The organism is Neorhizobium populisoli, assembly GCF_019430945.1.
Lineage (GTDB): Bacteria > Pseudomonadota > Alphaproteobacteria > Rhizobiales > Rhizobiaceae > Neorhizobium > Neorhizobium populisoli.
Genome location: NZ_JAHYCB010000008.1, coordinates 170,704 through 276,509, shown reverse-complemented (window position 1 = coordinate 276,509; position 105,806 = coordinate 170,704). Strand labels below are relative to the sequence as shown.

Genomic DNA, 105,806 nt, shown 5'->3' with positions numbered 1-105,806 from the left:
GATCCGCCGCAGATCGCGCTCGCTCATCGCTATCAATCCCATCTGCAAACTCCCAGGCATCATTCAGACCCGGGGAGTGTGACATTCCAACTTTGCAGAAACAGGACATTCTAACTTTGCGGCTACACCGCGATAAAACCCTACCTATGCCGAAGCTGATCCTGCACGCGCTGCAGGTCAACATTCGCGGCGGAGAACTGCCGCCGACGGAAGACAATGGGCGGCGATATCTCAAGATACCGCTGGACGCCCTGCCCGGCTCGGTCTGGGGGTAATTGCAGCGCGGCGACAGCTTGTAACAATCGCGGCTCGCGGAACACTTTATATGTGCGAACGTCGGCATCACTTAGGGTTGTGAACCAGAACAGCAAAAGATTCGAGGCGCCGAGGTGCATCGTGACATGAATAGTCTTCGTAGCCGCACCTGAAGTTTAGGAGCATCTTCATCCATCATTTGGTGTCCACTTATTTTGTTGGACACCTCATGCCTGAGGGTACCGCGCTTCAGAAGGTGCGCAGAAATTCGCGCTCTGATGTCCGCTGTCAATGATTTGGTGGCAGATAAGCACCCGATCGGACGATCGGCCGATTACGATGAACGCGTATTGGTGGAGGCGGAACTCTTGGACGTCGGTGATCAAGCTCTGATACGCGGGTTGGATAACGCATTCGCGATTTTGCGTCCGGGGCTGTTGCTGTCTTACTACGGGCGTCGGTCATGCCGGCCACAAAGCGCGAACGGAAGTTCCCCTACCGTTGTTCCGCCCCCGCCAATGCGCGAGAGGTGAGTTTCGACTAGAGTCTGGGCTGAAGCGCCTCCTTCGAAACAGCCCACATAAAGCCGGCGAGCTCGCGCGCAATCGCTGTGCAAACAACGGTGGATTTCTTTCCCCGCGAGGTCAGCAAGCGATACCGTGCGGAGAGCCGAGATTGTGCCTTCCAAGCGATCTCACGGACCGACGGTGGAACCTTCTCCAGCTTGTAAAGCTTCTTTGAGCCAATTCGTGCGGGGAACCGGTAAGTCCAGGCGCTTTCGGCAAGCAGCGTGCGGACGCGGCCAAATCGACTGACATCGCCAATCTCAGTCGCAAATGTTACAGCGACGACCAGATCAACGCCACGCAAAGCCTGTAATGCCTGAACAATCGGAGCGAGAGACCAATTCGGGACGAACTCCTCAATCACCTTCTCCAACCGATCAACACGCTCCCTTGAGACACGCTCTGCGTCGACCATTTCCTGGAGTGCTATCTGATGCGCTGGATGATCGAATCGCTGCTCTTGTAGCCAGATCAAATATCGCATGGTCCACCCCTTCTTGCGTGGGTAGATGCGCCCGTGCTTGAGCATAAAGGCACTGATCTGTTGCCGATGGACACGCAATGTCTCGACGCTGCTGTTCGCGCGCGAACGAGGTCTCGCATTGCTTCATGACCTTCGTCGGGCACCCAAACCGCGGTGAGCTCGCCGGCCCTCAATAGCCGGGCGAGCGCAAGCGCATCGCGACGGTTCGTCTTCACCCTGTCGCCTGGCTTGCGAGGGATCAAAGACGGAGCAACGACAATACATTCATGGCCCAGTGACTTGATGAGCCTGTAAAGGCCGTAGCCCGTGGGGCCGGCCTCATAGCAGAAATGCACACGATCAAACTTAGCAGCGATCCGCTGGATAACACGACGCATACTGCCATCTGATGCTTCAACCTCGCCGATATACCGGATCTCTCCATCTCTCCCAAATTCGGCAACAGCAATCGCATTCTTTAGCTTCGCCACATCGATTCCGACGAAAGCTTCTCTATAATGTGACATGGCTCGTCCTCCTGTGATGAGGATCGGCTCGGCCTATCCGAGCAACCCTCGGAAGACCAGTGTAGGGCGAGCCAGCTCAGCTAAGAAGAAGGACATACATGGTGTAATCGCGGGCACGAGGCTCCTCTGGATCCGATCATGATCTTGGAAGGTGGCTGCTCCCCGATATGATGAGATACGGGCTTTCGACTAGACGCCGGGCCCAGCATCAATGGAGAACAGCCATGACAGAGTATATCGGTCTCGACGTTTCAATGAAAGAGACGGCAATCGCTATCCGTCGCTCGGGCAAGCGGATCTGGCGCGGTAAGTGCGCCTCTGATCCCGCCGCCATAGCCGAACTTATCCGCATGCGTGCGCCAAATGCAGAACGCGTGGTGTTCGAAACAGGGCCTCTCTCAGTATGGTTCTACCATGTGCTGCGCGCAGAGGGACTGCCAGCAATCTGCGTCGATGCCCGTCATGCCAAAGCGGCGCTCGACATGGCCGCCAACAAAACCGATGCCAATGACGCCGATGGGCTAGCGCACTTGGCGGAGGTCGGTTTCTTCCGCGAAGTCCGGGTAAAGGGCTTCGACAGCATGCTTTCTCGGACATTGGTCGCGGCTCGCACGAAACTCATGCGAACGACACTGGACGTGGCGAACCAAATTCGGGGATTGATGAAAACGTTCGGCCTTATCGTTCCGTGCAGTATGGGTGGCAAATTTGAGGCGCATGTTCGCTCCCTCCTGGCCGAGAACACCGGCCTTTCAAGAATAATCCTGCCCTTACTCGAAGCGTGGCGTAGTCTACGCCTTCAGGCGGCTAGGTTAGGGCAGCAGCTCCTCGCCGAAGCTCGTAGAAACCAGCAGTGTCAGTTGCTGATGTCGATCCCCGGCGTTGGCGCGATCACAGCTACTGCCTATCTAACTGCAGTCGAGGATCCCGGAACTTCAAGCGATCGCGCTCGGTAGGCGCATGGCTAGGGTTGACGACGCGACGCTATCAGTCTGGCGAAGTAGACTATGACGGCCATATCTCCCGACGCGGAGACACTCATGTGCGTTCGCTTCTCTATGAGGCCGCGGTAGTGATTCTGACACGCAGCCGGGCCGACAGCGATTTGCGCAGTTGGGGTATGAGACTACGCGAAAAGATCGGCTTCAAACGCTCCGCGATCGCTGTCGCCCGCAAACTCGCCGTCATCATGCATGCGATGCTTCGCTCCGGTGAGCTCTTCAACAGGGCGACAGCCACCGTCTAACTCTCGAGCTCTGCAGCGCCCACGGCGTGAAGAGGCGTCCCTGCCGGGACCGAGGCTGGTCCATTCCGTTAAGACCGTTGCACTACGAGTTTGCTCGGAGCGTGCGAGACATACATTGGAAGGACCGACCCGCGAAGCACCATAATGCGGCGACCTATGTCGACCGCGTAGACGACCATGCTCCCGGCAAACAACGCCCTGCACCCAAAAGGCGCTTGCAAATATCGCTATTAGACGACGGTTTTACGAACGATCCGCGTGAGAAGCCGGGACTTGTCGCTTCCTCGATCGGCGTCGTGTGGAGCCCCGATTACATTGCCGGCATTTTGGATCGTCCTGCCCACAATAGCTTCACCGAGCTTAACTTGATGCCCGAAGAAGACGCAAAACTTCTCGAGTATCTTCGTTTCTTGCGAAGCACCAGATAGGGGTCAGGTTCGCACCGGGATATCGATGACGGGTCTGATGCCTTGCATGACGCTTCCCATCATCAGGCAGCTTTGGGGATATGCGCCATGCTCGCGATTAGAAGCCGCTTCGTATAGTCATGCTTCGGATTGGAATAGACCTCCTGCGTGTGCCCCTGCTCGACGATCTGTCCGCGATACATGACGATGACATCAGTGGCGAAGTCCCGGACAAGTGCAAGGTCGTGGGCAATGAAGATGTAGGAAAGCCCGAGATCGCTCCGCAGCTGTTTGAGAAGATCGATGACCTGCGCCTGAATGGAAACGTCCAGAGCTGAAACCGCCTCATCGCAGACGATGACTTCCGGCTGCAGCGCCAGCGCCCTCGCGATAGCAATGCGCTGCCGCTGACCTCCAGAGAACTGGTGCGGATGCCGGTCGATATGATCGGCTTTCAAACCGACCCGTTCGAGAAGATCGACCGCCTTTGCCCGCCATTCCCGTTTCGGCAGGACATCTGAGTGGATTGCCCACGGCTCGGAGACGATCTGTTCGATTGTCATGCGCGGATTGAGAGAGGCCGTCGGGTCCTGAAACACGAATTGCATTCGCCGGCGCACCTTGAAGGTGTCGGCAGCGCTCATGCCGTTGAGATCCTTGCCGTCGAAACGGATCGTGCCTGCCGTTGGATGGTCAAGACCGAGCAGCATGCGCGCCAGCGTCGATTTGCCTGAACCTGATTCCCCGACAATGCCAAGCGTCTCGCCGCCGCGTAACGTAAAGCTCGCTTCATCCACGGCCCGGATCGCCTTTGGCCCGGCCTCGGCGATCTTTCCGGGCTCGATGCCGTAGATGCGGGAAACCTTGTCGACTTCAAGCAGAACATTTCCGTCTGAGGCGGATAGCTCGGTTGCAAAGCCGTGGCGTCCGGGCATCGCGTCCAGAAGTCTGCGGGTGTAGGGATGCTGCGGCGAGTTCATGATCTCCGTGGCCGTACCCGCTTCCACCACGCGCCCGGCCTGCATGACGATGACGCGGTCCGCAACCTTCTCCACCACGGCGAGGTCATGGGTGATCAGTACGATTCCCATGCCGCTTTCCGCCTGCAGTTCCTTCAGAAGCGCAAGCACCTGGGCCTGAACGGTCACATCGAGCGCGCTGGTGGGCTCGTCGGCGATAAGCAATTCAGGCTCCAGCGCAATCGCGGATGCAATCATGATGCGCTGCCGCTGCCCGCCCGAAAACTGGTGCGGATATTGTTTTGCCCTGCGCTCCGGATCGTCGATCCCGACTTTTTTCAGAAGATCGATGACCCGCGCATGAGCGGTCGCCTTATCGACCCCATGGACGCGCAGCGTTTCGGCGATCTGCCATCCGACAGGGTAGACCGGATTGAGAGCGGCCAACGGGTCCTGGAAGATCATCGAGATCTTTCGGCCGTTGATGGCGCGGCGTTCCCCTCGAGTGGCTTTCAGCAGGTCACGGCCTCGATAGAGGATTTCGCCGTTTGCGATGACCGCCGGCGGCGTATCAACGAGATCGAGCACAGCTGAAGCGCTGACGCTCTTGCCGGAGCCGCTTTCACCCAAGATGGCGAGAGTTTCACCCCTTCCGACAGACCAGCTGACATCGGCAACCGCATGCACAGTCCCGGCCCGGCTTGGAAAGTCGATGCTGAGATTGCGGATTTGGAGAAGAGACTGTTCGCTCATTTTGCACCTGCCACGGTCTGGAACCGCCAGCGTTCGACGGGATCGGTCACCAGCCGAAGCCAGTTTGAAAGGAGATTCAGGGCAATCGTTACCATCATGATCGCAACGCCGGGCCAAAAGGATAGCCACCAGGCGGAGCCGAGATAATTGCGGCCATCGGCAACCATCAGTCCCCAGGTCACTTCCGGTGGCTGGATGCCGATCCCGAGGAAGCTCAGGCCGGATTCGACCAGCATCACGAAAGCCACTTCGAGCGCCGCGAGATTGATCACGGTCGGCATGACCATCGGCGCGATATGACGGAAAAGCACCCGCTCCGTTTTTGCGCCCATGGCGCGTGCCGCAGTTACGAACATCCTCTCCTTGATTTCGAGAACCTCGGCCCTGACTGTTCGTAGGAAGATCGGAATACGCGACACCGCCAGGACAAAGATGACATTCTCGATGCCGGGGCTGAAGACAAAGAGCACGATAACCGCGAGCAGCATCGATGGAAAACTCATGATGGCGTCGGCCATGCGCAGGAGAATAGCTCCGATCCAGCCTTCCTTGTAGCCGGCTATGAGGCCGAGCACGCCGCCGACATGCATGGAAAGAAGAACGGCGCTTCCGGCGATGACAATCGTGTTCTGGCTGGCGACGATGATGCGGGCCAGCAGGCTGCGGCCCAGCGCATCGGCTCCCAGAAAAAACAGCCAGCCCTTGCTAAGCGAAAACGGCGCGGCATTGCGCGCCATCAGGTTGACCGCGCGAGCCTGATCCGCCAGCAGCCAGGGGCCGATGATGGCTGCGCCGAGAACAAGCGCCAGCAGGATGGCAGAGACGAATGCGGACTTGTCTTGCCAAAGAAGCCAAAGGGCGTTTCGAGCTGCACCGCGGCCGGACGACTTTACCGGAACGATAAGCGGAGGCGCCATCTCAGTTATACCGGATGCGGGGGTCGACGAGTGCATAGGTGATGTCCACGAGGATATTGATGACGAAGACCGCAAGCGCCGTGACGAGAACGGCTGCCTGGATCACGGTGAAATCGCGCAGCAGGACAGAATCGATCATCAGCTTGCCGATCCCGGGAAAACCGAACACCGTTTCCACGATCACCGCGCCGTTGACGATGCCGGCAGCCTGGTCACTGGCCACCGTGATGACCGGAAGCAGGCCGTTGCGGAGCGCATGCACGAACACGATCGCACGGGAACTGACCCCTTTTGCGCGCGCTGTTTTGATGTAGGCTGCGGATAATGCGGTCATCATCGACGTACGCACGACCTGAACCAGAACTCCCGTCGGACGCAGCGTGAGGACTGCGACGGGCAATACCCAATGCAGGGGCGTTCCAGTGCCCGATGTCGGCAACAGCCGAAGCGTCACCGCGAAGACAAGCACGCCGACGATCGCTACCCAGAAATTCGGCGTGGCCGCGCCAAGCAGCGAGATGAAACTCGCCAGCCTGTCGAAAATGCCGCCAGGCTTGTAGGCCGCCAGCGAACCGGTCACGATCGAGATCAGCAGGACCAGCGGCATGGTGACCGCCGCCAGCATCAAAGTGGTTGGAAATGCCTGCAGCACGACATCCAGCGCCGGCCGCGAGAATTGGAGCGACTGGCCCATGTCCAGATGAAGGAGGCCAACCATAAACCCGACGAACTGCACATAAAGCGGATCGTTGAAGCCCATTTGCTCGTTGAAGTCATGCCGAACGGCGGCAGAAGCGTCCTGCGGAAGATAGAGATCGGCGGGAGACCCGGTCAGTCGTGCAAGAAAGAAGACAAGCATGACCAGCACGATCAGCGAAATCAGGCTCTGGAATGATCGTTTGCAGATGAATGAACCCATATCAGCTCCTCCGCCGGACGTGGATTGAAGGAATGTTCCGAAGGGGCGCTCGTGCAACGCTGCCGTGCGCCCCTTCGCAATCGCTATTTCAATGCCAACTTTGCGAGCTGAAGTTCAACCGCATTGGCGATGGTCGGCGAGAAATCGAGCCGTTTGCCGACCCGCATGTAGTTGACCATATGGAACAGCGGCACGTCAGCCACCTTGTCTTCATAAATGCGTCGGAACACTTCCTGATAGGTAGCCGCACGCTTATCGCCCTGCTCCGTTCCGGCCTGGACGATCAAAGCATCGAGCTCCGGATCATGCAGTTCACTCTGGCGTCCATCCGTATGGTACTTGAAGAAGGCCGTGAATGCCGCGTCACCTGAATTGTTGTCGTGCATCGTCAGGAAAATGTTGGGCTGGCGATCCGCAGCAAAAGGCTTGTTCGCCATCTGCAACCATTGCGACATTTCAAGGTTGTCGAGCTTGATCTTCAAGCCAACCTGACGAAGCATTTCGGCGGTGGCTTCCACGAACTCGTTGCTGTTGGCAAACATGCCCGGCCGCCCGATCATGCGGATCTCGCGGTCCACATCGACACCATCCGCCTTGGCCTGCTTCAGAAGCGCCTTGGCCTGTTCAGGATCGAATTTCCATGGTTTGAGATTCGGGTTGAACCCCAGCACGCTCGGCCCGACCTGCTGCATGGCGATTTCCGCCTTGTCGCTGATAATGCTGCCCAGGAAGGCCTTGCGATCGATGGCAAGGTTGATCGCCTTGCGGACGCGGACATCGTTGAGAGGCGGCACATCGACAGAAAGACGGAACATCGCGCTGTCCGAATTCGGATAGACCTTGTCCGTCTTCTTGTTTGTCGCGTCCTGCGGGGCGATCGTAAAGGCAAGGTCAGCCTCGCCGGTCTCCACCATCGCCGCGGCAACCGAGGACTCGCTGCGCCAGACATAGGTCGCCTTGTCGATCATCGGCTTGGCGCCCCAGTAGGTATCGTCGCGAACCAGAACGACATTTTCGCCCTGCGTCCATCGATCAAATTTGTAAGGCCCTGTACCGATAGGCTTGTTGGTATATTCCCCTTTCGGGGTATTGGGAGACGAAATCGCCATCTGCGCCAACAGTGTCGGCAGGATCGGCACCGGGGTCTTGGTGGTGAATTTCACCGTATTGGCATCGACTTCGGTCGCGGTCACGTTCGTGCCGTCGAAGTATTTCGTGCGGGTAATGCATGTGAGCTTCGGATCGACGGTCCTTTCAACGGAATAGATGACCGACTTCGCATCGAAGGGTGCGCCATCATGAAACTTGACGCCCTTCTTCAGCTTGAAGATCCATTCCGTCGGAGAGGTCTGCTCCCAGCTTTCGGCGAGCCGCGGCAAGACGGTGCGCTTCTCGTAGTCCAGCTCCGCCAGCGTTTCCACGACGTTCTGCTTGATGATGCGACCGATGACCGACCGCGGGGTCTCGCACGGATCGAGCCTGTCAGGCCCTGCCGGCAGCACGATCGTAACGGATGTCTTGCCTTGGGCCATGGCCATTCCGGCCGGCAGCGCAATGGACGTCGCCAGAGCGACGGTAATTGATTTCCAGAATTTCAAAGGCTTATCCTCCTCTTGCCTTTCAATGCTTCGCGGCTCAGCCTTTGATCAGCTGAAGTCGCGCCTCCTTGAACTTTGCAATCTTCACCCGTTCGCGCTCCTCTTGCGCCCGAATGCCGGGCAGCAGTCCAGCCGCCACGTCCGGCGAAAGAGCAACGATACCGTCTTCATCCCCCACAATGAGATCGCCGGGATTGACGACCAATCCGCCGATGGACACCGGTACGTTGATCGCGCCGGGACCGTTCTTGTAGGGGCCCTTGTGCGTCACCCCACGCGCGTAACATGGGAGGCCCGAAGCGCGAATGGCGGACACATCCCGGATTGCGCCATCGATCACGAATCCGGCGACGCCGATTGCCTCCGCATGCGTCATGATGATCTCACCGATCAGCGCCTGGGAAACATCCCCACCCCCATCGACAACGATCACGTCGCCGCGGCGTGCAACTTTCAGCGCGGAATGAATAGCGAGATTGTCGCCGTGACGGGTCTTGACGGTCAGCGCCGTGCCGACCAGCGCACCGCCGCGATGATATGGCAAGATTCCCGTGGCGCCCGGCAGGCGTTCCAGGTTGTCACTGATAATCGACGTTGCAACACCGCGAAACTCGGAAACGAGTTCTGCATCCACCGGCGCGGGTGCCGGGAATTCCTCGATAGCCATATTCTCCTCCCTGAAAACTGCACTCACTGGAATATGACGCTTTTGTAAACTTGCGGCGCACAGCATAAAAGCGATAAATATCGACCCATCAAAATCGCTTTTTTTCATGAGGCAGCATGTTCACAATCAAGCAATTGGAGGCGCTTTACTGGGTATCGACCTTGGGGAGTTTCGAGGCCGCCGCGTCCTATCTTAACGTGACGCAATCGACGGTGTCGAAGCGGATCGGTGAACTGGAGGCACGCTTTTCAGCCCCGCTTTTCGATCGTACGAGCCGCCAGTCGATGCTGACGCAAAAAGGCGAGGATATCCGCGACATTGCCGAACAGATACTGAGGCTGAATGACCGGCTCGCCTTGACCGCACGTTCGATGAATGCTCCACCGCTACGTTTCAGGCTCGGCGTGACAGATCTGGTGGCGCTATCTCTGCTTCCGCAATTGCTGGCGACCATCATGGAGCGTTATCCTGGTATCAGCCTCGAACCTGAAATCGATCTTACGGCTGGTCTGCTGAAACGCCTCAACGATCGGAAAATCGATTTCGTCATCTGCCCTCGCCTGACCCAGGATCCACAATTCATCAACATGCGTCTGGGTGAAATCGAACTGGTCTGGATGTGCAGTGCCAAACTCTATGCGGACGACCGGGAGCTTCCAGTCGCCGAGCTTTTGAAATATCCGCTTCTCATCCAATCGGCGGGATCAATCCTTTGGCCGATCCTTCATGATGTGATCAACAACCCGAAGCTGCCTTTCGTCAAAACGATTTCGTGCAACAACATGGCAGCCTTGGCAGAACTTGCGGCCTATGGGCTTGGTATCACGATCCTTCCGAAAGCGTTTTTTGCCAAATATGTGAGTGACGGACGCCTGCGCATCATGAAGGCGGCCATACCGCTGCCCAAGCTCGAATATTTCATCACCTATCGCAACGATTACAATGGTGCTTTTTTTGAGGAAATCGCGCTGCTTTGCAGGGAACTTGTCACATTGCTCCCTGGACTCCCAAAAGAGAATCAATATCCTGATCACTGGTCTTGATAGGAGTCGAACCAGCGACCCGCAATTCTAGAGGCTTAGGCGACTCAAGGATTAACAACTCTCAATCCGGCTGCCTCAAACGGGCTTGTATCTCGCGTTGCTACCGCGAGATCGTTTTCTGCTGCCGTAGCAGCGATGAATCCATCAGCTTTCGCGATCGCCTTTCCGGATGTTCGGACGCCGGCCACCGCGTAGAATTGCGAGGTATCTACATTAAAGGGCAGGATACATTCAAGAGCTGGGAAGTCTTGAAGACGTTTTCGATCTCCTGGAAGGATGGCCTGAGCAAAAGCGGGATGCAGCCTACGAAGTGCTCGTGAAGGCGTGTCGACTGGCGGCTCAGGGAATTTTCCCATTGTGTGCAATCCGTGAGAACGTTCGGCGCTTTCTCATCAGGCATAAATCGCTTGCCAATATCGATGAGGTGCCGCTGCCCCAACAGTTCGGTGCCGATCGCAACATCGGGTCTTGAGATTAGGAGCTATCGGCCAGCAATGGAATAAGTAAGCCTCCGGTGAAGGCCGCAGGTCAGGCTGCTTGAGCGTTGACAGCCGGCGGCGTCCAGTTCCACGCAAGCATTTGCTCCAAGCTCGTAACTGATGTGTCCGCGATACGGGCAAGAACGTCTGCAAGCCATGCCTGCGGATTGATGTCGTTGAGCTTTGCCGTCATGATCAATGTGGCCATGAAAGCTGCACGATCTGCACCGCGGTCTATCCGGCGAAGAGCCACGATTTTCTGCCAAGCGCAAAGCCTCTGAGCGCTCGCTCGGCGGCATTGTTCGTGAGGCGAATCCGGCCCTCGTCTAGGAATGACGTGAAGCCGTCCCATCGCTTGAGCATGTAATCGATCGCCTGCGACCGGCGAACCGCGTGAGAGCTTGGATCACTCGGTTTGAAGCCAGTCTTGCAGTTCACTGACGATCGGTTGGCGGTCTTTACGGCGGCACTCGAGTCGCTGATCGGCAGCAAGCCCGTTGATCTCCCGCTCAATATCGAACAGGCCGTCGATCCGTTTGACGGCTTCGAGCGCCATGGGCGAGATCGGCGCGGCGTTCTTTAAGCCCAGAGCCAGTTCAGCTTTGGCGTCGCTCGATACCGTGACCGCAGTCCGTGGGCCGATCGACGACAGATACTGGATGGCGATGTGGCCGAGACCGCCCGCGCCGCCATGCACCAGGACGTGGTCACCAGCCTCCACCTTTCCTTTGTCGAAAACGGATTCCCATGACGTCAGACCGACCACAGGCAGCGCAGCCGCGTGCACGAAATCCACGTCGCGTGGTTTGCGGGAAAGATAAGCTCCGTTCACCACCTTGTACTCGGCGTAGCTCCCCGGGTTATCGGGATAACCGCCATCGCTATACCAGACTTCTTCACCCACCTCGATGCCCTCGACGGCGTGGCCGATGGCTTCGACGATACCCCCGCCGTCGATGCCCAATATGGTCTGCCCTCCGGTTTCGACGTTCGGGTCTGGCCTTTGCCCGCTCTTCCGGTTCTGCCAGTCGCTGGATTAATGCCGGCCGCCATCACCCTGACGAGGGCATCCGAGGGTTTTTCGATCCGTGGCTTGGCGACGTCTCTGACCTCGGCTCCACCGGGCTCGTCCATCACCAGCGCCCGCATATAATCAAACGTCGCGTGATACGCCTCCGCTGTGCTCGACGGCGTTGATAAATCGGTGTAGCTCGACGGCGCTCTCGAAGCCGGGGGTCTGGCGCATCCCGCCGAGCCTGTCGGAAGCGAAGAGTTCGTAGAGCTTCCTGACGTTGCCGATCAGGACGTCGGCTTCCGGTCCGAATTCGTCCGACATTCCGCCCGGCGGGTCCGTCAGGTTCAGATTCGGGCAGTCCGTGTCCGCTCGAATTCAGCCCACATTTGAGCCGAGCGATACAGCGCCGCTGACGACGCTATCCAGACAGGCGATATCGACGTCCGCTCCCGCTCTCGAGAGTGCCTTTGCGGCCTCCATGCCGAGGCCGGATGCCCCTCCTGTGACAAGTGCCACACGCCCCCTCAAGTCTACACCGCGGGCGACGTCAGTTACGGTTGCGGCAGGCTTTATGCCGGTCCTCAATGGCGTTTGAATTCCTCGCCTACTGCCTCCCGAGAGCGGTCCTGACGTTGTCGGACGCGAAGGTGTATCTGCTTTGAGAGCGGCTGTCGCCATCTGTTAAGCCGAAGGAACTTGTGCCAATGGTAGGCCGTCGCGGCCACTAAATCCGTCTGTAGGTCTGGCGCGCTCGGCGGGCTCGGATCGAGCGACCTATAAAACCTCATGTGCGTGATCTCGTCGGGAAAGGAGACGTAGACGAACTCCCGTCCTTTCTCTTTGGCCACGAGCGCGAGGCGCGCGCCCTAACGGCCTGCCGCTCGCAAACCCGCTGGATCATTTCCGTATTGAGCTCTGAATAGGATCGTATGTCGGGGATATTTATCCTTAAGTTCCACAGCCCGCGCATATCCTATTACTCGGCCACCACTGCGACAAGCCTACGATCAACGACGGCGATGTCTGCGATGGACCATTCGCCGTTCAAAACCAGCGCGAGTTCGAATGGTTGCATATCTCGGAAAACGACCGGTAAACAGCCATCGCCCCGATGACGCCGCCTTCGCCGAGCTCACGTCGCATGTCCTCTCGCTGCTCACGCGCGGCGCGCTCGCAATCCTCGGCCGTCGTCGTAAACCACAAGAGGTCATCTTTCCCAGGCGACATCTGATAGGCGTATAAGCTTGTTTCCATTGTTTCCTCCCGAGGCCAACTTCCAGGATACTTCGGAGAGAAGAACGGGAAATTGCGAAATCACACTGACTGCCACAGCGGCAGGTGCAGGGCTCAGAGAGCAATCAAGAGCCTGAACGGATTGGTCCGCGATCCGCTCGTCTGACCTATGATTTTAAGCCGGCACAAGTTTGCATCGTAGTTGCTATGGCACCAATCTTCTTGAAGGTTGAGGTAGAAGTAGTGAAAGCCGTCCATCCGAATACATCTCACGATGCTTTTCAAGCCGACGTCGCTGTAGCGACACTCTGCCCAAAAATTGACGCCGTAACCGATTGACTTTTCACATGTCCGCAAACATCTGAATTTCCCGGTTTCAAGCTGGTTTGCGAAAATCCCCTTCCCTATTTGCAGCCTTAAAGGTCAACCACTCTGGAGCGCAATCTTCTCCGTTATATCTGGAACCATACGCGGCGCCAGCAAATCTGGGTGCTGCTCGTTGTCCTTTCGTCAATGGTACCGTATTTCCTCTCGCTCGACCTTCCCAAACGTATCATTAATGGCCCAATCCAAGGAAATGGGTTCGAGACCCCGACGTCTGCACAGCCCCTTATGGCGTTCACGGTGGACCTTCCAGTCATCGGGCACCTCTTTTCATTCGATGGTTACGCGTTGCAACGCATGCCGACGCTGGTGGCGCTAAGCATCGTCTTTCTTTCACTTGTGGTCATAAACAACGGCTTCAAGTTTTATATCAACACCTACAAGGGCAGGGTTGGCGAGCGTCTGTTACGTAGGCTCCGCTTCGAACTATTCGACCTTGTTCTTCGGTTTTCTCCCCGTCATTTGAAGAGTGTCCATGGTGCCGAAGTTGCAACCATGATCAAGGATGAGGTCGAACCGGTCGGGGGGTTCACCGGTGATGCATTTGTATCGCCAGCAATGCTCGGCGGCCAGGCATCAGCTGCGATGATCTTCATTCTAGTACAGAATTTCTGGCTCGGGATGATCGCGTTCACCCTGGTCATGGTCCAGGTCATCGTCATACCGAGGATGCGGCGCCGTCTGATAGAGCTTGGTCGTCAGCGCCAGTTAACCGCTCGCGCGTTGGCGGGCAGGATTGGTGAAGTTGTCGAGGCTATCGGCATCGTTCACGCATACGATACCTCTAACTACGAGCGAGCCGATATCGCCCATAGGCTCGGTACGATCTTCAAAATTCGCTACGACATCTATCAGTGGAAGTTCCTGGTCAAGTTCCTGAACAACTTTCTCGCTCAGGTCACACCGTTCCTCTTTTACCTTGTCGGCGGATATCTGACCCTGCGCGGTTCTCTCGATGTCGGACAGCTTGTGGCGGTGATCAATGCGTACAAAGACCTCCCGGGCCCTCTCAAGGAGTTGATTGACTGGGATCAGGCGCGCCAGGATGTGCAAGTCAAATACGAGCAGGTTCGCGACTATTTCGAGATCGATGATTTGTCATCGCCCGCCTCTCAGGTATTAGGGAACGACATAGGCCAAAATGAGCCGTCGTATCTGTCGGCAATCAACCTTGTGATAAATGATGAAAGCGGCGCCAATGTCCTAAGAGGAACGTCCGTTAAGTTCGGCCTCGGCGAGACCGTTGCCATGGTGGACAATAGTGGCCGTGGTGCTGAATCACTCGCGGAGGCATTCGGCCGTCAGGTCTGGCCGACTGGCGGACAAGTCCAGCTCGGCGATCAGAACATCCTTGAAGTACCTGAATCGTTTTCCGGTCGCTATCTCTCCTATGTTTCATCCGACATTTATTTCTTTCACGGCAGCCTGAAGGACAACCTGCTCTACGGCTTGAAGCATGCGCCAGTCGTCGCTGCCAAATATGCAGGCTCGGAGGCCACACAGCGCCGTTGGGAAGTGCGCGAAGCCAAGCTCGCGTCCAACCCGGATGACGACGTCCGCGCTAACTGGATCGATGATCGCATGATATCGAGCCCTGATCAGGATCAAAGCGACCTCAAATCGTCCCTGCTTGCCGCCCTCGACACCGTGCAACTCACGGAAGACATTCTGGAATTTGCGCTCAACTCATCCGTAGATGCGTCCAGCAACCCGGAGCTTGCAGCAGCTGTCGTGTCAATGCGTCACGCGCTCCACAACGAGATCAAACGCCTCGGGCGTAACTCGCTATTCGTACCGTTCGAGGCTGACGTCTACAATCCAGAGGCGACGATTGGAGAGAACCTGCTGTTCGGCAAGACGCTGCAGCCGCTTGAGCGGATGAGCGAACTTCTCGAAAGCGACGATTTCTACAAGGCCCTACAGAGAGTCGGCCTGCTGCGCCCCTTCGTCAATACCGGACTGGATATTGCCCGCCATATCGTCGAAATTTTCGCGGGGCTTCCGCCTGATCACCCTTTCTTCAACCAGGTCGCGTTCCTGACTGCAGATGCCGTCATTGAATATCAACGGATCTTGAAGAAGCTCGGCACCAAACTGTCGCTCGCACTCTCCGATCCGGAGCAGCGTTCGATGATCCGCCTGACACTTGAGTATGTTGAACCGCGGTATCGCTTGGGCATTCTCCAAAAGGATCTGCAGGATGCAATCGTCGAAAACCGCCAGGGCTTCTACGACCAGCTGCCGCCGCACCTGCAAGCTAAGATCGAGCGATACGACCAGGAACGATACATGCCCTTCGCGACGCTTCGTGAAAACATCCTGTTTGGCAAGATTGCCCAACGCAATGCCGAGGCGCCGACCGAGATCCGAGAGATCGCAGCACGTATCTCACGCGAACGCGGCTTCTATCACCAGCTTTTGCGCGTCGGCCTCGATTTCGACATCGGTGCGGGCGGCCGGCGCCTGACGCTTATCCAGCGCCAGAAACTCAATCTCGCTCGCGCCATCATCCGTCGCTCGAACTTCTACGTGTTCAACAAGGCGCTGCCTGGCCTCGAAAGGCGATTGCAGAAAGAGATCGTGACAGAGGTGCTGCGATATCTGCGTCAGCAAAATAACAATCCGACCGTTGTTTGGGTTTTGTCGAATCCAAACCTCTCGGATCATTTTTCCCGCCTCATTGTTTTTGAGGACGGCGAGATAATAACTGACAGCGATGTGGAAAATGCGAGCAATCAGAACGACGCCCTGCAGGCATTTTAAGTAAGGCCATAGCGCAGCCTCTGTAGTCGATAACGTTCTGAGAGCTCACACGTGCCTTGGGACGAGGCACTGCTACGGCCAATCTGCCAGCAGGAAGGTATCGCATGACTTGATCAATCCAAAAACAACCTAGTCATTGCCGACATTCGAAACTGGCGCTGTCCTCAGACGACCCTGTTCCCTTGTAATGAGCATGGGAGGGAAAGGGGCAGAGGGGTCTCGTCCGCCCCGGAAACGCGCTTCCAGTTGCGATAACCGACTGAGGAGATTTCCCTCCCTCGACCCATTCCACCAGCTTTGTTAGCAAATCGAACTGATCGAGGCCCGCAGGTCCACCCCGGCAATGAGACATTCCCGGAACAAGATAAAGTTTCGACCAGTCGTCCGGCTCGATCTTCGCCTTCGTTGATTTTTTCATGCGTTCGAAAAAGTCGATCGTGTCGTTGGCGGAAAACCAGGGGTCACTCATGCCATGGAAAAAGAGTATCTTTCGCCCCTCCGACGCAAATGAACTCAGATCGGCCCATTGATCGACATTGATGAGCCGCTGTTGGGGATCTTCGACATCAGCTTTCTGAACCGCATCGTCCACGTCAAAAGCCGTCGCATTATTTTTAAACTGCCGATTACGCTTATCGTCAAAACGCATCAAGCCTGGGATGGCATCCGTTTGGCTCATGATGCCAGTGTCGTACGCAAAAGCGGGATAGGCAGGCCGGCCCGACGCATCCAGTGTCGGCGAAAACGTCTCTGTGACGACCCGAACCTGGTCTTCGCTCAAGCAGCTTTCGACTTTCTCACCCTTACAGACAAGCATGGACGGATCGAACTTGCAGGCGGCGGGATTGCCGATCAATCCGTCTTCCATCCCGTCGAGCCCGTCACAGGTTTTCAGGAGACCATTAAGAACGAGGCTCCTGTCCGAGTCCGAAAACGCTTGCGAACGATCGCGCGATCCGTCTTGGCCTACCGGGGAGATCTGGTTCATGGCAACGTTTTTTGCTGCGAGTGACATGTTCGACCGACTGGTCCGCATAGCCGGAGCGCCGGCTATAACCCCATCGAAAACAAGCGGAAATCGCTGTGCAGAGGCCATCGCTTCGCGGCCGCCCGTCGAGCACCCCGCAAAATAGGAATGATGCGCACCCTTGCCGTAATATTGCGCGACAAGTGCCTTCCCTGCGGCCGCGACTTTTTCCACCGACCATCCGGCAAAATTGAGAGCGGCGATTTGGTCAGCCTTAAAGGAGGCGTCCCAGGCTTCACCCTTGTGTCCGCTATCATGAGATATGACGGCAAAACCACGAGATAGCGCGTTTTCCGCACCAGCGGCAGCGTTTCCGGTCGGCGGCAAGACGACGCCGTTGAGACCACCTCCACCCTGAACCAGGAATTGACCTGTCCACGCATCGGGCAAGGCAATTGCAAACCCAATCGCATACGACTTACCGTCCGCACCAGTTCGATGTTCAAAACTCCCCTTGGCTAAACAGTACGGCTTTGCTTCGCTTACGTATTCGGCGCTTGTGATATCCAGATCTGAGCTAGGTAGCTTTATGCGGAGCATCGCGGTGCATTCGGCCTCGGTTGCTTCAACGTCCGGTGCCATCATCGCTCCAACAACGATAGGCAGCATCAATGCGGATCTTAAATATACGGACTCCATTTCCATTCCTCCCCTGCCCGCCACTCCTGGGCGGACCTCAATCGCACCAAAGATCAGGCTCCCTGTCAATGCTTTACGATGGACGAAACCGGGGATGCCGATGTCGAGCAGAAGACATTCCAAGATAGTCCGCGAAGGCAGCGTTTCCGGCACCCATGTCGGCGCGTGGGCCCGAGCATCGGTTGGTCTTGGCTTGGAGCAAACGTGCTAGGTAGCGGCAAAGCCACCCTTTTTTGCCTTCGGGCGCTGGGCACTGAAGCCGGAACCGGTCTCAATGTCGCAGCCGGCGTTTCGCGCCTGCAGCTGCGCCAAGCAGGTTAGTAGGCGATCGTACTAATCCCGACCGTCATAAATCCGATCGCCGGGCGCCGTAGAGGGGCGAGGCTGTGCGCCCCTCTCATCATTTTGGATGCCGACTATGAGGGAACACTGAGCCGACATTTGAAGCCAATACGCCTCGACCGCCTGACCGCGCGGCAGGTGTTGATGGATGTACAACGGGACCGACGCTTTTCTGCTCTCACCGCAAGGTTTGGAGCGACCCGTCCGTGGGTGCCATTGATGTCACTCCAAGCTTCACGCTCAATAATGAGAGCGGCGATCAAGTTCTATTAACGCCACCTGCACCTCGTCGATCGAGACTGGTCCGGGCGTGCCCGGCAGATGTCGCAGCGATGGTTGCGAATCCACCGCGTAGAGGTCCGACGCCCACGCCGCGAAGATCGCGCGGCGATCATCGATCGAAAGGAAGGTCGCGCGGGCGATATCGATTGGCCGGGAAATCCGAAGGCCTGGAACCAGGACCGCTAGCCCCATGGCCGCAGCCTGGTCGGCAGGCCGTTGCAGTTCACTATGCATGGCCACCTCCTCACCGGATATGCGGATCCCGATCCCGCCTCAGGCGAGTAGCGGCAATGGCGCTCGTTTCCGGCGCCAGCAAATCATGCTTCTCGGCAAATGCCGCGAACAGGCCGCGGGCCGTCTCGGCTTCGATTTCGCCGCGCAGTGCGGCGCCGCAGGCTTTCAAGGCGACCGCGTGTGCGGTATCTCTCGATCTGACAGGCCATTCGCAAAGATGACGATAGGCATCCGTTGCGCTTCGTACCGCGGCCGGAAAACCCAGGCCAACGAGATTTGAAACTGGTTCTCTGAACATATCGGGTTTCATCGCTCTCTCCTTCCCAACCCGGAATGTTGACGGGCGCCACCGCAATGGCGGCTCCCTCGCCTATGAGTATATCTGGACCTCAAGCAGCCTTCTGTGCTTCAATCTGAGCAGGCCGAGACGAGGTCAACGCCGGCGTACTCTGGATCGAAATCTTTCGAGGCTTCAATGCCTCCGGGATCTCGCGGACAAAGTCGATCGACAGGAGACCAGTGCTCAGCTCCGTGCCATTAACCCTAACGTGATCGGCGAGTTCAAAACGATGTTCGAACGGCCGCCCGGCAATTCCACGATGCAGGTAGGCGTCGACCGAACTGCTTCTTGCCGGTGACGGTCAGAGGTTGGACTGGAAGGTGATGTCGAGATCGTCCTGGGCAAAGCCTGCGACCGCGATCGAGATCCGGTAGCTGTCGTCACCGGTCTTGACGATGTCATAGGTTGGCCAGTCGCTGATCGAGCGCGCACGCTGGGCATCTCGTGCCGCTAAACAATTCGCCCTGAGAGATCAAATAATTTTCGGCTTCATCCGCTCGCATCTTTGCCGGGGAATGCCCTGCCTTTCCACGCGCCGACAGGTCTGCCTCATCGCCCCTTCAGTGGACGGATCGACTGATAACCCGATGGGGATACGCAGCCTTGAACTGCGCCATCATCGTGTATGCTTGCTGCAGCACACGCTCGGCCGCCTCAGGTTTATCGCGAGCAATTTCGTCGGCATTAACTCGCATTGCTTCTGCCATGCTGGCAGACAAAATTGCGAACTTCCCTTCTCCGTAGACCAGCGCTTCCTTTGAGGCGGTCTCAAGCCGCCGGGCAAAGTCCACGATGATCTCTTCACGTTCATCGATGCCAACACTCTTGATGATGCTGATATTCTCTTCCATGCAGGTGTCACTCCATACATAATCGAAGCACGCCGAGTTCAACGTCTCGGGCTGTCGATGAGCTAGGAAGCTGAAAATCAAAGTCAAGAGGTCAGTGAAGCTTGAACTCGCCCTCGACACGGCGCCATTCGTTCGGACCGATCAGCCGCTGGTGGGAATAGCGGACGGAGTGGAGAGGCCCGTCGAGCTTCGCCTGCCAGAAGTCCAGAAACTTATGCATCTCCGGAAAATCAGGTGCGAGATCGTAGTCTTGCCAAATGTAGGCTTGCAGGACGGATTCGAAATCGGGAATGCGGTAGAGGATATGCGCGGTGGTCAGCCCATAGCCGTTGAGCTGACGCTCCAGATCCGACGAGAATTGCATGCTTCATCTCCGTTTCGTGACACTGCGAAGGTGACGTAAAATCTTGCGCTCATCAATGGTTTTCTGGGTCCCGATGCTATTTCTTGTTCCTTTCCAGCATGTTAGCAGCCAACCCCATCGAGTGCTTTTTTTTCTTCCGACCCTCTTGAAATCGAAAAATCTCGAAAATAAATTTTGCCCGCGAACGCTCGAGGGAGGTTCGCACCCGCCCGGACTGGTCACCCGGTCCGGCCTGGGTCTTCAACGTCATCATTTTTGCTCAACGGAGGAAAACATGTCGTTCCGACCGCTTCATGATCGCATTCTCGTCCGCCGGGTCGACTCCCAGGAAAAGACCAAGGGCGGCATCATCATTCCCGATACCGCCAAGGAAAAGCCCTCCGAGGGCGAGGTCGTCGCAGTTGGCACTGGCGCGCGTAACGAGGCCGGCCAGATTCAGGCGCTCGACGTCAAGGCTGGCGACCGCATCCTGTTCGGCAAATGGTCCGGTACCGAGATCAAGATCAACGGCGAAGACCTGTTGATCATCAAGGAAAGCGACGTGCTGGGTATCATCGAAGCCCAGGCCGAACAGAAGATCGCTGCCTGAAGGGCTCTCCTTACAAAACATCCTATCAGTCAAATAGCTGCCTATTGAGGAGTTAGACAAATGGCTGCCAAAGAAGTCAAATTTAACAGCGACGCCCGTGAACGCATGCTGCGTGGGGTCGATGTGCTTGCCAACGCCGTCAAGGTGACCCTCGGCCCGAAGGGCCGCAACGTCGTGATCGACAAGTCCTTCGGCGCGCCGCGGATCACCAAGGACGGCGTTTCCGTCGCCAAGGAAATCGAACTCGAAGACAAGTTCGAGAATATGGGCGCCCAGATGCTGCGCGAAGTGGCGTCGAAGACGAACGATCTTGCCGGCGACGGCACCACGACCGCGACCGTACTCGCCCAGGCGATCGTCAAGGAAGGCGCCAAGGCGGTTGCCTCTGGCATGAACCCGATGGACCTGAAGCGCGGCATCGATCTTGCCGTCGACGCCGTCGTCAAGGAACTGAAGACCAACGCCCGCAAGATTACCAGCAACTCGGAAATCGCCCAGGTGGGCACCATCTCGGCCAATGGCGACGAGGAGATCGGCAGGTATCTCGCCGAAGCCATGGAAAAGGTCGGCAACGAAGGCGTCATCACCGTCGAAGAAGCCAAGACTGCCGAAACCGAGCTTGAGGTTGTTGAAGGCATGCAGTTCGACCGCGGCTATCTTTCCCCCTACTTCGTCACCAACCAGGACAAGATGAGGGTTGAACTCGACGATCCCTATATCCTGATCCACGAGAAGAAGCTGTCGAACCTGCAGGCGATGCTCCCGGTCCTGGAAGCCGTCGTCCAGTCTGGCAAACCGCTTCTGATCATTGCGGAGGATGTCGAAGGCGAAGCGCTTGCGACCCTCGTCGTCAACAAACTACGTGGCGGCCTGAAGATTGCGGCTGTCAAGGCTCCGGGTTTCGGCGACCGTCGCAAGGCCATGCTGGAAGACATCGCCATCCTGACGGGCGGCACTGTCATCTCCGAAGACGTCGGCATCAAGCTTGAGAATGTGACCCTCAACATGCTCGGCCGCGCCAAGAAGGTGGCAATCGAAAAGGAAAATACGACCATCATCGATGGTGTCGGTTCGAAGGCAGACATTGATGGTCGCGTCGCCCAGATCCGAGCCCAGATCGAGGAGACCAGCTCCGACTACGACCGCGAGAAGCTGCAGGAACGTCTTGCAAAGCTTGCTGGTGGCGTGGCCGTCATCCGCGTTGGCGGCTCGACGGAGGTCGAGGTCAAGGAGAAGAAAGACCGGGTCGACGACGCCCTGCATGCGACCCGCGCTGCCGTCGAGGAAGGCATCCTGCCGGGCGGTGGCGTCGCGCTGCTTCGTGCTGTGGCGGCACTCGACAATCTTGCCACGGGCAACCAGGACCAGAAGGTTGGCATAGAGATCGTCCGCCGCGCCATCGAAGCGCCTGTTCGCCAGATCGCTGAGAATGCTGGTGCGGAGGGCTCCGTCATCGTCGGCAAGCTCCGGGAGAAGACCGAATTCTCCTTTGGCTGGAACGCCCAGACCGGCGAATACGGCGATCTTTACGCACAGGGCGTTATCGACCCCGCCAAGGTGGTCCGCACGGCGCTGCAGGATGCAGCCTCCGTTGCGGGCCTGCTGGTGACGACAGAGGCAATGATTGCAGAAAAGCCCAAGAAGGACACCGCTCCCGCTGCACCAGCCGGCGCGGGAATGGATTTCTAAGAAGCAATCGGCAATGCTCGTCCCAGCCGCCATGGGGCGAGCCATTCCGCAGAGGCCCAGATGAGCTACCCGTCGATCGAAGATTCGCGCCTTTGCGCCAGCGTGGTAAAAGAGGTCGCCCGAGTAAAAGGAATAACGGGCGACCCCGCATCTATCGGTCGGTTGGCTGCTACCGTCGCCAGACTATTCAACAAGGGCGTGCGAGACCGGGAAAACCTCTTGGCCGAAGCGATTGCATTGACGCAAACATTGGTTAAGCCCGACTAGCTCCGCCCAGTCTTCGCGAAGCTCGCACACGCGGCAGGGTCGATCGGTTTATCATTGTGAATAGGCCAGTTTGCATCTTGATGTATCAGGCTGACTGACCCTATTTTTGCAACCGTTCAGAAGTTGAGTATTTCAAGATCTGCCGACGCTCTTGATTACGGGCTATACGATCCGCAGCTGCGGAACAGAGGATCGCCAGGATGAGAATGGCAGGAGCTGCCATTTGCAAAATATAGATTGCCGGCTCGTTAAGCCGCATCGCTACGCCGATCAAAGCTCCTCCGACCGATGCCGCCAGGGCGAACAGCAGCCAACAAAGAGTGCCGGCAGCAATCGCTACCAAAAACCCGACCCCTAAAACCAGCGCGAGCAGCACCCCCCACATTCTTCATCTCCTCGAGCCAAAGGATGACTACAAAGCGTGCCTGCAGTGCTCCCCATTACTGGAGGCGCAGTAGTCCGCCTGTCGTCCACGCTTAAAGCGCAAAGATGGAAGACTGATGAATTTATTCCAATGAGAACTTTTCGCGATCAACGTCGATATTGGCGGGGCAGCACGAGCCAAGGAGCTGTACATCCTGAGCGAGCGATTGATACACACCTCCAGCAGAGCCATCATTTGCCAAGGGAAAAGCCTTTGGTAACGACAGACCGCTAGGTGCCGACACAAACAAGCCCCGCGGCTGGGCGCCTTATCACGCTGCTGCAAAGAAACTTTCCCCTTATTTCCAAGGATCCCATGGCGCATTCGGACAGATCGGCAAGAATCATCTCGCACCGCAGATTCTGTGAAAAATCACCTCGGGCTTCATTGAATTGTCTTCACTCTTTTCTAGCTCTTACGCCGTCAAACGATGTCCAGAAAGGAGAGCGCAATGGCCAACACCTTGTTTGACAAACCCCTGTTTGTAAAACAATCCCGCTACGTTCAAGAGCTGGGAAGCCTTGAAGACGTTTTCGATCTCCCGGAAGGGTGGCCCGAGCAAAAGCGGGATGCAGCCTACGAAGTGCTCGTAAAAGCGTGTCGACTGGCGGCTCAGGGAATTTTCCCATTGTGTGCAATCCGTGAGAACGTTCGACGCTTTCTCATCAGGCATAAATCGCTTGCTAATATCGATGAGGTGCCGCTGTCCCGAAAGTTTGGTGCCGATCGCAACATCGGGTCTTGAGTTTAGGAGCAATCCGCCCGCAATGGAATAATGACGACGAGCCAGAGTACATCGGACGGCGAAATCAGCGCCGTCTTTCGACAGGTGGCTGGACTGTGACATGAAATTTCTTCTACCGAGAAGACAATTGGGTAACAGCAATGAGCGCTTATATTGTCATTAGACCAAATAAAGCTCAAACAAGTGCGACACTGGAAGCGTCAGGATAAAAGCCCGTTGTTTTCCATCTGGAGGAGCGTGTCGATGCAAAGCGTTGGCTCTTCATCGTCACACTCTGCAAAGAAGCTAGAGATCCCCAAAGGCTAGCCGCTGATGTAGCTATAGCTGGGCAGGCGGCAAAATTACAGTCCGTTTCTCGCGGCGAGCGCGATGCGGCGTTGCAGATATTGGCAGCCGGGTTTCCTGATCTGCGGGCCGAGTTATGCCTGTCATAAAGCAGCTCGGCGATTTCCGCGGCCGTGCGGTTCGGCTCGTCACGCGCGGCGGTGACGCTTGGAGAGTGCAGTCGCCCCACAAGCCGAAGGATTTGCTCCAGCACTGTCTATCTCGCCGCAGGAGCAGGCTGGTCAGGGGTGCGTTTGTTGTGGGCGACCGCCATCTAGCTTCCGATCGAGATAAATGGCCGCGCTGATCAATGGCTCGCCGTCTTCAATTACGAGCGGACATGGTCACCTGCCTAATGGAATGAGCTAGCATAGGCACAGCCGACCTAATCACTCATATCTTCCCAATCCCGCTTTGTCGGCCAGCGGCCGTGGGCGAGTTTGAAGTCAAGCATCCAAAGCCGATCGCAGCCCCATAACGCCTGGCCGTCAACGAAGAAAAACGGGACGCCGAATACCCCGCGCTCTATTGCGGCATCGACTTCCCTTGCCAGCAACTCCCTGATCTCCGGGCCGCGTAACGCCAATTCAAGTCCGTCTGCGCCAGCGCCCACCGCGGCAGCTTCGCTAACAGCGAACTCCAACGGCGTTATATCTCTTCCGTCAACCCATAGAGCGGCAGATGCCCGCCGCACAAACTGTCGAGCCATATCTGGCTCTCGATCTCTCAACCAAAGAAATGCTCGGCATACCGCGAGAGAGTTTATGTTCTTGAGGCCGTGTCGGCGCAGCGGAACATCGAGCATGGCCGCTTGCCGTTCGGCATCCATCCACGAGTAATCGGACTTCAGAGGCGTTTCCGGTACCGGCTTCAGCCCCATGATCTTCGTTATTGTCACCCCCACAAGCACAGGGTGCCATCTTACAATCCGTTGATGTCTTCGGGCGATTTCGTCTACTTGCGTCGTCGCAAGATAGGAAAATGGGGAAATCGGATCGAAGTAGAAGTCAAAACCCGGATCTGTCATCGGGGTAGGTGTCCCGCGGGTTCAGTGGCAAACGCCCTAAGACGTGCTTTCGAAATTTTTCCGAAGCCCACCTTGGGCATTTCGTCGAGAAACCGGACCTCCTGTGGGACCTTGAATTTGGCAAGCGATTGCTGGCATTGACGGACGATCACGTCGGCGAGTTCCTCTCCATGTCCGGGGTTGAGGACGACGAAAGCAACCGGCACTTCACTACGGAGAGGATCGGGCCTGCCGACAACCGCCACTTCCGCAACCCCCGCGACCTTCTGAATGACGGCCTCGACTTCACTTGCCGATACGCCCTCGCCGCCGACCTTGATGACATCCTTCAAACGGTCGACGAAAACGACACTCCCATCGTCGAGCAGTCGAACCTTGTCACCGGTCTTGAACATGCCGACGTCGTCGAAGGCGTCAGAGGTCGCCCGCGCGTCTCCATAATACTCTTTGAACAGCGAGCGACCACGAACGCCGCCCACAAGCAGTTCACCCTCGCCACCCGGGTTCACCGCCGAGCCGTCCTGGTCGACGATCGCTATCCGGTACCCGACCGACGCTCGTCCGATCGAGTTGGCTTGAAGGGGGACGAATGGGTTTCCCCCGATGATCGGCTGCGAGATCATCTCGGTCATACCCCAGGCGGACGAAATTTTTCCGATCCCGTATCTGCGCTGCATTTCCGGAATCTGGCGGTTTGCGATCCACATCCGGAAATAATGCGCGTCCGGCTTGTCCTGCTCTTGCAGGGCTCCCATCGTGAACGGGACTTGTGCGGCGATTGTCGAACGATGTTTGAGGGCGATGGGCCAGAAACGGCTCGCCGAGAACCGCGGCTGCAAAACGGCGGTGCCACCGACCCAGAGTATCGGAAGAAACGTCCACGAGAAACCGACGACGTGGAAGAGTGGCAGGAACAACTGGACCACATCGTCCGGCCAGAACCCTTGCTGCTGTGCGCCGACGCATGAAGCCCAGAGGAAATTCTCGTGGGTCCACAAAACTGCCTTCGCTCGCGCCGTCGTACCTGTCGTAAACATTATCAGCGCCGGAGCCAGCGGATCAGGCTCTCTCTGCGGGAATGGTGTCGATCGGAGCCGGGAGAACGCCTGGGCTCGTTCGGGATTGGTACCCGCTCGAGGCGGGACACCCGCATCGGTCTCGGTCACAGCGATCCAATCGAGATCCGGCACATGAGTGGAAACAAGATCCGCTAACTTGGGCTGCGTGATCGCGGCCCGGGGAGCCGTAGTTTCAGCCAGGCTTGCCAATTCCGGTCCCGCGGCCATTGCGTTCGTGGCTACACAGATTGCACCGAGCCAGGCGCAGGCGAACCGGGCTAGCAAGGCCTCTGGGCAGTTTTCCAGGTGAACAAGGACACGATCACCTTTTTGTATCCCTCGGGCGGCCAAGCCACCCGCGATGCGGGAGGTTTCCTCGGCAAAAGAAGTGTAGGTCCAGGTTGTTTCCGGACCTTCACCCGGTACCCAGATCAGCATCGGGTGATTAGGGATAGTCGCCGCCCGCTCTCGCAACAGCGAGACGACATCCATTCGGCCAAAAGGAGACAGTGGATCGTCGCTCATACAGAATGGCCCGGCATCGTTACGATTGCAATCATTGCGGTTCGATGCCTGCCATCTTCACGTAACGCGCCCAGTCTTCGACCTGTTTTACCAAAAGCTGCTGACCCTCTTGCGGACTGGTTATGAATGGATCGCCGCCATTTTCCGTCAGAAACTTGACGGTCTCGGGCTTAGCCAGAATTTCCTTGAAGTAGGCATTGATCTGATCGATGACGGGTCGTGGCGTCGCCGCAGGGACCATGGCGGCAAACCAGCTCAGCATCACGAGATCGGGTATCCCCGCTTCTGCGAAGGTCGGATAGTCCGGAGCTGCTTTTAGCCGTTCGGGCGTGCTGACGGCGAGGATGCGTGCGCGTCCCTCACGGACCTGCGCCAGCGCAAAAACCGGGTTCATCATCGCGAAATCGATCACGCCGCTTTGAAGGTCGTTGAGGATATCGGTGTCAGTCTTGTAGGAGATCGCTACAGTCTGGAGCTTCGTCGCATCGGTGAACATTCTGCCCATAACCCGCCCTGTCGTATTTGACTGGGCATAACTTCCCTTGTCACCTTTCTCCGTCATCCCGTTCACAAGTTCGGCGACGTTCTTGAAAGGGCTGGTGACCGGAACGATCAACATAAACGCCTGCTGGTTGATCGTCGCGGCGATCTGGAGGTCTTTCGCAACGTCGAGCGGGGGCTTCTTGAACAGGTGCATGTTTGCCGCGACGGAGCTGGCTGCGTGGACATAGATGTTGTATCCGTCCGGCTTGGATCGCGCGACGTATTCTGCGGCGATGTTTCCGGCTGCGCCCGCCTTGTTCTCGACGATGACGGTCTGCTTCGCCAGCGACTGGAGCTCCTTGCCAAAGTATCGAACGAGGATGTCTGAACCCGATCCGGCCGGAAATCCAGTGACAAGCGTGATCGTGTTGGTCGGATAGGCGGCCTGCTGGGCAAACGCGGCTGCTGAGGTCATTCCCGCAACTGATAGCGCTAGGAATATTCGACGTAGAAGCATGCTCTTCCTCCCTTGCTCCGTTTCTGGCAGTTCCCCGGCGCGCGCAAAGCGCGCGTCGTGGGTCTCTCCCTCGGCAGCTATCAAGCCTCCCACTCGATCAAGATGCCGTGCTCGCTACCATAACAAGCACACGGTCGCCCGCCAGAGCCTGCTATCGGAAAGGGGGGTGCCAAATTTGGAACAGGCCGGAACCGAATTTAGATCGCGATTTGCTTATGGAGGCTCTCAGCAACGTGGTCGAGGAACGCCCTGACCTTCCTTGGGGCATAATCTCGAGCGAGATAAGTCGCTGATGTCAGCAACGGCGGGCAGTCCCAATCGAGCTCGAGCCTCGTGAGCTCTCCCGCTTTGAGGGCTTGGTGGCACATGATGTCTGGCATAAGCCCGATTCCGAGCCCTCGAACAACGAAGTCGCGAACCATGATCGCATTGTTGGCAACCGCGCGCGGAATTATATGCGCCGAATTCTCTCCATGGCCCATCAACCAGGGGAAAACCCTGTCCCGCATTTGAAATTGATGCACGATCAGTTGGTGAGACGACAGATCGAGATATCTCAGCGGAGAACCATGATTTGCTATGTAATCGGGTGCGGCGTAGAAGCTGCGGGGCAGCTCGATCAGATTGCGGGTGGGGTTGAACGTCTCCGCTGGTTTCCCGAAATGGATCGCCACGTCGAACGGCTCGTCAGCCACGCTCACATGGCGATTATGTGCCTCGATTTCGAGGCAGACGGCAGGGTGGAGGCGTGCGAATTCGGCGATTGCCTCGGAAACCCATTCAACAAAGAAGGTCGGCATGCTGACCCGAAGAACGCCCGAGAGCTCATACTGGATGCGGGAGGTTTGAAGGTCGGCTTTCTCAAGTTCATCGGCGATGTGCTCACATCGCCGATAAAGTGCCTGACCGCTTTCCGTGAGACCCAGAGACTGTGACCCTCGCTTCAAAAGCGCCGAGTTGAAATGGCCTTCAAGGCTCCGCAGTCGTCGGCTTATCGTCGATTTCGGAATGCCCAGGAGTTGCGATGCCTTGTTGATGCTTCGGGCATTAACGGTTTCGTAGAACAGCATCAAACCGTTGAGATCGAAATGACTGAGGTTTTTCACGACTTTGCCTCCCAGGTCCACACGCTGGTTTATCCTTACGTGTGGTCGTCGCGGAGTCAGCCAAAAACTTGACAGAATTCGCCTCCGCGTAGCGATCTTCCGTGTTGCAGCCTAATGTCAGGGCCGATTTCAGCACCAGCCGTACTTGCCGCGCGATCTGCAAACATCGAGGCAGGCGACACGGCTTCAAATAGATATCCAAAGATGTTCCGGGGTGTTGTTTTGTTGCGGATGGACCCTACGAATCTTCCTTGCAATCGATGCGGGCCGAGCACAGTAGTGCTTGAGAAACCAGGGAGTTCCGGATGCTGGAAATCTTCAAGACTGCTGGCCTGACAGCATTGCTTCAAGTAATCACATGGATCCTTGCCGCGCATGCCCCATCCCTTTGGGATGACCCACCGGCCGGTATCCCTGCTGGTGATCAGCAGAATTTCTAGCCGCTCGGATTGATCGCTCATCCGGAAGCATATTGCTCCGTACTGCATGATCGTTTTTCCGCTAAACATTTGATCGGCAACTTCGGCCAAGCGCGACAACAGCCTAACTCGCCGGTGCTTACTCGGCATCTTTCATCCTGCTTTCGATGAGGAGCCCACTCTCTTGCATGATCGGATGAGCGACCGACACAATATGGGCGTTGATACGCTTGAGATCGCGTAGGATGTCGAGATGCAGTGAGCTCGTCTGCAGGCTGTCAGCCCGGCCATCACGCAGGCGCTCTAGATGACGCTTGGAGGATTGCTTCTCCATCCGCCGAACCTCGACCTTCACGTCCATCATCTGTCTTGCGAGGGCAAAGTCGCGGGTGACGAAAATTGTTTGAGCGATGCGCAGATTGTCGATCGTCAGATCGAAGAGTCTCTTTAATTCCTCGTGCCCATCCTCGGAGAATTTCAGCCCGAGCGAAGCCTTTTTGGCGACCTGAGGAGCAAGTCCTTTTTCGATGATGTCGCCTATATGCTCGAGGTTGATGGCGTAGTCGATGATGACGATCGACTGGCGACCGTTTTCCTCGTTCAGGCCTTCACGACCAAGCTTGGAAAGGTAGATCTTCACCTCTTGCTGCAGGTAATCGACGCGCTTTTCCAACGACGCAATGTCCTTGAGCCTCGACAGGGCGTTCGTCTCAAATGCGTTTGAGACACGTATTAGCATGCGTTCGATCAGGTCACCAACGCCAAGAGTCTCGCGGGTAGCACTAGCCAGAGCGACGACCGGTGTTGAAAGCTCGCCCTGATCGAGATATTTCGGAGCATTGTCGGCCTGTAGCTCTTCGGGGACGAGGCGGAGCATCCACCGCGACAGCAGCCGTGAGAATGGCCACGCGAGGACGGCAAGCAGGATGTTGAACCCGAGGTGGGCGTCGACAGGCAGCTTTGTAGGCGAGAGCGGCAGCATTTCCAGGATATCGGCACCATAGCCTGCGAGCGGCATTGCAACTGCGCAGCCGACGGCGCGCACTATAAGATTGCCAATTGTCACACGCTTGGCCGAAGGCGAGCCGGAGAGCGAGGCGACGACCGGCGGAATGGCGCCACCCAGATTGGCGCCGAGCACCAGCACGATGATCAGGCCGGCAGAGAGAATGCCAGTCGAGGCGAGCGACAGGATCAGCACGACAGCGGCGAGGCTGGACGATGAGATGAAGGCGATGCAGGCCGAGAAAGCAAGCGCGACCGGCCAGGCATTGTCCAGGAGACCAATGAAGGCGGCAAGCGCTGGCGATTGTCGCATCGGCTCGGTCGCGCTGCTCAAAAGATGCAGCGACAGCAACATCAGGCCGATGCCAATCAACGCGGTGCCACCGCCTTGGCGGGCAGTCGATCCGCTGCGGTAAAACACGATCCCGACCAGGATGACGAGCGGCGACAGCCATTCGATGCCGGTGGCAACGATCCATGCGGTAACAGCGGTGCCGACATTGGCGCCGAGCAGGACGATCTGCGCCATGCGCGGCTTGATCAGTTCACGCTCGACGAAGGAGGCAGTCATCAGCGCCGTGGCCGTCGAACTCTGCAGTGCGATCGTGGCGGTCAGTCCGGACAAGAACGAGCGAAGACCGCTGCGGGTACCAGTCGCCAGTCCGGTTCTGAGCTTGACACCGAACGCACGTGAGACGCCCTCCTTCACCTGCGCGAGGCCGAACAGCAGCAAAGCCACCGCGCCAAACAGATTGATCATGACGATCGTGGAGGTCATCTCGCCACTCCCTCATGCTGGCAGGCGATTGCATTTGAGCCCAGAGAGCGCGGTATCCCCAGAGCCGCCGCCCGCCCCACAACAGGTCCGCCAGGGACGGGCGACAGCCTCTCTGGGAGGAGAATGCTGGCTTTACTGCACCAGCCGACAGATGAGTTTCGCTTGTAACGCCTCATCCTCCCGAGCATGATTGAAATCGATCATACATGCAAGACGGCTTCGCAATATTCGTTCGATTGAGGCTCAAGCCTGCCGAGGCAAAACTGAAAAATGCTGCACGGCAACACGTTTTGTCATGAAATCGTCATTTGACAAAGATCGATATCAATCATAGATCTGATCGAAACAAGTCACAAACGGGAGGGTATTGTGCTTACAGCCGCCCAGGAACGCCAAGCGAGAATTGCTGAACTGCTACGTGAGGAGCAGTTTCTGGCGATCAACACGCTCACCGAACGCCTCGGGATTTCGCTTGCCACAGCCCGTCGCGACCTTGACGAGCTCGAGCAAGCAGGTGTGCTACGTCGGACACACGGCGGGGCTGTCAGCGTCAATCAGGTGGGGCAGGACACCACGCACGCGGTTCGGTCAGTCTCTCGGCAAGCGGAGAAGGCCGCGATCGCAGCCGCTGCAGCAGGCATGATCGCTGAAGGTGATGCCGTCTTTCTCGATGCTGGAACGACCGCTCTTGAGGTTGCGAAGATCCTTTCGGGACGCAAGGGGCTGACCCTGATCTCGAATGGTCTCGACATCATTGCCGAACTCTCACGCGGGGATGGAAACAGCATCTACTCCGTCGGTGGCGAATTCACCGATACGAACCGTTCATATCGCGGTCCGCTGGCAGAAAATTTCGTGCGTCAGTTCAACGCCGATAAGTTGATCCTGAATGCTAGCTCGATAGACCTCGACCGGGGCACGGTCTGCACGTCGAACCCGATCAACGCAAGCATCCAGAAAGTTATGATCGAAGTCTCAAGACGAGTAATCGTTGTCGCGGACCATTCCAAGTTCACGAAGTCGAGCCTCTCGATCACCACGAAAATCGAGGACGTCGGGGTGATCATCACCGACGTCGGCGCCAAGTCGATCGTCGATACGGCACCAGACAAAATGCGGAGGAAGTTCGTCATCGCGAACTAGGCTCGATGCCCCGCCGAATAGCAACAAGCCATAATCTACTCTAAGTCCGGGAGAGGACCCAATGATTAAGACTGATCGCAGACGTTTTCTGATCGGCGCCAGCGTTGCTGCTTTGGCGTCGACAACGAGCATTAAATTTGCCTTCGCGGCTGACCGCAAGGCTTTGAAGATCGGTGTGAACGGCTTGCCGTCGTCGCTGGAGCCTATCAACGGGATCAGCAATACGGGGCCGCGTATCATCAACCAGATCTTCGATACTCTTCTTCGTCGCGACTATTTTGCCGACGGCGCAAAGGGCAATGGCATCAAGCTCATGCCAGCGCTCGCTGAGAGCTTTGAACGCATTGACGACAAGTCGGTCCGCTTCAAGCTGCGCCAGGGCGTCAAATTCCACAATGGCACCGAGATGACCGCCGAAGATGTTGCGTTCACCTTCTCGTCCGGGCGCCTTTGGGGCGATGAGGCAATCAAGACTGTGCCGAACGGTCGCAATTTCTCGCCCAACTGGGACGAACCTGTTGTCGAGGACAAACACACTGTGGTCCTCCGCACGAAAACGCCGTCGTATCTCATCGAGAAGTACCTGGGCTCGTGGCTCGGCCCGATCGTTCCAAAGGAATATTACAAGAGCCTCGGCGCGGTTGCCTTTGGCAACAAGCCGATCGGCACTGGCCCCTACAAGTTCAAGGAACTCGTTGCCAACGATCATGCCACGCTAGAAGCGAACGAAAGCTATTGGGGCGAAAAGCCCACGGCTTCGTCAATAACCTATCAGGTTGTTGCTGAACCGGCGACCCGCGTGGCCGGCCTCATCAGTGGCGAATATGATATCATCACGACCCTTACGCCGGACGATATGGCGCTGATCGACGGATACGACGATCTCGAAACGCGGGGAACGCTCATCGAGAACGTCCATATGTTTACGTTCAATTTCAACAATCCGGCTGTCCAGTCCAAGGCCCTGCGCCGGGCGATGTCGCTCGCCATCAACCGCCCGCTGATGGTCGAGGCATTGTGGAAAGGCAAGGCGTCGATCCCGAACGGGTTCAACTTCCCGAGCTATGGCGCGAGCTTCGATCCGAAGCGCAAGCCGATGGAGTACAACGTCGAGGAAGCCAAGCGTCTGGTGAAGGAGAGCGGCTACGACGGCAAGCCGATCACGTACCACACGATGGGCAACTATTACGCCAACGCCGTCCCCGCGCTCATGATGATGATCGAGATGTGGAAGGCTGTCGGCGTCAACGTCGTTCCGACCATCTACGCGCCGGGAACGACGCCAAAGGACAGCGACATCATGATCCGCAACTGGTCGAACGGCCAGTGGCTGACCGACGGTCTGACGACGATGGTGTCCGAATTCGGTCCGGGTCGCGGCATCCAGAAGCGCTGGGGCTGGAAGGCACCAATCGAATTCAACGACCTCTGCGATAAGGTTGCGCAACTGAAAGACGGCGACGAACGCTCTGCTGCGTTCAACCGCCTGCGTGATATCTTCGAGGATGAGGCGCCTGCTGTTCTTCTTTACCAGCCCTTTGACGTCTACGCGGCACGCAAAACCGTTCAGTGGAGCCCGGTCTCGTTTGAGACCATGGAATTCCGAGGCAACCTCAACTTCAAATAAAACAACGCGATGACCAAGAAGCGGTGCGCGGAGGTTGCGCACCGCTTCGGGAGGAAAATATGCCCAGACTGCTAACTGTCCAGGACCTCGTCGTCGAGGTGCCCGGCCGCAATATCAAGATCCTGAACGGCGTGAGCTTTTCGCTGGATGCAGGCCAGACCCTTGGCCTCGTTGGGGAATCCGGCTGCGGCAAGAGCATGACCTGCTATGCGATCGGCAACATGCTCCCGCGCGGGCTCGGCCAAGCCGGCGGTTCGATATCCTTTGGATCAGGCGAGTCCGGCTCCGAAAGGCCTACGATCGCTATGATCTTTCAGGATCCGACGAGCAGTCTCAATCCAGTTCACACGATAGGCTACTATCTGGAGACGGCGCTTTACAGGCATCAAAGGCTCAGGGGGAATGATGCGCGCCTCGAAGCCATGCGCCTGTTAGAACGGGTCGGAATAGACAATGCCAAAAGCCGGCTCGGCGCTTATCCGCACCAGTTTTCGGGCGGCATGAACCAGCGCGTGATGATCGCCCATGCACTCGCGGCAAAGCCACAGTTGCTCATCGCCGACGAGCCGACGACGGCGTTGGACGTCACAATGCAGGCTCAGATCCTTTACTTGCTGGAGGAATTGAAAGCCGAGACCGGCATGGCATTGATGATCGTTTCCCATGATCTCGGCGTCATCGCGCGTTTGGCCGACAAGGCGGCCGTCATGTACTGTGGAAAAATCGTCGAAACCGCTCCGGTTGAGCAGATAATCCAGAACCCTTCGCATCCTTACGCACGGGCTTTGATCAACTGCATGCCTAGCATTGACCCGGCGGACCACCAACCTCCTGTTCCCATTCCCGGATCCGTGCCGCTTCTCGACGACCTGCCGCAAGGTTGTTATTACAATCCTCGCTGTCCGCGAGCTGCAGGTGAATGCTTCAAGCGCTTTCCGCCGCTTGCACCGGTCGCACAGGCTCATAATGTGGCCTGCTATCATCCGGTGGCGGCATGAGCGCGCCCCTCCTGGAAACCCGCAACCTCACCAAGGCATTTGGTCAAAAGACGGGGTGGTTGGCGAAGCCTAAAATTCTCTGTGCATCCAGTTCGATCGATCTGCAGCTCAATGCCCGTGAGCGACTGGGCATTGTCGGCGAGTCTGGCAGCGGTAAATCCACCCTTGGCCGCCTAATTCTCGGCCTTACGCCCCCGACCGAGGGCGAGATTTTCTTCGAAGGTGTCAATCACAAGGCCCGCAGCCTTCAAGGCTGGAAGCAGTTCCGTGTGCGCACCTCCCTCGTACAGCAAAATCCACTCTCTGCACTCAATCCCCAGATGACCATCGGTGAACAGATCTCCGAAGGCCTCCTCGTACATCATTTTGCCAGTCGTGCGGCTTCTTATGAGCGCGCCGCCGCGATGCTTGACCAGGTTGGACTGTCCAGCGCGATGATGAGCCGGTATCCGCATCAGATGTCTGGTGGCCAGAGGCAGCGTGTCGTCATTGCCCGTGCGTTGATCCTCGATCCGAAGCTGGTCGTCTTCGACGAGGCTGTGTCGGCGCTCGATGTCTCCGTTCAGGCGCAGGTAGTGGCGCTCTTGCGGGACCTTTGGCAACAGCGCGACCTCGCCTACGTCTTCATCACCCATGACCTGCGCGTTGTCCGCCATGTCGTTGATCGTATCGCGGTCATGTATCTCGGCCGCGTTGTCGAGACCGGTGACATCAAGTCGGTCTATGAGTGGCCGCGCCATCCCTATACGAGGGCGCTACTCGCTTCGGTCCCTTCGATGGATCCCACCATCCGAAATATCCAGCCGCCCATCAATGGCGAACTAGACCCCGGCAAAATCGCCGGTGGATGTCCGTTCCGGCCCCGTTGTCCTTTTGCGATCGAAAGGTGCGGGACCGAGGCCCCGCTCTTGCGCGACGTCGCAGGCCAACGTGTAGCATGCCATCGGGCAGAGGAGTTTCCTCGTTCGGTTCAGATGGGAAAGGAGGTCGCCTAATGACTGGGTTTATTTTATCGAAAGCTGTCCGCGCATTCGCAGTTCTGTTTTCGACGGCGCTCTTCGTGTTCGTGGTCCTGCGTTTCAGCGGAGACCCGGCCGAGCGAATGCTCGGAGAGTTTGCAACGCCGGAGGCCCAGGCGGCCTTCCGCACGCTGTGGGGGCTCGACAAATCGATTCCTGAGCAGTTCCTCATCTACCTGCAGCATGCAATTCAAGGCGACTTCGGCAAATCCTTTGCGGACGGTCGCGACGTTTTCGACATCATCACGCAGTCCATTCCAAAGACGCTGACTGTGAGCGTGTCGGCTTTTATCATCGCCATTCTGTTGGGAATACCTGCAGGGATCGTGGCCGCTATCCGCCGCGACAGTGCAATTGACAGACTTGTGATGGCGACAGCGGTGCTTGGACACAGCATTCCCATGTTTCTTGTCGGGCTGATCTTCATTTTCATCTTTGCCGTATGGCTCAGGGTCTTGCCAAGTTCGGGAAGCTCCACATGGCGGCATGCTATCCTGCCGATCGCGACGTTCGCGCTTTACAACGCGGCCTCGATCTCACGTTTTGCGCGCGCGACATTGATCGAGGTTCTGGAGCAGCCATACATCGCCGCAGCCAGAGGTGACGGAATTCCACCCTCTGAAATTATCTTGCGGCATGCATTGCCGAACGCCGCCATCCCGCTCGTTACCATGCTCGGCATTCTTGCCACGTCGCTTCTTGGCGGAACGGTTCTGGTGGAGACGGTTTTTGCCTGGACCGGGATCGGTGCTCAATTCGTCCGCGCGGTAGGACAAGGCGATCTCAATGTCGTTCAGGCGATGATACTGGTGTTCACGGTCTTCGTGGTGATGATCAATTTGACCGTGGAAATCCTCTACGCTTTTCTCAACCCGAAAATCAGGTCACAGCAATGATGGCACAGAGCGCATCCCCCACGCGGTCTAAGCGATCGTTCACATCCATCTTTCGCCTGCCTGTCGGAATTCTTCTCTGCGCTACGTGGATCGCCGTGATCCTGATCGTCGCGATCTTCGCGCACTGGCTGGCACCATTCGATTACACGCAGCAAGCGCCGCTGACGCGCTTCGCACCACCGTTGAAGCTGTCGAACCATCTCCTCGGAACGGATTTCCTGGGGCGCGATCTGCTGAGCAACCTTCTGGCAGCGACACAGACGACACTGATGGTCGCGCTGATCGGCGGCACGATCAGCGCAATCGTCGGCACGAGCCTTGGTTTCCTCTCGGCGCATTTTGGCGGCTGGGTCGATAATCTGGTGATGGGCATCGCGGACGCGATGGCCTCGGTCCCCTTCATGATTATCGCCCTTGGTGTCCTTGCGGTCTTTGGCTCCAGCCCGCTCCTGTTCGTCCTGTTGATGGGCGTCTTCAACTGGTGGCGCTACGCTCGTCTTGCGCGAGGGCTCGTCCTTGGTGCGAATGCAGACGGGTATGCAGAGGCAGCGCGCATCGTCGGGGTGCCATCGCTGCGAATTTATTTACGTCACATCCTGCCGAATATTGCCGGTCCCCTGGTCGTTCAATTCACTCTCAACTTCCCTGAGATCGTCCTCATGGAGAGCGGACTGAGCTTTTTAGGTGTCGGCATCAAGCCGCCAGCGATCAGCCTCGGTCTGATGATATCGTATGGCACAAGCTATTTTGCCATCGCCTGGTGGCTGGTTGCCCTCCCCGGCCTGGTTCTCGTCCTCACGACTTTGTCGATCAGCTTGCTCGGCGACTATCTACGCGACCGGCTCGATGCGCGCCTCCGCTAATGAAAGGAAATGAAATGAATCCGCTAAGAATGACGCCGCTGACCATGCGTCTTGCCGGCCATCGGGGCCATAGCGAAGGCGCGCCGGAAAATACCTACGCTGCGTTCCGGGCGGCGCGGGAATTCGCGGGACCCGGGGTTACTTGCGAGACTGACCTTCGCATTACCAGCGATGGCGAACTTGTGCTGATTCATGACGAGACTGTCGACCGCACCACCAACGGTCATGGCCTGGTGAACAAGCTCACCTATTCGGAAATCACTGCCTTGAGCGCCGGCTCGTGGTTTGGCGAGGCTTTCGCCGATGAGCGCGTGCCACGACTTCGCGAGGCGCTAGAGTTCGCTCGCGAGCACAATATAATCTATCAGCTGGAACTGAAGACCTACGGTCAAGACGACGTGTTCTTCCCGAAGCTGAAAGCTCTGATCAACGAGCTTGGTTGCGCCGATCTACTGCAGTTCTCTTCGTTTGACTTCGTGCAACTGCGCGCCCTGAAGAAGGCAATCCCGGAAGTCCCGACTGTCGGCCTCTCGCACTCGCGCTTGATCGACCCGGCTGCGATCGCAATCGAGGCAACCGTCGATGCGATCAACCTCGAAATTCATCATTTCCCGAGCGGAGAGGCAAAGCAGCTCCATGAAGGCGGGATCGCCACCTTCCTCCACGTGCCTCCGCCGAGCAAGCTGAAAAGCCTTAAATCTTACGGCGTCGATATCGAAGCCAATGTAGTCGAGTGGATCCGTGATGGCCAACTCGACCAGCTCATCAGCAATGACGTGTCCCAGGTGGCAAGGCTTAAGGCTGAAGCCAATGGCTGAAACGCATTTGCAGAACACAATGGAAGTGATCGTCGAGGACATCGCGCGAAGAGCGGGTGCGCTGGCACTTGCACACTTCCGTTCACTTGCTGATCTGCCGGTGGAGAAAAAGGGACATCTCGATCTCGTCACCAAGGCCGATCGCGAAGTCGAAGACTTTCTGATCGCTGAGCTCCGAAAGGCATTCCCAGGTGACGGGCTATACGGCGAAGAGGGCGGTGAAATTGCAGGTACGTCAGAGCGCATCTGGGTTATCGACCCTATCGACGGAACTTTCAACTTTGTCCGTGGCGGCCAAAACTGGGCAATTTCGATCGGCCTCTATGAGAACCGCCGGCCGACCTTCGGCGTCATCTTTGCACCGGCCCGTGACCTGATGCTGGTGGGCGGTCGTTCTGTGCCGACGCGGCTGAACGGAAAGCCGATGGCGCCTCTCAAGCCCCTCGACATGTCGCAGGCGGCCATGAGCTTCGGCATCCATCCAACCGTCTCGACCAGTGATCGGCTCGAACTGATGCGATTTGTGTCGGACGAACTGCAGATCAGCTTCCGTATCTGCGGCTCGGCGACCGCATCGTTCATCGAAGTCGCGCTCGGGGAAACCGACGGATACCTGTCACTCGGTGATTCCACTTGGGACGTCATGGCCGCACTGCCGATCCTGGCTAATCTCGGCGTCTCTCATACGATCGACTGGGATCAGATCGAGCTTCCTGAGAAGCTTCGGTTCGCGTGCGGAAGCGAAGACTTCGTCAGGCGATTGCGGCCGCTGCTGCAGAATGTTTCTCACGCGGCTTAGCCCTCGCCGAAACAGGAGCTTTTCGAGCCACCGGCTTCGCTGCGGCGTCTGGCGGGTTTTACCCCGGTGCCCCCTCATGGAAGCTTAAGGGGGACGGCATCTGCCTACCGAGCCGTCGCTTCTTCATCCAAGTAGAGCGACGGCAACCGATCTGGAGATCGACCGGCCCATGCCTGCTAATACAACAAAACGAGACGGCCTTTCGCAGCTCTCCCTTGTCGCGGACAAGCTCTGCAGAGGAGAGATCCTGACGCAGTACGCGGCTATTTGCTATCGGTCCACTGGCCGGGCCGATGGCTCGATCGAAGTGCTCCTGATCACCAGTCGAGACAGCGGCCGGTGGATCATCCCAAAAGGATGGCCGATGCGGAAGAAGAAGCCGCATGAAGTCGCGAGCCAGGAAGCTTGGGAGGAGGCGGGTGTCAGGGGCCGTATCCGTAAGAAGCCGTGGGGCCACTACACCTATGTCAAAAAGCTTGAGGGCGGCGAGTTGGTGCCAGCCATGGTGCAGGTGCACCTGATAGACGTGCGAGAGATCGACGACAAGTTCCCGGAACGACACCAGCGAACACTTGAATGGTTTGAGCCCGCCGTTGCGGCTTCTTCGGTCGGCGAGCCGGAACTGCGCGGCTTGATCACTAGACTCGAACGGCGTGAACACCGTCGTTCGCGTACGTCGGTGGAGACTTGAGACGAAGGGACCTCGGTCTTATCAAAAAGGAGTGAACTGTGGACGAAACGCTGCTCAGAAAAACTGCGGACCTGCGCGCCATCGCCGACATCCGCTTAGTAATGCTGGAGGACGGACCCGGTCGAGGTCAACGTCTTTTGATAGGCCGCAATGCAAACGGGGTCACATTCGAGGTTGCCGTGGACCGTGGCTTCGATATCTCCGAACTTTCCTACAAGGGTGTCAACATCGGCTGGCATTCTCCGGCGCAGATGCCCTTCCCCTCGCATGATCCAGGATCGGAGGAAGGATGGGGCTTTTTGCGCAACTTTGATGGCTTCTTGGTCACCTGCGGCCTCGACCACTTCAGTCGCCCTTACGAAGCCGACATCAGCCAATACAAACATCCTCACCTCACGACGCGAAAGATGCCCCTCCACGGGCGGATATCGGTCGAGAAAGCACGGCTACTCAGCTACGGTGTGGACACGGAAACGTCCGAAATTTCCTGCGAAGCAATCGTAAGGCAGGCGAGCGTGTTCGGCGAGACGCTGGAATTACGGCGCCGGATCTCTCTCGCGGTATTCGGGCACGAACTGATCGTCGAGGATAAAGTGACAAATCGCGGCTTCCGTCCCACGGACCACGCCATCATGTATCACATAAATTTCGGCTATCCCTTTCTTGATGGCGCCTTGACGGTAGAAGGGCTGCCGGATCCGCTCCAATCGGAGCTTCACTCTCAACCTCCATATCCCTCTGATGACTTCGGCGAGAAAGTCGATGTCGTGGACGCCCGCACAACGCCGCACCAGCTGCCTGTTGTCCTGCGGAACGAGACATGCGGCGTTGCTGTCTCACTGGACTACAGCCAAGCGACCCTCCCAAAACTCGCGGTGTGGCGCGCTTATCAGTCAGGCATCTTTGCGCTTGGGATAGAGCCTCGGACAGACCTTCGCCTGGAGACAGGCGGATGGCTTAGCCCCAGTGAAAGTCGCTCTTATTCGCTAAAACTCTCTCTTGCTAGATGTTGAGCTAAAACGATTACTCCTTATACTAAAACTGAATGCAAGGGCAAAAGTGACTTCGAAGTCTCAGCACAGAAAGCCTTGTTGATCCACGCAATGATTTCGTCCTGCCTAGCCGGGTTCAGGAATAACCTTGTTGCGGCACGAAACTTGACCTCCAGTTCTGCCGACGACAGGGGATCACTTGCCTCCCCTTTCGGAGCGGTAACATCCGAAACGAGATGCCGACCCATCACCGTCACCGTGACCCGAGCCAATGTTTCGGCAGGAAACCGCGCATCGAAATCCGCGTTCACTGACAGCGTGACTTTTCGCGCCAGATCAACGACTGCGCTTTGCCCCAGGACTGCTGGTGTCGGCGGCAGAAGTGCTTGAGGCCCTCTAAGGGTCGCAAGCGCAAGGCAATACGGTATGCTGTATTGCACATCGACAAGATTTGTCGGGTTATCGCGGTTCGAGATGCGTAATGCACCGCTGGTGCTCTCGACCCCGATGGCGTCGATTGCATGCGGATCGATCGAATACCGGCCTACGAGTTGAAGCATGGCGTCAAGCGGCGCGTGTATGTGACGGCAGCATGCGTAGAGCTTGAAATAGGTATTGCAGATATGCGGATTGACGCCGAGCCGTAGATCCTCGGAAAACCGGTAATGTCGCGTGCTGTCGAGGATGTTGCACGGACCGGTATGTCCCGCTTCGGCGAGGCTTAAAGCGACCAGCCCCGTCACCACAGACCACGGTATGCCTTCTTTCACATCGCTCCCTTCAGGAGCCGGATTTCGAGGCGCCGGCGCGCTGGCAAACAACTGGTTGGGTGCGCTTTCGCCGGCGATCGCCAAAGCATGCGCCAGTATCTCGGGCGCAGTGCGGCGCAGAACGGCTGCTGTGGCGACCACAGCATAGGACGACCACGTCCCGGTATTGCCGTAAGTGGTGCGCGCGGCACCGATGGTGACACCGACATCGTAACCTATGATGATCGCGCGCAGGATATCTTCCAGCGAGGCGTCCGTCTCACTGGCGACGGCAAGCGCTGTGGGAATGACAGCCGCGCCCGGATGACCGCGCGCCAGCCGATGCCCGTCATCCAGGTCCAGCGCTGCAGCCGCCGCACTGTTTGCCCAGGCCGTGCCGACGACCGAACTGGTCGTACCGGAAAACCAGATTGGCACATCACCGGCGGCCATTGTTGCCAAAGCCGTCTTTCGAGCCGCCAGCACACCGGGCTGATTGATCCCCGAGGCGGCGGCGCCGAGGAGATCGAGAATGCATCTTATAGCGGCCTGGCGAGGAAGGTTCGATACCGGCTGCCGCCGCGCCGTATCGACGTAGGATACAATGCGCGCCACGATGCTGTTTTGGTGGAAACCGTTCAGCTCGCCAGATGTCCCGCTCATTGTGATGCAGCTTCTTTCCGGATGCCTTCAGGCGAGAAACCGACAGGGTAACCTTCCACGACTAGCCGCCGGAGCCGATCACTGTCCAATGGGCCAAGTTCGCTGAGGATGTCGTTTTCGGCGGCAAAATCGCGCCCGTAGCATGCCTCGAGCAGCTCAACCCCGCATTCATGCAGCCGCGCGCTTGCGCCGGAAATGCGCGCGAGATGCAGCATCGGCACGAGACCGAAGGGCACGTCTTCGAGGACATAGCGTGTGTTGATGTCCTTCGGGCCTTGCGGGTCTTTGCCGCTGGCTGCTAGATTGGCATAAATTTCTGCCACGGAGTCTCCCGAAACGCCGTGAGACAAGGCCGAATGATCGAAGATGGTGCGCACCGTCTTGCCGAATGCCGAGGCGATAGCAATCCGCTCCTGGTCCAGCCGTTCCAGCAATCTCGCGACGGCAGGTGTCATGTTGGAGTTTTGGCCCCACGTCTCTCCCCGTTCGATCCGCGTCAGATTGCAGAGCACGATCCCCATGTGGTTCTGCGGATTGAGATTACTGAGCGCGATCGTCAGGAGATCGTCCTTGAGCAGGAACCTGTCGCCGAAGACCCCGGCACATATCTTGTAAGCACTATCCGCGCTCCGAACAGGCACGACCGCCATATCGACCTTCGAGCGGATTGCGCCGACCCTGACATGCAATCTCGATTGCGCCTTGGCCGTCAGCAGTGTCGTGTTCCAGACGGCGATCGGAATTTGCAGCCCACGCTCGCCGAGCTTCTTCGCAAGATAGAGCGCGGCGAATGAGAGATGCGCGCTGATGATGACGGTATGGCGGGCTTCCAGATTGTCCGCGAGTTCGTCCAGAACACGCCGGTAGCCATAGGCGGGCAAGGCCAGGACGATGACATCGCACTTGGCCAGATCCGCGGCCCCCTCAGCCACCTGAGGATGGAACTCTCCTTCGATGGCTCCCGACACATGCAGAGCTTTGCCTTCACGAAGTTCCTGCGTGCCATTTCCCGAATGAGACCAAAGCCATGCCGCATGCCCGTTCCGGGAAAGAAATGCCGCATACCCCATGGCAATAGCGCCGGCTCCGGTAATACCTATACGCATCGTGATTTTCCTTGTTACTCACCCTGACAAGGCGGCCGAAGCGGCCTTCGATCTCCGGCGCGATCAATCGGACCATCGCAGATCAGAGAGTTAATCGACCCGATAGAGATGACCGGGCGAGGCTTCGCGATACTGCCGCAACGCCGGCTCGTATCCGACGGGCCGGACAGGGCTCTTCAGTTCTTCAACCACCATGTTGCGTTTGATCCTGCGCCTTGCAGGGTCGGGCACCGGCACGGCCGCCATCAGTTTTTTGGTGTAGTCGTGCTGGGGATTGTCGAAGACCGCCGCTCGCGGGCCGATTTCGACGATCTCTCCGAGATACATGACCGCAACTCGGTGGCTGACCCGTTCCACGACCGCCATATCATGGCTGATGAACAGGAAAGCGAGGTTGAGGCTCTGCTGGAGATCCAGAAGCAGATTGCAGACCTGCGCCTTGATCGAGACATCGAGCGCCGACACAGCCTCGTCTGCGACGATCACCTTAGGATCAAGCATCAGGGCGCGGGCAATGGCAATGCGCTGGCGCTGGCCGCCTGAAAATTCATGCGGGAAGCGTGCCATCATATCGGCTGACAGGCCCACTTTTTCAAGAAGCAGCGCAGCCTTGTCACGGGCCTCGGTCTTCGTTCCGAGGCGATGCTGGAGAAAGGGCTCCATGATTGCGGAGCCGATACTCATGCGCGGGTTGAGCGACGCATAAGGATCCTGAAAGATCATCTGGATGGATCGGCGCATCGCCCGAAGCGCCGACTGGCTGAGCTTCATGACGTCCTGGCCGTCGACCGTGACCTTGCCACCGGTCGGCGTGATGAGCCGCGTGACCGAGCGCCCGGTCGTCGATTTGCCGCAGCCCGATTCACCGACGATCGACAGCGTCTCGCCTTCGAAGAGTTCGAACGAAACATTCTCGACCGCATGCACCGCTCCTGTCTTTCGGCCGAACGCGCCGGACCGGATGTGAAAGCGGGTGGTCAGGTCCTTGACCTCAAGGATCGGCCTCTTCGTGCTTGCGACCGTGTCCGATACCTCTGCCAAGGGAACCTGCTGCCCTGTCGTCATGTCAACGGTGGGAAACCGAAGCGGCAGGTCGCGTCCACCCATCGAGCCTAGCTTCGGTACCGCCGACAGCAGTGCGCGAGTATAGGGATGTTGACCACGATGGAAGATGTCCTCGGTCTTGCCGGCCTCGACCGCATCGCCGCGATACATCACGATGGTACGATCGGCGACCTCGGCCACCACGCCCATATCATGCGTGATAAAGAGCACCGCCATGCCCTCCTCGTCCTGAAGCGTCTTTATCAGATCGAGGATCTGCCCCTGGATCGTCACGTCAAGCGCGGTGGTCGGCTCGTCGGCGATCAGCACCTTGGGCCTGGACGCAAGCGCCATCGCGATCATGACGCGCTGGCGCATGCCACCGGAGAACTGATGCGGATATTCGTCGAAACGGCTCGCGGCATTCGGAATGCGGACCTTTTCGAGCAGCCGGATAGCCTCCGCCTTTGCCGCGGCCTCGGTGATGTCCGTGTGGACGGTGAGCGCCTCGGCAATCTGCTTTCCGACCGAAAAGATCGGGTTGAGCGAGGTCATCGGCTCCTGGAAGATCATCGAAATGTCATTGCCACGAACGCGGCGCATGTCCTCTTCCCGCAGCGAAAGCAGGTCGCGGCCATTGAACATGACCTGCCCTTCGATCCGGCTCGATTCCGCCGCCAGCAGTCGCATGATCGAAAGCGAGGTCACGCTCTTGCCGGAGCCGGACTCGCCGACGATCGCGACCGTCTCCCGTGCGGCGATATCGAACGAGATGTTGCGGACCACGTTCTTCCATCCGTCGCCGGTCCTGAAGGACGTATTGAGGTTGCGGACCGACATGACCGGTTCGCGAGCCGGTGCGGTGAACCCTGTTTCCTGGCCAGAATAGTGCATCGGGCTTTCGCTGATCAGGTTCATCCCTGGCTCCTTGTTTTGGGATCGATCGCATCGCGGAGCGCATCACCAAGAATGTTCAGTGCAAGCACCGCCAGAAGAATGGCGAGCGACGGGAAGACAACCAGCCACCATGCGCTCAGGATATTGTCGAATCCTTCGCGGATCATCCCGCCCCAGGTCGCGGTCGGCGGAAGGACACCGAGACCGATAAAGGCCAGCGATGCTTCGGTACGGATCGCCGATGCCATCCAGAGCGACGCCACGACAACGATATCCGACAGGATGTTGGGGAGAATATGCACCCGCATGATGTGCAGGGGCGTATAACCCAGTGACCTGCCGGCCTCGACAAAGTCACGGCGCTTCATGGCGATCGTCGGTGCCCTGGCAACACGTGCGAAGGGTGCCGTCTCGGTAATCGCTATGGCGATGATGAGGTTTTCGAAACTCGCACCCAGCATCGCAGCGACCATGAGGCCGAGCAGAAGCGTCGGGAAGGAAAGCATCACGTCGACGATGCCCATGACGATCTGATCGAAGACGCCGCCGATATAGCCGGCCAGGATTCCGAGCGCCGATCCGACAACCATGGCAATCAGCACGGACAGGAAGCCGATGGCAAGAGAGATCCTTGCGCCATAAAGCAGACGCGAGAGAACGTCGCGGCCGTAACTGTCGGTGCCGAACCAGAAATCCGCTGAAGGCGGGCTCAGGCGATGAAGGATGTTCTGCTTGAGCGGATCATAGGGTGCGATGATCGGGGCAAAGATCGCCACCAGAACGATCAAGGCAAGCAAGCCGATACCGAGCCAGGCGAAACGATTGCGGCGGAGAGCCCTCAAGACAGGGCTGGATTGCCTGGCCGGCATGCTTTGGGAAATGGCAAAGTCGGTCATTGCGCATAACTCACTCTGGGATCGACGAGAGCGTAGATCAGGTCGGTTGCGGTATTCACGAGGATCACGAATGTTGCGAAGACCACCATCAATCCCTGGAGGAGGGTGTAGTCGCGCGACTGGAGGGCGCCGAGGATCAGCTTGCCGAGGCCGGGCCGCGTGAAGACGATCTCGGTCAGCACGGAATTGCCGATCAGCGTGCCAAAATACAGTCCGACCACGGTCACGATCGGAATCAGGGCATTGCCGAGAGCATGCCGCATGATGAGCTTGCGCGGCTTTACCCCCTTGGCCCGCGCGGTCCGGATGTAGTCCTCACCCATCACATCCAGCATCGACGAACGGGTCACCCGCGCGATGTAGGCCGTCATGATCAGCCCGAGATTGAGGGCCGGAAGGGCAAGGCTGCGCAGATGGCTAAGCGGATCGGCGGAGGCCCTGCTCATGACCGGAAGCCATTGCAGCCACACCGCGAAGGCGAGGAGCATCAATATTCCGGAGACGAAGCCCGGGAAGGACAGGCCGACGAGAGACAGTATCCGGCTGACGTAGTCCGGCCAGCGATTGCGCCTGACAGCCGCCACGACGCCGAGCGGAATGCCGAGGAGTGTCCCGATCAACATCGCAGCCAGTGCCAGTTCCAGCGTATAGGGAAGAACCAGCGCCACCTCTTCCATAACCGTGCGCCCACTCGTCATCGAGCGACCGAAATCACCGCTGAGCATGTCGGTGACAAAGCGCACATACTGAACCGGAATGGGCTGATCGAGACCGAGCTGCGCCCGAAGGTTCTGCAGCGTCTGTGCGCTTGCCCGATCGCCCAGCATGGCGACGGCAGCATCACCCGGAACGAGCCGGACCAGAATGAAGACCATGGTCAGCATTGCAAGCAATGTTGGAATGGCCAGGAGAAGTCTCCGTATCACATAGCCGATCATGCAACTGCCCTTTCCTTGGCAAGGCGTTCGACGTCAAAGGCGCCGAGGTCGAGATTGGTCTGGCCTTCGCAGACGAGATCGGCAACCACCCTGCCAACCGAGGGTACAAGCTGGAAACCATGGCCGGAAAATCCAAAAGCATGAATGAGGCCGGTCGCCTTGCGCGAGAACCCGATGACCGGGAGGTGGTCCTCCGTCATGGCCTCCATGCCAGCCCAGGTCCGAACAATGCGCAAGCCCTTAAGCGCCGGAAACAGACGGACAGCGGCGCCGACCGATGCTGCCAGTGCCACGAAATCGACGCTCGCCGATTGCCGGTCGCTGGCAAGCCGACCCTGCGATCCACCGCCGATCACCATCGTCCCTTGAGCGGTCTGCTTGAAGGAGAGCTTTCTCCCGAGCGAACTGACGACCGGCTTGACGCGTGCCTGCGTGCGCTCCGTCACCACCATCATCGAGGTGCGAATGGATTGGCGGACAGGTTCCCCGGCGAGTTCTGCGACCCGGTCTGCCCAGGCCCCGCCGGCATTGACGACGGTTCCCGCCTCGATGACGCCGGCTGATGTCTCCGCGATCCATCGGCTTGCCCTACGTTGCAGGCCGGTGAGCAGGCATTGTTCGACGACCTTCACCCCCGCGCGCAGCGCCGCATCGCGGAAGGCGATGATCGTGCGGTGCGGGTCAGCGGAACCATCGCCGGCGACCCAGGCGCCACCAAGACAGTGAGGTGAAAGATCGGGCACGAGTTCCCGCATCTCAATCCGGCCGATGATTTTCTCGTGCGTAAAGCCTTTGGCTTCCAGGCCACGAACGCGGGCCTGGATCTTGGCCAGCGCAACTTCGTCCTCCGCGACCTGCAACTGCCCGCAGGCGATGAAACCGCAGTCGTCGCCCACCAGTGCGTTCATCTTGTGCCAAGTCTTGGCAGCCTCGAGGCTGAGCGGCAGTTCAGCCGGATCCCGCCCGAGCGTGCGGACCCCCGCGGCAGTGGCGCCGGAAGCATGCCGGCCGAGAAAATGCCTCTCCACAAGAATGACCGACACGCCGCGCCGCGCCGACTGCAGGGCCGCCGACAGACCATGCAGCCCTCCGCCGATGACCAGAAGATCCGCATTCATGATGCGTCTTCCAGATCACCGAGCGTCGCGATCTCGCCCAGCGTCACAGGCTTGAGCGGCGGACGAATGTTGAAGAAGCTGACGTCTCGAGGCGGGATTCCGTGCGCTTCCGCAACCAGCGCCTGAACGGAATATCCGCATTGTCGGCCCTGGCAAGGTCCCATTCCGCAACGGGTCGCAGCTTTCACCGCATTGGGATCCGGCGCACTGACCTTCGCGACGGAACGGATCTGCGCAGCGGTTACCTCTTCGCAGCGACAGACAATCACCTCGTCTGCAATGCTGGCCGTTGGCGGCGGATAGAGCGCATCGAGAAACGGGCGCAGCGCACGCGCGCTTGCGAGGCGCTTGTCCAGACCGGCTCTATGCCGCTCACCTTCCGCATCGAAGGATACGTCGAGATGCTTGGCGATCCCAAGTCCCGCGATTTCGCCGGACAACGTCGCCGCCAGCCAACCACCAATGCCGCCGGCGTCGCCTGCAACGAAAAGTCCAGCCTTGCTGGTTTCGCCCCATCCGTCGAGACGTGGAGTGAAATAGTTCTGCAGCTCATTCCATTCATGGGCGCATCCGAGCGCCATAGTCTCATGGATGCGCGGCACGACACCCTCATGTACGAGGAGAACGTCGGCCTTTACCTTGCGTCGCTCGCCCGCCGACTGCCATTCCAGATATTGCAGCCGCCCATCGCCCACAGCGTGGAGGTCATGGAAACCGCGCACCATCTTGCCGCTCTTGCGCAAATCGCGAAGCCAGCGGGCTCCCTTCAACAAGCCGGGGATGTCGCGCCACGCACCGGAAAGCTTGGTCAAGGCCGCAATACCTGGCTTGCGCGACGTATCTAGAAAACCTGCAATACGTCCTTCGAGACCGAGGAGCTGGATCGCATAAAGCAGCGGCAGCGGCCCTGCGCCTGCAATCCATACGTCGCCTTGCGGCAGCATCCCTCCGGACTTCAGCAGGATTTGCGCCGCTCCGACCGTCATCACGCCGGGAAGCGTCCAGCCCGGGAAAGGTACCGGCCTTTCCTGTGCGCCATTCGCGAGCAGAACGACGCGCGCGCCGATGCGGCGGGCCTTTCCTCCTGAAGTCAGGAACAGGTTCCAGCCTTCTTCGATCTGCCAGACCTGGGTCTCGGGCATGTAATCGGCGCCGCAGGCACGAAAGGCCTGCACCAGCGCGGCTCCCTTGCGATAATCCGTACCCAGAGCCTCGGCTACCGGCCCGGAATTGCGCTCAACGCCGCGCCAGATCTGGCCGCCCGGTGCGTGCTGCTCGTCGATCACTGCAACGGAGGAACCGTTTTTCCGGAGCCGGATTGCAGCCGACATGCCGGCCGGCCCGGCGCCAATCACCACCACATCGTATTTCATTTCGAGATCTCCCGCGGCCCGTGCTGGCTTTCGATCCTCATGCCCGGCGCGACCGGGACGAGACAGCCCTGCATCGAGGCGTTGCCATCGACGATCACCAGACATTCGAAGCAGACGCCCATCTGACAATAGGGTAACCGGGGTGTTCGGCTGACCGTCGATCCTCGTCCGGCTCCAGGAGCACGCAACAATACGCTCGCCACCGTTTCGCCATTCCAGGCGCCGATTTCGACGCCATTGACGAGGACGGTCATGTCCGAAGCCTTTCCAGGCTTTTCATGCACACTTTTGAACATTGAATCTTCCATTGGAAAAAGCTGCGAGATCCTCGGGCAGATGACTGCCGCCCATGGCCGGCGCGATGACCGCGGCATGGACCGCAGCAAGCGTCACGCCCGAATGGCAGGCTGCCGCGAAGAGCCCCGGATAGTCCGTCGATTCCGCATAGATCGGCGTCTTGTCGAGCGGAAGGACACGAAGACCCGCCCACTGCCTGACAAGCCGGGCCGACCCGAGCGCCGGGATGATCCGCGTCGCCCTTTGCGCCAGTTTGGTTGCCGACGCCGCAGTGACGCTCGTATCGGCAATCTTCTCGTTCGTGGCGCCGATCATCACCGTGCCGTCTGCACTCTGTCTCAAGCCGCTACCGGGAAAAGGCAGGATGGGCGCGATGCGCTCCGTGACAAGGATCTGCCCCCGCTCCGATTTCATCGGCATGGCCAATCCAAGCGGTTCTGTCAGCGCCGGAGTTGCAAGCCCCGCGGCAACCACGACGCGCGGCGCCTGCAACTCGCCATGCGGCCCGATCACGCGGAACCCGCCAGAGACTGGTGAGATCGCTTTGACCGGACTACGAAATTCGATTCTCCCGCCGAGAACCAAGACCGCGCGGTGCAAAGCCGCCAGAAGCTGCAACGGGTTCACATGGCCATCGAGCTTGCAGTAGCTGGCACCAACGACATCGGGACCTAAGCCCACCGCAGGCAGCATGTGCTCAAGCGCACCGCGCTCGATCATTTCCGTGTCGGCCTGCGCACCTTGATTATGGGTTCGCTCGTTGATGGCGGCCCGGTGCGCATACTCCGTTTCGCTCAGACAGTAGACCAGCCCTCCGGGCCGTTCATAATCGATACGATCCGCGGCAATCTTCGAAAGTTCATGCCTGAACCCGGGCCAGAGATCCGAGCTCTGTCGGGTCAACGCGCTGTAAGCGGGCGCGTCGGATCCCTTGCCTTGCACCCAGACCAAGCCGAAATTCGCACGGGCAGCACGTGGATCGCGATCCGCTCCATCCAGAACGATGACGTGCTTGCCTTTCAGCGCCATTCCGTAGGCCAGTGCTGCGCCGACCACGCCAGCGCCGATAATGATGACGTCTACGTGCAAGTCGTTTCTCCCCTTCTTTCTTGTCACAATCAGCGGCGAAAGGTAGAAAGTCAAAGTCGCTTATTTTGCCATGGTATTCGTGAGGGTTATACCAATGAGAAATCCGAGTTTGAGGCAACTGGAGGCGCTGATGGCCGTGGTCGAGGCAGGTACGGTGAGCCGGGCATCGGAAGTCCTGCGCATCTCTCAACCGGCAGCAAGCAAGCTCATCCAGGATCTGGAGGCAGATACCGGGTTGCAACTGTTCGAGCGCGACAGCGGCCGGCTGGTGCCGACAGGCCGCGGAATGCGGCTCTACGAAGAGGTTGAACGCATCTTCGGTGGAGTTCATCAGCTTGCGCGCGCAGTGGAGGCGATCCGCCGCGAAGAACACGGACAGCTGGTCATAGGAACGATGCCGGCGCTATCCGGGCCGTTCATAACCAGGGTCCTCAAATTGTTTCGAGCCCGCCACCCCGATGTCTTCGTGTCAGTCGAAGCAAGGAGTTCACAGTTTCTGACCGAGGCTGTCCTCCTTCGCCGGCTCGACGTGGTGATGGTCATCAGCGGGCTGGAACATCCGTCGGTCGTCGGTGAAGCTCTCAAGAGCCCGCCGGCGGTGGCGATACTCCCGAAAGGGCACCGCCTTTGCGAGAAAGAGGAATTGACCCCGCCCGACTTTGTAGACGAACCGTTTATCGCCTTCGGACCGACAAGCATGATGCGCAGGAAGGTGGATGCAACGTTTGACGCTTATGGGCTAAGGCCCAGGATCGTTATTGAAGCGACGACAGCACCGAATGTCGCCGAATTTGTAGCCGCCGGGCTCGGTGTGACAATCGGCGATCCCCTCTCCATGGAAATCGTCGCCGACCGCGTGGCCATCCGTCGCTTCATTCCCGAAATCGCGTTCGAATACGAGATCGTCCGGCCGGTTCGCGCCCGCAACAGCAGCCTCGTCGCGGACTTCGTAGCCGCCGCACATTCCGCCGCACTGAGCACGACGATCGCTCCATGACAAAAAGGCCCCGGACTGTGCCATCCGCACGGATGCGGACGCCCAGGCCGAGGCCAGACAGAGGAGTTTGATCGTTCAGCGTTTCAGCGTCGTCTTTTCGGTGATCGGCGGAGCGAGATTGAGCGAGCCCTTCAATTCATAGCCGTAATCGAGCGCCTTGCTGTGTACCCAGACCTGCATCAGGCTGAAAAGCGGGACCCCGCATACCTGTTCGAAGATCTTCTTCTGCGCCGCCGACCACTGCTTCAGCCGCTCGTCATCCGAGGTTGCCCGCCGCGCCGCGGTGATTTCGGCATCAGCCGCATCGCAATGGCCGAAGTTCGTAACGGCGGTCGGTTTTCCGATCGCAGCATCCGAATGGTAGAACTGACTGAGATAACTGTCCGCTACCGGATATCGCGCAGCGCCATAAAACACGACATCGCCCAGATCCTTGCGGATCTGTTCCTGATATGTCGGATGATCGACCACCTTCATCTGCAGATCGATGCCCGCCTCGGCCAGCTGGGCCTGGATGACTTCCATGATCGGCAGCTGGGATGAATTCGAGGACACGACGGCCGAAAGCTGCACGCCCTTGGAGAACCCGGCCTCCGCAAGCAGCTTCTTCGAAGCGGCGGGATCGTATTTATAGGTCCAGCTGCAATCCTCTCCCAGATAGCCGGAGGGGACGACCGAACACCCTTTCGGGCCAACGCCGGCGCCGACGAACTCAACGATCTGGTCGACATTGATGGCTTGCGCGACGGCCTGGCGGACCTTCACATTGTCCAGAGGCGGACGAGACCTGTTGAGGAATACGGTACGATATTCACCGGGTGCGAAAATATCGACGACCGCACCATCCCATGCTTTCGCCTGGTCGACCCAGCGCTGTTCGCGCTTGCCGTAAATGAGATCGAGCTCGCCGGAGCGGAACGCCAGCTCCCGGCTGGAGTCTGTCGGGATGAGGTCAAACCTGATACCGTCGAGCTTCGGCGCGCCCCTGAAATATCCGGGAAAAGCCTTCAGGTTGACGGCCTGCTGCGTGATCGCGCTTTCGAACATGAAAGGCCCGGTCCCGATCGGCCGGCTCTTGAAATCCGCGCCGAGCTTTTCAAACGCCTTTTTGCTGATGATATTGCCGCCATGATAATTGGCGATGAGACCGAGAAAACCCGGTACCGGCTCGCTCAGCGTAATCCTGACCGTCATCGGATCGACAGCCTCGATCGATTTCACGCCTGAAAAATCGCTGGAGAACGACGATGTCTTCGGATCCTTGGCGCGCATCAGGGAGAACACAACGTCTTCCGAGCTGAGAGTGCCGTAGTCCCCATGGAATTTGACATTCGGACGCAGCTTGAAAGTCCACACCAGCCCATCAGCCGAGGAGGTCCAGCTTTCAGCCAGATCAGGCTCGATCTTGGTTGGGTCCGCGCTTCCCGGCAGGAAACGCACAAGCCCGTTAAACATCCACGACACGAGCGTGACATCAGCAGTTGCTGTTGCCCGCGTCGGGTCTAGAGTGGAAATATCCGGCGCATTGATGCCGACCTTTAGCGTATCAGCGCCGGCCATAGCAGGACCCAAAACAATAGCGATCACTGTGGTAGCTGCTCTAAGGGATCTACGGCTTATTCTCATGTTCACCTCCTGTTTTTCGCCGGATAGAGACATGCGCGCGTATAAGTGTCAAAGTCGATTTCTTTGGACGGTTATTCTACCACGTTATACCCGGCTCCAATCACGCTTCTCAATCATTTTTCTCTCGTCCAACTGAACCGCGGGCAAACCTAGCAAATCTGCGAGTAGACGAAAGCAGAGCTTTGGCTTACCGCTTGGCCATGAAAACATCCCGTGATCATATCCCTCCTCACAAGCAGCGTGAGCTGGACCGCGTGCTGGAGATTATCCACGAGGAGTTTGAGGACGCTTTGAAGGAGGGCACCGCCCAGTTCAAGAAGCGCGGCCGCATACTGAAGATCATCCTGTTCGGTTCCTACGCCAAGGGTGGCTGGGTCGATGAACCCTTCACGATGAAGGGTTATCGTTCGGACTTCGACCTGCTGATTATCGTCAACGACCGCCGGCTCTGCGATTTCGCGACGTACTGGTACAAGACAGCTGACCGTTTGATCCGCGAGAAATCGATCGAAACGCCTGTAAGTCTCATCGTCCACTCCCGGCGCGAGGTGAATACCTATCTCAAGGAGGGGCAATATTTCTTCTCCGACATCCGCAAAGAAGGCATCGTCCTTTACGAACTTGAAGATGAGCCGCTTGCGGAACCTAAGCCGCTTTCAGCATTTGATCAGCTAAGGGTCGCTGAAACACATTTCGCCGAAAGGATGGCAGCCGCGAACGAGTTTCTGGAATTAGCCAATCATGCCTGTATGAAAAGCTTCGATAAACGGGCGGCTTTTCTTCTGCATCAGGCACTCGAACAAGCCTACGCGTGCCTATTACTAACACTCACAAATTACGGCCCTCCCTCTCACAACATTAAGTTTCTGCGTTCGCTGGCGGAAGGACAGGATCGTCGCTTGGCAGAGGCTTTTCCTCGTGATCAGCATAGAGAGCGCGCCTGGTTCAACACGCTCAACGAAGCCTACGTCAAGGCCCGTTATTCGAAACACTACGAGATCGGTGCCGAGGCCTTGGACTGGCTTGCGAAACGAACAACCGTTCTCCTCGAAGTTGTAAGAACGGTCTGTCGTGAGCATGTTGAGATCTTGAAGAAATCGGCAGACGAATGGGCATGAGGCGGGGTCGGAGGCTCATGAATCCTGCATGAATCTGGATATTCCAGCCTTCCGTTTGAAACAGAAACCGATTAAAAAGACGTCATTGTGGCGTAACGTTGGTTTATGGAACTCAACAGTTCAAAGAGAGCAGCGAAAGTAGTTGAGCTTAACACACCCACATTCCCCTTGGGCGTCGAACTGCAAGCGCAATGCACCGAGACCGGCATCGCCAGCGGGCTAATGTCGCCAAACCTGATACTACTTAAGACCCCGCTAGAGCCGACGCCCTGTCGCCTGATCGAACAGATGCAGCCGCTCCGTCGGAAACGTCAACGCAATATCGCTACCCGGCCCGAGCGTCACTCGCTCGCGGGATACGACGACCGTACTGACTTTTCCGACCTTGCAGAGCAAAAGCGTTTCGGCGCCGGTGGGTTCGACGGTGCTGATCCGGGCAATCGCGCCGGGACCGGAACCGACAACGATATCCTCGGGGCGAATACCGTAGACGATCCTGCTGCCCACAAGGTCCTTACGGTCAGGGGGAAGCGGCATGGTCGCCCCCTCTTCTGTGCGCACCACCAGCCCATCTTCGCTTGTCTCGACGGTGCCGGGATAGAGGTTCATTGACGGAGAGCCGATGAACGTCGCGACGAAAACGTTGGCCGGCTTATCGTAGAGTTCCAGCGGCGCACCCATTTGCTCGACCACGCCACCCTGCATGACGACGATGCGGTCGGCCATTGTCATGGCCTCGATCTGGTCATGCGTTACGTAGATCGTAGTGGTCTTTAGCCGTTGGTGCAGTTCCTTGATCTCGGAGCGCATCTGAACACGCAGCTTGGCATCGAGGTTCGAAAGCGGCTCATCGAACAGGAAGACCTTTGGGTCACGAACAATCGCCCTGCCCATCGCGACACGCTGACGCTGGCCGCCGGAAAGCTGTTTCGGCAGTCGTTGGAGGAGCGCATCGAGGCCGAGAATGGCTGAGGCGCGTTTCACCGCATCATCGATCCTCGGCTTCGGTTCGCCCTTGAGCTTCAGCGCGAAACTCATGTTCTCGGCAACCGTCATATGCGGATAAAGCGCATAGTTCTGGAAGACCATCGCAATATCGCGATCCTTGGCGGCGATGTCGTTGACGACTGTGTCGTCAATGCGGATTTCACCGTCGGTAATGCCCTCCAGTCCGGCGATCATCCTGAGCAGCGTGGACTTGCCGCAGCCGGACGGACCGACGAGCACGACGAATTCGCCATCCGGAATATCGATATCGATGCCACGCACGACGTCGACATCATCGTAGCTTTTCTCAAGTTGCGAAATCTCGACCCGAGCCATGAATACCCTCTGTTTATTGTTTGAGACCGGAGCCGGCGACGCTCTTGATGAAATAGCGCTGCAGGAATGCGTAGACGACGACGATCGGGAAGAGCGCCAGCGTTGCAGCGGTCATCAGCATGGGAATATCGGTTCCGTATCTGTCGTCCTGCAGCAGTGCCAGGCCGAGCGACATGGTGCGCATGTTCTCGCCGTTGGTGACGACCAGCGGCCAGAGCAGGCTGTCCCACTCACCGAGGAAACGCAGGATGGCGAGAGAGATCAGCGACGGCACGTGCATGGGCAGCACGATCTGGAACAGGATGCGCCATTCGCTGGCGCCGTCGATCCGCGCTGCTTCCAGCAATTCGTCAGGCGTGCCGAGAAAAGCCTGTCGCATCATGAAGATGCCGAAACTGCTGATCGCCGCCGGGATGATCAGTCCGGCATAGGAATCCAGCCAGCCAAGATCGCGCACCAGGATATATTGCGGCACGAGGATGACGATGAAGGGGATCATCATCGTCGCGATGATCGAGCCGAAGACGATGTCACGGCCGGGGAAGCGGTATTTCGCCAATGCAAAACCGCACATCGACGAGAAAAACAGGTCAAGAACAGTAATCGAGGTCGAGACAATCAGGCTGTTGAGGAAATAGCGGATGAAATCGATCTTGTTGAAGACATGCTGGATGTTTTCAAACAGGCGCGGCTGCGGCGGGATGTACCAGAGCGGCTTGGTGAAAATGTCCTGCTGCTCCTTCATCGTCGTTACCACCATCCAGAGCAGCGGCGAGACGATGATGGCGGAAGCGAAGATCAGAAGAGCATGTATCAAAATGCCCTGCGGATCAGGCTTAAGCTTTCGACGGCGGGACTTCGCATTGCGGCGCACGGCCGTCGCCTGGTTTTCGCTGGCTGTGATCGTCATGATTGCGGCCTCAGGACACGAAACTGGATTGCGGTGAGAACCAGCAGCACGCCGAACATGACCACGGCCATGGCGGAAGCATAACCCATGCGGTTGAAGCCGAAGGCGACTTCGTAGATCATGTAGGGCAGCACCTTGGTGGCGCTCGCCGGGCCACCGTTTGTCAGCGAATAGAACAGGCTGAAGGCTTGGGAAGCGCGAATGATCGAAACGACCGTGACGAACAGGATAAAGGGCTTCAGCAGCGGCAGGGTAATGTGCCGGAAAAGCTTCCAGCTGCCCGCGCCATCCATGCGGGCCGCTTCGTAGTATGAGGTCGGGATCGCCTGCAGGCCGGCGAGGAAGATCACCATGTAGTATCCGACGTTCTTCCAGACGCTGACGATCAGCACCGCCGGCATGGCAAGATCCTTGTCGTTCAGCCATTGCAGGCCGGCAATGCCGAAGGGTTCGGTGAACATCAGGTAGAGACCGCCAACCGGCGTGTAGACCACGCGCCAGATCATCGCCACCGCCACCATGGTGAGCACGGCCGGCGCGAAGATGATCGCTTGATAGAGCCCCCTCGCCTTGATCTTGCGATCCAGCAGGATGGCCAGGCCCAGCGCAAGAGGCAGTTCAAGGGCGATCAGGATCAGCGTGTAATAGATCGTCACCAGCGCTGAATTGAGGAAGGACTTGTCGGAAAACAGCCGGATATAGTTCCGCAAGCCGACGAATTTTGGCGGGCTGACGAGATCCCAGGACGTGAAGGACACGTAGATCGCGTTTGCGACCGGGTAGAAAACGAATACGCAGAAGAACAGGACGGCGGGAGCTACCATCAGCCAGGCTGTGCCCGGATAATGATAGGTCTGTTTTTTCCGCCGCCCCTTCATCGGAAGGGAGGGGCGCTGCAGGCTCGCAGCGCCGGACATCGGCTCGGTCATTGGGTCGATAGCTCCCCGTTTCATATGTCATGCGAAATGGTTTGGCGGATCGTTCCGCTACGAAGCAGGCCTATTCGGCAACCAGATTGTCGACCGTGTTCGCAAGATCGGACACGACCGCTTCCGGCTTATCGCCATTGGCCGAGATGCGATCATAGGCCTGCGAAACGGCGCTTGCCAGTTCGGCAAAGCGGTGCGTATTGGGCAGCGGCTTGCCGATCGTGAGATCCTGGAAGAAGGGCGTGCCATAAGCCAGCGCCTTGACGACCGGCGTATCGCGGAAACCCTTCCACGGCAGCACGTAGTTGGCTTCCTTGAACCAGATGTCGCGGCTTTCCGGACGCTGGGTCATGTAGGACACGAACTGCCATGCTTCCTTCTGCCTCTTCGAGGCCGAGCTGACCATGTAGATCCAGGGATTGAGGCGGGTTGCCGGCTTGCCGTCCTTGAACTGCGGCAGACGAGCGACACCATACACGCCATCCTTGAAAGTGATGTTCGGGTATTTCTGTTCGACACCCGGCGCCAGCCACAGGCCGGCATTCAGCATCGCGACGCGGCCGGAAGCGAAGTCGTCGACCGGATTGATGGTCGGCGCGAGGCCAAGCGCCGAAATCTGGTTCGGGCCATGGAAGGTATCGTAAAGATACTGGAACGCCGCCAGGCCGCCATCGTTGTTGAAGTCGTTTTCAGTGCCGTCGGCATTCAGGAAATCGACGCCCTTCTGCGGCAGCATGGAGCCCCAGTAGTAGAAATGCGACGAGGCGCTGCGGGCCATCCAGCCCCAGCCGGCGCGGGTGACCGTACCGTTGCTGTCTCGCTTAATGAGCTTCTTGCCCATTTCCGTGACTTCGTCCCAGGTCTTCGGCGGCTTTTCCGGATCGAGGCCGACTTCCTTGAAGATGTCCTTGCGGTAAAACATCGAGATCGAAGCCAGGTCCATTGGCATGGCATAGAGCTTGCCGTCGACGATGAAGCCATCGAGCGCGCCTGGCTCGAAGGCATCGATCAGCTCCTTCTGCGACTTGAAGCCGAAAGCCGTGTAGTCAACCGGTGCGACGAGTTTGCGATAGACATAGTTGGCGAAATTGTTGGCGCCGACGGAAACCAGGTCCGGACCGCTGCCGCCGCCGCTCCACGCGGTGAGGATCTTGAGTTCGTTCTGATTGGTCTCGAAGTTCTCGTGCTGAACCTGAATGCCGGCATCCTTTGCGAAGCCCGGGACCATGGTCTGGTTCACGATCTTCACGCGGGTGTCGTAATTGTGGCCCCAATAAACCAGCTTGCCGGCGGCCTGCGCGAACGCGGCACGAACGGCGGGACCAGCGAGCGTAAGCGCGGCGGTAGAGGCGCCCAGTGTCTTCATCAACGAACGACGCGAAATTATCATCATGCTCTCCTCTGTTTCTTTGTTTGGTCGTCTCTGGTCTTGGCAGTCGTCTATCTGCCCATGGCGTAACTCATGCGCCTTGGATCCCCGGCGCCCGACAGGACGCCCGTTTTTGCATTGCGGCTGACGGCGCAAATTCCACCCGAAAGCGCTGCCTGGCGCGGCCAAGGCTTCGGGTCGTGTCCGAGCTGCCTGAGGCGCGCGCCGATCTGTCCGTTCAGCGGTTCCTCGACATAAACCAGACCGGATGTTGCAGGATGCGGGTCCTCGGTCGCCGGCACGCCGTAGCTCGCCCAGCGCGGCTCCTCGACTGCCGCCTGAAGATTGGCGCCGCGATGCAGGTGGTGCATCAGGAACTGCAGCATGGCCTGGGTCTGCACCTCGCCACCCGGCGTGCCATAGACCATCGTCTCTTCCGGCCCGATCATGAGGCCGGGATTCGGCGTCAATCGCGGCCGTTTGCAGGGCGCAACGCAATTCGGATCGGTCGGATCCAGCGAGGCTTGCAGGCCACGATCGGAAAGGCCGAAACCGAGGCCGGGGATCATCGGCGTGACGAGGATCGTGCTGTCGCTTGGCGTTGCGGAGAATGCATTGCCGTGACGGTCGACAACGCACACGTAAGTCGTATCCGGGCTGCGGCGGCCAAGTCTCGGAAGGACGTCATTGTCCGCAGCCGGTTGGTAGGGATCCAGTCCGTCGGTCAATTCCGCCGCATGGGCATCCGATAGCAGCCAATCGGTGTCGGTGTCGTTGAAGCGTGGGTCGCCATAATGGCGGTTTCGTTCGTGAAGCGCCTTTTCTGCGATCTCTATGAGCAGGTGATGCAGCTCCGCTTCCGGCAGGGCTGCGATGTCGTAACGCTCCGCCATCTTCAGCATCTGCAGGACGGTCGGTCCTTGAGACCACGGCCCGCAGCCGAAAAAGCGCCTGCTGTGATAGGTCACCGACAGGACCGGCTCTTCCGCGGCCTCGTAGGTCGCCATATCCGAGGCGCGCAGAAAGCCGCCGACCTCTTCCGAAAATTTGCCCGCGATCTCGGCGATCTCGCCACGATAGAAACAGTCGCGGGCGGCGCGGATGCCGTTCTCACGGCTGCCGCCGGCGGCCCTTTCGGCGGCAACGAGCCGCTCCAGAGTTTCGGCGAGCGCTGCCTGACACAGCAGCTCGCCTTCCTCGGGCACCCTGCCATCGGGCAAGTAGACCGTGGCGTTCGCCCAGCCGGTCCAGAGAGGAGCTGCCTCGATCAGATTGTGCCTGAGGAAATAGTTGATAGGGAACCCGTTGCGGGCGAGGTCGATTGCGGGCGTCAGCGCCTCGGCCGCCGATATCGTCCCGTATAATTCCAATGATTTGAGCCAAGCATCCAGCGCACCCGGAACCACCCAGCGCTGCGGCGCCACGGGAATCCTGCCGTTACCGGCCGCCTTCACTGCTTCCAGTGTCGCAAGCGCCGGCCAGTGCCCGATCCCGGCAATGCTGGTGACGAGATCGCGCTCAGGATTATGGATAAGGACCGGCGCCACGCCACCCAGATTCGCCATGTCCGGCTGGGTCACATTCAGCGCAAAACCTGCGGCAACGCCGGCATCGACCGCGTTTCCGCCTGCTTCAAGAACGATGAGCGCCGCATGCGCGGCCAGCGGATGCCCTGCCGACACCATATGGCGGCTTCCGAGAAGCAGCGGTCTGGAGGTCTGGGCATTGGCGAAACTCATCCAAATTCCCTTGCGTTCAGAAACGGGATGATGCGACAAACCAAGAGAAACATCGGTCGGTTGCTTTTAATCCAATAAGTGGATTTAATCAGCCTCGCCGAAGAATTGCAACAAGATTCTGATAGAATCCGCTCAGGAGCAGCCATGCTGTTTGGTACCAATCTCGATCGCGCCCAGCGCTTCAATCGGCGGGTGGTGTTGGAAACGATCCGGGTTAACGGTCCGCTCTCGCGAGCGGATGTGGCGAGGCTCACGGGGCTTTCGGCGCAAACGGTCACCAACATCATCGACCAGTTCAAGCCGGCCGGTCTTCTGATCGAGAAGCCTCGCCGGACGGGCGGCCGCGGACAGCCGCCGATCGATCTCGTCATCAACCCATCCGCCGCCTTTTCCTTCGGCATTTCATTCGACGACCGGCGGCTGGTCGTCGTGCTGCTGGATCTGGGCGGCGAAATCCGCGGACAGGCGGAACTGCCGGTGGCCCACCCTACACCGGGCGTCATTCTGCCACTGGTCGAGGCTGCCGTGAACCAATTGGTCAGCAAGACAAAGATTTCGCCGGAGCTCATCTGGGGGGCGGGCGTCGTTATGCCGGTTCTGGTCTCTCAAGGGCATCCAACCGCGCTTGGACCGAGCTCGGTACCGGACTGGCAGGATTTCCCGGTCGCCGAAAAGCTCAGAGAACGGTTGAATATGCCGGTTTTCCTTGACAACGACGCAACCGCCGCCGCAATCGGCGAGCTGCTGTTTGGTGCAGGCCGGCAGTTCTCGGATTTCTTCTATATCTATCTCGGCGTCGGCGTCGGCGGCGGCATCATCATTTCCAGCCGGCCCTATCGCGGCGCCTTCGGCATGTCCGGTGAAATCGGCCACATGATGAGCGTACCGGGCGGCCGCCCCTGCCCTTGCGGCAACAAGGGCTGCCTGGAACGCTATGTCTCGCTTTCTGCGGCCGATGCCGCCTTCCGCGAACAGCCGGAAACCTTTGCTGCACTTGATCTGGATGAACTCTACAAGGGTTTCGAGACCAAAAATCCGCGCTTGATGAACTGGCTGGATGAAGCAGCCGAACATCTGCGCAATGCCATCGTCTCGGTGGAGAACCTGTTCGATCCGCAGGCCGTAATCCTCGGCGGGCCGGTGCCTGACACTGTGCTCGACGCGCTGATCGAACGGATCGAGCCCTCACTGATCAGCGTCAGTCATCGTCAGGGCAATGCCTCCAGCCGATTGCTGAAGGCCGAAACGGGGCTCGATAGCCGCGTGCTCGGCGCAGCGTCACTGGCTATCTTCGACAGCATGACACCAGACTTTTCCGTTCTGAAGAAAGAGGCGATCGAGGTGGAATAACCTCGCCTATTGCGCCGCCGCATGCAGTTTCGCAGCATTCTGCGCCAGCCAGGCAGCACCGAGCAGGCCGGCATCATTGCCGCAGGCGGCTTGTAGGACGCGATTGTTGCGGGCCAGCATCGGCCAGGTGAGCGAAGGCAGATATGCGCGGATCGGTTTCAGCAACGCTTCGCCGGCTGCCGCGACACCACCGCCGACGATGCAAGCCTCAAGATTCAAGGCATTGACCAATGGCGCGAAGACGCGGGCGATGATCTGACTGATCTCATCGACCGTCTTCACCGCGGCTTCGTCCTTCTCCAGCACGTTGAACAGCTCAGGCAAGTTCTCGATTTCCTTGCCGGAGTGACGGCGATAGCGATCGAGAAACGCGCCGGCACAGGCCAGTTTCTCGAAATTCGCCATCGAGCCGTCCGCCTCGCGCAGCATGACTGCACCGATTTCCGGCGGCTCGCCACGCGAGCCCGTCACCACCGACCCGTCGATGAAAACCGCGCCGCCGATACCGGTGCCGATAGTCAGCAGCGTGAACCGGCGAAGTCCGCGGCCGGCGCCGAAATACGCTTCGCCCACAGTGGCCGCCACGCCGTCGTTCTCGACGTGAACCGGAAGCCCGGTCGCGGCAGAAAGAGATTTTGCCAGCGGCCTCTCGCGAAGTGCAGAGACGTTGGCGCCGCCATCCACCAGCATGCCGGTCAGGCGATCGACAAAACCCGGCAGGCAGACGCCGATTGCGGACGCCGACTCTCCGGCTTCGTTCTGCAAGGCTTGCGTGAGTTGGGACAACCTCCCGATCAAAGCATCGAAGCCAAGGCTGCGGTCAAAGGCCACCTGGCTGCGCACCAGCACGCGCCCGTCACCACCGACGGCGCCGGCCTTGATCGCGGTTCCTCCGATATCTATTCCGATCAGCATCGGCATCACCGCGTGAAAGTCTTGATTGCCAGCGCCTTGGAAAGGCCTGGGTAGGTCATCGCATCCGGAATCATTTCCCGGCTTAAAGCCAGATCCACCGCGAGCCGCTGAAAGGGAATGCTGGCGAGAATGGTATCGAGCGGCCGGATCGCTCCGGCATCGATCTGGAACCAGTCGAACGGCGTTGCCGCTTCCGTGAGGTTCAGGAGGACCACCCTGACGCCTCGCTCGGCCATCACGACGGCAGTATGGGAGGCGAGATCGCGCTCCTGTTCATCCGCGACGATCATCATCACCAGACTGTTTGCATCCGTGCCATGCAGCCGGCCGTGCAACAGTTCTTCCGGCTCGAAGCCGGCTGTCGCGATACCGGCGATCTCGGCAATCTTCAGCGAGGCTTCCAGAGCCACGCCGAAATGCCGGCCGCTGCCGGTGATGACGATATAGGAAGGCAGAGCCTGCCCGCCGATCAGCGACTCAACAGCCTTGCGCGACGCTTCAGTCGTCGTGTTTATGGACTGTGCTGACAGCGCCGGCAGATCATGTTTCGCAAGGCCCGCGGCAAGCCGAAAACAGGCTGCGATACTGGCGGTAAAACCCTTGGTCTTCGGTCCGATCTGCTCCTCGCCGATCGGCAGCAGGATCATCGGTAGGCCGAGTGCACCGATCGGGCTCTCCGGATCGGCGGTGATCACCACTACCTGCCAGCCTTTGCCGCTGACCATCCGGGCCGCTTCGATCGACGTGCTGCTGGTGCCGCTCTGCGACAGGATCACCATCAGCGGATTGCCGAGGATGGTTTCGATATCTCTGAGAAACCCCGCCGGATTGATGACCTCAACCGGCCGACCGATGAGCGACTGCAACCAGGGCCGAACGATGGTCAACGCATTGAGCGAAGAACCGGAACCGACAAAAAGTATGCGATCATAGGCCGAAACGGCTTGAGAGAATGTCGGTGCATCCGCCCGTTCGAGCGTTCTGGCGATCACGTCGCCCTGCTCCGCCATGAAAGTTTCAATCGACATCGGCACTCCGGCCAGCTCGCCGGATCAACAATGCCGGCGCAATACAGTATTTAATCTATCATCTGGATTTAATCGAGCTTGTCAATTAAAACAAGCGTCAAGATAATGGGCATACCGAAATCCGATCGAGGGAGGCGAGATGGAGACGGTCGAACTGCGCAACGAGCGGATGACAGCGCGCATAGCTGCCTTCGGGGCTGAATTGCGGACGCTGGCCCTGGATGGAGCGGATTTTCTTTGGAGGCCAGATGCCGGCATCTGGGACGGCACCTGCCCTGTGCTCTTTCCAGTGATTGGTCGGGTAAATGACGACGTCGTCCGCATCGGGGGCACCGCCTATTCGATGCCGATGCATGGTTTCGCGCTGACGAGCCTGTTTTCCGTCGTCGAGCAGACGGTTGAGCATTGCACGCTCGAACTTCGCGCCAGCCCGGAAACACGGCAAGACTACCCCTACGATTTCACGCTTCGAATGAGCTACCGATTGTCGGATTCGGCGCTGCAGATCACCGCCGAAATCCGCAACGACGGCCAAATTACCCTGCCCGCAAGCCTTGGCCTCCATCCCGGTTTCCGCTGGCCTCTGGTACCCGGTGTCCCGAAAGGCCGGCATCTGCTCACATTCGATGAAGCCGCACCGATCCACTATACACGCCCGATCGACCGGTTGATCGGACCTGACCGGTTCGAACTTCTGCTGGAAGGCAAATCCGTGAGGCTTGCCGAAGCGCTGTTCGAAAAAGGCGGACTGGCACTGTTGTCGCTGAAAAGCCGCAGCCTTCGCTTCCACACCGAGGACGGCAACGCGGCGGTCCGCGTCGATTTTCCGGAGATGGATGGGATTATCCTGTGGTCGCGGCCGGGCGGCGATTTTCTCTGCATCGAACCGCTGCTCGGCCATGCAGATCCGATCGGCTTTGCGGGAGACATGCTGGAGAAGCCGGGAATGGCGCATATTGCACCCGGCGAGACGCTGAAACTCTCCGTCACGATCACGCCGGAACTCCTCCCGGCGTGATCGGATGCCCATCGCCTTAGAGGGCGTGATCGGCCTTCAGGATGGGCTTCGCGGTCAGCATGGCGCTGCGATAGCCGTCGCCTTTGCGATAGACGAGCAACCCGTCCTTGAAGACCATATTCGTCGCGCTCAGCGCTGCAATATCCTTTGTAGCGTCGCCATCGACGACGACGACATCGGCCAGCTTTCCGGCTTCCAGCGTACCGACGATGTTCGAAACCCGGCAAATGTCCGCAGCCGTGCTGGTCGCCGATTGAATGACCTCGACGGGGCTCATGCCGGCCTTCACCATCAGATCCATTTCATCGGAGAAATCGCCGACCGGATTATAGAGGGTGGTCGCATCCGTGCCAAAAACGATGCGGACGCCGGCCGCGACCGCTTTGCGCAGGCTATCCAGATGCGGGCCGAGCAGTGCGACGGATTTCTGCATCACGAGCGGAGCTTCGCCGCCCGCCGGGCCGCGGTTGATGATGCGTGGATAAACCGAGATCGTTGGGCAAAGCGCGACGTTCTTCTTGAGCATCAGCTCGATTGCCCTGTCATCCAGGAACACCCCGTGCTCGATCGTATCGACACCCGCCTCGACCGCACGAATGATGCCTTCGGTTGCCAGCGCATGTGCAGCAACCGGTTTGCCGAAATCGTGCGCAACATCCACAGCCGCGCGGATTTCCTGCATGCTGAACTGTGCCTCGGTCGGCAGTTCGCCAGGCGTGCCGGCCCCACCGCTCGCCATGACCTTGATGACATCGGCGCCGAGTTTGATCTGCTGGCGAGCGAGCTTGCGTATGGCGTCTTCGCCATCTGCCTCGGCGGAAAGATTGGCCCAGCCATGGCCGCCGGTCATGCAGATTGCACGGCCCGCCACCAGGTAACGCGGCCCAACCGTATAACCTTCGTTGAGCGCCTTTTTAAGCCCGAAAGCCGCACCGCTCTGGGCTCCAAGATCGCGCATTGTGGTGACGCCGGCACGCAAAGCCGACTGGGCATAATTGGCGCCCCAAATGGCCGCAGCACCTTCCGAAAGGCGCAGCATCTGCGGCTCGTGGAAGACGTGCATATGCGTGTCGATAATGCCGGGTACGACCGTCTTGCCGGTGGCATCGATCACTTCGCCATCGAATGCCGAAGTCAGATCCGATACGGCGCCGACCGCAGCGACTTTTCCATCGACGATCTCGACGAAGCCATTCTTGATGACCTCGCTCCCGAAGCCCTTATAAACAGCTCCGCCCCTGAGCAAAATCCGGCTCGACATATCCATCTCCATTAAATCCAGCTAATGGAATTAATATGAGGTCTCGCTGCTTGTCAATCGAAGTCTGGTTCTAAGCACAGGCCCACTCCGCCGCTGCACGTAGGCATTTCCGACGGGCAAACTACCCCAAGGCGCGCGGCTATTCGACGAGCCCGGCGCCGCTATCGATCACCATGCATTGCCCAGTCACGCAATGCGCCTTGTCGGTCAACCAGAAGATCGCTTCGGCGATGTCGGTTGCCTCGGGCATGCTCTTCAAAGGCGCTTTTGCAATGAGCTCGGCCTTGAAGCTGCGATAGGAAGCTTCATCGTGCCAGGCAAGCGCCCATGTCGTATCGACAAATCCGGGACAGACCGCGTTGACGCGGATTGCCGGCGAAAGCGTGCGCGCCAGGCCTCGCGTCATGGTGTTCAAAGCGCCTTTGGAAGCGGCATAGGCCAGCGATGAGCCCGACCCGCTCAGCGCCGAGTCCGACGAGACGTTGACGATCGAGCCAAGACCGGCCTGCCGAAGATGGGGCGCGGCTGCGCGGATCATCTGATAGGTGCCGGCGACATTGACGCGGAAAATCGCATCGAAATCCCCGACATTCGACGCTTCCAGATCCTCTGCCGGGGCCTGTCGGGTGACGCCGGCATTATTGACAAGCGCATCGATCCGCCCGAAACGCGACATCACCATATCCGCGATCGTTCGGCAATCGTCGTCTTCCGCAATGTCTCCACGGATGCTCACCGCATCCACACCGGCCGTGCGGCATTGCTCGACGATCTCGTTTGCCCCCGTTCTGTTGCGACTGTAATTGACGGCGACGTCGTAGCCGTTTGCCGCGAAGGTGATCGCCGTTGCCGCACCGATCCCGGAACCCGCTCCGGTGATGATCACGCTCTTTCTGCTTCCCATCACATTCTCCTAGATTCGCACGCGCTGTTCGCGCTCGTCGAAGAGGCAGACCTTGGAAACATCATAGGACAGGTGAACATGCTGTCCGGGACGGACCGGCAGCCGTTCGTGTGCAAGGACGGAAATCTGCTGCACACCGACGGTGACCATCACTTCGGTGCTGGAGCCCGTTGGCTCGACGAGATGCACCGTTCCGGCAACGCCCCTGTCCGCAAGGGCGATATGCTCCGGGCGGATGCCATAATGAAGCTTTCTGCCATCCTCGATATCCGCAGCCGGCGGCAGCGGAAGTCGGACACCATCAGGCATTCGGAATGCGTTTTCGACAACTTCGCCTTCAAGGATATTCATCGCCGGCGAGCCGATGAATTGTGCGACGAAGCGATTGGCGGGATTATCGTAGAGTTCGAGCGGCGTGCCCACCTGTTCTACCACGCCCGATCGCATCACCACGATACGGTCCGCCATCGTCATCGCCTCCACCTGGTCGTGGGTGACATAGACGGTGGTCGTCTTCAGCCGCTGATGCAGTGCCTTGATCTCGGCGCGCATTTGCACGCGCAGTTTAGCATCGAGGTTCGAAAGCGGCTCGTCGAACAGAAACACTTTCGGATCCCGGACGATGGCGCGCCCCATGGCGACGCGCTGGCGCTGGCCACCGGAGAGCTGCCTCGGGTACCGGGACAGAAGCTCCCGCAACCCCAAAATATCTGCCGCTCGGATGACTTTCTGGTCGATTTCGGCTTTCGAAACCTTCTTCAGCTGCAGCGCGAATTCCATGTTCTCGCGAACAGTCATATGCGGATAAAGCGCGTAGTTCTGAAACACCATGGCGATATCGCGCGATTTGGGGGCGACATCATTTATGACGTTTCCACCGATGGCGATCTGACCGGCGCTGATATCCTCAAGGCCCGCGATCATCCTGAGCAGCGTGGATTTTCCGCATCCGGAGGGGCCGACCAGGACGACGAATTCACCGTCCGGAATATCGACGGAAACATCCTTGATGACATTGGTCTGGGCATAGTTCTTGCTGACGTTGCGGACTTGCACGGAGCTCATGGCGATCCGATCCTCATGGAAAATTACTTGACGGCGCCCTGGGTGATGCCGGCGATGAACTGCTTGGAGAGCACGATGTAGAGAAGGGTGATCGGCAGCGCCGCCAGCGTCAGGCCGGTGAACATGACGCCCCAATCAGTTGTGAACTCGCCGATGAAGACCGTCAGCCCCTGCGGCAGGGTCTTCAGATCGTCTGAAGTGATCAGGATCAGCGGGAAGAAGAAATCGTTCCAGATCGGGACGGCATTCTGGATCGCGACGATGACCATGGCCGGGCGCGCCAACGGCAGCATGATCTTCAGCATGATCAGCAGTTCGTTGGCTCCATCGATGCGGGCGGATTCTTCCAGTTCCCTCGGTAGCGTGCGCAGGAACCCCGTCATGATGAACACGGCCGAAGGCAGGCCCATCGCCACATAAACCAGCACGAGGCCGGCATAAGTGTCGACGAGATGAAGGGTATCAAGCTGAATGAACAGTGGAATGATCGCCAGCTTCAGTGGAATGGTCATTCCGCTGATGAAGAACATCAGCACGGCGCCGCTCCAGCGAAACTCGTAGCGTGCGATCGCATAGGCGGCCATCGTTCCGAAAACCAGGATCAGGACAATGGAAGCGGCCGTCACGCCTAAGGAATTGAGCATGTAACGGACGAAATTCGTCTGATCCCAGACCTTCTGAAGATTGTCGAAGCCGAAGCTTTCCGGAAGCGCGAAAGGCGCCGTGAATATTTCTGCGTTCTTTTTGAACGAGGAAAGCACCATCACCACAAGAGGGTAGAGCATGATCAGCGCGTTCAGGACCAGCAGTGCCTGAATAGAGCCGTTCTTGAACCATTCAGAAGAGTTTTTCATATCGGATCCCGGATGTGGCGGCGAGGCTTAGAGCTGAATTTCGCGGCGGCGCAGAAAGCGCAACCCGACGAACGAAAAGCCGGCAACGAACAGGAACATTAAAACCGCAAGGGCACTTCCCTGCCCGAAGTCCTGAATTCCGCTCGATACGCTGCCGAAAGCCGTGCGGTAGAAATAAAGACCGAGCACATCGGTTGAGCCGCCAGGAGAGCCGGTGAGCCCGGCCATGACGTAAGGGATCTCGAACCAGTTGAAACTGCCGATAAAGGTCAGGATGCAGACGATCGTCACGCTGGGCGCGATCAGCGGCCAGATGATCCGGCGCAGCAGGACATAGTCACCCGCTCCATCGAGACGGGCCGCCTCGATCACCTCTGCAGATATACGCTGCATGCCGGCGAGCAGGACAAGCGTTGGAAATCCGAGCCAGTGCCAGATATTGGCGAAGATGATGCTGCCGAGCGCCGTACTTTCGCTCCCCAGCCAGGCCGGCCCCTGGATATCGATCAATGCCAATGCGCCGTTCACGAGACCGAACATCGGATGCAGGAAGAGCTTCCAGAGAAATCCGACGATGACGGAAGAAAGCACCACCGGAAGGAAGATGATGACCTGATGGATGCGATGCCCCGGGAGACCCTTCAGGAGCGCGAAGGCGATCAGGAAGGCCGTACCGTTTTCAAATACCATGAGCGCGAAAAACACGATCACGTTGTGGCAGAAGGCATTATAGGTCCAGTCGCTGAACGGTTCCTCGAAGAGAACCTTGCGGAAGTTTTCGAGTCCGACGAATTGCGATGGCGACAGGCCATTGAACTCGTAGAACGCAAACCGCAGCGCCGATAGAAGCGGCCAGACGACGAACAGCGTCATCACGACGATGGCGGGCAGAAGCAGAAACAGGATCCACAACGACCGGCGCTGCGGCTGGGAAATCAAGGCGCGGCGCCGGTCGTCATTCATCTTATTTCCCCTGGAAAGGCTTGTACCACTTGGCAAGACCGTTGGTCACGTCGCCGCCGAGCTGTTCCGGCGTTATCGAGCCCGACATCATCTTCGTAATACCGCTCTGCAGCAACTCGGAACCGGTGGGCTTTTCGAAGCGGAAATAGACCACGTTGATATGGGGCATCGCCGTTTCATTCAGCTTGGCGACTTCAGCCAGCAGCGGGTCCTTCACATCGACGCCTTTGATCGGCGAGATGTTGCCGAGCAATGCAGTGAATTTGTCGCCGAATTCCTTGGTGCCCATCCAGTTGACGAGCTTGAGAGCCGCTTCCTTGTTGGGAGATGCGGCATTGACCGCATAACCGCCATCGAAGAATTTCGTGGCTTGCGGGATGTCCCCCACCTTTGCCGCCGGCGGAGCGATGAAATCCATCTTGAGCTTCGGGTTTTGTGCCCGGTAGGTGGAAATGTCGAAGCTGCCGCCGGCAAGCATCGCTGCACGGCCGCTGATGAAGAGTTGGCCTGCCGTGCTGTAGTCGATGCCTTCGAAGCCCGTTGGCATGTAGGCGCGCAGTTCAAGCAACTTGGTCAATGCAGCAATATACCGCGGATCCTTGAAGGTCGCCTTGCCGCTCTTCAGGTCGGACACGAACTCCTGCCCCAGAAGCGGGCCGGTGAAAGTCGCCACGAACATTTCATTGAACCAGCTTGTGCCGAGCCCGTTCGCGAGCGGAATGACGCCCTTGTCTTTCAGAGCCTTCGACACGACAATGAATTCGTCCCAGGTCGTCGGCGCCTTCAGGCCGGCCTTCTCGAAGACGTCCTTGTTGATGAAGAGACCAAGCGTCTGCGACGCGAAGGGCAGTGAATAGACCTGGCTATCGGCGCGGTATGTACCGGACAGCAGCGCGTCGGCAGACATGTTGGCAAGCGACGGCATGTTCGAAGCGTCCTGCTTTACGAAATAGCCGGATTTGACGAACTGCTCCAGCCAACCATAGGCGTGGGTGTGAATGACGTCGCCGCCTTTGCCGCCTGCGAGAGCGGTGGAGGCAATCGTCGGATAGTTCTCGTCCGGGAAGGACTGAAACTTGACGTTGATATCGGGATTCTTCTTGGTGAAGTCGGCGAAAAGCTCGTTATAGGCCGCCTTGTCCTCCTGCCGCCAGGTCCAGAATGAAATGTCGGTTGCATAGGTAAAGGGAGCTGAAAGCCCCCAGGCAATTGTTGCTGCCGTCAGCAGCCCTGCGAATGCTCTCATTTTCATTATGCTCCCCTTTTTCTCGCGCTTGGGCGTCCACAACAGCTAGAAAATCATAGTTCTTGCGTTTTGACTAGATAGTTTGTAAAGCTTCCGAACTATATTTTTCAGACGCAGTTTTGTGTGGAAGGCGCCTCGTTTTATGGTGAAGAACGGCCTGATTGCCGGCATCGATGTCGGGGGAACAAAGACGCATATTATCGTATGCCAAGGCGAGGATGTCGTGGTTGACACTGTCGTTGCGAGCTCCGAATGGCGCATCTGGGACTGGGCAGCGGATGCTGCGGCGCTCGCAGCGCTCGTCCTCGATACAGCCAAAGCCGAGCCGGCAGCCGTCGCTTTTGGCGTTCATGGCTGCAATGCTGGCTGGCACTGTACGCAACTGGCGACTTACATAAGCGCGATCCTGGCCGGCCGGGTCAAGGTCGTCAACGATTCCGAGCTACTTGTTCCGGCGGCCGGTTTCCAGACAGGCGTGGGCGTTGTGTCCGGCACCGGCTCGATCGCCGTTGCACGCGGCCCTGACGACGAGATGCTGGTAGCCGGCGGCTGGGGTTGGATATTGGGCGATGAGGGCAGTGCGGCGGCCCTGGTCCGAGAAGCGGCGCGCGCTGTCCGAAACGCAATCGATCACGGAAAAACCAACGATCCTCTGATCAACGGCCTGATGTCGAAGCTGAATACGACCGACCCGACCAAGATAGGCCGTCTGCTGAACGAAACCCGCGGTGCCGCCGTCTGGGGCGGTTACGCCGATGCGGTTTTCGAGGCAGCGGCGCAAAAATCATCGCTGGCAATCGCCGTCATCGAAGACGGCGCGAAAGCGCTCGCCCGGCTCGTCGGTATCCTGATCGGCCGTGGAGCGGATGCTGGCCATGTCGTCATCGGCGGCGGCGTGGTTGTCGAACAACCAGGCCTTTATCAAGCCTTCGAGCACGCCATGGCCGAGGTTTCGCCCGCAAGCAAAATTACTCTGCTTAGAGCGGCGCCGGTTACCGGAGCGCTCGCGCTGGCGCGACGCCTCCTCGCCTAATCTCACTGAAGACAAGGGATATTCGAATGGAACGTATCGGTTACAGGAATGCCGTCGCTCGGCAGCCGGAAAGCCTGTCGGAAGGGCTTGATGTGGTGTGCAACGCTTTAGCCGAGCTCGACCTGCAGCATTTCCAGGGCCGGACGGTCGGTTTTGCAGGGATCGGCGCGAGCTATCAGGCCGCCATGGTGGGCGCCGCCTATCTGCGGGAGTTGGGCATCGCTTCCTATCCCTATTGCCCAACAGATCTATACGGCGCACTCGACAGCGCAGCCGGTGCTTTCATCGCCCTGTCGGCATCCGGCCAAAGCCGCGAAATATCGGACGTGATGCAGATGCGCCCGAACGCGCCGAAAATCGCCATCTGCAGAGGAAGTGACAATCCACTTGCCGAGCTTGCCGGCGCGGTCGTTCCGAGTGGATCGGGCTCCGACAATGGCGCGAGTTCGACAGGTTATACAGGCATGTTGCTCGCCATCGGACTTCTTTGCGAAAAACTGGCTGATCGACCAGTCTCCGAAGAATGGAAGCGTGTTCCGGAAACCGTCGCGGAAGTCCTGGCTTCCGCCCGGGATGCTGCAAAAACCGCCGCCGAGAAACTCGGCCCCTGCAGCTCGATCGATCTCGTCGGCGCGGGCCCCGGTTTCGCGACGGCCGGCGAAGGGGCAATGCTGATCCGCGAGGCCGTTCGCATCCCTGCCGCCGGATGGGATACGCTGAACTATCTGCACGGACCGATGGAATCCCAGGATAATCGCACCGGCGTCATCGCCTTCGGCAACGGCCGCGAGGTCAAGATCGCCGAGGACATGGCAGGCTTCGGTTGCCCGAGTGTGCTGATCACAAATCGGACGGATGTCGCCTCACGAGACAATCTCGTTGTCATCACCGTACCTCATGTCGCCAATACGGTGGCCGGCGCCATTATCGATATCGTCGCCCTGCAGATGATTGTCGGCGACATGCAGGATGCGGCCGGTTTGACGAACATCACCTTTCGCTACCGGCAGACTGACACGAAACTGAAGCCGTGGTCGCCCACGGAGGTCTGACCTATCCGAAAGATTGTTCTGCCGTCTCTTCTTCCGAAGCGGAGCCGGGCGGCAGAACCAAAGTGGCATCCGGAGTTTCGCCGAGGATATCTGCGAGCGCGTGTTCCGCGGCAAGACGCGTCGCCCCCAGCACCGTGCCGTTCGCACCGAGACCGCTTACGGCAATTTCGGTTGGCCAGGTCAGATCGCGGGCGACGCGGCGCACCTCATCCAGCATCAATGGGTTTTGCCCGACACCGCCGCCCAGAACCACAAGACCAGGGTCGAAAAATCCGATGCAGCCCGCAACCATCCTCCCGATATCGGCCGCATGTCTGGTTACCCAGTGGAGTGCTTCCCGCTCTCCGCTCTGTGCACGGTCGAAAAGCTCGCGAGCGGTCGCAGGCGGCTCACTGACACCGGCGGGCCATCCGGCCACGCACCGTTCCATCAACGCATCGGAGCCGAGATAATGTTCGAGCCGTTCGCGCGCTGGCACATGTTCGCTAGACCAGGGAAACGGCATGCGGCCGGCTTCGCCTGCCGCCCCGTTGAAGCCACGGAAGAGCTTGCCGCCGATCACGATGCCGAGGCCGATACGCACGCCGATCTGCAGAAAAAGGAAGATGTCCCGCCCCTGCGCCGCACCGTCGTGCAGTTCACCGAACGCGGCGCAGTTGACATTGTTTTCGAGGAGGATCGGCGCATCGACCGACCGGCGCAACTGCTGAAGAACGGTCTCGGGGCCTTTGCGGCGGTTGAGCCCGAGGCGATTGCGAGAGACGATGCGCGGAACCGCAACCGCGATGCTGCGCAGGGTTTTGCTGCGTTTGCCGACAGCCAGGATTGCCGCTTTGGCGGCTTCATCGACGGTTGCGGCAACCTCCTCGCTGGTTGCCCGGTGCTGTTTGGCGATCTTGAGTTCGGCGGTGGCGAGCGGCGCCCCATCGAGCCCCTGCGCCACGGCGCGAACCTGCGCCGCGCCAACATCAATGCCGATGACATAACCTGCCTGTGGCCCAAGCGCATAAACCGCCGCCGAACGCCCCATGGCACCCTGCTGCGAGCCGATCGGCGCCACAAGCCCGAGGGCGCCCAGTTCCTGCATGACCGCCGTCATCGTCGGCTTGGAAAGATTGAGCATCGCGCCGAGCCGCGGCCTGGTTATCGGGCCATGGGAGGCGACAATCCGCAGAACGGAGCGGGAGCTTTCGGTGAGCGCGGGATTGGTAGCGGCCGGCATTGCTTCTCTTTCATCCGGCCTTCGCCGGTTGCTCGCGACGCACGGTTCAGTTCGCGTGGCAGGGAATTTCAAACATCGTCCGCCCTGCGGTGTCAATAAAGGTAATCATTATGTCCCAAGCACCCGCCAAGTCTGCGTCAAACAACATGCTCACAGCCAAACTTGAGCGAACGCCGCTTGAACGCGTGGAGACCATCGCGGCGGATCATTTCGGCTTCGCCGGGCGTGCCACGGTTCTATCGAGCGAGCGAGACGAAACTTTTCTGGTGGAGACGTCCGATGGCCGGCGGGCCGTGCTAAAGATCGCCAACTCCGCCGAGCGTGAAGACGTTTTACAATTCCAGACAGATGCGCTCCGTCACCTTGAAGAGAAGCGGCTTCCGCTTCCCCTGCCGAAGGCGATTCCGGAATCCGACGGCCGTTTTCTCATCGGACTGGGTTTCGCAGGCCAGCAGCGCTTGGTCAGGATGCTCACCTTTCTGGATGGCGTGCAGCTCCACAAGGTTGCGCGCTCACGATCACAGATGCAGGCCCTGGGTGCTGGCCTAGCCGTTCTCGGTCAAGGCCTGGCTGACTTCAAAGCCGGCGTGCCGTCTCAAGGCCTGCTTTGGGATATCTACAATGCCGGCGCCCTTCGACCGCAGGCAATCTGCGTGGACCCCGGTCATAGAGATCTTGTTCTGGCCGCGCTGGACGGTTTCGACCAGCTGACATCATACGGTATGGGCGAGTTACGCCGTCAGGTCATTCACAACGATTTCAATCCGCATAATATCCTTGTCGCGGCGAACGACCCTTCGGCTATCAGCGGCGTGATCGATTTCGGCGATCTCGTCGAGGCGCCACTCATCAACGATCTGGCGGTCGCGCTGTCCTATCAGGCGGGCAACGACCGAGGGATGGAAATGATGAGCGCGATGCTGCACGCCTATCATGCGGTGCGCCCGCTTTTACGGAACGAAATCGACGCCCTACCCTGTCTGCTCAGGACACGGCTGGCGATGACGGTGATCATTCCGGAATGGCGTGCCGGCCTCTATCCAGAAAATCGCGACTACATCCTTCGCAACCATCCGCTCGCACTTGCCGGGCTTACCCGTCTTGCAAATCATAGCGACGGAGAAATCGCCGCGTTCTTCCGGCAGAACCTTGGAGACTTCGCATGACCATGGCCAACGCATTCGGCAGCAGCGATTTCGAGCGGCTGAGCGCCGCCGAACAATCGATGATAACCCGGCGCGAGAAGGTTTTGGGGCCTGCCTACCGCCTTTTCTACGAGCGGCCGCTGCATTTCGTGCGCGGGGAAGGCGTCTGGCTCTATGACGCCGAGGGAAATGCCTATCTCGACACCTATAACAATGTTCCATCGGTGGGGCACAGCAACCTGGCCGTACTGGAAGCAGCCACGCGACAGGCCGCCACGCTGAATACGCATACGCGTTATCTCCACGAAAATGTCTTGGCCTTTGCCGAGGCCCTGACCTCAACCTGCCCGGATGAACTCAGCCAGGTCATGTTCACCTGCACCGGCAGCGAGGCCAACGATCTCGCAGTCCGGATCGCCCGCAATTACACCGGCGGCAGCGGCATTATCGTCACGGCCCATGCCTATCATGGCGTCACCAGCGCAGTGGCGGAATTTTCGCCTTCACTCGGGCCGAATGTCGATCTCGGCGCCCATGTCCGCACGGTCCCCGCTCCCGATCCCTCGCTTCCGCCTGAGGGGATGGCCGGAACGTTTGCCGAGGGCGTCGAGGCGGCGATCGCCGACCTCAAACGACATGGCATCAAGCCGGCCATGCTGATCCTCGATACGATCTTTTCAAGCGACGGCGTTATTCCTGGCCAACCCGGCTTCCTCAAGGCAGCCGTCGACGCGATACGTCAGGCGGGCGGCATCTTCGTCGCCGACGAAGTACAACCCGGGTTCGGACGGACGGGAGAAGGCATGTGGGGTTTTCAGAGGCATGGGCTGGTGCCCGATCTCGTTACCATCGGCAAGCCCATGGGCAATGGCTATCCCGTCGCGGGGCTCATCGCGAGGCCGGAAGTGATTGCCGATTTTGGCAAGAACGCCCGATATTTCAACACGTTCGGCGGCAACCCCGTGGCCGCGGCAACGGGCATGGCGGTACTCCGCTTCATCAAGGAACAGAATCTGATCACCCATAGCCGCGATGTCGGCGAGTATTTCCTCGATGAACTTGCAAGCCTCAGCAGCCGCTTTCCGCAGCTTGCAGCCATTCGTGGCGCGGGGCTTTTCATCGGCGCCGATATCGAGGACGCCGGACGGCCCTCTGCCTCACTTGCAGCACGCATCGTCAACGGCCTGAGAGAGCGCCGGGTCCTCATCAGCGCCAGCGGCCCTCACGCCAACGTCCTGAAAGTCCGCCCGCCGCTCGTCTTCACCCGCGGCCATGTTGATCATTTCATGAAGGCCTTAAAGAAAACGATGATGACATGTTTGGAGGATTAAATTGACACGCGATTAAAGGCGGTTTCTACACTTAGCTTCGAATAGTGACGGCTGGGGAGCATAAAACTGCTCCTAGCGTGAAACACCTATTAGCAGAACCGGGGCCACCCACTCGGCGGAGCCTTGAGCCTAGCTTTCTGACCGAGGCCAAAATCCCGTGTCGAGGGCGAACCACCAGCTCGCTGTAAAGCAGGCCGATAGTTTATGCGATGCGAGTCAGCTATAGAAAGAGTAGGCCTCGCCTTGAAAGGAATCGAACCCACGACCAGCTGGCCAAACTCCTTAAGCACCTGAAAATACAAACTTTTCGTAGACCTGCCTTCCAACAAACAACGATCGTGCTGATGCGGATCTTGTTGAAGCCCTCGATACCTGACGCTACCTTCTTTTCGCTCCGGTCATCAGGTCAGAGTCGGTGCCTTTGACTGCTGGAGGCGGATCACAGACGACGTGAAGCCGCGAACGCTGTGGGTTCGCCACTGTGAGCCATGCGGAGCCGCCTCTTGAAAAGCCGACACGCAACCGATATATATTGAGCATAGTCGAGAGCGCTGATCCGTCGGTGCGTTGAACGATTGTTTCACTCGGCTTACCGAATTGGAGCGGACCGCATGCGGTCCGCTTTTTCGTTTCAGGGGGATTCGTTGCATCTACTATATCTCGACGAGTCTGGCCACTCGCATGATCCAAGCTCCGACTTCTTTGTCCTTGCAGGCTTTAGCATATTCGAGCGCCAAACGCATTGGCTGGAAGCCCAGATAGATCCTGTAGCGGCGCGCTTTAGCTTAAGCAATCCTCGAGAAATTGAGTTCCACGGAAACCCAATGCGCTCGGGCAACGGTACCTGGAAAGGTGTGCCTCCCAACGACAGAGTTCAAGCCGTCGTCGATATCTTGTCGCTACTGGCCGACAAGCAGTTGCAGTTGAAGGTCTACGCCTGCGTCATCGAAAAAAAGCTCTTTTCTCCGAACGATATTCTGGCTCGCAGCTTCGAGGAGGTGGCTTCGTGTTTTGATGGCTATCTGAAGACGCTTTATAAGAAAAAGAACCCCCAGCGCGGCTTGGTCATCCTCGACAAAAGCAATTATGAGGAGAAAATCCAAACTCTCTCTCATGTGTTCAAGCACGTGGGGCATGCCAGCGGCCAACTTCGCAACTTTGCCGAAGTCCCGCTTTTTCTGGATTCAAAGGCATCGCGCCTGATTCAGATGGCGGATTTGATCGCCTACTGGATTTTCCGTCACTTTCAGTCAGGCGACCAGCGTGGCTACGATCTCATAAGGCCTTACTTTGGCCGGTATGGCATCGGGCCAGTCTCAGGCCTGCGCTGCCATGTCTCGCCGGAGACAGAGGCGCGCCTCGCTTCGCTTCCAGTTCCAGCTCACCCTTTTCCGAAAGCAACGCCGAAAGCTATTGCCGCTGTATCCGAAGTTTCCACGCCTGAGAAGTGAAGCGATTTTGGGGGTGTATGCGCTCCGCTCGACACGCTCGGTTTTAAGCATTTTTCAGTGAAAATTCCTGCTTTTCACCTTCAGCGTATCGATATGAAGATCGGGGACGAAGAGGTCTCTCGGGACGACCGGCTTCGTCCTGTCGCGTGAATCCGGCCCGCTGCCTCCATGGGCAAACTCGTCGCCGCGCCCGGTTGGCAGCTTGAAGTCTGTATCCCGATCAGCGAGCCCAACGAAGTCCTCTGACAGGTCGAAGAGCTGCTGGGCAACCAGATGCACGACCTCCCCTTCCCGCTGAATCCGGCCCTTGATCGCCATCATTGAGGATCTCAGCACGATGCGTCGTCGCTTTTCGAACAGGGTTGGCCAGACAACGATATTGGCCGGACCGGTTTCGTCCTCGATGGTGATAAACATCACGCCCTTGGCCGAACCCGGCTTTTGCCCCACGAGGACAAGGCCCGCCGTATAAACCCAGCGCCCATCACGGGCATTCATCGCCTCTGCACAGGACATGATATTGCGTGCCGGAAGGTCCTTGCGCAGAAAGGCGACCGGATGCTGACGCAGGGTTAGCCGTCTCCGAACCTCACCCCCGAAGCCTATGATGAAGGTGACATTGCGGCCGAAGCGCGCTCTACGCATGAACCCCATGTTGCGCTAAAGGGATTGCCCGATGCCTAGCGAGGCCAGGTTCGCTCGACGTCGCCGAGTGGCCGGAATCCCTCTCGCGGCGACGAGCGTATTTTTGTTCGCACTTAAGTAGCGGTACAGCGTATGTTAGATCTGCCGTTGCAACCTTGAAACGGTTGAGGCTATGAATGCTTACCAGCTTCTGGAGGTATTTTGTATGCAGGTTGAGATCCGTTCGGAAAACCCCGGGAGCGCCATTTCAGGTGGAAGAGGCTTCCACAAGAGTGTTTCGACTCTGGTGCGTTGATGCGACGTATCCCGCGCCTCTCTGAAACCGCAGATGGCCAAAATTGGGTAGGCCAATTTGCCGACGGACCGGATAAGTTCGCAGCCGTTGAACTGCTGGATTCCTTGCTGCTTCTTGACGGGGAGCAAGTCGCCGATTCCCAGCGCGCAGGTATTGAGCAACTATTCGCGCGCCAATATAGTGGGTTTTCGCTGCGCCGAAGGCCAATTGCGCTCTACGCCGAACGAGAGTTTGCTGAAAGTGCGATTTTCTCGTCATCTAAGACTGCGGACAAAAAAGGCAGACTTCGGTTACGAGCTGATGGGCCTAAATCTGTCAAAGCAATTAGTCCGCGCCGCGGCTCTGCGCGCGTCGGCAGCGAGGGGCCGACAGCGTTCGTTATTTCACAGATGGTCGAGCGGAACGGCCGCCGTTACCTTAATCATCCAGGCCCAAAATCTATTCGAAATCGCAACGTGAGCGTCATCGCCATCGTGACCGACCTGATTGGATCGGGCACTCGTGTTACCACATTGCTTGATAAATTCTGGCGGGTCCCAACAATCCGTGCCTGGTGGTCCCTGAATTGGGTCAAGTTCGCAGTTGTCAGCTCGGCGGCTACAAAACCCGGGCTTGAGAAAGTGCGAAATCACCGGACTCGGCCGGAAGTTATTGCAGAGTACACTGTGCCAACGCTTGAAGATTTCGAAGCCGGCCCTGCCAAACGTTGGCGAGAATTGATCCAGAACTATGGGCCTCCGACCGGCCGTGGCGCGGATGCTGGCGGATTCGCAGGGACAAGTGCCCTGATCGCTTTCACGTACCGTATTCCAAACAACACCCCAGCTATTATACATCAAAGTGGTGGCGGATGGCGGGCGCTTTATACTGGGCCGGTACCCCGATCCGCAAAGGCCGCCTTCCTCCCGCTGTCGGAGGAAGAAAATCTCGAAAACTCCGTCGAGGCTGCTGGTCTTGAGTTGATATCGCCACAAAGCGTGGAAGAGACTAAATTACTTCTCGTTCTATCGGCGATACGCGGACGAGCTTCGCGCGATTCGCGCCTCGAACTATCGGAGCGCGCTTACCTTAGCGCAGCAGATGTCGACGCTGCCCTTCAACTCGCAAGTTCACTTGACCTTCTCTCACCGAACTACCGATTGACAGACAAAGGTCACTCATTCTTGGAGTCCTCCCTAAAAAAAGAACAGCCCGGAAAAGAGGTTCCCACTAACCAAGAACCGTATTATCCATGGTCTCTGAGAGAACCAAGGGTGCTCGCATCTAGTGTTCGCCGCTCTTCGGAGCGGCCAAGATGATGTGTGTATGCGCATCGTCGTGGGTGGCCGGGTTTCCGGTCGCCGTTGAAAGAGCTGATGATTGTAGTCTGTTGCCTGTCGATCCCAGTCGCAAGCGACATCACTCGGTCACCGGCTCGTTTGGAACCGACAGGCATCACCCCGTCCGGGGCGGAAGGTAGATGCGGCACCCTTGGGACTCTCAGAATTTCCGTGTTGGAGCGAGGAACGCCGGCCGACCAGACCAGGTCATCGATCGTGCGATAGCGGCAGCAAGGCGAATCAAAAAGAAAAATCGCGACCTGCCGGTTATATTTTCGATGTCGCACTTAGCACATCTAACCGACGTTAACGCTGAAACGATGCTTTCATTCGTGGAACGGACCCACGACCATTATCGAATTTTCCGGGTGAAGAAGCGAGCTACACCGGGAACCACAGCCCCTACCAGAAGATATAGAACCATTTGCGTGCCTTCCCCTGCTCTGAAAAGGGTTCAGCGGTGGATTGCGCAAAACATTTTGAACATTATCGACCCACATGAAGCGAGCCATGCATTCGCTCCAGAAAGTGATTTGGTAGAAGCTGCAAATAAACATTTGGGATGCAGCTGGCTTGTGAAACTCGATATTGTCAATTTTTTCGAAACTATTGGGGAACGACACGTCTATTACGTTTTCCGCTCGCTTGGTTATACGGCGCTACTGTCCTTCCAGCTCGCCCGGATCTGCACGCGAACTTTACGGCTAACTCCCAATGGTCGAGCAGGAAACGATGGGCGCCTACCACATGAAAAATACATCCCCGGCCACTTGCCGCAGGGAGCGCCATCAAGCCCTATGCTTGCGAACCTGGTCGCCCGCCACCTTGATGAAGAACTTACAGCTTTGGCCTCAAGCCGCGGCTGGACATACACACGGTACGCGGATGACCTCACCTTCTCGGTGCATGGGAAAAGCTCACGAGGGAAGGCTGCTGAAATAATGGCGGTCGCCACACAGGCCCTCGCGAGGCAAGGTTTTGCCAGCAATAAACTGAAGTCGAAAGTCGTCCCGCCTGGAGCTCGAAAGCTGGTCCTCGGAATCGTAGTCGATACCGAGCATACGAAGCTGTCCAGAAAATTCCGCAATAACCTCGAGACGCATCTTTACGCCCTCACCAGCGACAAGATCGGCGTCAAGCTTCACATGGCAAACCGAGGTTTTGACTCGATCGTAGGCATGCGAAAGCATGTTGCCGGTCTACTAGCATTCGCTCATCACGTCGACGAAAAATACACGGCCCGACTCTATCAACAATTCAATAGTATCAATTGGCTAACGTAGATGGAGCAATTCAATCTGTCTTGATCGGATTAGACAGATTGAAGTTCATGCTGGTCGTGCTATGTTCTTGCTTTGTTCTATAAGCGCAGGACGTAGATTAGTGATATGAACAGCACTGGCCAAGTTCGAAAAATAATCCACGTCGATATGGATGCCTTTTACGCATCGGTAGAGCAACGCGACAATCCTGATCTTCGTGGAAAACCGATCGCTGTCGGAGGCCCGGGCGCCCGAGGTGTGTTGACGACCGCCAGCTACGAGGCGCGCGTTTTCGGTATCCATTCGGCAATGCCATCGGTAACCGCTGCCCGTAAATGCCCTGATCTGATTTTCGTTAAACCGCGCTTTGAAGTCTACCGAGAAGTCTCCCGACAAATTCGCGAAATTTTCGAAGAATACACGTCGCGGGTCGAACCCTTATCACTCGATGAGGCCTATCTTGATGTAACGGAAAATCTGAAGGAGATGCCGATCGCGACGGAAATTGCATCGGCCATCCGAGCCAGGATTAAAGCGGTCACCGGTCTAAACGCGTCGGCAGGAATTTCCTATAATAAGTTCCTTGCGAAGATGGCGTCCGATCTCAACAAGCCAAACGGGCAGGCTGTCATTACCCCGAAGAGCGGACCGGCGTTCGTAGAGGGACTTGCAGTCAAAAAATTTCATGGCGTCGGTCCAGCTACTGCTGAGAAAATGCACAGGCTTGGTATCGAAACTGGGGCGGACTTGAAAACGAAATCGCTGCAATTCCTGTCGCAGCACTTCGGGAAGTCGGGCAGCTTTTTCTACGGTATCGCCCGGGGCATCGACGAACGGCAGGTCCGCTCGGATCGGGTGCGGAAATCAGTCGGCGCGGAAGACACGTTCATCCAGGATATCGACAATATTGAGCTCGCCAGAGACGAGCTGAAGCCGCTTGCCGACAAGGTTTGGGACTATTGCGAGTCATCGGGTATTACCGCCAAAACCGTGACTGTGAGGGTGAAGTATTCGGATTTCACTCAAGCGACGAGAAGCAAGACAAACGCCCTACCGTTTGCGGATGGTCGTGACGTTCTCCGGATTGCGACCGATCTATTGGCGACCGTCTATCCTTTCAAACTGTCCGTGCGGTTGCTGGGCGTCACTCTGTCGACGCTGACGAGGGCGACCGGTGATGAATCCGCCGGGGAGCGATCGCAACTCGGCTTCGATTTATAGCGTCTGGCCGACGTGTCGGTACCAGACGGGTCGGAAGCCTCATTGCCTGCCTCATCATTAAGTCAGGACACTATACTCACGCCTAGCAAAGTCACGTCAGAAAGCCGGCCGCTTGGCGGAGTGCCGCCGGGAGGCTGTGGCATTCTGCGGCACGAGCACCGAGTAAATCAACCACCGCAGCGTGATGTCTCTCCGGAACGAACATCCTTGCGCCAGCCAAGCTGTTGAAGATCAAATCCCCAACTTGCTTCGCACCTAAGGCTGCGACCACTCGCTCCGAGCAAAAGATATCTGCGGTCGCGAGAACCTGCATAACAGCGAACCGATCGGCCGCAATTCGCAGCGCCTTGCGCTCGTCTATCACAACCGTATGCCCCGATACAGCTCCGACCGCGAGGGTTGCCGCCTCGCCGTCATCCAGCGTATCGGCGGCGCTGCCGCTAATCAGACTCGCGAAGATATCTTCGGCCTGCTCATCGAGCTCGACAAACTCGAGCAATTTTTCATCGACGAGTGCTGCGGCAAGTTGTGCATCATTTCTTCCACTGAAGCGATCAGCGAGGAGTTCGTCGCGGACAACAGTTGAGGCGCGTAGCTTCACACCGAATGCCCGCACGACGTCGCCCGCTCGTCCGGTTGCGTTGAGATTAATGATCACACTTGTGTCGACCACGAGATGAGCTGAGACACTACCGGAGAATAGAGGTTGCCGCATTGCCCCCGCTTTCCTCGGTATCAATATCGCTGAGGATGTCGCGCACTTTGACACGATCCAGATGTAGCATCCGGGCGATTTGGCCCTCGCTCAGCAGACCGCGCTTTGCTGCTTGGTAGGCCATAAGCCCGGTCTTGAGCGGGACCGGCAGAGCGGCTTCGTTCTTCATGCGATCGCTCTGTGCAGCGTCGCCTAGAACCTGCCTCACATGATCATCCGTTATGTTACCATTAGCCTGAAACCAGTCCCAGGTACCGCGTTTGGTCAGTTGCAGCTCCTCCATCCGCCGTACCATAGCCTCTCGGGAAACATGGAAGAAGTGGGCAAGAACTATGACATGGCGTCGCGTCAGGCTCGATGCACCAGCCGTGACTTCTTCGAACTTCTGGCGAACCGCCTGGGCTGGGGTGAGGAACCCGCGCGCGAACGCGTTCGCATATTTCTCTTCACGAGAGCTCTCGAGCTCATCGATTTCATTGACCTCCGGCTGAGTCCGCGTCGCAACGAGATGCCCTAGTTCATGGGCTGCGGTTTGCGTGCGCCGATCAAGCGGATGGCTTGAATTCAAGAGAATGCATGCACCTACAGTTTCTTCAAACGCAAAGAGCCCCGAAATTTTTGCCGGGAGGCGACGCACGTATAGACGCACGCCCATCTGCAGCTCTAAGACCGAGCCAATATCAGAAACTGGAGCAAGACCAAGTCCTAGCCAATGTCGAAGCTCGAGGGCATGCTGCTCAGCCTGCTGGCGAACATCGCCGGCGAGAATCGCGCGCTCCGGGGGCAGGTTACGGACGTGAGGGATGCCAAGAAGCGTTTCCAGTTCTACATCGGCACGAACAAGATCTGCCATAAGCTCCGCAGCCTTCGAAACGAATGCTTCTTCGTGGTCCGCGAGCTTGCGGAATTTTGGGGTGAGCTCCACATGCACCGCTTCTTTGCGCAAGATCGCATTGGCGCTGGTGCCATATAGGCGGGCAAGCTGCTGGAGCTCACCAATCTTGACCCGACGCGCACCTTTTTCCATAGCAACCAGTGTGGTGCGCGCCACGCCAATCAAAGCTGCTGCATCCGCTTGCGTCTTCGAGGCGGTCTCGCGGGCAATGCGGAGCCTCTCCCCCAGTTGCTCCGAATTAAGCTGTTCATGACGTTCATTCATAGCGGTCACGCCAGCCATTGGGCGACGAATGATTTTGGCCCGAGATCCTTCATGAATGCCTTCCATTCTCTTTCATGCTGTTCGAGCAAGCCAAAGAGACGCTCCTCGGCTTCGCCCGTCGATATTTGCAGATGCTCTGCAAGCTGCCAGGCGCTTCGCTTGACGCGCGGCTGATGCAGGGGGGAAGAGCGCATTTCTGCTAGATGATCAAGATGCAATGCTCCGGCAATGCCGTAGCGTTGCATCGCTCGCGTCACTTTGGTGAATCCGCCGACGGCGCCATCAGCAAATTCACTGACCCCGAGGTCTTCCCAGATATAGTTTTCCTTCGGCTCACTGACACCGGCAGAATGAAAGCTCAGCCTGCGCAACATGCAGGCTGCACAAACTCCACAATGCCGCCGTTCGCCATCAAACGAGGAATTACGGCTCTGCTGCCAACACGATCGGGTCTTGTTCCACTCATCCGGATTGCTCTCGATCTCAGCAAAGGCAGCAAGCGTTTGTCCTTTCGTCTTCCACAGCTGCGGAAGCCGGAAGCAGACAGGATAACGGAATATCGCCTGGACGACTTCCTCCATTTTGCGAAGGAACCGCGGGTGGTTGCGATAGTCTTCATAGCCGTGGCTCGTCGGGACAAGAGCCGGACCCAAAGCACCCTGCCCGCTTTCGGGCATTGCTACGTCATGCGTTCCAACAAGATATGCTGCGATCGCACTTAGCAGGGTAAATTTGAACCCGCGGCTCCTGACGGAAGACTCTTTGATTCCGCCGACATGCCGCATCTTGACGGAGAAGGGAATATTCAAGAACGGAACCTTCTTCCGATCACGGAGCGGGCGGTCATCGGCCTTCGAGCCGACCCGGACACGTATCAATCTATCAGTCCGCCCCCTCGCCCCAAGGATGGCCGATACGGCTCGCGAATCGAGCCCATCACTGAAGGGCGTTATCGTCCGGCCAGGATCCCCCCATTCAAGCAAGCTTTGCCGCCCGAAATCATGTTCCACGTCTGCCGATGCACCGGTGAACGTTATGTTCCAATCGTCACCAGTCAAGAATTTCAACGCACCAACGATCGTGCTAGCAACGTCCGGCTTCTGCCAGTGAGCCAGATCATGCACCGGTAAGACAAGCTCAAAGCGCCGCGCCCAACGAAGGCCCGACCGCTTGAGCGCCTTGTCACAGTATTCAACAGCGGCGATCAGAAGCATGGCGTCGTAAACACGGCTATCCCAGTTCTTCGTCCGATAATCATCCAGATCCTCGGTCTTGAAAACGATGGCCTTGCCGATTTCAGCCGAGTGCCACTCCCCGCCGGCCTCACGCCCTGGCTCGATCACGGCAACCCGTATTGCGGGAACATCGAGTGGTATCGCGGTCAAAACGGCACACCTTGATCGACACCATCATGGACAGTCGGGGTTCGAGCGACGCTGACAGAGCGATCGCCCAAGATAGATTTCGCCATGCGGTCAAAAGTGCCGCTATTCGTCATATGCACGATCGTCTCGTTCATCCGTCGGCGCATCTGCTGACATGCCCCAGGTCCAGCCTTCACGAGATAGTGCTCCTCCATCGCCCGGCCTCCAGCTGCAAGGCGTTCAGCCAAAGCACAAGCCAATCCTTTTTCGAAAGCGACAAGCCCGCTGTATCCTTCTCGTAGTGCCATTTGAGCCCCCTCGACAGCGTTGGCAGCCAACGTGTCGACTGCCGGGTCCACGCGCAAACGATCGAGCTGATCATGCACCGTAGATGCAAGGCTTAGAAGGTCTTGCCCGTCGACAATGGCCAGAATCGATTTGATTGTGGGAGCCACTTCGATGGCGACATCGCGCAACAGCGCAGATTCGGCCGCCTCGCCGATCTGATTTACGCTAAAGGCGGGCTTATAAGCCCAAGCAGCAACACGTTGGTATCCGTGGCGCAGGGGCAAGCTTTTATGCGGACCGTCGCTCATTCGAATCTCCTAATGTCAGGTATATTGATTTTTTTAGCCTGACATGTCAACTATAACCTTAAAGGGCGAGGCGCCACAACGGGAGGGAAGGTTATGGACCGATATAAGTGCTTTGAAGAATTGCTGGCTTCGGAAGATCAGCACGCTTTCAGCGTCGTCGCAGTAAACCGGCATTCGTCTATATGTGTTGTCGCTCCACACGGCGGAAAAATCGAACCTGGGACATCCGAACTCGCCAGAGCCGTGGCCGGCGAGCTCTTTAGCCTCTATCTGTTTGAAGGGAGAAAATCGGCTGGAAACCGCGACCTCCACATTACCTCTACCAACTTCAACGAGCCTTCAGGGCTTTCGCTTGTTGGCGGGAGCGACGTCGCGATCGCCATGCATGGCTGTCAGGGGAGTGACGAGGTTATCTATCTCGGCGGGAGACACCGTGCCCTCATCGATAAACTGGCGAAAAGTTTCAAACGTAGAGGTTTCGCTATCGACGTTCACCGGGATCCAATGCTCCAAGGAAGCGATCGTCGCAATTTATGCAACCGCGGCAGGTCTGGGATGGGGATACAGTTCGAACTCACGCGGGCTCTTCGTGATCGGCTGACGAGCGCACTCGGGGAACAGACCGGTCCGACGCTCTCTGACTTCGTTGATGCAATCCGTGAGGCAGTTAGTGAAATCGAGAAGTAGCCAACGACGATCCAAATGAATTCTGGGGATCGACGCTTTGGATCCGCAAAGTGCGGCAAAACCAGTGGTAGAGTTGATCTATGCGCCCTATCCATCTCTTTTACTCTTGGCAAAGCGACCGCGAGCGGAAGGTCTGTGGCACTTTTATCCGGCTGGCACTCGAAGCCGCGATCAAAATGCTTTCCGAAGACCATGGGATCGAGGTCCACCTCGATTCCGACACCGCCGATGTACCCGGCACACCGCCGGTAAGCGAAACAATCCTCGGCAAGATAAGAGATTGCGAGATCTTCGTCGGAGATGTCACTTTCGTAGCAACAACGCAGAACGGCAAGCAGGTTCCCAATCCAAATGTGATGATCGAATTCGGATATGCGCGAGGTGTCCTCACTGACGGTCAAATCCTCTCGGTCATGAACACGGCGTTTGGATCTCCAAAAGACCTTCCATTCGATCTTGCCCATTTGCGGCACCCGACAGGCTATTCTCTCGATGATGCTGCGAGCGACGATGTGCGTCGGCGAACTCGTACAGCTTTCGCGGAGAAGCTCGTTCATAGACTCAAGGTCATGGCAGAACATGTCCTTCAGCGCCGCGCCGGCGTGAAGCCTCCTGAGCATCTGGTCGCCTCAGCGCGTGACCTTCTGACTGATGTCATGCATATGAACGGTCGGGCTGAGATTCCGACTGTCGTCCCCGGCCCCAAGGTTACCATGCAATTGGTAAGTGCCTCGGCCGCAGATGAAACCGCCGTTGTCCCTGCCCGGGTCAATGCCGCACGGACAAAGTTTCTGCCGGCAGGCTATCGAGACAGCGTTTCAGATGTGAATATAAGGGAGTGGGCAAACTATGACCCGCCACGGGTCGCGTTGAATAGGCCTAATCCGGAATCGCGTTGGTACATGCGGGTTCTGCGAAACGGCGCCATTGACGGTGCCACAATGATCGGTGCCAGAATAGACGACGACAAGGACATACTTGTCGAGCTCGACGCCCTTGAGGCGCGAATCATTGAGATGGCGGAGAGGATGGGCGCCATTGCCCTTTCTATCGGGGGCGACAGCTCGCTTGTGATTCATGCCTCATTGGAGGGAATGGATGACGTACGGCTAATGTGGCGCGATAAGGCGAGCAGACCCCTACGCGTTCCCTTTCTCAATCTGGGTACCATCACGCTTCCTTCTATTTCAGCGATCACGATCAGTGGCCTACGACCTATTATCGACAATGCCTGGCTGGCGGGTGGCTTCGGTGATGGGTCGCAGCTGTATGACGAGACCCTTTCGAACGAAAATCAAAGGGCGAAACTGGCGCTTCCGACTGTAGTCGGTGGGCGCGCCTGGCGCTGATTTCCTCCGTGGTCAAAAAGGAGAGAGGGAGAGAAGGTGAACACACGCCCGTTGACCCCTGAAGAGGTAGCTGAAGCGCACGCCGCAGGCAGGGCCGCGACGGAGCGCTTCCAGACAACGCTCGCATCACTTGTTGCAGAGAGCACATCCGTCGACGGGTTGGAAATCTTGGCCCGCGCCGGCTTTTCGGTACTCCTTTCAACCGTCAGTCAGAAGAAACACTCCCGCAAGCCGGGTTTGGAGCTCTTTCATCTCGAATTAATTCAAGCGCTGGCTCTCTCGCGTGCTCGAGCTACTGGTGATCCAGGTGTCGATTACCCGGGCGTTACACAGCGCATCATCGACCTGATCGGCGAGAATGCTCAAGCCTACCAAGAGCAGGCAAAAAGCAAAGTTACAGCCGATCAGGCCGAAAACCGGCAGCGGGACATGCTGAACCTTATACAACGGTGGAAGCTCGCTGTGAGAGGCGCTCGACAGGGCTTTCAGACCCGCGAATACGCGAGCGACCTTGCCTCCTCAGTAAACTCGTCTTTCCGGCATCATTATGGATGTGACGCGACGGCAGTTGTCGCCGCTCTATCGGCCGTGGCCGACATTTGCCAGAAACGGCTCGAGGTGCATTTGGAAAACATGCGCACCTGGATGACCAAAAAATCCGGAAGTGCCATGCTCGAGGCCTTCACCCAGGATCTTGATCCGGGCGCAAAGGCAGACATCACAGCTCGCGCGGCCCAGTACCGGCACAATCGGAAGCAGCTAGAAGCGTTTTTATGGAACATCAATGAACAGCGTCTCGTCAGCCTGTTCACGTTGTCGACAGCGGAACTCATGACTGGCCTGCCCGGCGAGCAAACGGAAGCGATGCGATCGGTCTTGAATTTGCTGGCGCTAGACTTTGGCGCAGTCACGCAGGCTGATCTCGACCATCTGCATCTCGACAATCCTGTCCAGTTAAGACCCCTCATTGGCATCGACCACACATCTGTCTTCTGTGCGGGACCACAGATTCTTGGCGTTCATCTCGCTGAGATCATCGAGGGGCTCTGCGCAAAAATCCCTAAACTCAAGAAGGCTGCAGAAAAAGCCAGAGCAGACTGGCTGGAGAACCGGTTGAGTTCCGTAGTGCGCAAAGGCCTCCCTCACGCCGATGTCCGGGAACAGGTAAAGTGGTCCGAGGATGGTGGGAAGACCACATGGGAAACCGACCTCGTGGCGGTCATTGACAAGACTGTTCTAATCTTCGAGGCGAAGTCCGCGAAAATAAGCGGAGCTGCTCGTCGGGGAGCGATCAGAAGCCTCAAAGAGGCACTGGACGACCTTGTCGTCTCGCCCTCGGCGCAGTCTCTGCGATTGAAGCAGCGCATTATCGGCTCGAAAGGAGTGTTATCGTTCGAAAGCCGGCAAGGGCAATTTTTCATTGCGCCCAAGGATGTCCTCATTGTTCATCGCTTCAATATCGTTCACGATGTGATTGGCCCGCTGTCCTCACACTGGCCGCAGTTGAAAGCAGCCGGCCTCGTGCCAGAGGCCTCAGACATTGCGCCGACGCTGTCTGTCTTTGATTTGGAAACAGTCTTTGACTTGGTGCCGAGAGAGATAGATCGATGCCACTACCTTCGCCGTCGGACGGAGCTTGAGCGAAATGCGACCTATACGGCCGACGAGTTAGACCTTTTGGCGCTATACCTGGAAAACCGCTTCAACCTGGGGGAAGTCGAATACGACGGCGCGGATCACGGCTGGTATGGCCTTTCGATGAGCCTAACATACGTCCCGGACGAAGAACGGCAGCTGAGGCTCTTTTCGCAGGCGGCGCCAACCACGAGATTCTGGACCAGCCTGCTGACCGCCTTAGAGGAAAAGCGACCGGACGGCTGGATCCATTTCGGCGACCGTCTGCTCAATATCGACGTAGCCGGCCAGCAAAAGATAGAGAGGCTCGTGCGACGGGGCCAGCGGGAAGTAGCCCGTCGACCCGATCTGTTTTTTCAAACGGGTGTGACGTTTGGAGCCCGCAGGAAGCTGCATACAATTGCCATCGCGGTCGGCGCGCCGACATCATCAGTGCAACTCGAAAACAATCTGCGCTCTTGCTCCCAAGCTGCATTCGAGCAAGGCGGGCAGGACGATCTCCTGTTGCTATACTGGCTCGTTCCGAGGACCGCCGAGGCTTACGATTTCATAGAAATCTTTAGGCGCCGGCGTCATCCCTTGCCCGGGCTGAATCCGCTTCTTCTCCGATAAGCCGAGATCAAGCGGCAACTGCCAGCATCGCCGAGTTGCGTTGACTGATCATACGAAGCTCTTGCTTGACCACCCGACTCAGTGCAGATTGATATTGAGGTCAGGCACCCATGACTTGTCGCCGAGTCAAACGCCACGGTTCATATTGTTCGACTTTGCCACTGCATCTAACAGCGGTGTGCTGCGTAATCGGCGAACGGCATGCCAGGCTGGAGATGCCTATTTTACGCTCGCTATCATTGCGAACACCACAAACCTCGCTGCCATAAAAGGCGAGCTTTTAATTTCGCTACCCGAGGTAAAGTCCTCCCACCGCTGCGAAGCCCTCGGCAGGGGCTTGGGCTTCGCGAGTTATGCTTCCGCACGAGAAGCCTCGAAACGGAGCTCTTTTCCGATCACCGCAAATGGAGCTGCCTTTCGCGACTACCTTGAAAGCCGCGGTTTTGCGGTCAAAGCCAGCGTTTTTTACAAAGCGGTGGCCAAAGTCGCTATCGCGAACGTGGTTGCGGCCAATGAACATCTCAGTGTATGGGGGATCGGCTATCGGCGATCTCAGAGAAAGCAGGGCGGAAAATGGGAAAGCGCCGAGGAACGCTATGCCCGCTTTTTGTCCGATCGGAACGAATTGCTGAGCTCGTATGCAGCGACACCTTTCCTCGCATCGCTTGCCTTGCTCAAAAACGTGGTCCGGACAAAAACCGTCAGGAAAGGCACGGGGAGCTATTGGGTAAAGCATATCGCTGAAAATTTCGAATGCGCATATCCTGAGGGGGAGCCGCTTGGCCCACACTACGTTCCCAATGGCGTCCTCATTGCGGCTGCGATCCATGCAGGTTTCCTAACAAAATTGCACTATGACGAACTTGGCTACCACTCGCTGAATGTGACCTTCAACATGTCCAAACCGTGCTTAGAGGATCTCGACTACGCCATTCGGCCCGACAGTGGTCGCTCTCAGGACCGGCGCCGAGAAGAGGAAAGACGGGCTTCGAAACGGAGCGGGCGACGCCGGTGGGTCTAAAGAGTGAAAAGCGGACTCGGCTTGTCACGGCAAATCACCAGCGTCAAATTTTTCATCGCCCTGCTCAAACTGACATACAGCAGCCGCCGCTTGTACTCGGTGTCTGCAAACGATTGCTTGTCACACATCATGACCAGTGCGTTGTCGCACTCAAGCCCTTTCGCTTTGTGGACGGTACTGATGCACTTCGCTGGAGGTTGGGGATGGGAAAACGTTCTCCGCCTCGTAATTTCGATAAGTCCTTCGTTGGCGGAAGGGTAACCCCCCAGCTTGACGGCGTCTTGGAACTCGCTTTTCAGATTGATGGTGGCTTTGGCGAAACCTGGCGTCTTCGATGTGATGTGAGTTCGTAGAAGGCTAAGGCCACGACTGATTCCGCGATGGTCTGGCTCATCCAAGATAGCGCGGCCAATCGCCTGCAGGTGGGCGGGCATTCCTCTCGCCGGTTTGCAGCACCCATCTTGTACCTCTTGCCGCAGCCGCCGGCCATGAAGTGATGCGGAGAACCCGGTGCATGTTTCTTCGACAAACGTCAGCAGCGCTTCGACAATCCCGGATGCCGAGCGCGGGTTATCTTCGATTGACTTGACCAGCGAGGAAAGTGCCTCACGTCCGTGCCCTTCCCAAATCCGAACTGAACGATTGAAAAACGCGTTCAAATGATTGACACGGTCATTCCCGACGGTGAGTACGAATAGCTGCGAAGTTTTCCGAGTAATCTCTGACACTTCGCGACGATCGTCAGCAGTCATGGTAATGGCCTTGTGGGCGACCGGCGCAGAATTTGCCGCATGCAGCACTGTAAGGCCAGCTGGTAGCATTCCGGCGAGGTTTATCGTCTTGCCGGAGGCAAGTGCTTCTCGCGCTGCAAGCACCCATTCCCCGAGCTCGATCGAGCCCGAACGCCAACGATGGGGATTGGCCAAATTCCCCCACCCCCCTTCGTTTTTGAGTGCTTCCCAACGCTTTATTGCCGCTGAAGTAGTGCCCGCGCCGCCGTAAATGATCTGCATCGGATCCCCGAGCAATCGGACGCGAGAGCCAGCTCGGTGGATCGCCATGACCGCTGCGTGCTGATCAGCGCTGGCATCTTGATGTTCGTCACAAATGATTATCGGATACCTGAGAGCCGCGGCACGTGCGACATTTCCCGAGCACTCGAGAAGTTGTCTGCACTTGGCAGCGACAACATCATACGCCGAATTCTCGCGGGCCCAGGACCCTACATCTACCGGAAGATCGAGGGTTCGGTGATACATCGCAGCGATTTCAGTGAGAAAGCTGTCGAGGGTTCGAATTTCAACTCGGTCGAGCAGCTTGCGGGTTCTGTTTGCGAACACTGATCGAGCAGCATGGGTGTGGGTAAGGATCAGCACGCGACCGGCCGCAAGCGAAGAGGCAGCGTCGAGCGCGTAATTGGCGCCCTGAAAGGTCTTCCCGCAGCCGGCCGGTGCCTCGATCGTTGCTAAGGCAACATCACTGCGGAGAAGAAATGCGACGTCTTGGTCCGTCACAGTGTCAGCTCTCCAGGATGCAGGGCGACCTCACCAACTTCGGCCCGGATTGCATTAAGGAACGGCAACAGGGATGGCTCAACGAGATGCCACAGCCTTAAGCCGATCATTTTCTCGCACAGCTCCGCGCCACCAGGCAGCGTCTTGAACCACTTCTGACTATGTTTCGACCATTCTTTACCAATCGGCTCGCTGGGCGCTCCGCTCCTGTCACCGGTTGCAGCCTGAACGATCAATTTCCGCAGACTGTCATAAGACCCACATGCGCTGAGTATCGCGCTCTCGCTTTTATCTTGAATAGCAAGACGATCAGCCAGCGTCCGAAGCCGATCTCCGCTCACACCATCGTTGTCGTACGCAAGCGAAAACAGAGATAAATTGGGAACGTGCGCAATGATGTTTTCCTCAAGGCAGCCATTTTGCCACTGAAAAAGCTTCGGACCCGCGGCAGCCTTGAGCTTGGCCCAACGGCCCGGAAATTTGCCTTCATCGTCGCAGAAGCCCCCAACACTGATGCCCGCATCTTTAAGTGCCTCAAGCACGCCAAGCATGGCCTCGTTGCCGCCCCCGTCCACCACTCTTATGCCATGGACCATGTCCTTGCCGTCGAAGACGAGCTTGAGCAGGACCCGCAGGAAGCCGACCTCCGTAATCCCCTCAGCAATGATCGGAACTCTTGAGAGAAATGTCTCCGGATCGCGCAACTGCTGGCGGGCGATCTTATCCTGAGGGAGACGCCCAACCCGGCCACTGCCATCGATGTACCAAAGCGCAGCCTTCTTTGCGGCGGCCAAGACGACAGGGCTGTGCGTGGTCACGAAACACTGTTGTTCGTCCACCGAAAGCGTCTCTAGGAGCTGACGCAACCGGTACGGCTCTAGTCCGCGCTCGATCTCGTCGATCACCGTTAATCGAGTCGATGCTTCCGTCGCTCTGGCAATTTCGAGTGCAGCCATTCGGCGTGTCCCCGCGCCCCAGCTTGAGACCGGAAGCAGCGTACCAGTCTTTTCAGCGAGCAACCCGACAAGTGCTCCGATCGAGAGTCCCTGACTACTCGTCAGGCCGATATCAAGGCCACTCGGAAGACCCGCGGCGGCCATCGATTTGTCGAGCGTCTCAAGCGACCGTTGCTCATCTTCTGTCATTGCGTTGGACAAGTCAGCCGCTGACACTTCCTTGCTAATTCGAGATTTGAGGTTTCCCTTCGATAGTAACCGATCGAGCGCCGACCCCGATACCAGACGCAAGTCGCGATCGTTTCGATCGTCGTTGGCCAAACGCACGATGCCGACCCTTCGTCGCAGTCCAGTCGAAAGGCTCACTGGTTCCAAGTTCGGCTGGATAATCTGCCAGACGAGGTCCAGATCGGAGGTGCCAACCAGTTGGAAAATATAGACCGGATCGCGCAGCGCCCCTTCCCGCTCGTTGTCTGGTAGCACCGCTTTCTCGCCATCCCACTCCCATGGCCACAAAGCCTGTTGGAAGTTTGCCAGGCCAATATCTTCAGGGAGTGAAATCGTTGCTTCGATCGTAAAGCCGGGCTCCAGTAGCCGATTGTAGTAGTCGGTTTCCAGGAGTTGGACGGCGTTGGTCGGACTGAACAAGAGCGATAGAGCATGAAGAAGCGTAGACTTCCCCGAGTCGCCGCCGCCAATGATGATGTTCATACCCTCAGCCGGCCACCACTCCGTATGGGCGAGGCCACGGAAATTTGAGACTGTCAGACGCCGAACTCTTGGCTGCACTACCATCCGGGATACCGAATCAACTAGAAGAGGATTTCCTTAGGCTGTCGGGATTGCGGATAATATCAAGTCAATTCCAGCGGTATGCCCAGTTGGACCGCTTAGACGAAGAATACTAACAAATGTTTCGGCGTTGCCAGGCGGCACGGTCCTCTGCCGCCGGGAATGATTGAGCTCTAAAAGGGAACCGCATGTAGGACTTATTTGTGCCTCGCTTCCCAGAGGCAGAACTCCACGATCACTTTCGGCTCATCCGCTCGGATCCGAGCTTATGCAAAGGTCCTACCCGTTATCCAGAGCTGGGCAATCCGCTTGCTGGACCGAAGACGCGAAAGCCAGAAATTTATCAAGGAACTTCAATTAGCTTAGGCTAGGCAGGGCGACCTAATATCGGAATTGCGATGATCCGACTATATTCTCCCTGCCGTAACCGTTCAACATCAAGCAAACCAGTGTAGGGGCTTATGCAGGTGGACGCCGCTTCAATTCAACTAAGCGTACGTTGGGCATTTCACGTTCAACGAAGTTCAAAATGCCGGCCGAATGCGCCTGCATCGCCAACACAATATCTCGCCCAGACATCCCTCGTTGCTTTATTTCATCCGATAACTTGAAGAGATCGCTGTAAGAGAGAATTCCAAGCGTCGGAAATAAAAACACCGTCTCGCACTCGCCGTGGCTTTCGACGAATTCGATCGCACTCGTCGCATTCGGCCAGCCTCCGGTCAGTCTAAAGCTACAGGGAGAAAGGGCCGGACTTTCAGGAGACATCTCGATGCGGGTGATGGTTACGAGATTTCCATTTTCGGTCGCACGATGGAAGACAACAAGTTGGTCGTGCATCGTAGATATCGCTTCAAGAGCCGCAGCCCCGCCACGCTTACCGGCCGAACGCAACAGCTCCTTGAGTGGGAACACCTGGCCGTCGTCAGAAAGATGGATGCTATCAACCGTTGCCTCCAAACGAATTCCAGTCGCACGGCCGTGGGTCAGTGCATTTCGAGCCAACTCGATCAGCAAATCACGTGTCCCCAGCGCTTCATCGTTGCCCCAAGATTGTGCCATTGCGCTTGCGCGTAAGAAGCCCTCGATCCTATGGCCAGTATCGGGCTCGAACAAATCAATCTTTGCGCGAGCGAGCGGCAACGATGCAACCCGAGAAAGATCTACCGCTTCCGAAAATTCCAATCGCAGGTGAGCCCGACGCTCCGCCAAATCCCTCCAGTCCTTGAGGAGTTCCGGAGAATATGTGCATTCGTCCGTGTCGATCAGCTTACCATGTGTGTAGCACATCCACACACCGTTTTCGATCGCCTTCAATTCAGCCATGCTTCGAGTCTGATCAACCCGTCTGGCGGCAGGGCCATCAGCAGCGGCGTAAATATGACAAGCCATGCCAATACGTGAGACTCCTAGCCTGCTCTCTGAGCTCGGCCCAGTCGTTGGCATTTCACATCCAGGAAAAGAGCACCGATACCCCGCCCTCGCTGCAAGAGCCTCGACAACTTTTCGTGAAAAATCAGCTGACCTAGCCATAAAGCACTCCGCATTGGACGCCTCGCAGTTTTACCGCAAGCCGAAGCCGCACTCACCATGGGAGGTACTATATTATTTCAGATGTCAATCGAAGGAGGTTTGCTGAATCCGCCTGTGGGAGCAACTTGAAATTCCGTAGCGGTACCTGAGCCTACAGCAATTCCCAGTGCTGCTAAATGATAAGATGATGTCGTTTTGCATTTAATCGGAAGGCTCCGGGTGTAATGATATCAGAAGATGACACGGCATTTGAATTGAGACTGGGCATAGTTTGAAAAAGGGCTGCTGTCCGTCTGGCCATCATGCTGTTTTCCGAGGCGCAGGATGGCAGATGCCGATCGGAGGGGGCACCTACCGCAGGTTAGTAGTCTGTGATCTTGAGGAAAAGATCTTCGCCCTCCCCGTCATCATCGTCGTCATACCAACTCGACGTATCGATCCGCGCCGCAGCATTTTCAAAATGGCTTATGTTTCCAACAGGTGCCGTAGTCGTCATGTTGAACGGGAAGTCGGTGCTGATCTCGGCTCCCATATCGTTGCGAAAATCGCTTTTGGATCCGTACGAAAGATCAACGTACACCTGGCCGGAAACCGCGTAAGTGATGAAAGCGGGACCGATAGCGACAACTTCGAACTTCTCAATTTGGACCGCATCAACGCTTGAGCGGGTCGAGAGGATGTCTATTTCGTTATAGACTTCCTGCGTGAAAACTTCGAGAGCGTGTTCGTCGACACCATTCTCGACAGCTCGCCGGATGCTCTTGCGGCAGTCATCAAGAATCTCAAAAAACTCGAGAAAGGTCGCAACGGCTTCGCAGGCAAAAGCTTCTGCCTCGTCGGCGTCCACCTTCAGCGTATCCGGACGAACGTGGGTATATTTGCTGAGCCCATCAACGACCTTTCGGACGTCGACATCAATCTCCGCGGTATCCACCTGAAGCGCTGCTATCGCACCGTCCGTCATCCCACCTTGAATGGCGAATTTGACGCGCTGTCGGCGTGTCGGCCGGCCATCGGGTGTCTCGACCATGAACCAACTGGTAGCCTTGACATCGTCGTCACTTGCGAGTGTAGAAAGTGTGTGACCGATCAGTTCGCGAATTCCGGTCGAGAACTGCGACAGGCGAAGGGGGTTGTCGAGCGACCTATAGGCCATCAACGAACCTTTGAGCACCTCCCTGGAGAACTCATCAAGAAGAACGTCACCCAACGATCCGCTTAAACGGTCCAGTTCCGCAGTTTTTGACTGTCCTTCACTCATGTTGCAATCATTAACCCACGAAGTGCTTATCTAGCTACTGAAATTTGCCTCTGGAGCTGCCGCGCCGCCTTGGCTTTCTGTTGGAAAGTAGCATCAGCATTGGCCGGAGACCATTCGCCACCATTCTCGAGAGCCAAGCGCTTCAGCCGAACGCACCGAGGATTTCTTCATTCGTGATACAAATTGTCTCGGGATTCCCGAGATGCGTGTAGCGAACGCTGTCTCCAGATCCGATAGCCAACGACACCAAGCCTTCAAATTCCTCGTCCGCTAGGTTCGTTACTTCCTTGATTTTTGTACTGGCTGCCGACCACCAGTTAGGATCTCGAGAGTGAATGATCATATCAACATCAAATCGAAGCTCTTCCCACGTCTTCTGGGACAATAATCGCCTGCGCTGAACTTGATTGATCAATTCTGCAAGGAAATCGAGGCGTATCATGCTGCCAACGACCTCACTCCAAAGTACGGGCATTTCAACCTTGTCGACAATCGTGCTGACGTACCAAGAGGCGCGATGCGCTAGGCGGGCGGCAAACACCCCGGCCCGGTCGCCGCGAATGGGAAGAAACGTGCCGAGTACCGCTCTTGCGCCGCAGGAGAGAAAACCACTAGCAACCGTTGCATGAGTGCGATCCGGGGCGTGCGTATCGCAAGCGCTCAAGATTACCACGGGCGGCGATCTGAGGGTTCCTCTCAGTTCCCAAACATCGACGTCGTCTTTTCCGATCCTCAACGTACCTACGCCGGTTCGCTCATTGTGGTTGCCATGGCAGTCAAGGATCACCATAGCTCCTCCAAAAGAATTGATTGCATCGACCAGTTCCGCTCGGTCACGCGCCCTGACGTGTTTAATCCGTAGATGTTCGGGGATTCTTCGGGCCGCACCTTCGACTGCTCGGAGAAGAATATCCTTGAGATGGTCGTCTTCCCGAAATGAAGAGATAACGAGGATCTCTTCAAAGGCACTCGGGTCAAGAAACATCCGCCGCGGTGGTACAAGCTCGATCATCATCAAGTTGCCCGGCGTCGCCGGTATCCGCGAAACGTCACGGGCGATACCAAGCGGCAAGCCGCCGCAAGGGAGCCACTCCAGCGGCGCGTCTGAAACAAGCTTCACGCCGCTCCTGCTCAGCGCAATTTTTTCAAGAAGCTCGCCACTGCAGTGTTCGATTAACGCGCTCTGAACCTTTTGAAAGAGACTGATGGTCTTCTTGAGCTTATTGGGGCGGCTTTTGCCGCGTATGTGGTTGGTGAAGTTTCGCAGGTCAGGGAATGTGTTCACGCCACTCGGAAGGCGAATGGTGGCCGCGACGGTCGATGCCGCTCTCAATGCAATTGCGTGTGTCTGAAGCTGAAGTTCCCGCGCTCGAATTGCCATCACGGTCTGCCAGCCGGGGCTGAAGATCAATTCGCGTGGGAAAGAAAAACCTTCGATCATCATCCGATAGCCGGTCTGACGCTGCTGCAGTTGGATTGCTTCGCGAAATCCGGGCGGTAGATCACTTGATCGACGCATTCTCGCGCGAAAGTGTGAGTAGGCTGCGGGCGCAGCGACAATAATATCGGGCGTCTGGGGTTGAACTCGGAGTGCAGGAATCCCAGCGACTGTCGCTCTCAGCGCGAGGACCTCCAAAGTGGACTCCTCTATTGCGTCAACGAACTCTCCTTCATTTCCAACCAAAGGATTTAGCCCAATCTCGGCGCTCATGTCTGCGCCAACGGCTTGGAGCGTCAATAAATTTGGAAGCGTACAATTATGGGCCCGAGGTGTGAATGACAACGCGAAGTTTTCATCAGCGCGCCAGCCGTCGATCATTTCTCCAAGGTTCGCACGAAGTGCAGATGGAAACGATCGAGGGAGGTGTTCTAGCACCTTCCTCAAATGACGCCTGATTCGTTCTCGATTCGCCTCACCTGGCCGTGCGTCACCAAGGTACCCATCTGTGATATGAAATACGGGAAAACGCTGGCGTGAGCACCATCGCTTTGTTCGCTTTGCGACCTCGGCATGCCCACTAATGGCGACCCAGAACGGTTCTGTTTCACCGATATTTATCTTCTCCAGTTCGGATACCATCAACGGCATCCAATTCCACCCCCGCCCTGTGACACGCATGCCGATCTTGCCTTGAGGAGGTAAGGCGGGACTTATCAGATCGGGTGGAAGATCGAGAATCTGCCGCAGTGTCCATCCGAGTTCGTCGAAACGATTCGAAATCCCTTGAAAGGGGCTGGCACTCTCAAGCCCACCGTCTTCCAGGACAACGACATAGTTAATTTCAGTGACGGCAGCCCATCTTCGTTTTGTTTCGAAGTCAATCGTCTCCTGACTAGCGTCCAAAACGCCCGCCCCCCCCAAATCAGTTAGCTACAATACGGCATACATCCTCGAAGAAGGTATGCCGTGTGAGCTGCAACGGCACAACCTGCTTTGCTACTCCTCTTGGGTCGCGCTTCCGCTAATCACATTATCCCCCACGCACGAAACCTCCCCCTCCCCGTCATCTCCCTCAGCCCCAGTTCCAAAACGATCCGCCGCGCCGCCTGCGGCGTCACCTCGAGCGTCTTCGCCACCATCCCCGCCGACACCAGCGGCTTTGCCATCACCAACTCGACCAGCTCTGGCAGTTTTGAAGAGGTTCGCCTCCCCTCCAGCTTCCGGTCCATCATCGTTTTCGCCAGTGCCAGGCGGTCATGCTCTTTCATGCCGATCTCGGCAGCCGCCAGAAAACCGTGGGCAATGGCAAGCAGCCGGGTCTCGCGATCGCGATGCCGGCGCCGATCGACGATAATGGTCTTGAGGCCGAGATTGATGGCGGCCAGATGGGCGCTGGTGGTGATGCCGGCCTGTCGCAAAATCGACGCGGCGAACAGCCGGCCGAGCCAGGGGGCGTGCTGCAGGACCGACAACTCGTTCCAGGCATCGAGGGCGACGATCGCCTGCAGCACCGCCGGCAGGTGTTCGGCCTGGCGCAGCACGCCGCGCCATTCGCCGAGCCTGGAATCCTCGTCCCAGTCGAGATCATAGATCAGTGCGTCTCTATCCGCGGCGCCACTCCGCCCGGGCCGAGTTGCGTTTTCGATCGCGGCCTCCGATCGGGCGAGCACCGCATCGATGGCGCCATAGTCGATGTCGGGAAGATTTTCGATGTCCTCGACATCTTCGCCCTCCCCTTCGGCGATCTCGACCGCCGGCCGAGTAACTCCGGCCGTCGTCGCCTCGTACCCGTCACCCGACCCGATCTCCGAGGTTTTCCGCAGCGAGCGGATGCCGTCGGCAGAGAGCGCCCAATCCGGGGATTGGCCGGCGACCCGCCGACGGGTGCGCAGCACGTCGCGGGCGATTGTCAGCTCATGGGTGGGTGTGCGAATATCCCGCGTGCCGTCGTGGAGGACGAGGTCTTCGAGATGGACCAGCTCGCCGTCGATCCACAGTGAGGCACAGGCGTCGGCAAAGTTTTGGCGCTCGAGAAAGCCGGCGCCTACCGACGAGCGAGAAATTCGCTCGTCGAGACGGGTCAGAGCGACAGCCGCATCAAAAGCCGGCCGCATCAGGGTTGTCATGCTGATTTTCGTGAGATCGTAAGCCATTGAAATCATGGTAAATGACTTCTTAAACGAACTCTATCTAAATCTTATGGTTCGCCACATGGTATGATTGTTGGGTGGTGATCTAACCATCGATAAGTACTGCTTATCGATGGTTAGCCATCCTGGCTTGACTGTTTGCTATCTCCTGTCGCAATCGCTATATTTCCGACGAGAACTTTGTTGAGGAAGACCATGTCCGAACCGCAGCTTTCCATCCGCAGCACCAAGGCCCGCGATCTGGCCCATGCGCTTGCCCGCCGCACAGGCCAGCCGATTAACCGGCTGGTCGAGCTAGCGCTCGACCGATATGATCAGGAGCTGCGTGAGGACAAGATTCGTTATCCCATGGACGCGGTCTGGGACCTGGCGGCCGAGGACCGGCGTAACATCCCAGCCGGCACCACGTCCGCCCACGATGATTTTTACGACGAGAACGGTCTGCCCATATGATCGCCGTCGATACGTCGGTTATCATCGCAATGTCCATGAACGAGCCGGAGGTCGAGACGTTTAGGCCGCTGATAGGGCGCGAGCCCGTCATCATCGGCTGGCCCACCTTATTTGAAGCGCGGATGGTATTGTCGGGTAAAGGGTTCACGAGCGCGGCGAAGATGATCAAGCGGCTTGCCGAAACAGTCGCGCCATAGATCGATTCAGCAGGCATCCAGCTACTACAATGATGCCACAAGGAGAAGTGGCCGTGCCGCTCGCATCCTATAACAGGCAGCGGCTTGTTTGAATCGTACACGTCGTTATTGCTGGGCTTGCGTGATCGTTTTCGGATAAAGATGTCGAGCTTCGATTCTCTTAATTTGTGCATGCGGTTCTCATGTTTAATCTGCGAATTTCCTCAGCGGTTGCGACTTTCTTTTGCATTCTAACCTCAGGCAACACCGCAATCGCACTCGAAAATGTGCGTTTTGGTACTGATTGGCTTGCCGAGGCCGATCATGGGGGCTTTTACCAAGCGATCGTCGATGGCACCTACGCGCGCTACGGCCTGAGCGTCGACATCGTGCAGGGTGGACCCGGCACACGAAATCGCGCCTTGCTGCTGGCCGACAAACTCGATTTTTATCTTGGGACCCATCAGGAGCAGCTTGAAGCTGTCGAGCAGAACATTCCGCTCGTGGATGTCGCAGCATTCTACCAGAAGAATGCCCAGGTGCTTCTGACGCATCCGGGCAACGGTGTCGACGGATTTGCCGATCTTGCAAAGCTCCCAACCATTTTCATGACACAAGGTGGCTATGGTGCTTATTTTCAATGGATGAAGGCGAATTTCAGTGGATTTCGTGATGAGCAGTTCCGACCTTATAATTTCAGTCCAGCGCTCTTTTTGGCGAATACGAATTCGGCGCAGCAGGGCCTCGTGACGTCCGAGCCTTACGAGATCAAGGAAGCCACCGGAGTTGACCCCCAGATATTTCTACTCGCCGACGCTGGCTACAGGCCGTATGCGACAACAATAACGGTTCAGCGTAAGCGGATCGAAACAAACCCTGATCAGGTCCAGAGGTTTGTCGATGCTTCAATAGAAGGCTGGTATAACTATCTCTATGGAGATAATTCGGCCGCGAATGCGCTAATTAAGAAGACCAACCCTGATATGACCGACGGCCAAATCGCATATGCCTTGGATAAACTCAAGAGCTACGGCATCGTTGACAGTGGTGATGCGATCGGCCACGGGATTGGCTGTATGACCGCGGAGCGCTATAAACAATTCGCGGATGACCTCGTAAGGGTAAGATTGCTTAAGCCGGACGTCGACTATAGCAAAGCATTTGATACCCGCTTCTCCTGCAAAGGCGTCGGACTGGACCTCAAAACGCGGCTTTGAAAGTCGAGGTATAACCCAGATCGTTCGCGCGCCCGAATTCTGGTCGGCAACATACTCGTCGTCTAGCAACTTCTAGGCAGTGTCTTATACCAACCGTCATTGATCAGAACCCTTGCGCCCATTGTCGTCGTCCAATGGACATGATACTCCATGGCCGCTCTTGCAGGGTTCTCCACGCGTAGCAACAGTGATCGACAATATCCTCGTGGGATTTGAAGACGCGGTTAGAGAGCCAGTTCTCCCTCATGAACTGCCAGATGTTTTCGACAGGGTTCAACTCGGGCGATTTGGGCGGCAATGGCAGGATGGTAATGTTCTCGGGGACAGCCAGGTTGTTGGACATATGCCACCCGGCCTGATCCATCATGAGGATGGCGTGGGCGTCGTCAGCGACGTTGCGGGATATCTCGATCAGATGCTGGTTCATGGCATGGGTGTCACACCACGGCATGACGAGAGCGGCTGCTTTACCGTGCCTTGGGCAGATAGCGCCAAAAATGTATGCTGAGCGCGTGCGCTGATCGTGCGGGGCGGAGGGTCTTGATCCCCGCTTCGCCCAGCGTCGCGTGATCTTGTTTTTTTGACGTATTCGGGCTTCGTCCTGATACCAGATTTCGATCCTCCTGCCTCTGGCGGGGCCGGCGGCGATTTCTGCCACTGCGGTGGGGAAGTTTTTTTAAATGCTTCCACTGCTTCGGCGTCCTGAGCATGATGCCGGGGGCGAGCCGAAAGCTTGCAATACCCCATGGCGCGCACCTCGCGCCCCAAGGTCTCCTCGCTCACCGAGACCCGGAACTCCTCCCAAATCCATTGCGCCAGATCGCACAGACGCCATCGAACGACCCCATCCAGAAACGGGGTCGGCCGCGTTCAATAGCCCGCGCCAAGGCTGCCCGTTGTTCGTCGTTCAGCAGCGAAGGCCTGCCCGGAGCCTTGCCATTGATCAGGCCGTCGGCACCCCGATCATTGAAGCGGACGACCCAGTCGCGAACGATCTGAACCGTGACGCTGCAAAGCCGAGCGGCGTCACCACGCGAGCCGCCATCATAGATCGAGGCAAGCGCCAGGAGCCGTCGAGCCTGATCGGCATCATGTGTCTGCCGCGCCAGAAGCCGCAGCTTGGCCCCATCAAAGTCCGCCCGTAACGAAATAGCTGAACCCATCGCAAACCTCCCTTTTCCAAAAGAGATTCAGATTCGCCGGACTTTGGGAATCCCGAGCGTCAGATTCAATGACAATTGGTATTAGCCCCCGCATCACATTCGGACCCTCACGCCGACCTTAGGGTTCTTGGAGGCTTTCGTGACTTTAGTAGAAGAAACCTGGTCGGCAACTCTTG

General features: G+C 57.8%; 90 protein-coding genes and 8 pseudogenes. 39 read left to right on the top strand and 59 right to left on the bottom strand.

All coding sequences use genetic code 11. The annotated features are described in order from the left end of the window. A pseudogene (locus KX729_RS33660) lies at nucleotides 1-275 on the top strand (hypothetical protein); the annotation flags it as partial. Between the two features lie 520 nt (nucleotides 276-795). Here KX729_RS33660 and KX729_RS23435 read toward each other — a convergent pair. Further along, nucleotides 796-1,811: pseudogene (locus KX729_RS23435) on the bottom strand (IS110 family RNA-guided transposase). Between the two features lie 224 nt (nucleotides 1,812-2,035). On the opposite strand from KX729_RS23435, the pseudogene KX729_RS23430 reads away from it, so the two are divergent. Further along, nucleotides 2,036-3,057: pseudogene (locus KX729_RS23430) on the top strand (IS110 family RNA-guided transposase). Nucleotides 3,058-3,547: 490 nt separating this feature from the next. On the opposite strand, the gene KX729_RS23425 reads toward KX729_RS23430, so the two are convergent. From KX729_RS23425 to KX729_RS23405, 5 genes are all read right to left on the bottom strand, one after another. Then, on the bottom strand, nucleotides 3,548-5,176 hold the full coding sequence (locus KX729_RS23425) for an ABC transporter ATP-binding protein (protein ID WP_219744892.1): 1,629 nt from the start codon (nucleotides 5,174-5,176) through the stop codon (nucleotides 3,548-3,550). Then, nucleotides 5,173-6,093, bottom strand: coding sequence for an ABC transporter permease (locus KX729_RS23420; RefSeq protein WP_219744891.1), 921 nt, complete (start codon nucleotides 6,091-6,093; stop codon nucleotides 5,173-5,175). The genes KX729_RS23425 and KX729_RS23420 overlap by 4 nt, the downstream gene beginning before the upstream one ends. 1 nt (nucleotide 6,094) lies before the next feature. Further along, on the bottom strand, nucleotides 6,095-7,012 hold the full coding sequence (locus tag KX729_RS23415) for an ABC transporter permease (RefSeq protein WP_219744890.1): 918 nt from the start codon (nucleotides 7,010-7,012) through the stop codon (nucleotides 6,095-6,097). 83 nt (nucleotides 7,013-7,095) lie between these two features. Further along, nucleotides 7,096-8,610, bottom strand: coding sequence for an ABC transporter substrate-binding protein (locus tag KX729_RS23410; RefSeq protein WP_246617784.1), 1,515 nt, complete (start codon nucleotides 8,608-8,610; stop codon nucleotides 7,096-7,098). 37 nt (nucleotides 8,611-8,647) lie between these two features. After that, nucleotides 8,648-9,277, bottom strand: coding sequence for an RraA family protein (locus tag KX729_RS23405; protein ID WP_219744911.1), 630 nt, complete (start codon nucleotides 9,275-9,277; stop codon nucleotides 8,648-8,650). A gap of 116 nt (nucleotides 9,278-9,393) precedes the next feature. Between KX729_RS23405 and KX729_RS23400 the strand changes: the two genes are divergently transcribed. Next, nucleotides 9,394-10,320, top strand: a complete 927-nt coding sequence (locus tag KX729_RS23400; protein ID WP_219744889.1) for a LysR family transcriptional regulator — start codon at nucleotides 9,394-9,396, stop codon at nucleotides 10,318-10,320. Between the two features lie 229 nt (nucleotides 10,321-10,549). Then, on the top strand, nucleotides 10,550-10,792 hold the full coding sequence (locus KX729_RS23395) for a DUF982 domain-containing protein (RefSeq protein ID WP_219744910.1): 243 nt from the start codon (nucleotides 10,550-10,552) through the stop codon (nucleotides 10,790-10,792). 56 nt (nucleotides 10,793-10,848) lie between these two features. Here the strand turns inward: KX729_RS23395 and KX729_RS23390 are convergent. The 4 genes and pseudogenes from KX729_RS23390 to KX729_RS23380 form a co-directional block, all read right to left on the bottom strand. Then, nucleotides 10,849-11,379, bottom strand: a pseudogene (locus tag KX729_RS23390) (IS66 family transposase); the annotation flags it as partial. Nucleotides 11,380-11,391: 12 nt separating this feature from the next. Next, nucleotides 11,392-11,948: pseudogene (locus tag KX729_RS33650) on the bottom strand (alcohol dehydrogenase catalytic domain-containing protein); the annotation flags it as partial. A 4-nt stretch (nucleotides 11,949-11,952) separates the two neighbouring features. Continuing rightward, nucleotides 11,953-12,135: a hypothetical protein gene (locus KX729_RS23385; protein WP_246617783.1), complete on the bottom strand. Its 183-nt coding sequence runs from the start codon at nucleotides 12,133-12,135 to the stop codon at nucleotides 11,953-11,955. Between the two features lie 723 nt (nucleotides 12,136-12,858). After that, nucleotides 12,859-13,068, bottom strand: coding sequence for a hypothetical protein (locus tag KX729_RS23380; RefSeq protein ID WP_219744888.1), 210 nt, complete (start codon nucleotides 13,066-13,068; stop codon nucleotides 12,859-12,861). Between the two features lie 411 nt (nucleotides 13,069-13,479). On the opposite strand from KX729_RS23380, the gene KX729_RS23375 reads away from it, so the two are divergent. Further along, on the top strand, nucleotides 13,480-16,194 hold the full coding sequence (locus KX729_RS23375; RefSeq protein WP_219744909.1) for an ABC transporter transmembrane domain-containing protein: 2,715 nt from the start codon (nucleotides 13,480-13,482) through the stop codon (nucleotides 16,192-16,194). A 133-nt stretch (nucleotides 16,195-16,327) separates the two neighbouring features. Here the strand turns inward: KX729_RS23375 and KX729_RS23370 are convergent, their stop codons facing one another. Next, nucleotides 16,328-17,983: a tannase/feruloyl esterase family alpha/beta hydrolase gene (locus KX729_RS23370; RefSeq protein WP_246617782.1), complete on the bottom strand. Its 1,656-nt coding sequence runs from the start codon at nucleotides 17,981-17,983 to the stop codon at nucleotides 16,328-16,330. Between KX729_RS23370 and KX729_RS34590 the strand changes: the two genes are divergently transcribed. Next, a complete protein-coding gene (locus tag KX729_RS34590; RefSeq protein WP_376776047.1) occupies nucleotides 17,939-18,181 on the top strand; it encodes a DUF992 domain-containing protein in 243 nt (80 codons plus the stop codon). The two genes, KX729_RS23370 and KX729_RS34590, sit on opposite strands and share 45 nt — an antisense overlap. Before the next feature lie 261 nt (nucleotides 18,182-18,442). Here the strand turns inward: KX729_RS34590 and KX729_RS23360 are convergent, their stop codons facing one another. The 5 genes and pseudogenes from KX729_RS23360 to KX729_RS23345 all read right to left on the bottom strand — a co-directional run bounded on the left by KX729_RS23360 (nucleotide 18,443) and on the right by KX729_RS23345 (nucleotide 20,273). Further along, entirely contained in the window at nucleotides 18,443-18,718 is a 276-nt protein-coding gene (locus KX729_RS23360; RefSeq protein ID WP_219744886.1) for a hypothetical protein, read from the bottom strand. 10 nt (nucleotides 18,719-18,728) lie between these two features. Beyond that, on the bottom strand, nucleotides 18,729-19,028 hold the full coding sequence (locus tag KX729_RS23355; RefSeq protein ID WP_219744885.1) for a DUF982 domain-containing protein: 300 nt from the start codon (nucleotides 19,026-19,028) through the stop codon (nucleotides 18,729-18,731). A gap of 79 nt (nucleotides 19,029-19,107) precedes the next feature. Beyond that, a pseudogene (locus tag KX729_RS33640) lies at nucleotides 19,108-19,500 on the bottom strand (Hsp20 family protein); the annotation flags it as partial. A 118-nt stretch (nucleotides 19,501-19,618) separates the two neighbouring features. Then, a complete protein-coding gene (locus tag KX729_RS23350; protein ID WP_219744884.1) occupies nucleotides 19,619-19,909 on the bottom strand; it encodes a hypothetical protein in 291 nt (96 codons plus the stop codon). A 91-nt stretch (nucleotides 19,910-20,000) separates the two neighbouring features. After that, nucleotides 20,001-20,273, bottom strand: coding sequence for an usg protein (locus KX729_RS23345; RefSeq protein ID WP_219744883.1), 273 nt, complete (start codon nucleotides 20,271-20,273; stop codon nucleotides 20,001-20,003). A 274-nt stretch (nucleotides 20,274-20,547) separates the two neighbouring features. Here KX729_RS23345 and KX729_RS23340 point away from each other — a divergent pair, with 274 nt between their 5' ends. From KX729_RS23340 to KX729_RS23330, 3 genes are read left to right on the top strand one after another with little or no spacing between them, the layout of a single operon-like run. After that, on the top strand, nucleotides 20,548-20,862 hold the full coding sequence (locus tag KX729_RS23340) for a co-chaperone GroES (RefSeq protein ID WP_219744882.1): 315 nt from the start codon (nucleotides 20,548-20,550) through the stop codon (nucleotides 20,860-20,862). A gap of 60 nt (nucleotides 20,863-20,922) precedes the next feature. Next, nucleotides 20,923-22,551, top strand: a complete 1,629-nt coding sequence (groL, locus tag KX729_RS23335; RefSeq protein WP_219744881.1) for a chaperonin GroEL — start codon at nucleotides 20,923-20,925, stop codon at nucleotides 22,549-22,551. Nucleotides 22,552-22,611: 60 nt separating this feature from the next. Then, nucleotides 22,612-22,818 (top strand): hypothetical protein, encoded by a 207-nt coding sequence (locus KX729_RS23330; RefSeq protein ID WP_219744880.1) that lies wholly within the window; start codon nucleotides 22,612-22,614, stop codon nucleotides 22,816-22,818. 100 nt (nucleotides 22,819-22,918) lie between these two features. Here KX729_RS23330 and KX729_RS23325 read toward each other — a convergent pair whose 3' ends face one another. Next, entirely contained in the window at nucleotides 22,919-23,203 is a 285-nt protein-coding gene (locus KX729_RS23325; RefSeq protein WP_219744879.1) for a hypothetical protein, read from the bottom strand. A gap of 490 nt (nucleotides 23,204-23,693) precedes the next feature. Here KX729_RS23325 and KX729_RS23320 point away from each other — a divergent pair, with 490 nt between their 5' ends. Then, entirely contained in the window at nucleotides 23,694-23,987 is a 294-nt protein-coding gene (locus tag KX729_RS23320; RefSeq protein WP_219744878.1) for a DUF982 domain-containing protein, read from the top strand. 709 nt (nucleotides 23,988-24,696) lie between these two features. On the opposite strand, the gene KX729_RS23315 is transcribed toward KX729_RS23320, so the two are convergent. From KX729_RS23315 to KX729_RS23290, 6 genes are all read right to left on the bottom strand, one after another. Continuing rightward, nucleotides 24,697-25,338: a 2-hydroxychromene-2-carboxylate isomerase gene (locus KX729_RS23315; protein ID WP_219744877.1), complete on the bottom strand. Its 642-nt coding sequence runs from the start codon at nucleotides 25,336-25,338 to the stop codon at nucleotides 24,697-24,699. After that, entirely contained in the window at nucleotides 25,335-26,921 is a 1,587-nt protein-coding gene (locus KX729_RS23310; RefSeq protein ID WP_219744876.1) for an AMP-binding protein, read from the bottom strand. The genes KX729_RS23315 and KX729_RS23310 overlap by 4 nt, the downstream gene beginning before the upstream one ends. 31 nt (nucleotides 26,922-26,952) lie before the next feature. Then, nucleotides 26,953-28,005, bottom strand: coding sequence for a Bug family tripartite tricarboxylate transporter substrate binding protein (locus KX729_RS23305; protein WP_219744875.1), 1,053 nt, complete (start codon nucleotides 28,003-28,005; stop codon nucleotides 26,953-26,955). Nucleotides 28,006-28,118: 113 nt separating this feature from the next. Next, complete coding sequence (locus KX729_RS23300) at nucleotides 28,119-29,027, bottom strand: LysR family transcriptional regulator (RefSeq protein WP_219744874.1); 909 nt, start codon at nucleotides 29,025-29,027, stop codon at nucleotides 28,119-28,121. Between the two features lie 56 nt (nucleotides 29,028-29,083). After that, the gene (locus KX729_RS33635) at nucleotides 29,084-29,557 is read right to left on the bottom strand and encodes an NUDIX hydrolase (protein WP_376776045.1); all 474 of its coding nucleotides are present in this window, start codon (nucleotides 29,555-29,557) and stop codon (nucleotides 29,084-29,086) included. 28 nt (nucleotides 29,558-29,585) lie between these two features. Next, the gene (locus KX729_RS23290) at nucleotides 29,586-31,229 is read right to left on the bottom strand and encodes a Na/Pi cotransporter family protein (protein ID WP_219744873.1); all 1,644 of its coding nucleotides are present in this window, start codon (nucleotides 31,227-31,229) and stop codon (nucleotides 29,586-29,588) included. 369 nt (nucleotides 31,230-31,598) lie between these two features. Here KX729_RS23290 and KX729_RS23285 point away from each other — a divergent pair, with 369 nt between their 5' ends. The 10 genes from KX729_RS23285 (at nucleotide 31,599) to KX729_RS23240 (ending at nucleotide 41,096) form a co-directional block, all read left to right on the top strand. Next, nucleotides 31,599-32,372 (top strand): DeoR/GlpR family DNA-binding transcription regulator, encoded by a 774-nt coding sequence (locus KX729_RS23285; protein WP_219744872.1) that lies wholly within the window; start codon nucleotides 31,599-31,601, stop codon nucleotides 32,370-32,372. Nucleotides 32,373-32,433: 61 nt separating this feature from the next. After that, nucleotides 32,434-33,999: an ABC transporter substrate-binding protein gene (locus KX729_RS23280; RefSeq protein ID WP_219744871.1), complete on the top strand. Its 1,566-nt coding sequence runs from the start codon at nucleotides 32,434-32,436 to the stop codon at nucleotides 33,997-33,999. Nucleotides 34,000-34,058: 59 nt separating this feature from the next. Then, nucleotides 34,059-34,997, top strand: a complete 939-nt coding sequence (locus KX729_RS23275) for an ABC transporter ATP-binding protein (protein WP_219744870.1) — start codon at nucleotides 34,059-34,061, stop codon at nucleotides 34,995-34,997. Continuing rightward, on the top strand, nucleotides 34,994-35,992 hold the full coding sequence (locus tag KX729_RS23270) for an ABC transporter ATP-binding protein (RefSeq protein ID WP_219744869.1): 999 nt from the start codon (nucleotides 34,994-34,996) through the stop codon (nucleotides 35,990-35,992). The genes KX729_RS23275 and KX729_RS23270 overlap by 4 nt, the downstream gene beginning before the upstream one ends. Next, nucleotides 35,992-36,912 carry an ABC transporter permease gene (locus KX729_RS23265; RefSeq protein WP_219744868.1) on the top strand — a complete coding sequence of 307 codons (921 nt, stop codon included), beginning with the start codon at nucleotides 35,992-35,994 and terminating at the stop codon, nucleotides 36,910-36,912. The genes KX729_RS23270 and KX729_RS23265 overlap by 1 nt, the downstream gene beginning before the upstream one ends. Next, nucleotides 36,912-37,775: an ABC transporter permease gene (locus KX729_RS23260; protein WP_219744908.1), complete on the top strand. Its 864-nt coding sequence runs from the start codon at nucleotides 36,912-36,914 to the stop codon at nucleotides 37,773-37,775. The genes KX729_RS23265 and KX729_RS23260 overlap by 1 nt, the downstream gene beginning before the upstream one ends. 14 nt (nucleotides 37,776-37,789) lie before the next feature. After that, a complete protein-coding gene (locus KX729_RS23255) occupies nucleotides 37,790-38,593 on the top strand; it encodes a glycerophosphodiester phosphodiesterase (protein ID WP_219744867.1) in 804 nt (267 codons plus the stop codon). Continuing rightward, the gene (locus KX729_RS23250) at nucleotides 38,586-39,392 is read left to right on the top strand and encodes an inositol monophosphatase family protein (protein WP_219744907.1); all 807 of its coding nucleotides are present in this window, start codon (nucleotides 38,586-38,588) and stop codon (nucleotides 39,390-39,392) included. Before KX729_RS23255 ends, KX729_RS23250 begins: the two co-directional genes overlap by 8 nt. A gap of 169 nt (nucleotides 39,393-39,561) precedes the next feature. After that, a complete protein-coding gene (locus KX729_RS23245; protein WP_219744866.1) occupies nucleotides 39,562-40,083 on the top strand; it encodes an NUDIX hydrolase in 522 nt (173 codons plus the stop codon). A 38-nt stretch (nucleotides 40,084-40,121) separates the two neighbouring features. Continuing rightward, nucleotides 40,122-41,096: a DUF4432 family protein gene (locus KX729_RS23240; protein ID WP_219744865.1), complete on the top strand. Its 975-nt coding sequence runs from the start codon at nucleotides 40,122-40,124 to the stop codon at nucleotides 41,094-41,096. Between the two features lie 17 nt (nucleotides 41,097-41,113). On the opposite strand, the gene KX729_RS23235 is transcribed toward KX729_RS23240, so the two are convergent. The 9 genes from KX729_RS23235 to KX729_RS23195 all read right to left on the bottom strand — a co-directional run bounded on the left by KX729_RS23235 (nucleotide 41,114) and on the right by KX729_RS23195 (nucleotide 51,245). Continuing rightward, nucleotides 41,114-42,487 carry an MmgE/PrpD family protein gene (locus tag KX729_RS23235; RefSeq protein WP_219744864.1) on the bottom strand — a complete coding sequence of 458 codons (1,374 nt, stop codon included), beginning with the start codon at nucleotides 42,485-42,487 and terminating at the stop codon, nucleotides 41,114-41,116. Further along, entirely contained in the window at nucleotides 42,484-43,593 is a 1,110-nt protein-coding gene (locus KX729_RS23230) for an NAD/NADP octopine/nopaline dehydrogenase family protein (RefSeq protein WP_219744863.1), read from the bottom strand. Before KX729_RS23230 ends, KX729_RS23235 begins: the two co-directional genes overlap by 4 nt. Before the next feature lie 90 nt (nucleotides 43,594-43,683). Further along, a complete protein-coding gene (locus tag KX729_RS23225; protein ID WP_219744906.1) occupies nucleotides 43,684-45,531 on the bottom strand; it encodes an ABC transporter ATP-binding protein in 1,848 nt (615 codons plus the stop codon). Nucleotides 45,532-45,551: 20 nt separating this feature from the next. Beyond that, nucleotides 45,552-46,430, bottom strand: a complete 879-nt coding sequence (locus KX729_RS23220) for an ABC transporter permease (RefSeq protein ID WP_219744862.1) — start codon at nucleotides 46,428-46,430, stop codon at nucleotides 45,552-45,554. Then, entirely contained in the window at nucleotides 46,427-47,368 is a 942-nt protein-coding gene (locus KX729_RS23215) for an ABC transporter permease (RefSeq protein ID WP_219744861.1), read from the bottom strand. Before KX729_RS23215 ends, KX729_RS23220 begins: the two co-directional genes overlap by 4 nt. Further along, nucleotides 47,365-48,486 (bottom strand): NAD(P)/FAD-dependent oxidoreductase, encoded by a 1,122-nt coding sequence (locus KX729_RS23210; protein ID WP_219744860.1) that lies wholly within the window; start codon nucleotides 48,484-48,486, stop codon nucleotides 47,365-47,367. Before KX729_RS23210 ends, KX729_RS23215 begins: the two co-directional genes overlap by 4 nt. After that, nucleotides 48,483-49,859 carry an FAD/NAD(P)-dependent oxidoreductase gene (locus tag KX729_RS23205; RefSeq protein ID WP_219744859.1) on the bottom strand — a complete coding sequence of 459 codons (1,377 nt, stop codon included), beginning with the start codon at nucleotides 49,857-49,859 and terminating at the stop codon, nucleotides 48,483-48,485. Before KX729_RS23205 ends, KX729_RS23210 begins: the two co-directional genes overlap by 4 nt. Beyond that, on the bottom strand, nucleotides 49,856-50,155 hold the full coding sequence (locus tag KX729_RS23200) for a (2Fe-2S)-binding protein (protein WP_219744858.1): 300 nt from the start codon (nucleotides 50,153-50,155) through the stop codon (nucleotides 49,856-49,858). Before KX729_RS23200 ends, KX729_RS23205 begins: the two co-directional genes overlap by 4 nt. Next, nucleotides 50,136-51,245 (bottom strand): NAD(P)/FAD-dependent oxidoreductase, encoded by a 1,110-nt coding sequence (locus KX729_RS23195; protein ID WP_219744857.1) that lies wholly within the window; start codon nucleotides 51,243-51,245, stop codon nucleotides 50,136-50,138. The genes KX729_RS23200 and KX729_RS23195 overlap by 20 nt, the downstream gene beginning before the upstream one ends. Nucleotides 51,246-51,315: 70 nt before the next feature. Between KX729_RS23195 and KX729_RS23190 the strand changes: the two genes are divergently transcribed. Next, a complete protein-coding gene (locus KX729_RS23190) occupies nucleotides 51,316-52,242 on the top strand; it encodes a LysR substrate-binding domain-containing protein (protein WP_312991772.1) in 927 nt (308 codons plus the stop codon). Nucleotides 52,243-52,317: 75 nt separating this feature from the next. Here the strand turns inward: KX729_RS23190 and KX729_RS23185 are convergent, their stop codons facing one another. Beyond that, a complete protein-coding gene (locus KX729_RS23185; protein ID WP_246617780.1) occupies nucleotides 52,318-53,802 on the bottom strand; it encodes an ABC transporter substrate-binding protein in 1,485 nt (494 codons plus the stop codon). A 266-nt stretch (nucleotides 53,803-54,068) separates the two neighbouring features. Here KX729_RS23185 and KX729_RS23180 point away from each other — a divergent pair, with 266 nt between their 5' ends. Beyond that, nucleotides 54,069-54,986, top strand: coding sequence for a nucleotidyltransferase and HEPN domain-containing protein (locus KX729_RS23180; protein WP_219744905.1), 918 nt, complete (start codon nucleotides 54,069-54,071; stop codon nucleotides 54,984-54,986). Nucleotides 54,987-55,241: 255 nt separating this feature from the next. Here KX729_RS23180 and KX729_RS23175 read toward each other — a convergent pair whose 3' ends face one another. The 5 genes from KX729_RS23175 to KX729_RS23155 all read right to left on the bottom strand — a co-directional run bounded on the left by KX729_RS23175 (nucleotide 55,242) and on the right by KX729_RS23155 (nucleotide 61,256). Then, entirely contained in the window at nucleotides 55,242-56,309 is a 1,068-nt protein-coding gene (locus KX729_RS23175; RefSeq protein ID WP_219744854.1) for an ABC transporter ATP-binding protein, read from the bottom strand. 13 nt (nucleotides 56,310-56,322) lie between these two features. After that, on the bottom strand, nucleotides 56,323-57,219 hold the full coding sequence (locus KX729_RS23170) for a carbohydrate ABC transporter permease (protein ID WP_219744853.1): 897 nt from the start codon (nucleotides 57,217-57,219) through the stop codon (nucleotides 56,323-56,325). Then, entirely contained in the window at nucleotides 57,216-58,148 is a 933-nt protein-coding gene (locus KX729_RS23165; protein WP_219744852.1) for a carbohydrate ABC transporter permease, read from the bottom strand. Before KX729_RS23165 ends, KX729_RS23170 begins: the two co-directional genes overlap by 4 nt. A gap of 70 nt (nucleotides 58,149-58,218) precedes the next feature. Then, entirely contained in the window at nucleotides 58,219-59,538 is a 1,320-nt protein-coding gene (locus KX729_RS23160; RefSeq protein WP_219744851.1) for an ABC transporter substrate-binding protein, read from the bottom strand. A gap of 50 nt (nucleotides 59,539-59,588) precedes the next feature. Further along, nucleotides 59,589-61,256, bottom strand: coding sequence for a gamma-glutamyltransferase family protein (locus KX729_RS23155; RefSeq protein ID WP_219744850.1), 1,668 nt, complete (start codon nucleotides 61,254-61,256; stop codon nucleotides 59,589-59,591). 144 nt (nucleotides 61,257-61,400) lie between these two features. Between KX729_RS23155 and KX729_RS23150 the strand changes: the two genes are divergently transcribed. After that, nucleotides 61,401-62,606, top strand: coding sequence for an ROK family transcriptional regulator (locus KX729_RS23150; RefSeq protein WP_219744849.1), 1,206 nt, complete (start codon nucleotides 61,401-61,403; stop codon nucleotides 62,604-62,606). A gap of 6 nt (nucleotides 62,607-62,612) precedes the next feature. Here the strand turns inward: KX729_RS23150 and KX729_RS23145 are convergent, their stop codons facing one another. Further along, a complete protein-coding gene (locus KX729_RS23145; protein ID WP_219744848.1) occupies nucleotides 62,613-63,521 on the bottom strand; it encodes an ROK family protein in 909 nt (302 codons plus the stop codon). A 5-nt stretch (nucleotides 63,522-63,526) separates the two neighbouring features. After that, entirely contained in the window at nucleotides 63,527-64,549 is a 1,023-nt protein-coding gene (locus tag KX729_RS23140) for an SIS domain-containing protein (RefSeq protein WP_219744847.1), read from the bottom strand. Nucleotides 64,550-64,688: 139 nt separating this feature from the next. Here KX729_RS23140 and KX729_RS23135 point away from each other — a divergent pair, with 139 nt between their 5' ends. Beyond that, a complete protein-coding gene (locus KX729_RS23135) occupies nucleotides 64,689-65,567 on the top strand; it encodes an aldose 1-epimerase family protein (RefSeq protein ID WP_219744846.1) in 879 nt (292 codons plus the stop codon). A 16-nt stretch (nucleotides 65,568-65,583) separates the two neighbouring features. On the opposite strand, the gene KX729_RS23130 is transcribed toward KX729_RS23135, so the two are convergent. The 6 genes from KX729_RS23130 to KX729_RS23105 all read right to left on the bottom strand — a co-directional run bounded on the left by KX729_RS23130 (nucleotide 65,584) and on the right by KX729_RS23105 (nucleotide 71,866). Beyond that, a complete protein-coding gene (locus KX729_RS23130) occupies nucleotides 65,584-66,828 on the bottom strand; it encodes a metal-dependent hydrolase family protein (protein WP_219744845.1) in 1,245 nt (414 codons plus the stop codon). A 139-nt stretch (nucleotides 66,829-66,967) separates the two neighbouring features. Then, the gene (locus KX729_RS23125) at nucleotides 66,968-67,732 is read right to left on the bottom strand and encodes an SDR family NAD(P)-dependent oxidoreductase (protein WP_219744844.1); all 765 of its coding nucleotides are present in this window, start codon (nucleotides 67,730-67,732) and stop codon (nucleotides 66,968-66,970) included. Between the two features lie 9 nt (nucleotides 67,733-67,741). Then, on the bottom strand, nucleotides 67,742-68,797 hold the full coding sequence (locus KX729_RS23120) for an ABC transporter ATP-binding protein (protein WP_219744843.1): 1,056 nt from the start codon (nucleotides 68,795-68,797) through the stop codon (nucleotides 67,742-67,744). A 23-nt stretch (nucleotides 68,798-68,820) separates the two neighbouring features. Next, complete coding sequence (locus KX729_RS23115; protein WP_219744842.1) at nucleotides 68,821-69,651, bottom strand: carbohydrate ABC transporter permease; 831 nt, start codon at nucleotides 69,649-69,651, stop codon at nucleotides 68,821-68,823. Between the two features lie 27 nt (nucleotides 69,652-69,678). After that, on the bottom strand, nucleotides 69,679-70,614 hold the full coding sequence (locus KX729_RS23110) for a carbohydrate ABC transporter permease (protein ID WP_219744841.1): 936 nt from the start codon (nucleotides 70,612-70,614) through the stop codon (nucleotides 69,679-69,681). A 1-nt stretch (nucleotide 70,615) separates the two neighbouring features. Continuing rightward, nucleotides 70,616-71,866 (bottom strand): extracellular solute-binding protein, encoded by a 1,251-nt coding sequence (locus KX729_RS23105; protein ID WP_219744840.1) that lies wholly within the window; start codon nucleotides 71,864-71,866, stop codon nucleotides 70,616-70,618. A 136-nt stretch (nucleotides 71,867-72,002) separates the two neighbouring features. Here KX729_RS23105 and KX729_RS23100 point away from each other — a divergent pair, with 136 nt between their 5' ends. Continuing rightward, complete coding sequence (locus tag KX729_RS23100) at nucleotides 72,003-72,893, top strand: BadF/BadG/BcrA/BcrD ATPase family protein (protein ID WP_219744839.1); 891 nt, start codon at nucleotides 72,003-72,005, stop codon at nucleotides 72,891-72,893. A gap of 26 nt (nucleotides 72,894-72,919) precedes the next feature. Further along, nucleotides 72,920-73,945, top strand: a complete 1,026-nt coding sequence (locus KX729_RS23095; protein WP_219744838.1) for an SIS domain-containing protein — start codon at nucleotides 72,920-72,922, stop codon at nucleotides 73,943-73,945. Between the two features lies 1 nt (nucleotide 73,946). Here KX729_RS23095 and KX729_RS23090 read toward each other — a convergent pair whose 3' ends face one another. Beyond that, the gene (locus tag KX729_RS23090; protein WP_219744837.1) at nucleotides 73,947-75,167 is read right to left on the bottom strand and encodes an ROK family transcriptional regulator; all 1,221 of its coding nucleotides are present in this window, start codon (nucleotides 75,165-75,167) and stop codon (nucleotides 73,947-73,949) included. A gap of 110 nt (nucleotides 75,168-75,277) precedes the next feature. On the opposite strand from KX729_RS23090, the gene KX729_RS23085 reads away from it, so the two are divergent. The 3 genes from KX729_RS23085 (at nucleotide 75,278) to KX729_RS23075 (ending at nucleotide 79,094) form a co-directional block, all read left to right on the top strand. After that, nucleotides 75,278-76,333, top strand: a complete 1,056-nt coding sequence (locus KX729_RS23085; protein WP_219744836.1) for a phosphotransferase — start codon at nucleotides 75,278-75,280, stop codon at nucleotides 76,331-76,333. Beyond that, on the top strand, nucleotides 76,330-77,643 hold the full coding sequence (locus tag KX729_RS23080; protein ID WP_219744835.1) for an aspartate aminotransferase family protein: 1,314 nt from the start codon (nucleotides 76,330-76,332) through the stop codon (nucleotides 77,641-77,643). Before KX729_RS23085 ends, KX729_RS23080 begins: the two co-directional genes overlap by 4 nt. A gap of 611 nt (nucleotides 77,644-78,254) precedes the next feature. After that, nucleotides 78,255-79,094, top strand: a complete 840-nt coding sequence (locus KX729_RS23075) for a DUF3800 domain-containing protein (RefSeq protein ID WP_219744834.1) — start codon at nucleotides 78,255-78,257, stop codon at nucleotides 79,092-79,094. Between the two features lie 54 nt (nucleotides 79,095-79,148). On the opposite strand, the pseudogene KX729_RS23070 reads toward KX729_RS23075, so the two are convergent. After that, nucleotides 79,149-79,670: pseudogene (locus tag KX729_RS23070) on the bottom strand (OB-fold nucleic acid binding domain-containing protein); the annotation flags it as partial. Between the two features lie 363 nt (nucleotides 79,671-80,033). On the opposite strand from KX729_RS23070, the gene KX729_RS23065 reads away from it, so the two are divergent. The 3 genes from KX729_RS23065 to dinB all read left to right on the top strand — a co-directional run bounded on the left by KX729_RS23065 (nucleotide 80,034) and on the right by dinB (nucleotide 83,836). After that, nucleotides 80,034-81,332, top strand: coding sequence for a phosphoribosyltransferase-like protein (locus tag KX729_RS23065; protein ID WP_219744833.1), 1,299 nt, complete (start codon nucleotides 80,034-80,036; stop codon nucleotides 81,330-81,332). A gap of 161 nt (nucleotides 81,333-81,493) precedes the next feature. Beyond that, nucleotides 81,494-82,636 (top strand): reverse transcriptase family protein, encoded by a 1,143-nt coding sequence (locus KX729_RS23060; RefSeq protein ID WP_312991761.1) that lies wholly within the window; start codon nucleotides 81,494-81,496, stop codon nucleotides 82,634-82,636. A gap of 105 nt (nucleotides 82,637-82,741) precedes the next feature. Next, nucleotides 82,742-83,836, top strand: coding sequence for a DNA polymerase IV (gene dinB / locus KX729_RS23055; RefSeq protein ID WP_219744831.1), 1,095 nt, complete (start codon nucleotides 82,742-82,744; stop codon nucleotides 83,834-83,836). A gap of 91 nt (nucleotides 83,837-83,927) precedes the next feature. Here dinB and KX729_RS23050 read toward each other — a convergent pair whose 3' ends face one another. The 4 genes from KX729_RS23050 to KX729_RS23035 are packed head-to-tail and all read right to left on the bottom strand — an operon-like array spanning nucleotide 83,928 to nucleotide 87,670. Then, a complete protein-coding gene (locus KX729_RS23050; protein WP_219744830.1) occupies nucleotides 83,928-84,551 on the bottom strand; it encodes a PIN domain-containing protein in 624 nt (207 codons plus the stop codon). Continuing rightward, nucleotides 84,526-85,728: an ImmA/IrrE family metallo-endopeptidase gene (locus KX729_RS23045; protein ID WP_376776050.1), complete on the bottom strand. Its 1,203-nt coding sequence runs from the start codon at nucleotides 85,726-85,728 to the stop codon at nucleotides 84,526-84,528. The genes KX729_RS23050 and KX729_RS23045 overlap by 26 nt, the downstream gene beginning before the upstream one ends. Continuing rightward, nucleotides 85,716-87,095: a 7-cyano-7-deazaguanine synthase gene (locus KX729_RS23040; RefSeq protein ID WP_219744829.1), complete on the bottom strand. Its 1,380-nt coding sequence runs from the start codon at nucleotides 87,093-87,095 to the stop codon at nucleotides 85,716-85,718. The genes KX729_RS23045 and KX729_RS23040 overlap by 13 nt, the downstream gene beginning before the upstream one ends. Continuing rightward, nucleotides 87,092-87,670, bottom strand: a complete 579-nt coding sequence (locus tag KX729_RS23035; RefSeq protein WP_219744828.1) for a hypothetical protein — start codon at nucleotides 87,668-87,670, stop codon at nucleotides 87,092-87,094. Before KX729_RS23035 ends, KX729_RS23040 begins: the two co-directional genes overlap by 4 nt. Before the next feature lie 93 nt (nucleotides 87,671-87,763). Here KX729_RS23035 and KX729_RS23030 point away from each other — a divergent pair, with 93 nt between their 5' ends. From KX729_RS23030 to KX729_RS23015, 4 genes are all read left to right on the top strand, one after another. Beyond that, a complete protein-coding gene (locus KX729_RS23030) occupies nucleotides 87,764-88,357 on the top strand; it encodes a poly-gamma-glutamate hydrolase family protein (RefSeq protein WP_219744827.1) in 594 nt (197 codons plus the stop codon). An 80-nt stretch (nucleotides 88,358-88,437) separates the two neighbouring features. Beyond that, entirely contained in the window at nucleotides 88,438-89,706 is a 1,269-nt protein-coding gene (locus tag KX729_RS23025) for a hypothetical protein (protein ID WP_219744826.1), read from the top strand. Nucleotides 89,707-89,742: 36 nt separating this feature from the next. Continuing rightward, a complete protein-coding gene (locus KX729_RS23020) occupies nucleotides 89,743-91,953 on the top strand; it encodes a hypothetical protein (RefSeq protein WP_219744825.1) in 2,211 nt (736 codons plus the stop codon). A gap of 145 nt (nucleotides 91,954-92,098) precedes the next feature. Further along, a complete protein-coding gene (locus KX729_RS23015; RefSeq protein WP_219744824.1) occupies nucleotides 92,099-92,974 on the top strand; it encodes a hypothetical protein in 876 nt (291 codons plus the stop codon). Here the strand turns inward: KX729_RS23015 and KX729_RS34440 are convergent. The 6 genes from KX729_RS34440 to KX729_RS22985 all read right to left on the bottom strand — a co-directional run bounded on the left by KX729_RS34440 (nucleotide 92,971) and on the right by KX729_RS22985 (nucleotide 102,633). Beyond that, the gene (locus KX729_RS34440) at nucleotides 92,971-94,488 is read right to left on the bottom strand and encodes a UvrD-helicase domain-containing protein (protein ID WP_219744823.1); all 1,518 of its coding nucleotides are present in this window, start codon (nucleotides 94,486-94,488) and stop codon (nucleotides 92,971-92,973) included. The two genes, KX729_RS23015 and KX729_RS34440, sit on opposite strands and share 4 nt — an antisense overlap. Beyond that, entirely contained in the window at nucleotides 94,485-96,155 is a 1,671-nt protein-coding gene (locus tag KX729_RS23005) for an ATP-dependent nuclease (RefSeq protein ID WP_219744822.1), read from the bottom strand. The genes KX729_RS34440 and KX729_RS23005 overlap by 4 nt, the downstream gene beginning before the upstream one ends. Before the next feature lie 540 nt (nucleotides 96,156-96,695). Beyond that, nucleotides 96,696-97,562: a hypothetical protein gene (locus tag KX729_RS23000; protein WP_219744821.1), complete on the bottom strand. Its 867-nt coding sequence runs from the start codon at nucleotides 97,560-97,562 to the stop codon at nucleotides 96,696-96,698. 568 nt (nucleotides 97,563-98,130) lie between these two features. Next, the gene (locus KX729_RS22995; RefSeq protein ID WP_219744820.1) at nucleotides 98,131-99,030 is read right to left on the bottom strand and encodes a pPIWI-associating nuclease domain-containing protein; all 900 of its coding nucleotides are present in this window, start codon (nucleotides 99,028-99,030) and stop codon (nucleotides 98,131-98,133) included. A gap of 142 nt (nucleotides 99,031-99,172) precedes the next feature. After that, entirely contained in the window at nucleotides 99,173-101,374 is a 2,202-nt protein-coding gene (locus tag KX729_RS22990; RefSeq protein WP_219744819.1) for a CHAT domain-containing protein, read from the bottom strand. 122 nt (nucleotides 101,375-101,496) lie between these two features. Then, nucleotides 101,497-102,633, bottom strand: a complete 1,137-nt coding sequence (locus tag KX729_RS22985) for an RHE_PE00001 family protein (protein WP_219744818.1) — start codon at nucleotides 102,631-102,633, stop codon at nucleotides 101,497-101,499. A gap of 183 nt (nucleotides 102,634-102,816) precedes the next feature. On the opposite strand from KX729_RS22985, the gene KX729_RS22980 reads away from it, so the two are divergent. From KX729_RS22980 to KX729_RS22970, 3 genes are all read left to right on the top strand, one after another. Continuing rightward, nucleotides 102,817-103,074, top strand: a complete 258-nt coding sequence (locus KX729_RS22980) for a type II toxin-antitoxin system VapB family antitoxin (RefSeq protein WP_219744903.1) — start codon at nucleotides 102,817-102,819, stop codon at nucleotides 103,072-103,074. Further along, the gene (locus KX729_RS22975) at nucleotides 103,071-103,271 is read left to right on the top strand and encodes a type II toxin-antitoxin system VapC family toxin (protein WP_219744817.1); all 201 of its coding nucleotides are present in this window, start codon (nucleotides 103,071-103,073) and stop codon (nucleotides 103,269-103,271) included. Before KX729_RS22980 ends, KX729_RS22975 begins: the two co-directional genes overlap by 4 nt. Before the next feature lie 182 nt (nucleotides 103,272-103,453). Further along, complete coding sequence (locus KX729_RS22970) at nucleotides 103,454-104,467, top strand: ABC transporter substrate-binding protein (protein WP_219744816.1); 1,014 nt, start codon at nucleotides 103,454-103,456, stop codon at nucleotides 104,465-104,467. 103 nt (nucleotides 104,468-104,570) lie between these two features. On the opposite strand, the pseudogene KX729_RS22965 reads toward KX729_RS22970, so the two are convergent. Next, nucleotides 104,571-105,630: pseudogene (locus KX729_RS22965) on the bottom strand (IS630 family transposase). Nucleotides 105,631-105,806 lie beyond the last annotated feature (176 nt).

What these genes read in the sequence shown, in the direction of transcription:
- KX729_RS23425 (WP_219744892.1), bottom strand. Translation starts at nt 5,176, where the DNA reads ATGAGCGAACAGTCTCTTCTCCAAATCCGCAATCTCAGCATCGACTTT.
- KX729_RS23420 (WP_219744891.1), bottom strand. Translation starts at nt 6,093, where the DNA reads ATGGCGCCTCCGCTTATCGTTCCGGTAAAGTCGTCCGGCCGCGGTGCA.
- KX729_RS23415 (WP_219744890.1), bottom strand. Translation starts at nt 7,012, where the DNA reads ATGGGTTCATTCATCTGCAAACGATCATTCCAGAGCCTGATTTCGCTG.
- KX729_RS23405 (WP_219744911.1), bottom strand. Translation starts at nt 9,277, where the DNA reads ATGGCTATCGAGGAATTCCCGGCACCCGCGCCGGTGGATGCAGAACTC.
- KX729_RS23400 (WP_219744889.1), top strand. Translation starts at nt 9,394, where the DNA reads ATGTTCACAATCAAGCAATTGGAGGCGCTTTACTGGGTATCGACCTTG.
- KX729_RS23385 (WP_246617783.1), bottom strand. Translation starts at nt 12,135, where the DNA reads ATGTCGGACGAATTCGGACCGGAAGCCGACGTCCTGATCGGCAACGTC.
- KX729_RS23380 (WP_219744888.1), bottom strand. Translation starts at nt 13,068, where the DNA reads ATGGAAACAAGCTTATACGCCTATCAGATGTCGCCTGGGAAAGATGAC.
- KX729_RS34590 (WP_376776047.1), top strand. Translation starts at nt 17,939, where the DNA reads ATGGACGAAACCGGGGATGCCGATGTCGAGCAGAAGACATTCCAAGAT.
- KX729_RS23360 (WP_219744886.1), bottom strand. Translation starts at nt 18,718, where the DNA reads ATGCATAGTGAACTGCAACGGCCTGCCGACCAGGCTGCGGCCATGGGG.
- KX729_RS23355 (WP_219744885.1), bottom strand. Translation starts at nt 19,028, where the DNA reads ATGAAACCCGATATGTTCAGAGAACCAGTTTCAAATCTCGTTGGCCTG.
- KX729_RS23350 (WP_219744884.1), bottom strand. Translation starts at nt 19,909, where the DNA reads ATGGAAGAGAATATCAGCATCATCAAGAGTGTTGGCATCGATGAACGT.
- KX729_RS23345 (WP_219744883.1), bottom strand. Translation starts at nt 20,273, where the DNA reads ATGCAATTCTCGTCGGATCTGGAGCGTCAGCTCAACGGCTATGGGCTG.
- KX729_RS23340 (WP_219744882.1), top strand. Translation starts at nt 20,548, where the DNA reads ATGTCGTTCCGACCGCTTCATGATCGCATTCTCGTCCGCCGGGTCGAC.
- groL (WP_219744881.1), top strand. Translation starts at nt 20,923, where the DNA reads ATGGCTGCCAAAGAAGTCAAATTTAACAGCGACGCCCGTGAACGCATG.
- KX729_RS23330 (WP_219744880.1), top strand. Translation starts at nt 22,612, where the DNA reads ATGAGCTACCCGTCGATCGAAGATTCGCGCCTTTGCGCCAGCGTGGTA.
- KX729_RS23325 (WP_219744879.1), bottom strand. Translation starts at nt 23,203, where the DNA reads ATGTGGGGGGTGCTGCTCGCGCTGGTTTTAGGGGTCGGGTTTTTGGTA.
- KX729_RS23320 (WP_219744878.1), top strand. Translation starts at nt 23,694, where the DNA reads ATGGCCAACACCTTGTTTGACAAACCCCTGTTTGTAAAACAATCCCGC.
- KX729_RS23315 (WP_219744877.1), bottom strand. Translation starts at nt 25,338, where the DNA reads ATGACAGATCCGGGTTTTGACTTCTACTTCGATCCGATTTCCCCATTT.
- KX729_RS23310 (WP_219744876.1), bottom strand. Translation starts at nt 26,921, where the DNA reads ATGAGCGACGATCCACTGTCTCCTTTTGGCCGAATGGATGTCGTCTCG.
- KX729_RS23290 (WP_219744873.1), bottom strand. Translation starts at nt 31,229, where the DNA reads ATGACCTCCACGATCGTCATGATCAATCTGTTTGGCGCGGTGGCTTTG.
- KX729_RS23280 (WP_219744871.1), top strand. Translation starts at nt 32,434, where the DNA reads ATGATTAAGACTGATCGCAGACGTTTTCTGATCGGCGCCAGCGTTGCT.
- KX729_RS23275 (WP_219744870.1), top strand. Translation starts at nt 34,059, where the DNA reads ATGCCCAGACTGCTAACTGTCCAGGACCTCGTCGTCGAGGTGCCCGGC.
- KX729_RS23270 (WP_219744869.1), top strand. Translation starts at nt 34,994, where the DNA reads ATGAGCGCGCCCCTCCTGGAAACCCGCAACCTCACCAAGGCATTTGGT.
- KX729_RS23265 (WP_219744868.1), top strand. Translation starts at nt 35,992, where the DNA reads ATGACTGGGTTTATTTTATCGAAAGCTGTCCGCGCATTCGCAGTTCTG.
- KX729_RS23260 (WP_219744908.1), top strand. Translation starts at nt 36,912, where the DNA reads ATGGCACAGAGCGCATCCCCCACGCGGTCTAAGCGATCGTTCACATCC.
- KX729_RS23255 (WP_219744867.1), top strand. Translation starts at nt 37,790, where the DNA reads ATGAATCCGCTAAGAATGACGCCGCTGACCATGCGTCTTGCCGGCCAT.
- KX729_RS23250 (WP_219744907.1), top strand. Translation starts at nt 38,586, where the DNA reads ATGGCTGAAACGCATTTGCAGAACACAATGGAAGTGATCGTCGAGGAC.
- KX729_RS23245 (WP_219744866.1), top strand. Translation starts at nt 39,562, where the DNA reads ATGCCTGCTAATACAACAAAACGAGACGGCCTTTCGCAGCTCTCCCTT.
- KX729_RS23235 (WP_219744864.1), bottom strand. Translation starts at nt 42,487, where the DNA reads ATGAGCGGGACATCTGGCGAGCTGAACGGTTTCCACCAAAACAGCATC.
- KX729_RS23230 (WP_219744863.1), bottom strand. Translation starts at nt 43,593, where the DNA reads ATGCGTATAGGTATTACCGGAGCCGGCGCTATTGCCATGGGGTATGCG.
- KX729_RS23225 (WP_219744906.1), bottom strand. Translation starts at nt 45,531, where the DNA reads ATGCACTATTCTGGCCAGGAAACAGGGTTCACCGCACCGGCTCGCGAA.
- KX729_RS23220 (WP_219744862.1), bottom strand. Translation starts at nt 46,430, where the DNA reads ATGACCGACTTTGCCATTTCCCAAAGCATGCCGGCCAGGCAATCCAGC.
- KX729_RS23215 (WP_219744861.1), bottom strand. Translation starts at nt 47,368, where the DNA reads ATGATCGGCTATGTGATACGGAGACTTCTCCTGGCCATTCCAACATTG.
- KX729_RS23210 (WP_219744860.1), bottom strand. Translation starts at nt 48,486, where the DNA reads ATGAATGCGGATCTTCTGGTCATCGGCGGAGGGCTGCATGGTCTGTCG.
- KX729_RS23205 (WP_219744859.1), bottom strand. Translation starts at nt 49,859, where the DNA reads ATGAAATACGATGTGGTGGTGATTGGCGCCGGGCCGGCCGGCATGTCG.
- KX729_RS23200 (WP_219744858.1), bottom strand. Translation starts at nt 50,155, where the DNA reads ATGTTCAAAAGTGTGCATGAAAAGCCTGGAAAGGCTTCGGACATGACC.
- KX729_RS23190 (WP_312991772.1), top strand. Translation starts at nt 51,316, where the DNA reads ATGGTATTCGTGAGGGTTATACCAATGAGAAATCCGAGTTTGAGGCAA.
- KX729_RS23185 (WP_246617780.1), bottom strand. Translation starts at nt 53,802, where the DNA reads ATGGCCGGCGCTGATACGCTAAAGGTCGGCATCAATGCGCCGGATATT.
- KX729_RS23180 (WP_219744905.1), top strand. Translation starts at nt 54,069, where the DNA reads ATGAAAACATCCCGTGATCATATCCCTCCTCACAAGCAGCGTGAGCTG.
- KX729_RS23175 (WP_219744854.1), bottom strand. Translation starts at nt 56,309, where the DNA reads ATGGCTCGGGTCGAGATTTCGCAACTTGAGAAAAGCTACGATGATGTC.
- KX729_RS23170 (WP_219744853.1), bottom strand. Translation starts at nt 57,219, where the DNA reads ATGACGATCACAGCCAGCGAAAACCAGGCGACGGCCGTGCGCCGCAAT.
- KX729_RS23165 (WP_219744852.1), bottom strand. Translation starts at nt 58,148, where the DNA reads ATGACCGAGCCGATGTCCGGCGCTGCGAGCCTGCAGCGCCCCTCCCTT.
- KX729_RS23160 (WP_219744851.1), bottom strand. Translation starts at nt 59,538, where the DNA reads ATGATAATTTCGCGTCGTTCGTTGATGAAGACACTGGGCGCCTCTACC.
- KX729_RS23155 (WP_219744850.1), bottom strand. Translation starts at nt 61,256, where the DNA reads ATGAGTTTCGCCAATGCCCAGACCTCCAGACCGCTGCTTCTCGGAAGC.
- KX729_RS23150 (WP_219744849.1), top strand. Translation starts at nt 61,401, where the DNA reads ATGCTGTTTGGTACCAATCTCGATCGCGCCCAGCGCTTCAATCGGCGG.
- KX729_RS23145 (WP_219744848.1), bottom strand. Translation starts at nt 63,521, where the DNA reads ATGCTGATCGGAATAGATATCGGAGGAACCGCGATCAAGGCCGGCGCC.
- KX729_RS23140 (WP_219744847.1), bottom strand. Translation starts at nt 64,549, where the DNA reads ATGTCGATTGAAACTTTCATGGCGGAGCAGGGCGACGTGATCGCCAGA.
- KX729_RS23135 (WP_219744846.1), top strand. Translation starts at nt 64,689, where the DNA reads ATGGAGACGGTCGAACTGCGCAACGAGCGGATGACAGCGCGCATAGCT.
- KX729_RS23130 (WP_219744845.1), bottom strand. Translation starts at nt 66,828, where the DNA reads ATGTCGAGCCGGATTTTGCTCAGGGGCGGAGCTGTTTATAAGGGCTTC.
- KX729_RS23125 (WP_219744844.1), bottom strand. Translation starts at nt 67,732, where the DNA reads ATGGGAAGCAGAAAGAGCGTGATCATCACCGGAGCGGGTTCCGGGATC.
- KX729_RS23120 (WP_219744843.1), bottom strand. Translation starts at nt 68,797, where the DNA reads ATGAGCTCCGTGCAAGTCCGCAACGTCAGCAAGAACTATGCCCAGACC.
- KX729_RS23115 (WP_219744842.1), bottom strand. Translation starts at nt 69,651, where the DNA reads ATGAAAAACTCTTCTGAATGGTTCAAGAACGGCTCTATTCAGGCACTG.
- KX729_RS23110 (WP_219744841.1), bottom strand. Translation starts at nt 70,614, where the DNA reads ATGAATGACGACCGGCGCCGCGCCTTGATTTCCCAGCCGCAGCGCCGG.
- KX729_RS23105 (WP_219744840.1), bottom strand. Translation starts at nt 71,866, where the DNA reads ATGAAAATGAGAGCATTCGCAGGGCTGCTGACGGCAGCAACAATTGCC.
- KX729_RS23100 (WP_219744839.1), top strand. Translation starts at nt 72,003, where the DNA reads ATGGTGAAGAACGGCCTGATTGCCGGCATCGATGTCGGGGGAACAAAG.
- KX729_RS23095 (WP_219744838.1), top strand. Translation starts at nt 72,920, where the DNA reads ATGGAACGTATCGGTTACAGGAATGCCGTCGCTCGGCAGCCGGAAAGC.
- KX729_RS23090 (WP_219744837.1), bottom strand. Translation starts at nt 75,167, where the DNA reads ATGCCGGCCGCTACCAATCCCGCGCTCACCGAAAGCTCCCGCTCCGTT.
- KX729_RS23085 (WP_219744836.1), top strand. Translation starts at nt 75,278, where the DNA reads ATGTCCCAAGCACCCGCCAAGTCTGCGTCAAACAACATGCTCACAGCC.
- KX729_RS23080 (WP_219744835.1), top strand. Translation starts at nt 76,330, where the DNA reads ATGACCATGGCCAACGCATTCGGCAGCAGCGATTTCGAGCGGCTGAGC.
- KX729_RS23075 (WP_219744834.1), top strand. Translation starts at nt 78,255, where the DNA reads ATGCGGTCCGCTTTTTCGTTTCAGGGGGATTCGTTGCATCTACTATAT.
- KX729_RS23065 (WP_219744833.1), top strand. Translation starts at nt 80,034, where the DNA reads ATGCGACGTATCCCGCGCCTCTCTGAAACCGCAGATGGCCAAAATTGG.
- KX729_RS23060 (WP_312991761.1), top strand. Translation starts at nt 81,494, where the DNA reads ATGCGGCACCCTTGGGACTCTCAGAATTTCCGTGTTGGAGCGAGGAAC.
- dinB (WP_219744831.1), top strand. Translation starts at nt 82,742, where the DNA reads ATGAACAGCACTGGCCAAGTTCGAAAAATAATCCACGTCGATATGGAT.
- KX729_RS23050 (WP_219744830.1), bottom strand. Translation starts at nt 84,551, where the DNA reads ATGCGGCAACCTCTATTCTCCGGTAGTGTCTCAGCTCATCTCGTGGTC.
- KX729_RS23045 (WP_376776050.1), bottom strand. Translation starts at nt 85,728, where the DNA reads ATGGCTGGCGTGACCGCTATGAATGAACGTCATGAACAGCTTAATTCG.
- KX729_RS23035 (WP_219744828.1), bottom strand. Translation starts at nt 87,670, where the DNA reads ATGAGCGACGGTCCGCATAAAAGCTTGCCCCTGCGCCACGGATACCAA.
- KX729_RS23030 (WP_219744827.1), top strand. Translation starts at nt 87,764, where the DNA reads ATGGACCGATATAAGTGCTTTGAAGAATTGCTGGCTTCGGAAGATCAG.
- KX729_RS23025 (WP_219744826.1), top strand. Translation starts at nt 88,438, where the DNA reads ATGCGCCCTATCCATCTCTTTTACTCTTGGCAAAGCGACCGCGAGCGG.
- KX729_RS23005 (WP_219744822.1), bottom strand. Translation starts at nt 96,155, where the DNA reads ATGAACATCATCATTGGCGGCGGCGACTCGGGGAAGTCTACGCTTCTT.
- KX729_RS23000 (WP_219744821.1), bottom strand. Translation starts at nt 97,562, where the DNA reads ATGGCTGAATTGAAGGCGATCGAAAACGGTGTGTGGATGTGCTACACA.
- KX729_RS22995 (WP_219744820.1), bottom strand. Translation starts at nt 99,030, where the DNA reads ATGAGTGAAGGACAGTCAAAAACTGCGGAACTGGACCGTTTAAGCGGA.
- KX729_RS22985 (WP_219744818.1), bottom strand. Translation starts at nt 102,633, where the DNA reads ATGATTTCAATGGCTTACGATCTCACGAAAATCAGCATGACAACCCTG.
- KX729_RS22980 (WP_219744903.1), top strand. Translation starts at nt 102,817, where the DNA reads ATGTCCGAACCGCAGCTTTCCATCCGCAGCACCAAGGCCCGCGATCTG.
- KX729_RS22975 (WP_219744817.1), top strand. Translation starts at nt 103,071, where the DNA reads ATGATCGCCGTCGATACGTCGGTTATCATCGCAATGTCCATGAACGAG.
- KX729_RS22970 (WP_219744816.1), top strand. Translation starts at nt 103,454, where the DNA reads ATGTTTAATCTGCGAATTTCCTCAGCGGTTGCGACTTTCTTTTGCATT.